Origin of the sequence: Bartonella eidoli, assembly GCF_036576145.1 — a bacterium.
In the GTDB taxonomy this organism is placed as follows: domain Bacteria; phylum Pseudomonadota; class Alphaproteobacteria; order Rhizobiales; family Rhizobiaceae; genus Bartonella.
Genome location: NZ_JBAFWX010000001.1, coordinates 288,358 through 383,681, shown reverse-complemented (window position 1 = coordinate 383,681; position 95,324 = coordinate 288,358). Strand labels below are relative to the sequence as shown.

General features: G+C 35.5%; 61 protein-coding genes, 6 tRNA genes and 4 pseudogenes (1 of these 71 running past the window's edge). 17 read left to right on the top strand and 54 right to left on the bottom strand.

The window, feature by feature from the left end; genetic code table 11:
- Positions 1–2,171 (bottom strand): annotated as a pseudogene (locus V5N68_RS01540) (hypothetical protein); the annotation flags it as partial.
- Positions 2,172–3,224: 1,053 nt separating this feature from the next.
- Between V5N68_RS01540 and V5N68_RS01535 the strand changes: the two are divergent.
- Positions 3,225–3,629, top strand: coding sequence for a hypothetical protein (locus V5N68_RS01535; protein ID WP_332065418.1), 405 nt, complete (start codon positions 3,225–3,227; stop codon positions 3,627–3,629).
- A 28-nt stretch (positions 3,630–3,657) separates the two neighbouring features.
- Here V5N68_RS01535 and V5N68_RS06125 read toward each other — a convergent pair.
- The 6 genes and pseudogenes from V5N68_RS06125 to rplU all read right to left on the bottom strand — a co-directional run.
- Positions 3,658–4,695: pseudogene (locus V5N68_RS06125) on the bottom strand (Vomp family autotransporter); the annotation flags it as partial.
- A 282-nt stretch (positions 4,696–4,977) separates the two neighbouring features.
- Positions 4,978–6,801 (bottom strand): annotated as a pseudogene (locus V5N68_RS06120) (hypothetical protein); the annotation flags it as partial.
- Between the two features lie 2,030 nt (positions 6,802–8,831).
- A tRNA-Ser gene (locus tag V5N68_RS01525) sits at positions 8,832–8,921 on the bottom strand.
- Between the two features lie 446 nt (positions 8,922–9,367).
- Entirely contained in the window at positions 9,368–11,872 is a 2,505-nt protein-coding gene (gene ptsP / locus V5N68_RS01520) for a phosphoenolpyruvate--protein phosphotransferase (protein WP_332065416.1), read from the bottom strand.
- 1,049 nt (positions 11,873–12,921) lie between these two features.
- A complete protein-coding gene (gene rpmA, locus V5N68_RS01515; RefSeq protein WP_332065415.1) occupies positions 12,922–13,191 on the bottom strand; it encodes a 50S ribosomal protein L27 in 270 nt (89 codons plus the stop codon).
- 36 nt (positions 13,192–13,227) lie between these two features.
- Positions 13,228–13,683, bottom strand: coding sequence for a 50S ribosomal protein L21 (rplU, locus tag V5N68_RS01510; RefSeq protein WP_332065414.1), 456 nt, complete (start codon positions 13,681–13,683; stop codon positions 13,228–13,230).
- Between the two features lie 308 nt (positions 13,684–13,991).
- On the opposite strand from rplU, the gene V5N68_RS01505 reads away from it, so the two are divergent.
- Positions 13,992–14,081 (top strand) — tRNA-Ser (locus tag V5N68_RS01505).
- Positions 14,082–14,102: 21 nt separating this feature from the next.
- On the opposite strand, the gene pgi is transcribed toward V5N68_RS01505, so the two are convergent.
- From pgi to V5N68_RS01490, 3 genes are all read right to left on the bottom strand, one after another.
- On the bottom strand, positions 14,103–15,764 hold the full coding sequence (gene pgi / locus V5N68_RS01500; RefSeq protein WP_332065413.1) for a glucose-6-phosphate isomerase: 1,662 nt from the start codon (positions 15,762–15,764) through the stop codon (positions 14,103–14,105).
- A 174-nt stretch (positions 15,765–15,938) separates the two neighbouring features.
- A complete protein-coding gene (locus tag V5N68_RS01495) occupies positions 15,939–19,073 on the bottom strand; it encodes an efflux RND transporter permease subunit (RefSeq protein WP_332065412.1) in 3,135 nt (1,044 codons plus the stop codon).
- Positions 19,074–20,204 carry an efflux RND transporter periplasmic adaptor subunit gene (locus V5N68_RS01490; RefSeq protein ID WP_332065411.1) on the bottom strand — a complete coding sequence of 377 codons (1,131 nt, stop codon included), beginning with the start codon at positions 20,202–20,204 and terminating at the stop codon, positions 19,074–19,076.
- Between the two features lie 370 nt (positions 20,205–20,574).
- Between V5N68_RS01490 and V5N68_RS01485 the strand changes: the two genes are divergently transcribed.
- The 3 genes and pseudogenes from V5N68_RS01485 (at position 20,575) to rpsU (ending at position 23,067) form a co-directional block, all read left to right on the top strand.
- Positions 20,575–20,651, top strand: a tRNA-Arg gene (locus V5N68_RS01485).
- Between the two features lie 309 nt (positions 20,652–20,960).
- A pseudogene (locus V5N68_RS01480) lies at positions 20,961–22,659 on the top strand (formate--tetrahydrofolate ligase).
- A 174-nt stretch (positions 22,660–22,833) separates the two neighbouring features.
- A complete protein-coding gene (gene rpsU, locus V5N68_RS01475) occupies positions 22,834–23,067 on the top strand; it encodes a 30S ribosomal protein S21 (protein WP_332065410.1) in 234 nt (77 codons plus the stop codon).
- A gap of 1,200 nt (positions 23,068–24,267) precedes the next feature.
- On the opposite strand, the gene V5N68_RS01470 is transcribed toward rpsU, so the two are convergent.
- Together V5N68_RS01470 and V5N68_RS01465 are read right to left on the bottom strand one after the other, a co-directional pair.
- Positions 24,268–25,641: a glutamate--cysteine ligase gene (locus tag V5N68_RS01470; protein WP_332065409.1), complete on the bottom strand. Its 1,374-nt coding sequence runs from the start codon at positions 25,639–25,641 to the stop codon at positions 24,268–24,270.
- 71 nt (positions 25,642–25,712) lie between these two features.
- A complete protein-coding gene (locus V5N68_RS01465; RefSeq protein ID WP_332065408.1) occupies positions 25,713–26,453 on the bottom strand; it encodes a 16S rRNA (uracil(1498)-N(3))-methyltransferase in 741 nt (246 codons plus the stop codon).
- Positions 26,454–26,664: 211 nt separating this feature from the next.
- Here V5N68_RS01465 and V5N68_RS01460 point away from each other — a divergent pair, with 211 nt between their 5' ends.
- Positions 26,665–26,808: a hypothetical protein gene (locus V5N68_RS01460; protein WP_332065407.1), complete on the top strand. Its 144-nt coding sequence runs from the start codon at positions 26,665–26,667 to the stop codon at positions 26,806–26,808.
- Positions 26,809–27,752: 944 nt separating this feature from the next.
- A complete protein-coding gene (folD, locus tag V5N68_RS01455) occupies positions 27,753–28,652 on the top strand; it encodes a bifunctional methylenetetrahydrofolate dehydrogenase/methenyltetrahydrofolate cyclohydrolase FolD (RefSeq protein ID WP_332065406.1) in 900 nt (299 codons plus the stop codon).
- Positions 28,653–29,523: 871 nt separating this feature from the next.
- Here the strand turns inward: folD and pgl are convergent.
- From pgl to V5N68_RS01420, 7 genes are all read right to left on the bottom strand, one after another.
- On the bottom strand, positions 29,524–30,279 hold the full coding sequence (gene pgl / locus V5N68_RS01450; protein ID WP_332065405.1) for a 6-phosphogluconolactonase: 756 nt from the start codon (positions 30,277–30,279) through the stop codon (positions 29,524–29,526).
- A 1,355-nt stretch (positions 30,280–31,634) separates the two neighbouring features.
- Complete coding sequence (locus tag V5N68_RS01445) at positions 31,635–32,918, bottom strand: NAD(P)/FAD-dependent oxidoreductase (protein WP_332065404.1); 1,284 nt, start codon at positions 32,916–32,918, stop codon at positions 31,635–31,637.
- 11 nt (positions 32,919–32,929) lie between these two features.
- The gene (locus V5N68_RS01440) at positions 32,930–34,333 is read right to left on the bottom strand and encodes a glutamine synthetase family protein (protein ID WP_332065403.1); all 1,404 of its coding nucleotides are present in this window, start codon (positions 34,331–34,333) and stop codon (positions 32,930–32,932) included.
- Between the two features lie 193 nt (positions 34,334–34,526).
- Positions 34,527–34,603: transfer RNA gene (locus V5N68_RS01435), tRNA-His, on the bottom strand.
- Positions 34,604–34,739: 136 nt separating this feature from the next.
- On the bottom strand, positions 34,740–35,828 hold the full coding sequence (locus tag V5N68_RS01430; RefSeq protein ID WP_332065402.1) for a quinone-dependent dihydroorotate dehydrogenase: 1,089 nt from the start codon (positions 35,826–35,828) through the stop codon (positions 34,740–34,742).
- A 789-nt stretch (positions 35,829–36,617) separates the two neighbouring features.
- On the bottom strand, positions 36,618–37,931 hold the full coding sequence (locus V5N68_RS01425) for a PAS domain-containing sensor histidine kinase (RefSeq protein WP_332065401.1): 1,314 nt from the start codon (positions 37,929–37,931) through the stop codon (positions 36,618–36,620).
- Between the two features lie 381 nt (positions 37,932–38,312).
- Positions 38,313–40,877, bottom strand: a complete 2,565-nt coding sequence (locus V5N68_RS01420) for a DNA translocase FtsK (protein WP_332065400.1) — start codon at positions 40,875–40,877, stop codon at positions 38,313–38,315.
- 286 nt (positions 40,878–41,163) lie between these two features.
- Between V5N68_RS01420 and V5N68_RS01415 the strand changes: the two genes are divergently transcribed.
- The 3 genes from V5N68_RS01415 to rpoH all read left to right on the top strand — a co-directional run bounded on the left by V5N68_RS01415 (position 41,164) and on the right by rpoH (position 44,678).
- On the top strand, positions 41,164–42,594 hold the full coding sequence (locus V5N68_RS01415) for an aldehyde dehydrogenase family protein (RefSeq protein ID WP_332065399.1): 1,431 nt from the start codon (positions 41,164–41,166) through the stop codon (positions 42,592–42,594).
- Positions 42,595–42,625: 31 nt separating this feature from the next.
- Positions 42,626–43,630 (top strand): RluA family pseudouridine synthase, encoded by a 1,005-nt coding sequence (locus tag V5N68_RS01410; protein WP_332065437.1) that lies wholly within the window; start codon positions 42,626–42,628, stop codon positions 43,628–43,630.
- Between the two features lie 151 nt (positions 43,631–43,781).
- Positions 43,782–44,678 (top strand): RNA polymerase sigma factor RpoH, encoded by an 897-nt coding sequence (rpoH, locus tag V5N68_RS01405; protein WP_332065398.1) that lies wholly within the window; start codon positions 43,782–43,784, stop codon positions 44,676–44,678.
- Positions 44,679–44,781: 103 nt separating this feature from the next.
- Here rpoH and V5N68_RS01400 read toward each other — a convergent pair whose 3' ends face one another.
- The 3 genes from V5N68_RS01400 to V5N68_RS01390 form a co-directional block, all read right to left on the bottom strand.
- The gene (locus tag V5N68_RS01400; RefSeq protein WP_332065397.1) at positions 44,782–46,125 is read right to left on the bottom strand and encodes a hypothetical protein; all 1,344 of its coding nucleotides are present in this window, start codon (positions 46,123–46,125) and stop codon (positions 44,782–44,784) included.
- 200 nt (positions 46,126–46,325) lie between these two features.
- Entirely contained in the window at positions 46,326–47,615 is a 1,290-nt protein-coding gene (locus V5N68_RS01395; protein WP_332065396.1) for an adenylosuccinate synthase, read from the bottom strand.
- A gap of 380 nt (positions 47,616–47,995) precedes the next feature.
- Positions 47,996–49,159 carry a phosphoserine transaminase gene (locus V5N68_RS01390; protein WP_332065395.1) on the bottom strand — a complete coding sequence of 388 codons (1,164 nt, stop codon included), beginning with the start codon at positions 49,157–49,159 and terminating at the stop codon, positions 47,996–47,998.
- Positions 49,160–49,567: 408 nt separating this feature from the next.
- Between V5N68_RS01390 and V5N68_RS01385 the strand changes: the two genes are divergently transcribed.
- Both V5N68_RS01385 and V5N68_RS01380 read left to right on the top strand, forming a co-directional pair.
- A tRNA-Phe gene (locus V5N68_RS01385) sits at positions 49,568–49,643 on the top strand.
- A 985-nt stretch (positions 49,644–50,628) separates the two neighbouring features.
- A complete protein-coding gene (locus V5N68_RS01380) occupies positions 50,629–51,309 on the top strand; it encodes a hypothetical protein (RefSeq protein WP_332065394.1) in 681 nt (226 codons plus the stop codon).
- Between the two features lie 1,059 nt (positions 51,310–52,368).
- Here V5N68_RS01380 and V5N68_RS01375 read toward each other — a convergent pair.
- The 5 genes from V5N68_RS01375 to V5N68_RS01355 all read right to left on the bottom strand — a co-directional run bounded on the left by V5N68_RS01375 (position 52,369) and on the right by V5N68_RS01355 (position 56,391).
- Entirely contained in the window at positions 52,369–52,578 is a 210-nt protein-coding gene (locus tag V5N68_RS01375) for a hypothetical protein (RefSeq protein ID WP_332065393.1), read from the bottom strand.
- 445 nt (positions 52,579–53,023) lie between these two features.
- On the bottom strand, positions 53,024–53,590 hold the full coding sequence (locus V5N68_RS01370) for a biotin transporter BioY (protein WP_332065392.1): 567 nt from the start codon (positions 53,588–53,590) through the stop codon (positions 53,024–53,026).
- A 58-nt stretch (positions 53,591–53,648) separates the two neighbouring features.
- A complete protein-coding gene (locus V5N68_RS01365; protein ID WP_332065391.1) occupies positions 53,649–54,248 on the bottom strand; it encodes an energy-coupling factor transporter transmembrane component T family protein in 600 nt (199 codons plus the stop codon).
- The gene (locus tag V5N68_RS01360) at positions 54,245–54,925 is read right to left on the bottom strand and encodes an energy-coupling factor ABC transporter ATP-binding protein (RefSeq protein ID WP_332065390.1); all 681 of its coding nucleotides are present in this window, start codon (positions 54,923–54,925) and stop codon (positions 54,245–54,247) included. Before V5N68_RS01360 ends, V5N68_RS01365 begins: the two co-directional genes overlap by 4 nt.
- A 26-nt stretch (positions 54,926–54,951) precedes the next feature.
- Entirely contained in the window at positions 54,952–56,391 is a 1,440-nt protein-coding gene (locus V5N68_RS01355) for an amino acid permease (RefSeq protein ID WP_332065436.1), read from the bottom strand.
- A gap of 188 nt (positions 56,392–56,579) precedes the next feature.
- On the opposite strand from V5N68_RS01355, the gene V5N68_RS01350 reads away from it, so the two are divergent.
- The gene (locus V5N68_RS01350) at positions 56,580–56,900 is read left to right on the top strand and encodes a hypothetical protein (RefSeq protein ID WP_332065435.1); all 321 of its coding nucleotides are present in this window, start codon (positions 56,580–56,582) and stop codon (positions 56,898–56,900) included.
- A gap of 1,066 nt (positions 56,901–57,966) precedes the next feature.
- Positions 57,967–58,039, top strand: a tRNA-Thr gene (locus V5N68_RS01345).
- A 2,101-nt stretch (positions 58,040–60,140) separates the two neighbouring features.
- Here the strand turns inward: V5N68_RS01345 and lldD are convergent.
- Both lldD and V5N68_RS01335 read right to left on the bottom strand, forming a co-directional pair.
- On the bottom strand, positions 60,141–61,292 hold the full coding sequence (lldD, locus tag V5N68_RS01340) for an FMN-dependent L-lactate dehydrogenase LldD (RefSeq protein ID WP_332065389.1): 1,152 nt from the start codon (positions 61,290–61,292) through the stop codon (positions 60,141–60,143).
- Positions 61,293–62,052: 760 nt separating this feature from the next.
- Complete coding sequence (locus V5N68_RS01335; RefSeq protein ID WP_332065388.1) at positions 62,053–63,141, bottom strand: 2'-deoxycytidine 5'-triphosphate deaminase; 1,089 nt, start codon at positions 63,139–63,141, stop codon at positions 62,053–62,055.
- 292 nt (positions 63,142–63,433) lie between these two features.
- Here V5N68_RS01335 and mutL point away from each other — a divergent pair, with 292 nt between their 5' ends.
- The gene (gene mutL / locus V5N68_RS01330) at positions 63,434–65,272 is read left to right on the top strand and encodes a DNA mismatch repair endonuclease MutL (protein WP_332065387.1); all 1,839 of its coding nucleotides are present in this window, start codon (positions 63,434–63,436) and stop codon (positions 65,270–65,272) included.
- A 119-nt stretch (positions 65,273–65,391) separates the two neighbouring features.
- On the top strand, positions 65,392–65,637 hold the full coding sequence (locus tag V5N68_RS01325; RefSeq protein ID WP_332065386.1) for a DUF2093 domain-containing protein: 246 nt from the start codon (positions 65,392–65,394) through the stop codon (positions 65,635–65,637).
- A gap of 24 nt (positions 65,638–65,661) precedes the next feature.
- Here the strand turns inward: V5N68_RS01325 and lpxK are convergent, their stop codons facing one another.
- The 7 genes from lpxK to V5N68_RS01290 all read right to left on the bottom strand — a co-directional run bounded on the left by lpxK (position 65,662) and on the right by V5N68_RS01290 (position 73,675).
- A complete protein-coding gene (gene lpxK / locus V5N68_RS01320; protein WP_332065385.1) occupies positions 65,662–66,690 on the bottom strand; it encodes a tetraacyldisaccharide 4'-kinase in 1,029 nt (342 codons plus the stop codon).
- Complete coding sequence (waaA, locus tag V5N68_RS01315) at positions 66,680–68,011, bottom strand: lipid IV(A) 3-deoxy-D-manno-octulosonic acid transferase (protein WP_332065384.1); 1,332 nt, start codon at positions 68,009–68,011, stop codon at positions 66,680–66,682. The genes lpxK and waaA overlap by 11 nt, the downstream gene beginning before the upstream one ends.
- A gap of 581 nt (positions 68,012–68,592) precedes the next feature.
- Complete coding sequence (locus V5N68_RS01310) at positions 68,593–68,838, bottom strand: DUF4170 domain-containing protein (RefSeq protein ID WP_332065383.1); 246 nt, start codon at positions 68,836–68,838, stop codon at positions 68,593–68,595.
- Between the two features lie 53 nt (positions 68,839–68,891).
- Entirely contained in the window at positions 68,892–69,695 is an 804-nt protein-coding gene (locus V5N68_RS01305; RefSeq protein ID WP_332065382.1) for a 3'(2'),5'-bisphosphate nucleotidase CysQ, read from the bottom strand.
- Positions 69,682–71,013 carry a TldD/PmbA family protein gene (locus V5N68_RS01300; RefSeq protein ID WP_332065381.1) on the bottom strand — a complete coding sequence of 444 codons (1,332 nt, stop codon included), beginning with the start codon at positions 71,011–71,013 and terminating at the stop codon, positions 69,682–69,684. Before V5N68_RS01300 ends, V5N68_RS01305 begins: the two co-directional genes overlap by 14 nt.
- 732 nt (positions 71,014–71,745) lie before the next feature.
- Positions 71,746–72,309: a 16S rRNA (guanine(966)-N(2))-methyltransferase RsmD gene (gene rsmD, locus V5N68_RS01295; RefSeq protein ID WP_332065380.1), complete on the bottom strand. Its 564-nt coding sequence runs from the start codon at positions 72,307–72,309 to the stop codon at positions 71,746–71,748.
- Positions 72,290–73,675: a pseudouridine synthase gene (locus V5N68_RS01290; protein WP_332065379.1), complete on the bottom strand. Its 1,386-nt coding sequence runs from the start codon at positions 73,673–73,675 to the stop codon at positions 72,290–72,292. Before V5N68_RS01290 ends, rsmD begins: the two co-directional genes overlap by 20 nt.
- A 274-nt stretch (positions 73,676–73,949) precedes the next feature.
- Between V5N68_RS01290 and V5N68_RS01285 the strand changes: the two genes are divergently transcribed.
- Entirely contained in the window at positions 73,950–74,405 is a 456-nt protein-coding gene (locus V5N68_RS01285) for a nucleoside deaminase (protein ID WP_332065434.1), read from the top strand.
- A 327-nt stretch (positions 74,406–74,732) separates the two neighbouring features.
- Here V5N68_RS01285 and V5N68_RS01280 read toward each other — a convergent pair whose 3' ends face one another.
- The 18 genes from V5N68_RS01280 to gshB all read right to left on the bottom strand — a co-directional run.
- Complete coding sequence (locus V5N68_RS01280) at positions 74,733–75,011, bottom strand: hypothetical protein (RefSeq protein WP_332065378.1); 279 nt, start codon at positions 75,009–75,011, stop codon at positions 74,733–74,735.
- Between the two features lie 220 nt (positions 75,012–75,231).
- Entirely contained in the window at positions 75,232–78,147 is a 2,916-nt protein-coding gene (gene ileS / locus V5N68_RS01275) for an isoleucine--tRNA ligase (RefSeq protein ID WP_332065377.1), read from the bottom strand.
- 253 nt (positions 78,148–78,400) lie between these two features.
- The gene (locus V5N68_RS01270; RefSeq protein WP_332065376.1) at positions 78,401–79,627 is read right to left on the bottom strand and encodes an outer membrane beta-barrel protein; all 1,227 of its coding nucleotides are present in this window, start codon (positions 79,625–79,627) and stop codon (positions 78,401–78,403) included.
- A 149-nt stretch (positions 79,628–79,776) separates the two neighbouring features.
- On the bottom strand, positions 79,777–80,613 hold the full coding sequence (locus V5N68_RS01265; protein WP_332065375.1) for an outer membrane protein: 837 nt from the start codon (positions 80,611–80,613) through the stop codon (positions 79,777–79,779).
- Positions 80,614–80,760: 147 nt separating this feature from the next.
- Positions 80,761–81,597 (bottom strand): outer membrane protein, encoded by an 837-nt coding sequence (locus tag V5N68_RS01260; RefSeq protein WP_332065374.1) that lies wholly within the window; start codon positions 81,595–81,597, stop codon positions 80,761–80,763.
- A gap of 144 nt (positions 81,598–81,741) precedes the next feature.
- A complete protein-coding gene (locus tag V5N68_RS01255; RefSeq protein ID WP_332065373.1) occupies positions 81,742–82,575 on the bottom strand; it encodes an outer membrane protein in 834 nt (277 codons plus the stop codon).
- 170 nt (positions 82,576–82,745) lie between these two features.
- Positions 82,746–83,594: an outer membrane protein gene (locus tag V5N68_RS01250; protein WP_332065372.1), complete on the bottom strand. Its 849-nt coding sequence runs from the start codon at positions 83,592–83,594 to the stop codon at positions 82,746–82,748.
- A gap of 521 nt (positions 83,595–84,115) precedes the next feature.
- The gene (locus tag V5N68_RS01245; RefSeq protein WP_332065371.1) at positions 84,116–84,424 is read right to left on the bottom strand and encodes a hypothetical protein; all 309 of its coding nucleotides are present in this window, start codon (positions 84,422–84,424) and stop codon (positions 84,116–84,118) included.
- 541 nt (positions 84,425–84,965) lie between these two features.
- A complete protein-coding gene (locus V5N68_RS01240; protein WP_332065370.1) occupies positions 84,966–85,586 on the bottom strand; it encodes a ribonuclease D in 621 nt (206 codons plus the stop codon).
- Positions 85,587–86,975 carry a M20/M25/M40 family metallo-hydrolase gene (locus V5N68_RS01235; RefSeq protein WP_332065369.1) on the bottom strand — a complete coding sequence of 463 codons (1,389 nt, stop codon included), beginning with the start codon at positions 86,973–86,975 and terminating at the stop codon, positions 85,587–85,589.
- Positions 86,976–87,049: 74 nt separating this feature from the next.
- Positions 87,050–87,919 carry a bifunctional DNA-formamidopyrimidine glycosylase/DNA-(apurinic or apyrimidinic site) lyase gene (mutM, locus tag V5N68_RS01230; RefSeq protein ID WP_332065368.1) on the bottom strand — a complete coding sequence of 290 codons (870 nt, stop codon included), beginning with the start codon at positions 87,917–87,919 and terminating at the stop codon, positions 87,050–87,052.
- Positions 87,920–88,677: 758 nt separating this feature from the next.
- Positions 88,678–89,481, bottom strand: a complete 804-nt coding sequence (locus tag V5N68_RS01225) for a cell wall hydrolase (protein ID WP_332065367.1) — start codon at positions 89,479–89,481, stop codon at positions 88,678–88,680.
- A 254-nt stretch (positions 89,482–89,735) separates the two neighbouring features.
- Positions 89,736–90,449 (bottom strand): phosphate signaling complex protein PhoU, encoded by a 714-nt coding sequence (gene phoU / locus V5N68_RS01220; protein ID WP_332065366.1) that lies wholly within the window; start codon positions 90,447–90,449, stop codon positions 89,736–89,738.
- Positions 90,450–90,470: 21 nt separating this feature from the next.
- Positions 90,471–91,229 carry a phosphate ABC transporter ATP-binding protein PstB gene (gene pstB / locus V5N68_RS01215; RefSeq protein ID WP_332065365.1) on the bottom strand — a complete coding sequence of 253 codons (759 nt, stop codon included), beginning with the start codon at positions 91,227–91,229 and terminating at the stop codon, positions 90,471–90,473.
- 45 nt (positions 91,230–91,274) lie between these two features.
- Positions 91,275–92,564 carry a phosphate ABC transporter permease PstA gene (pstA, locus tag V5N68_RS01210; protein ID WP_332065364.1) on the bottom strand — a complete coding sequence of 430 codons (1,290 nt, stop codon included), beginning with the start codon at positions 92,562–92,564 and terminating at the stop codon, positions 91,275–91,277.
- Positions 92,561–94,009: a phosphate ABC transporter permease subunit PstC gene (pstC, locus tag V5N68_RS01205; protein ID WP_332065363.1), complete on the bottom strand. Its 1,449-nt coding sequence runs from the start codon at positions 94,007–94,009 to the stop codon at positions 92,561–92,563. The genes pstA and pstC overlap by 4 nt, the downstream gene beginning before the upstream one ends.
- 54 nt (positions 94,010–94,063) lie before the next feature.
- Positions 94,064–95,110 (bottom strand): substrate-binding domain-containing protein, encoded by a 1,047-nt coding sequence (locus V5N68_RS01200; RefSeq protein WP_332065362.1) that lies wholly within the window; start codon positions 95,108–95,110, stop codon positions 94,064–94,066.
- Positions 95,111–95,261: 151 nt separating this feature from the next.
- On the bottom strand, positions 95,262–95,324 hold the end of the coding sequence (gshB, locus tag V5N68_RS01195) for a glutathione synthase (RefSeq protein ID WP_332065361.1). The gene runs 876 nt beyond the window's last position; 63 of the gene's 939 nt are visible here — the last part of the coding sequence; its start codon lies beyond the right edge, outside the window — the gene reads right to left on this strand; the stop codon is at positions 95,262–95,264.

Here is a 95,324-nt window from a genome sequence, read left to right as displayed (position 1 = left end):
ATAGCGCTATCCTGATCATCCTGTTTCACAAAAAGATTTTTCTTTACGTCTGAAAGTTCACTAGTAAATTTACTATTAATGCCTTCGAAAGATTCATTTACAGCAGCAAATGCTTCAGAAACAGTACTATAACTCTCTTCTGTAGCACCTCTTTCAAGCCCAAATTTTTTAACTTTAAAGTTCGGAGCAGTAGTCCACTCACCATCTTCATATTTGGCATTACTATCTAAATATGTAGCAAGCTTATTACTCACTGAATGAAGCTGTGAACCATTAATTGCTTCATCGGAAAATTCAGAAACCTTACCATCCTCAACGCCAGAAATACTACGCGATGCACCCTCATTGTTTGCAACAGTAATTTGTGAACCACCAGTTGCTCCACCAATTGTGATAGCGCTCTCCTGACCACTCTGTTTAACAAAAAGATTTTTCTTTATGTCTTCAAGTTCATTGGTAAATTTACTATTAATGCCTTCGAAAGATTCATTTACAGCAACAAAAGCCTCAGAAACAGTACCATAACTCTCTTCTGTAGCACTTCCTCCTGACCCAATTTTTTTAACTTTAAAATCTGGAGCAGTCCACTCACCATCTTCATATTTAACATTACTATCTAAATATGCAGCAAGCTTATTACTCACCGAATGAAGCTGTGAACCATTAATTGCGTCATTGGAAGATTCAGAAATCTCACCATCTTTAACAGAGGATATTACTGTATTTCCCGCATCAATACCACTTGCTGTAACCTTAGGGCCACTAGCGATCACTAATCCACTTTCTCCAAAAGTATTACCCCCGACATCAATGCCACTGCCTGTAATTTTAAGTCCATCAGAAATTATCAATCCATTTTCACTAAAAGTATTATCCCCAATTTTAATGTTATCCAATTCAATATTTTTTGCCAAATCAAATATTAATTTATTTTTTTCAGAACCTTGCGCAATGGTGAGATTATCACTTCCTGCAGAAAAATCTACTACATCACCTAACCCAATATTCGTAGCATCTCCTCCACCAACAGAAAGATTCCACCCCTTTGTCGCCAATGCTCTTAAAGCCTTGATCTGCGCAACATTTACTGCATCGGTATCTGCAGCACCTGCTGTCACCCCTGTAATTCGCCTAGTCACCCCCCCTTGAGTATTACCTACACTAAACGCACCATGGGTATTTTTCCATTCAGCACTCTCTTCTGTTGATACCTCACCTTTCATAGGATCATAACCAGCAGCAGCAGCAACAGCACTGGACACAGACCCCATACCTATAGCAACACCATTTACAGAAAGAGCCTGCGCTCCTGAGCCAACAGCAACTGAATTAAGCGCTTCAGCCTTAGCACCCACACCAACAGCAATTGATTCTACACCTTTTGCTTCCACTTTCTTTGCGTCATCATCAGAGCTCCCAATTGCTATAGCTCTAGCAGCCGAAACACTAGCTCGCGACCCTATAGCAATTCCATAATCATTCTGCACATTTGCCCTAACCCCCAAAGCAACACTTTCTACACCAGCTGCAGTTGAAATCCCACCTAAGGCAACTGATCCATTTCCCCCTGCTTCTGATCCAATACCAAAAGCGACACTTGCTCTTCCACCCGCAAGCGCAGAAACACCAATGGCCATTGCCCCTCCAGCTGTCGTAGTTGCACTTGAACCGAATGCTACTGAATAATTCCCCGTCGCAGAAGCACCACAACCAGTTACAAAAGAATAAACACCATAGGCTTCAGGCATGGAGTTAATATTACCACGGGTCGTATGATTCCCTATATATCCAGAATTGCCTTGCGTATTCGCTTCAGCAGTCCAATTCACTTTTTTATCGTTTGTTCCATAAGGATGGAGCTTCTTGAATTCTTTATCCTCCATAAATCTTGTAAATTGCTCTTCTGCAGTTATTTGCCTAGACTCTACAAAAGAACCGCCTCCACGGCCAATAACATTATCAGCACCACAAAAATCATCATCACCGGCCAACACAATACTACCATGAGCACCTTTAGTATAGGCAACCCCAGCACCATTCGTACTGTGGATCGCCGCCCCAACTATCGCAAGATTTGCAGCAAAAACAGGAGATACACTCGATAAGAGCACAGACATTGTCACCCCTAATGAAACTGTTTTCATCTTTTGTGTTTTATATATTTTTTTCATAAAATCTCCTAATAAAAGACATTTTTTTTACATAAAAAAGACATATTTTATTGTTTAATTTGCTCTTATGTAATTGTTGTTTTTGATTCAGTTTGTTTTGGTTTTGCGTAATATTTTTCTCGTAATGAGTCTTTAACGTGAGAATGAAACCCTCAAGACAGACAAAAACAACCTCATCGTTCCCTTGTAAGGGAAGAATTGGTTGCTTGTGTGAATTGTATCCCCTTATAACGGGCTTCCTCCTGTATTTAGTTATCTAGGTCGTTTTGGCCGAAATGAGTCTTAAATAAGCTCTTTTAATACGTATAGGATATTAAACAAAATAGCAAACAAAAAAAACCGTACGTTTTTTTGTCAGAGGAGAAGTAAAATATTTTAAAATTAAATTTTAAGTTTATAGTACTTTGAATCTTAATTGAGATTAAATAAAGGAGAAAGTGTTAATTATTAGATAATTATCTGGAATATACCTTCGTAGAAAAGAACAACTCAAATGAATTTGATTAATAGTACCGGTAGATGAAAGAATGAGTTTCAGAACTTAATTGAAGAGTGTAACTTTTCTTAAAATTCAATATATAGTTAACAGATATAGTTAACGGTTATTGGAGAGTCTGCTTTTTGTGAATCTATCAAAGATTAAGGCGTAGTTCGCGATTTGAATGTCTTTATAGTTATCAACTTCTTCGTAATAAAACCTAAGAAAGAGTTTAAGGATTGCTTTTAATATACAAAAGCGCAGTTATTATATTTCTTTCGGCTGCACAAAATTTTGATAAATGATTTCTATTAATACACAGTATACACAGTAAATTAAGCTCTACTTTTTTTGACGCTTTACCAATACATTTTAATAGAAAATAAATTCAAAAAAATACTATTGTAATTAAAATTACAAGTTAAAGCCATCAAGCATTAGTGTTTTATCGTATAATAAATATACAACAACAAACGAATCTCAATAACACTGCAAATTATTTAATATTGATAGGGTATCGGGATATCTATTAAACAATTGCAAATAAAAGCCATGTCTCTCGAAAGCTTGCTGGTTTGGCAGATAGTGATATTTCTTCATCTTCTAAAGATGCAATCAATGGTTCACAGCTTTATTCTGCAAATAATGCACTTGCTGCATATCTAGATAGTGATGCTAAATATGAAAATGGGCATTGGAAAGCTCCGATTTTTAATGTTGCAACACTTGATACTGAAGGCAATTCTACAGAAACGAGCTACGACAATGTTTCTGAAGCATTTGCTGCTGTGAACAGTTCTTTCAAAAATACTTACACAAATATTAGAAAAGAGTTTACCAGTGAACTGACTAATATGAAGAGTGATAACCTTATTCAGCAGTCAGGAGGCAGTGGTATTATTACTATCGGTGATGCGGTAGGTGATACTGCTATTAATATAGAATACACCCTTGCTTTATTAAAAAACAAGGGCGTATAAATTTTGTTCTATATTTGAAATTTTCTTATTAATTTAGAGTGATATTCAATCCTGCACCAACGCCCCAATGACCCCCAGAATTAGTTACAGATAAATTAGATCGAACACCCCCACTCTCAGATGTATAACCAGCACCTAAAGCAAAAGCAGATTGGCTACGCCATATACCAGCACCAAACCCAACACTTAATTTTCCAGGTGTATCATTATAACGCAGATTAGAAACTGCTAAACCAATAGCTGCAGCTTGCCTTGCCTCTTTTTTTGCACCTTCTACACTATAACTCAAAACATCAAACTTCATATCTGTATATTGTTTAGATATTTCAACAGTATCATCTATGGCATTAACAATAATATTATTTACACGTTTATCTGTATATTCCTTTGCATCGTCAAGAACAATCTCCATCTGCTGTTTAGTATATTCATGTAACTGACCACCGTTTACAGCTTCCTTTGAACCTTCTGCAATATGACCATCCGCAAGATTATCAATGATCACAGGTTCACTTTCATCACCCCCCGCTAAAGTAATTTTATTGCTCTTTTCACCATCTTGACCTAGATCATACAGGACAACCCCATCTGACAAGCTGCTAAATTTATGTTCAATACCATTAATCTTGCTTTCAACATTCGTAACACGTTCATTTGTTTTCCAAAGCTGTCCCCCATTAATGGCATCAGTAGAATCTTCCGCAACCTCGCCTTCTGCTACATTGATAATCCTATTATTCGTACCATGATGAGAAGCATCGTAAGCTCTCTCCCCTTCATTCCAATGTAGAATACCGTCTGGGTCAAATTCATCTGTAATCTCATCAATACGAGCACTTATGTTTGATAAACTAGTATTAACACCACCAAAAGCATCCGCAACATTATTATATGTTTTTTCTTCAGAAATCCCAATGTTATTAAATTCAGAAACTCTGAAACTAGGAGCCGTCCATGCCCCATTATACATGGCTCCACCACCAAAAGAAGAAGCAATTTGAGCCCCCAAAACATAAAGCTGTGCACCATTAATAGCTTCTAATGAAGAAGCCGATATAGCGCCTTCTTTCACACCAGAAATGGTACGCGCCATACCCTCTTGGTTTAGAATATCTATTTCCGTACCTTCTACAGTCTTACCAATCGTAATCAAGTGAGCATCTCCATCATACGCAATAAGGCCACTACTGCCTGGAGCATCGGAAATTTTACTATAAATATCGGCAATAGAAGCATCGACAGCACTAAAAGCAGCTCCAACATTATTATAGGATTGTGTACGAATAGTATAAAAGGGTGCCTTACCACCAGATTCATCTGCATCACCAAGATAAGCAGCTCTACCACCAAAGTAAGAAGTAAGCTGATCGGCTACAGCAAAAAGCTGCCCCCCATTAATGGCATCAGTAGAATTTCGAGCAACTTCACCAACCTCTACATTGATAATCCTATTATTGGTACCATGATGAGAAGCATCGTAAGCTTTCTCCCCTTCATTCCAATGTAGAATACCATCTGGATCAAATTCATCTGTAATCTCATCAATACGAGCACTTATATTTGATAAACTTGTATTAACACCACCAAAAGCACCCGCAACGTCATTATATGTCTTCTCTTCAGAAATCCCAATGTTATTAAATTCAGAAATTCTGAAACTAGGAACCGTCCATGCCCCATTATACATGGCTCCACCACCAAAAGAAGAAGCAATTTTAGCCCCCAAAGCATAAAGTTGCGCACCATTAACAGCTTCTGATGAAGAAGATGAAATAGCCCCTTCTTTCACACCAGAAATGGTACGCGCCACATTGTCTCTGTTTGTAATATTTATTGCAGCACCTTCCACAACCTTACCAATCATGATATCACCGCCATCACCGCCCTCTTGCTGAATAAGGGGACTGCTTGCAACATCAGCCACTGTATCTGTAATATTTTTTATAAACTCATCAACCCCCCTAAAAGCATCTGCAACATTACTGTAATTATTGTTGTCAACAGTATAAGTTGGCGCTGTATTGGTAGACACATTTGCACCACCACCCAAATAACCAGTTAGAGAATCAATCTTACCCAAAGCGATATAAAGCTGCGCACCATTAACAGCATCCGTTGACTTTCCCGTAAGAGCTCCTTCTTTCACACCAGAGATAACACGTGCTATACCATCCTTATTTAGAATATCAATTACACTACCACCTATGAGCTTACCAACAGTGACTATACCATCATTATACTGAACAAGATCATTATCTGACATATCGGATACTTTGCTATAAATATCTGTAATAGAATTATCAACAGCTCCAAAAGCATCCCTTACATTATCATATGCCTGAGAACGAATGGTATAACTTGGTAGATTATTTTGAAGGACATCTGCATTACCACCCAAATGCTGTGATATATTAGAAGAAAGTGCTGACACATCTCCTTTCACCTCATTTTTGACTTCAAAAAGTTGTGAGCCATTCACTGCCTCTGCTGAATCTGCGGCAATTGCCCCTTTTGCAACCCCTGCAATTGCTTTACTTCCAGCTATAATACCGCTTCTAGTCATACTTGGACCATTTGTAATCGTCAAACCAGTATCGCTCAGACTGCTTTCTCCTGTTACTACACTATCAACTTTAATATTGTTAGCCAAACTAAATATTATATTTTGGCTAGTGCCTGTTGCAATTTTAATATTCCCGTCATTGCCATTCCCGTCTGTTTTAAAATTTATTGGGGAATTGGCTCTAACACTTATAGTTGATCCCCCATTAATAGAAAGTTGCCATGGCTGTACCGCTAATTTTCTTACAGCTTTTAGCTGCGCAACATTTACCGCATCAGTATCTGCACTCCCAGCAGCCACTCCTGCAAGCTGACGAGTTAGATTATTTGTAATGTCACCAATACTAAAAGAAGCTAGAGTACTTTTCCATATCGCATCACCAATATCCGTTGCAGCATCATCTGACGGGCTATAACCCAAAGCGCCCTTATCAACTCTAGAAGCAGACTGCGCACCCACAGCAACACCGCCTGTCGCGTATACGTGCACACCTTGACCAATAGCAATTGAATTTGCTGTATGAGCGTTAGCATTTAAACCTATAGCAATCCCGTTTTCTTGTGTCTGTGCATTGGACCCCAAAGCAACACCATATTGACCTGACACCATTGCACCATCTCCAGAAACTACCGAACTCGCTCTCGGCAATGGTACAACTTTTTCATTTGTAATCGCAGAAACTCGAAAGGCTTTAGGTGTATCATTCGCAAGCGTTTCCATATAGGCCTCATTATTGCTCACCTGCTTATCACCAGACAAAACGCCCTGTTTAGCAACAGCTCCACGAGAATTATAATCTTTAACTACTTGATTTGGACCAGATACTTTATAAACATTTTCTGCAGTTTTTAACTTACCAAAATTTGAATTTTGATCTGCATAACCACTAATATTACCTGCAACACAGTTATTGTTATTACCACTTAAAGCAATATTAACCTGACTATTTGGGGAACACGCTAAAAGAGAAGAATCCGCATTCAACACGCTTGTTCCTTCTATCGCGAAGCTTGTCGCAAAAACAAAAGATACACTTGATAAAAGCGTAGCCACAACTGTTCCACAAGAAACTACTTTAATAAAACTCCGTGTTGAATATAATTTTTTCATACGAATCCTCCCTAAATAAAATTCAACATCACCGCTAAAACTAAAAATTTTTATGATAAAATCCTTGACTTTCTCAAAAAAAATAAAATACCCCCTTCGCTGAAACAGCCATTCATTCCAGCAGCACTATAAATTTCTAAAAAGATATTGAATGGAAAACGCCCCCCCCTGCAATAAGGGAACTCACGCCAAAAAAGCAATATAATTCTAAAGCATAGCGATTTATCCTCTGATAAAAATGTCCTTTACTAAAGGGCTTTTTAATTAAAGTCAATTAAAGAGAAATTCTACTATTCAAAATACAGCGCAAAAGCAGAACGACAAGAGTATCAAAGTAATTTTTTGTAAAGTTACAAAATATTGCATATTTACTTTTGCATAAAAAAGCACTTTCGCCACGTAAGCGATATTAATAAATTTGCCAACCTATTACAGATTAAAGATTATAAAGACATATAATGAGAGCACCAAACTTTATCATCTTCATTGTTTACCTGAAAGGAAAATACTTCTCATTCTAAAATAACTTTAAAGAAAAAGAATATACAAAATATGCTTTTTATAAAGCTTTTATTTCTAAGTTAAACCTTATTCTGAAAAATTCCTCAATATCCTGTATGCTCTAAATAATTTTTCTTATTTTGTTATATGCTCATTAAAGCTTTGGTTGGTATTTAAGCTGCACAAATGAACTAAATTATTTGCAAATTTTCTTTGTGAGAAACTGATATAATTATATTATATCAAATAAACGACGAAAAAGTTAGGATAAACATAAAATTAATGTACTCAACATTGATAAAATAGACAAATTCGCAGCAAGTATTTTCTTGCTAATACAACACAAAATAAAAATGCATATCATACACAAATGCAATTTTAACTGTATAAAACGAATACGTACTTTTCTATTTCTTTGTCTTTTAAAATGATTAATCGCTGTCTATAATGCCCTTGTTAACCTACTGTGAATCTATTGCACTAAGACAGATTGATTTAATTTCAATGCCGCATAAAACATGTTATCATTAAAACTTTATAGTAAATGCTCATTTAAAAACGAAGTGTAATTTGCGGATGTATGGTGCATTATTTGCACTGTGATTTTAAATAATGGAGCAAACTTGAATGTTGATATCACTAAAAACAATCAAACAGGGATATTTTCCTACTACACTTCAAAACTTTTATGCATACGATAAAGGAACTTTATCTTTAGAATAAAGTGAAGAATAAAAATATTTTATTGCTGTAGAGAAGTGATAAAGTGCCGTTAGAAAAGATAGCGCACTTTCAAACGATAAAAAACACTGCACACTTCAATTTTAATGCCATGCATGCTTATGCTATATTATCTAGAAAATTAAATGAAAGCAGTTAAGAAAAATAACTCAGCATTACATAATTATTGCTTCTAAAACTTTCAATTATAAACTTCTTTCAGATGGACTATCGCAAAAGCCGATGCAAATCACACTAAAACTCTGTAGCTAGACCATCAAAAAACAGGAATATCTATTAAAGCTTAATGGCGGAGAGAGAGGGATTCGAACCCTCGATATGGTTTCCCATATACACGCGTTCCAGGCGTGCGCCTTCAACCACTCGGCCACCTCTCCAATGCTTCGCACTATACTTAGAAAAAAATAGCATTCAAGCTGAAACTACACATGCTGCACATGTAAAATTAAAAAATTACTTCATTCATAACAGCAAAGCATCATACTCATTATTTTTACAATAACTCATTCATTCTCTTTAAGGAGCTTTTTATCAGATAAACATAGAAGATTAATCATTTTATCGAGCTTTGCTCTTCACTAATGCATAAACAACCCAACTGACATATAAATCATATTTTAAAATTAAATATTAAATGCCATTTCATTAAATCTAATTAACGATCAGCAAAATAGGAAATCTCATTATTTTTTTCTTTTTAATCCTATATCATATATTCATTACGCGAAGGTAATATACTCCGCACCTACAATAATCGTGTAAATGAGATTGTACAACTAAAATCGCACACTTGCCAATATCTAATCTAATTTAAGATATTCTGTTATTGTATACCCTTGTTAAGAGCGCGTACTTCCCGTGCAGTTTCACATTGTAACGCCCTTTTTGCCAAATCTCTCATATCTTCAAAACTGTGCGCCTGCAAACACATCTTTACTGAGGTGATATCACAGGATGTCATGGAAAGCTCATTAATTCCTAATCCCGTCAAAATCATCGCTGCAAAGGGATCTCCAGCCATACTGCCACATACACTAACCCAGCATTCATGTTTTGCAGCGCCTTGAATAGTCTGATAAATCATGCGCAAAACCGCTGGATCAAGACTATCAGCTTCAGATACAAGATAAGGATTCTGTCTATCAATAGCCATTGTATATTGAGTTAAGTCATTGGTTCCAATAGAAAAAAAATCAACATAACTGCTTAAAATATCTGCCATAATAGCCGCTGCAGGAACTTCAATCATAATACCAAATTTCAATTTTGGCGCCCCAACATCATTTCGAATTTCTACTGCAATCTTTTTGATAGCAAAAACTTCTGAAACAGACATAATCATTGGAAATAAAATCCATATATCTCCTCCTTCTTTCGCTGCCCGATACAAAGCACGCAATTGAGGAACTAGAAGATCACGTCGTCGTAATAAAAGACGTGTTCCCCGAACACCTAAAAAAGGATTATCCTCTTTAGATAAATGTAAATGTGTAACTTGTTTATCCCCACCAATATCGAGCGCACGGATAATCAAGGGCTTATCCCCCACAGCTGCAATCATCGCGCGATAAACATTTAATTGCATTTCTTCATCTGGAATGTGAGAACTATTTAAAAATAGAGACTCTGTACGCATTAGTCCAATCCCTTCAGCTCCCAAATCCAGTGCAGAAGAAACCTGATGTACGTAATTAACATTAGCCATAATACGAATTTTTCGGCCATCCATTGTTTGCACTGGCAATCCACAAGAACGCACTTCACCACCACGTTTTTGCGCAAATATGCTTATCTGTTTCTGAGCATCTTCAATATCTTCAAAAGTAGGATCAAGGTAAATAAAACCATTACTACCATTAATAATAGCTTGAACATCGTTCTCAACTGTTAAAATACCACGACCTGCAGCAACAACCATTGGAATACCGAGAGTACGTGCTAAAATGGCTGTATGCGACATAGGTCCTCCCCATGCTGTCACTAACCCCTGCACTTTTTTACAATCAAGCTGAGCAACATCAGAAGGAGATAAATCATCTGTAACAAGAATAGTACCATGAGGAATATCGCTTAAAAAAAATGATCTATAAGATGGATTAATTTCACCCAAAACGCGACGACCAACGTCAATTAAGTTAATAGCACGTGCTGCTAATAAAGGATTATCTACTTTAGAGAACATATCAACAAACTGTCGAACAGCTTTATCCCAAGACCAATCCACACCATGGCCTTCTGCTATCAAACAACAAGCTTGAGCTATTAGAGTTTCATCCTCAAGCAAAACCATTTGCGCAGAAAAAATAGCAGCAGAATCTGGCCCCATACGAGATGTGATATCATCCATAATTGATGCCATTTTATGCTTTGTCTTCATAAGGGCACTTTCAAGACATGCAGTGCCAATAGCAAAATCAACTGGTTGATCCGTGATGACAATATCATTCCGCCTTAAAACAAAAACTTTTCCAATAGATAACCCTGGACTTGCACCAACACCAGAAAGACCTTCTTTCCTAGAAGGTGGATACCAACCATAACAAGCTTTGGTTTGATTCTCCATTTCTTGCATTATACATTTTTCGCTAATACTAATTTTTTTTGCGATAGAAATTGCATCCTGGAGCAACTGCATACCTTTTTCAGCATCTGTTGAAAAAATTAAAACATCTCCGTTTTTTGCCCCTAACTGCAATAAACCAACCAAATTTTTCATTTCAACAGCATATTGACCGCAACGCACTCTAATAGAGTTTTTAACCTTTTTGGCAAAATCAACCCAAAGAGAAGCTGGCCGCGCATGAAGTCCACTAGGATAATCTAACGTCCATTCTTGACATACCGAAAGATCGCCAACAGAAGCTTTCTCTATTTTTGCATCTTGACCAAACAAAGATTCAACAATCTGTTGTTTATTAGCGGTTGTTGAAAGTGTTTCAAGCATTTCCTTATTAAACAAAAGGCGAGACAGTTCTTTACAAATTTTTATGTAGCGATCTGGATGAGCCGCAATAGCAATAACCAAACGCGCTTTATTTCCATTCCACCATTCAACACCAGTAGGAATTTGTACAACAGAAACAGCATCTCTGATAATTAAATTACTACTTTCAACCATTCCATGAGGAATTGCTATACCATTTCCAAACCAAGTGTTTGCCGTTATTTCTCGTTTGAGCATACTTGCAAAATAGGACTGCTCAACTGCACCAACCTGCACAAGCAATTCAGCAGCAGCATAAATCGCTTCATTTTTATGCTCAAAGACAGCCGCAAGTTGCACAGACTTTATAGACAAGATTTCCATCTTGTTAAAATCCGCATCCATTACTTCTGCCTCCTCAAGTTTTATAATAAATCAAAAATATTTTCAATAAATCGCATTTCAAAGCCTCATTTCCAAAAATATAAACAATTACACGACTTTTCTTTGTTTTAAGAAATATAATCAAATAAAAAGCTCAACTAAACTCTCTCGTCTTTACCACTCTTAAAAAAGACAAAACCCCTTATATATTTAACAAACAGAAGATAAATCAAAAATAGAGCTCAAAACATGCGGCAAAAATTGTAATTACTTTCACGAAAAGAAGTCGAATATCCAATCATCTACAATTTTCAGCTGATATTTCAATTTACCTCATCCTAAAACAAAGCAACTTTCTTTTTAGAATTAATTACAATAATTATCCTTATCTTATTTTAAAAAATTCTTTATAATTCAACACCTTATCAAACAGTGTATTATTTTCTCAAGGAAGTATTATACTTATAAGACATTATCTGTCTCTGCACCCGTAAATATCTTCTCATCACATGCTTATACAGCAAAAACAAAATAGTTCCGCATATACACGTAACCTAACCTTGCTGCACCTCTATAAAAAGATAAAAACCTCATAAAATGAAAAAACATATTGTTTTCAAATGAATATTTACCACCCATTCAATAAGTTTCAATCTTGCATTATATAACAATAAATGAATCAGAATGATACTCATGATGTGAGCCCACACACGTAGACCATTTCAATTTCAAAATAATCTCTTGAAAAACGTAGCGTTATTACGAATTAACCGAAAACTCCCCAGATCACCTCGTACTTTTTCATATGCACATGGAGCGTACGAACTACATTTATATTATTGTCATACACTTACAATAATTTCAATATCACATTTATATTTTAGCATAAGCTCTACATTATATATATTTAAAGCATTATATAAAACTTTACTATTCGTCCTATACCATTCTTTTCCATACCCAAAATGCAAAAAAGGAAAGATAGTATACTCTACCCTTCCTTATAGAACCAAATTGATTTCATCAATATTATCAATGATGTATCAGAAAGCTTCAACCTATATCATAGTTTACTTTGCCACTTCCGTCATAGGAATAACAGAAACATACGAACGGTTATTTGCCTTTTTACGAAAAGAAACCGTTCCATTTAACAAGGCAAAAAGAGTATGATCTTTTCCAATACCAACATTATCACCGGGATGCCAACGAGTGCCACGCTGACGAACGATAATATTTCCAGCAACAACAATTTCACCACCAAATTTTTTGACACCAAGACGTTTTGACTCCGAATCGCGACCATTCCGCGAAGAACCACCAGCTTTTTTATGTGCCATAGATGTTCTCCTTTAATCTTTATTACTTATTTGATGCTAAGACTGAATCTCTTTTGACACAGTCTTTGCTTTAGAAGTTTGCGTGGCGGCCTTTTTGAGAGAATCATTAGCCTTTGTTTCCTTTCGTGCAGCCACCTTTTTGTCAGCTGACTTTACGCTTGCTTTTCCTAACTCTGAATGAGCAGCCAAAACCTCCATAATGCGAAGTGTCGTGACCTCCTGGCGATGACCACGCGTACGCTTTGAATTTTGACGACGACGTTTTTTAAATGAAATAACTTTACGTAAACGACCCTGCTCTACGATTTTAGCCGTAACAACAGCACCAACGACAATAGGTGCTCCAACGGTTGCATTATCTCCCTCAGAAACCATTAACACATCTTTAAATTCAACAATATCATCGATATTACCAGTAATTTTTTCAACTTTTACAAGCTGATTAGCAACAACACGATATTGCTTTCCACCAGTTTTAATGACTGCGAACATTATATATCCTTTCGTTCGATCCAGCTCTTATTTCACTTTTAATTTAAACAATAAAGGGAAACAGGCCACTTTTTATCAGTCGAAATAAACCTAAAAGGAGTATCAAATACTCATATACAAACAGTGTATGCATAAACCTCTCCATGCTTACACCTGAATACATATGATAGAATTTATATTCTCTGTCAAGAAAGTCGAATAAAAAAGAAAAAAGGGATTGTTCAAAAATAAATTGAAGGTTATTTATTCTTCATTCTTGATTTAGTAATTTCTAAAATGGAAAAGCTCTATTACATTTTAAAAATTGCGGAGAGATGGCTGAGTGGTTGAAAGCACCGCACTCGAAATGCGGCATAGGGGTAACTCTATCGGGGGTTCAAATCCCTCTCTCTCCGCCACATCATTAAATGAAATAGCATTTAAATTTCTTTACTAAAATAACGTCTCTCTTGAATATGATCTAAGAGCCCCAATGTAGAGCTATCACGATTATAAGCTTTATTTTTTCCACAAATAATAGGAAATAACTCATTAGCGAGTTCTTTTCCTAATTCGACACCCCATTGATCAAACGAATTAATATTCATCAAAACGCCTTCAACAAAAACGCGATGCTCATAAAGTGCAATTAAACGACCAAGCGTATAAGGAGTCAGCAAATCTTGAATTAACATAATACTTGGTCGATTCCCTGTACAACTTTTATGAATTGCAAATTTATCTATCTCACTATCATAGGTTTCACCGTTGACAATGGCGCATCGAGCATCTTCAAGACTACGACCTTTCATCAAAGCTTCTGACTGCGCTAAACAATTAGCTACCAACATATCATGCATGTGATATAAATGAGATTCATGACTGTTTACAAATAAAATAAACTCTACCGGAATAACATCTGTTCCTTGATGCAGAAGCTGAAAAAAAGTATGCTGTCCATTTGTCCCTGATCCTCCCCAAGTAATCGGACCGCTAGAAAGAGTTATGGGACGACCATCTAAAGAAACGTCCTTTCCATTTGATTCCATATCAAGCTGCTGTAAATAAGCTGGAAGATGGGCTAAGCGCTGTGCATAAGGAATGATAGCGCGCGACGAATAACCACAAATGACACGGTGCCAAAACCCTAAAAGAGCAAATCGAATAGGAATATTCTCTCGCAAAGGTGCATATTTAAAATGTTGATCCATTCGTTGAGCTCCTTCAAGAAATTGACGAAAGCCTTTAGCTCCTATCGCCAACATAACAATCAAGCCTACCGCAGACCAAATTGAATGGCGCCCCCCTACCCAATCCCAAAATTCAAAAATTTTTGAAGAATCTATACCAAAATCTATCGCTTTATCGATTGCACTTGAAACAGCAACGAAATGTTTCCTGACTGCCTCTTCCTTTATATGTAAGCTAATCCATTGACGTGCTACACGGGCATTTTCCATTGTTTCAGTTGTCGTAAAAGTTTTAGAAGCAATAATGAACAGAGTCGTTTCTGGATTTAAATCAACAAGAATATCGGCAATATGTGCGCTATCTATATTAGAAACAAAGTGACAACGTGGACCATCATGATAAGGTCTTAAAGCATTCGTAACCATTGCAGGACCAAGGTCAGAACCTCCGATACCAATATTCACAACATCAGTTATCCTCTTACCGCTGCTTCCTCTATAAGTACCGCTGCGAACTATTTCAGAAAAATTTTCCATATGAGCAAAAACAGCTTGAATATCCTGAACAACGTTTCGTTTATTTAAAATAAAAACTTCATTAGGAGGTAAACGCAAAGCAGTATGGAGAACCGAACGATTTTCAGTCGCATTAATGAGTTCACCCGAAAACATCGCTTCACGCCGACCTAATACATCTGCCGCAACAGCTAAATTATCTAAAAGATCTAATGTACGAGGCACTATACCACATTTTGAAAAATCAAAAAGGAGATCATCAAGTCTTAAGGAAAAATTAGCAAAACGCTGTTCATCTTTTGCAAAATGTTGACGAATATCATGAGCCTTATCTCTCACAGCATGTTTTTTTAAAGCTCTTAAAACGTCCTCAAAGATTTTCTCATTGCGGATCATAAATTGTATCTCCTATGGTCGTCACCAATAGAATTAAACATCAATGATAGTAAGCTAAAAAACGCCCCTCTATTACCCACTAATTCTTATTGCTCATACAGCGATAGGTTAGCGCGCAAAAAGGTTAAGATAACGCCTTATAAAAAATCATCTGGCCATTATTCTCAAATAATATCATTCAACTTGGCTTAGCTCTTTTGTTAAGCGTGCAGCCTCTTCTGCTTTTGGTGTCACAAAACGTCCCAAAAAGAGATAAACGACCGGTGTAACGTAAAGCGTACAAATAGTCGCTAACCCTAAGCCACCAACAATAACCCAACCCAATGCTATCCGCGCTTCAGCACCAGCCCCTTTCGCTAAAATCAAAGGTATTCCCCCTAAAATAGCACAAATCATTGTCATGCAAACTGGACGAAGACGAATATTTGCTGCTTCCTCTATAGCTTCACGTATACTTTTACCCCGATCGCGCAACTGATCTGCAAACTCAACAATTAAAATCCCATTTTTGGCCATAACACCAATTAACAGAATCAAACCAATTTGACTGTAAATATTAAGACTAGTACCGCTTAAAAGCATAGCAATCACTGCACAACCAAGACCCAATGGCACAGTAGCCATAATAATAAATCCAGAAATAAAACTTTCAAACTGTGCAGCTAAAACTAATAAAATGATTATAAAAGCAATTCCAAAAACAATTGCTAAATTGGAAGATGTTTCACCAAGCGTTGCAGCTTCTCCCAAAGGAACAATATAATTATCCTCTGGTAATAAGGGAGCTGCAATATCCTGCATAATACGGTAACCACTTCCTAACGCAACACCTGGAGCAAGATTTGCGCTTATAACAACAGCACTCATACGTTCCTCTCGTTTTAATTGAGGTGTAGTCGCTTTTTCTTGCATATCTGCTATAACTGATAAGGGAACGTATCGATTATCTTTTGTCTTTAAAACAATATTTTCTAAATCTGCAGGATCATGGATGGAATTTTTACGTGATATAAGTTTTACATCGTAGGAATGATTATCCACATAAATGGAGCCAACTTTTTTTCCATCTAACATTGCCTGCAATGTATTAGCCAAATTAGTAACATCAATTCCCAAGTCAGAAGCTTTTTCTCGATCAATGTCAATAAAAAATTGTGCTTGTGTCGCATCCACAGTAAGTCGTGGACGTACAAAATGCTTATCAACTTGTAAAGCACTTACAAGCTTTCCAGCAACTGACTGTAACTTTTCATAATTATCTCCAAGAACTGCAAACTGTAATCCCTGACCAGTTCCTCGGACGCCTAAAGAGTTTCCTTGTGCAACAAATACAAGAACTGACGAAAATTTCCTCACTTTTTCATTAATATCTTTCACAATTTCTTGTTGGTTACGCGAACGTTTTTCCCAAGATGAAAGCAATAAAATAAGGAAAGCTCTATTAGATGCACCACCCATCCCAGCAATAGAATAGCTATTGACAACTTCACCAGCATCGCGCAATGGTTGTAAGCTTTCTTCAATTTGTTTTACCTGTTCATTTAAATATTGCGTTGAAATTCCCTGAGGCCCATTAACAACTAATAAAACAGCAGCCCTATCTTCTTCCGGTGTTAACTCATGTTGTAGTTTCATATAGCCTCCAAAGCAAACACCTAAAAAGACAAATGAAACAAAAACAACAATCCACGGATGTTCTAAACACCTATGTAAATTACGAGCATAATGTTCACTAAAAAAAGTACCTAACTTATTTAAAAACATAAAATAACGAGCATCTTTTTCATTATCCGTAACATGTTCTTTAAGCAAACGTGAAGCAAGCATAGGACAAAGTGTCAAAGCAACAACCGAAGAAAGTAAAACAGAAATCGCTAAAACAAAACCAAACTCTCTAAAAAGTCTTCCAATTTGCCCTGGAAGAAAAGAAATAGGTATAAAAACAGCTACTAAAGTCAATGTGGTCGCTAAAACAGCAAAAAATACTTCTTTTGTTCCCAAAACAGAGGATGATAAAGAACCAAGCCCCATATTGCGCCGTCGTATAATATTTTCAAGAACAACAATTGCATCATCGACAACAAGACCTGTTGCCAAAACAAGCCCTAAAAAAGTGAGAATATTCAAAGAAAAACCTGCAAGATAAATCGCAGCAATTGTTCCAACTAAAGCCACCGGTATAGATATTGCAGGAATAAGCATTATACGCATATCCCGAAGAAAAAGGAAAATAACCACAATAACACTGAGCACTGCAATGGCCAATGCAGACTCTACTTCATGAAGAGCACCCTTAATAAAAATGGCATCATCACTAATAATATTAACAGACACAGAAGGAGGCAAAGTTGTTTTTAAGTGAGAAAGAACTTCTCTAACACCCTTAGAAATATCAAGGGTATTAGATTGTGCTTTACGCACAATACCTAATCCAATACCTGTTTCTCCATTAACACGAAGAATAACTGTTTCTATATCAGGAGATAAAGTAACATGTGCAATATCACCAATCTTTACGTGAGGTTTTAGTAAAACTTGTTCGAACGCCTCTGGCGTTGTCAATCGAGCAGTAACACGCACAATTAATGCTTCTTTAGAATTACGCAATGACCCCACAGGCGCATCTACAGACATATCAGAAAGAACACGCGCAACGTCTGCTACGGTTAATCCGTAACTAGCAAGCTTTTCTTGATCAATATCAATCTGAAAAATTTTTTTGCGAGCATTATCGACTTTTACATCACCAACACCATCAACCGCAGAAATTAAATCAACAATTTGGTCATCTACAATCGTTGTTAAATCATCAATACTCATTGTTTGTGAATTCACAACTAAATACATAACTGCAGCAGCATTAGAATCTGCTTTAATAATCTGAGGAGAATCCGAATCTTTAGGCAAAGAACTTGTAATACGAGAGATGGCATCACGAATATCAGAAGAAGCAACATTTAAATCGACACCAACATTAAACTTAATTTCAATACGAGAACGACCAAAAGAAGATGTTGAAGATATCGTTTTAACTCCTGAAACGCGCGAAACTGCATCCTCTATAGTCTTTGTAATTTCACGATCAATCGTTTCAGCTGATGCACCATGAAAATTTGTTACAACCGTCATTACTGGGATATCTACATCTGGCAATTCACGTATATCAACACCTGTCCACGCAGCAAATCCTGCAATCATAATCATAGCATTTAGCACAAAAGTAAAAACTGGCCTGCGAATAAAGAGTGCTATAATACCGCCTTGCTCTGGCTTTTCCAAAGGCTGTGTTATTTCAGATTCTTGGCTCATTTATGCATCCTGCCCGTCAACTGTTGATAGTTTTTTTTGATGAGCCTCTGCATCATCAATAATAGCGCTTCTACCTGGATAAAGCATTTGAACGCCCTGAATGATAATTTGATCCCCCTCCTCGAGAGAAGCTTTTACAAAGACTTGATCTTCTTTATGTTGAATAATTGATACTGGAACGTACCCTACCTTTCCATCTTTTACACGCCAAACAAAAGATCCTCTACTGTTCCACTGAACTGCAAGAGGATCTACAACTGGAAAAAGACCATTAAAAAAACTAAATTGAATGGAAAAAGACATACCGGACATAAGCATATCCTTCTCATTTTCAATTTCAACTTGAACATGAAGTGTACGACTGTCTTCATCAATTTTATTATCAAGAGCGTAAACATGACCTACGAAAGTTTTGTCTGGCCGCGCTATTAGATTCGCAACGACTTCATCTCCTTTATGAAGGTGAGGTACGTACCGCTCAGGGACCCACACATCAACCAAAACACGCTCCCTATTTTCAATACGACCTATCACAGTATTCAGAGTAACCGTATTTCCTATATCAGTAGGGAAAATACCAACAACCCCATTAATTGGGGCACGAATTGTTCGCCTATCAAGAGCTAAATCAGCATCACGTAGAGCTAAATTCGCATTATCTAAATCTAACCGTGCAGCAATTTCCTGAACCTCTGTTGCTGTATTAGTAGCGCGCAATTTAAGAGTTCGTGAAAGGGCCAATTCACTATTGTCACGCTGCACCTTTGCCCTTGCGACAGCGATTTCTTCTCTTTTAGAGTCAAGCTTTACAATCAAATCTCCTGCTTGTACTTTTTCTCCTGCAGATACATAAATTTTATCAATAACGCCCCCTGACCAAGGAGTTAAATCTGCTGCTGCAATAGCTCGTCCATTACCGATAGCAATAAACTGTTTATAAAAACGTCGAATTTTAACAGGATTAACAACAACATGCGCTGGCGGCATCCCTCTCGATGCCTTTGATGTTGCACTCGGTATATTTTTTACTTTAGTAATAGATTGTTTTGAACCGTGTTTTGACCAAAAATAAGTAGCAGTCAAAACAATGGCTAAAAACACTAATGGAATGATTTTTCTTAACAACCCCATATACTATACCCCTGCTTTGGAATCATATGTAATTTTTTTGAAAAGCCCCTCAACAAAATAACCGAGTTCGACACAAGAACCGGAATCTACAGGCAAGTATCCTAACTTAAGCCGGCCAGAGAACATAGCCTATCCATTGCTATGCTGTCAATCTAACTATAATTTTGTGCGCCCTAGTATAAAACATTGTTAATATACCATTAAACGCACATAAAAAACTTATTAAATCCGAAGATATAATGTAATTTTAAAAAGATATAATGCATAAATGGATAAAATTTTTATTTCTGTCAAGTTTCACTTGCAATTCTAAAATGAAACGATTAGGAAACCTTTAGTCTTATATAAGAAGATTAAAATTTAAATGTGTGCACCCGTAGCTCAGCTGGATAGAGCACCAGACTACGAATCTGGGGGTCAGGAGTTCGAATCTCTTCGGGTGCGCCACCCTTTCCCTTTACTTTAGATGCTTTCTTTTTTCGTGATTCTCTTTACATACTGAATAGAGTTTGTTGAAATAAATTGAAACTATTTGGCATTTTTCATATTTTAGTACTTTGATTCTTCAACTTGTCACCTATCTATTTACTTTACTGAATATCCTATAATGATGAATTCTTCTTGTCAGTAACTCGCCTTGCTCTTCACCCAGCGCTGTATAGCAAACCTTTAGTGGTATTTAGCTACCTGTTTTATGTATTACAAAACTTTTACTTCTTTCTCTATATATACAATTATATAAACAATCTAACATCAATAAAAACTAAATTAAAGAACTCTCCTACGTCCAAAACAGATACTGAAATTGCCCACGCCGCACATAAAAAACATATTACTGAAGTTGCAGAAAAAATTGGTATCGCACATGAAAATCTTATTCTTTACGGATATGATAAAGCTAAAATTTCCTCTGCATACATAAAATCTCTCAGTAACAATCTGAATGGGAAACTTATCCTCATCACCGCGATCAATCCAACACCTGCTGGAGAAGGAAAAACAACAACAATTGGGCTTAATGATGCCTTCAATCTGATTGGAAAAAAAAACAATAGCAGCTTTAAGAGAGCCATCTTTGGGCCCTTGTTTTGACATGAAAGGGGGCGCTACAGGCGGTGGTTATGCTCAAATTATACCGAGAGATGACCTTAATTTACATTTTACAGGCGATTTGCATGCTATTACCACTGCTCATAATCTTCTCACTGCAATGATAGATAATCATCTCTATTGGGGAAACAATTTAAATATTGATCCACGCCGAATTGTTTGGAAAAGAGTTCTTGATATCAATGATCGAGCATTGCGTGATATTGTTATTTCATTAGGGGGAATAACCAACGGCTTTCCACGTCAAACCGGCTTTGATATTACTGTCGCATCAGAAATTATGGCAATTTTTTGTCTTGCCAATGATGTAGAAGATCTAAGGCAAAGACTAAAAAAAATTATTGTTGCCTATCGCTATGATAAAACACCTATTACAGCTTCTGACCTGAATGCTGAAGGCGTGATGACAGCTCTTCTTAAAGATGCTATACAACCTAATTTTGTGCAGACCATTGAAAATAACCCCGTTTTTGTCCATGGCTGCCCTTTTGCTAACATTGCTCATGGCTGCAGTTCAGTAATTGCAACAAAAGCTGCTTTAAAACTTGCGGATTATGTTATTACAGAAGCAGAATTTGGCGCCGATCTTGGAGCAGAAAAATTTTTTGATATTAAGTGCCGACAAGCGAATATTGTCCCAGATGCTACGGTAATTGTAGCCACAATTCGCGCATTAAAAATGAATGGGGGCGTGGACATAAATAACCTGACAGTAGAAAATATCACCGCTTTACAAAAGGGAGCAGATAATCTTTTACGGCATATCAAAAATATGGAATTATACGGTATCCCTTGTATTGTTGCCATCAACCATTTTGATACTGATAGTAATGCTGAAATAGACACATTGCAAAGAATAGTAGCAACAACTGGACACAAAGCCGTTTTATGTTAACATTGGAAACACGGGGGAAAGAGGGCTATAAATCTTGCACAAGAGGTTATTGGCTTAATTGAAAAAAATGATGCTCATTTTAAAGTCTTGTATCAAGATGATCTACCACTCACGCAAAAAATTAACTGTATTATAAAAAATCTATATGGTGGACGTAGCGCCATAATTCCAAGCCGTATTCTCAAACAACTTGAATACTGGGAAAAAGAAGGCTATGGGACATACCCTATTTGCATGGCAAAAACACCCTATTCTTTTTCTACAGACCTTACAAAATATGGCGCCCCTGTTGATTTCGAAATTCCAATACGAGAAGTTCGTCTCTCGGCAGGTGCTGGTTTTATCATTGTTATTTGCGGAGATATCATGACGATGCCTGGCTTACCACGTAATCCGATCGCCGAAACAATACATCTTGACAAAAATAACGAAATTCAAGGTCTTTTATAAACTTATATTCCTAAATTCGTTATAGATGACGAAAAATCATAAATGAAAAAAATAGGGTTTTTTAAAATGATATAGACAAACACTTCATTTATGTGCTATGCACTACTTGGATATCTTTTAATGAAGATTGATTTTTGCCCATTATTGATAGATTGAAATAAAGCAGGATGGACTGTGCAAGTACTTGTTCGTGATAATAATGTTGATCAAGCGCTGCGTGCGCTGAAGAAAAAAATGCAGCGTGAGGGCATTTTTCGTGAAATGAAAATGCGTGGATACTATGAGAAACCCTCCGAGAGGCGTGCACGTGAAAAGGCTGAAGCCATTCGCCGTACGCGTAAATTGGCGCGTAAGCGTGCGCAAAGAGAGGGCCTTGTAGGAAATGGGCGGGTTAGTGGTATAAGATAATATATTCCTTTATATGCTGTTAGAGAGTCAGTATAGGTTTAAATTGTCACTGATTGAAAGGAAATGGTAGATGTGTTTTCTCATTTTGTCTAAGTTAATCTTAAAGCTTTGGATACTTTGGGAAAATCAGGAAGATTAGAAATTAACTCGATTATTTTTAAATTCTAACTTAAGTATTTTTTAACCTCAATGGAGTAGTGTGTTTACTTTAAATGAGGGAGCAGGTTTTAATGTGCGTAGCATATGTTGCAAAATAGTTTGCTAAGATAGTATTTATCTTAAATATAGCTAGCTCCTAAATAGATACCATTCTCAATGCGCATTGTTTTAAGTTGTAGTACACATGTATTAGTTTTCAATAAAAATGCAATTAAAAGATATCTTGAAAGCTACCAATTGCGCATGTATCATAGTTTTCTCAATATAATGATTTAATTTTTAATACATGCGTATTTTATTGCCTTTCATGATACGACCTTTGTTGAGCTAAACCAGAAAATATAACGAATAAAAAATTATATCGTATCCGAATTTTTTCTATTAGCTTATTCATATACACTAAATAAATCTCTTACATATAGTTAAAATTAAGATTATTATAATGTGTCCCAATCTGCCTATTAAATTTTAGTATATTCAGAATTATCACAACTTGTTTCAACAAAATTATTAAGCTCTATGACTGATCTATAAAGCCTAGTAATGCATTATAACTAAGAAGTAAAAACAGTTAACTTTTTACTGCGTGCGACTCGTTATTAGTTTTATCGATATTTAAACTGAAAAGAATATACAAATAAAAATTAAGAAGGACCACATTTTATGATTAAGTAAAAATTGGGCATTCCACCTGCAAAATATAAAATGCTAAAAACAATAGCGTACTTGCACCTAAACCCACTGTACTTATCAAACACCAAATTGTTTAAGACCTTACTACAACCTTCTTTTAAAATCCTTTTTGATGACTGTATATTCAGAACCTTAGAAAGCTAACCAGTAACCTTTTTTTATATAACTAAAACTCTTGATTTGTTAGTACCAGCTTAAGGCAGTTTCTTCTTTACAGATGCAAACCTTGGAATATCATTTCCTCTGACATTTAACTTAGTTCATAGACTTCTATCATAATATTCTGGAATAGAAGGTATAATTCCCCCTACTTTTATAAACTAAGAGGAATTTTCCCCATATAGAATTCTAAAAAGTATTTTCTAAAAAAACTGGTTCTACAGACTGATTCCAAATAGAATGATAATTAGCCAAAAGTTTATCAGCATTTGTTTGTCCTACTGCAACTATCTCTTGTAAAGGAATTAAAAATTTTGTTTCATCAAAACCATCATCATCATATTGTTTACGGTTTTTTAAGCCTTTGTACGCAATAGAAACAGCCTGACGCGCTAATTCTAAGATAGTGGTTTGACGAAAAGACGCTTTTAAACCTTCTTTAGAAACACTTTCACGCAGATCTAAAACTTCTTCTAAACACCAATCTTTTGTCAAAGTCTCTGCTTCATCCAGTGCTTCACTATCATACAAAAGTCCTACCCAAAAAGCTGATAATGCGCATATATGCTTCCAAGAACCACAATCAGCGCCTCTCATTTCTAAAAATCGCTTTAAGCGTACTTCAGGAAACAACGTTGATAGATGATTAACCCAATCCCCCATATTGGGGACTGAATTTTTAACCTTTCCTTTCAATGCTCCATTCATAAACTGTCTGAAAGTTATGTTCGTACAATCGTAATATTGACTATCGCGCACAACGAAATACATTGGCACATCTAGTGCCCACTCAACATAATCTAAAAAGCCAAAATGCTCAGAAAATGTAAAAGGAAGTATCCCACACCTCTGATTATCAGTATTGCACCAAATTTCAGAACGCCAAGATAAAAAACCATTTGGACGCCCTTCAGCAAAAGGCGAATTAGCAAACAATGCTGTCACAAGTGGCTGTAACTTCATTGATACTTGCATTTTTCGTCGCATATCAGCTTCAGATGAAAAATCAAGATTAACCTGAGTAGTTGATGTCCGATACATCATATCAATACCATTGCTGCCAACTTTCGGCATATAATCAGCCATAATCTGATAACGTGATTTAGGCATTCGTGGTGTTTCTGCTAATGTCCACTTTGGACTAACACCTATACCAAGGAAACTAATGCCTAATGGATATGAAATTTTATTAAGAAGAGCCAAATGCTCCATAAGCTCATTATAAGTCTGGCCAACCGTTTTCAACGGTGCACCAGATAATTCAAATTGTCCTCCAGGCTCCAAAGAAATAGCGCCTTGATCAACTGATCCTACAAGCCCAATAATATTCCCTTTATCTAAAACAGGTTCCCACTTTAAAGCTTCTTGCATTCCCTCTAAAAGTGCGCGGATTCCTTTTGTTCCCTCATAAGGAACAGGATGAAAACCATCTTTATAAAATGGGATCTTCTCATGCTCTGTACCAATACGCCAATCATTTTTTCCTTTACACCCCCCTTGGAAATAGCTAACCAAGGAATCTAAATTATAAATTTCACTTTCATCTGTTATATCAAGTGCCATAACTTATCTGATCCTATCATTAGTTCTATTATTTTAATGAATCATTTAAAATGACTTTATAAACTTCTCAGTCAATTAACCCAATTCCCCCCAATAGCATTAAGAAGAGCTAAGGCAGCAACAGCCGCAGTATCAGCACGTAAAACACGTGGACCTAATGATATTGGAATCACAAAAGAATATTTTTTTAAGAGATCACGCTCTTCTTCACTAAATCCACCCTCTGGTCCAATTAAAATCCCCAACGCAGAAACTTCATGCTTTTTTAAAACAGGCAATGGATTGTATGATTTGTGTCCTTCATCACAAAAAAATAAAGTCCTCCTTTTATCCCAACGCGCTAAAAGCTCTACTAAAGACACGGAAGCAATACATTCAGGCAAAGACAAAATACCACACTGTTCAGAAGCCTCAACAACATTAGCCTTCATTCTATCCATATTAATACGCGTAACTTGCGTATGATGCGTTACAACAGGTTGTAACACCGAGACACCCATTTCCACAGCTTTTTGTACCATATAATCCAAACGAGCGCTCTTAAGTGGTGCAAAACAATAAATGATATCTGAATATGCCGTTTGTAATCTTTCTTGACAAATAAGTTGAACTACAACAAACTTTTTCTTAACAACGATGAGTTTAGCAAGCCACTCTCCATCTTGTCCATTGAAAAGTAAAATTTCATCTCCTTCTTGCATACGTAAAACACGTACGAGATAAGAAGCTTGTGCCCCTTCTATCTTGATTTCTTTATCCAAAAACAGTGGCTGTTTAATAAACAACCTTTTAAGCTTATAATTTATGCGCATAAAAACTGTGCCTTAATTAACTATAACCTTTTAAAAATAAAGAAAAAGTTGTATCTAGAGCATGATAGTACATAAAAACTATAGAAATTCTTTATCTTTATAAAATAATAACGGAACGAAGAAAATATTAAACAGTTCTACCCCCATATAAATTCATAATAAACACAATTTTACATTGCCTATAGTCATTGATCACATGATTGGAAAGAATATGTCTGCTAAAAAGGCCACAATTGTCACTATTACTATTATCTTAGCTTTTATTGCGGTTTCTGTAGGAATTGGTTCAGTTGGAGCGGGTGGAAAATACATCGTTATAAAAGATGGATATGGTATCTCCTCTCAAATTAAATAAATGCACTCTTAAATATCTTTAAGACTTGCATTAATGTAGCATTTTTTTAAAATTTGATCTTCTCTAACACTACAAAATAAAAATCAATTTATATAAACATCTCTTTTATCCCCCAAATTGCAATGATATTGCCTTGCAGATTTAAGAAAAAGCAAATGGCCCATAACAAAACTACTCGCAGAACAATTAGTATCTCTACATCTATTGTTTTCATTGTGGCTTCATTGTAAATACACTCCACCAATTATGAACAGTAACAGCTGCAACCTTCTCTTCAATGAACAGGCCTCTATTCACTGTACGCATCACCGATTCTACCACATCATCGTATTATATAAAAATCTTGTTTGAATATCCTATCAATTTAAAACCGTTAATAAAACAACCGTTATTGACTAAGAAAAACTACTTATTCTCCACAACTCTTGCTTGCAAATCATTTAAATTATATCTTAACAGCCGGTTAGAAAACATATTTCAGCGCTCACCCATCTCACATTTAAGAAAAAACTTAACCATAATGAATTATGTAATTGTACATTATAACTTACCGACACAATCAAATCCTGCACCGAACTAACACGAATCACATCTATAAATAAAAATAGAGTAAAGAGAAAACACTAACTCAAAACAACAAAATAACTGTAATGAAATCAAAGCTCAAAAACTTTATTACCTCGAAGTACATAATTTTTTCTTTTATAACGAACTAAACGAGAATTTAAATTTAATAACTGAATTATTCTTGTTCTTATCCAAAGTTTATTTAGACAACAATATTGCTGCTTCTTCACAAAACAACTATTTTAAAGTCTTCCTAAAATTTAAAAGATATAAAACTACCTTCATCACTTTTCACATTAATATTGCTACAATGCTCTATTGTATGGTCAGAAAATGCTCAAAAAAACAAACAATCCTATCGAAAGGGATAGCCTCTTATGAATAATATTATCGACGGAAAAAAGCTTGCTGAAGAGATCATTGTGAAAGTTAAAGCTGAAACAATAAAACTCCGCACACACTACGAGATACAACCTGGTATCGCCGTTATAATTGTCGGAGATAATCCCGCAAGTCAAGTATATGTCGCATCAAAAAGTAAAAAAGCTGAAGAATGTGGTTTTTTATCCATCAAGCACGTCCTTCCCAAGGATGTACAAGAAGAAGAACTTCTTCAATTAATTGCAAGATTAAATGCTGATTCTAAAATCCATGGTATTTTAGTGCAAATTCCCTTACCTGAGCATATCAATACAAATCGCGTAACACAAGCTATTTCCTTCCAAAAAGATATTGATGGTTTTCATTATATCAATATAGGAAAACTTTCTGCAAATGCTCTAGAAGATGCTATTATTCCCTGCACTCCAGCGGGTATAATGATGATGATTAAACAGCAATGTGGGCACGATTTATCTGGTCTTGATGCTGTCGTTGTTGGACGGTCTAATATTGTTGGCAAGCCTATGGCAACCCTCTTAACAGCAGCCAATGCTACTGTAACAGTTGCCCATAGCCGTACCCGAGATATCGATGATGTATGTCGCAGCGCTGATATTTTAGTAGCAGCTGTTGGCCGTCCTCACATGATTAAAAAAGATTGGATTAAAAATGGAGCCATCGTTATTGATGTTGGCATTAATCGCATTGCAGTACCAGAAAAAGGTATAGGGAAAATACATCTTGTTGGTGATGTTGACTTTGAAGAGGTAAAAGAAAAAACCACAGCTATTACCCCTGTTCCTGGAGGGGTTGGACCAATGACAATTGCTATGCTCATGGTTAATACGCTCAAAGCCACCGCTAGATTACATAATCTTCCTATCCCGAAATTTTAAATATCTTACAAACTTTTCTTGAATTACATTACTTTTGCTTTTATTTATACTGGTCAGGTATTCTGTTAACTTTATGATTAACTAACTGAATAAATAAAACTTATATTGAGCATAATTTTAATAACTGTTTGCACATTAGTTTTTAACATCTTTTTAAAAGCTAACGTGTACCCACTTGAATTAAAAAAGATACCTCTCTCACCCCCATCCTACAACCAGTAAAAAAAATGTTCTAACATTATATAAGCCGCAAAAAGGATTCTTTATCATAATTACACTCATTGCTGATAATATATTTTGGCACTAAAATTGCTTTAGTTTATCAAGCTCTGACAATATCCATTTTTACTTTCTAACCTTCGATAATGAATAATTATAGCACCTCAGTTACGTTTCTATCGTAGCATAGTTTTTAAAATCATCTAAACTAATTTCACTATTATAAATAGCTTAATTTCTTTCCTGCCTAAATTCAAAAGGTTCAATAACTTCTTTTGTTTTCTAATGCATTCCACATGATTTTATATACTAAATTTCTTCTAAACAACGACTAGCTCTCTTAAAAACTTACTAAAAGCATTATAAGTTAAGCTGTCTCTAAACTATAGTCTACTTGGTGCTGTGCTTTTATTCTTCAATCTTCCACGCATGTTCCTTGTTAAACTCAATAGCCCTTTGGATCTACCTCAAAAATTCAACCGGACGCTCTCCTTTAAAATATTGAAGATTGAAAGCTTTTCTTATTGTTGAATTCTTAAAGTAACATACAATAAAGAATAGATGAATGTAAAACCTTTCTATGACGATAACCAATAATATATAGAAAATGCTCATATTTTATGTAACTGCACATTTTACTGCCACAAAAAAACTAAGCGTTAGCACCCGTATTATGCTCTATTTCACTTATTTTATTTTCTGCAGGTGACCAATAAACCTGAAGAAGATGATGAGCATAGCGCAAAATTGCCCGAACAGGCATTTGCATTTCAGATCCGTCCTGACAAACCTCTTCAAAACAATCACGTTTCTGTAACCCTTCAAAATGGAGAACAATATAACGAGCTTGCAATATAATCGGTAAAGTTAAGGTAAGCCTTGGTTCAGGAGCACTCTTTGCATGAATAGGCAAAACAAGCGCTCGCGTCCGAAGATCAAGAGCTTGCTTCAAACGATCAGCATCAGGAAGAAAGGAGGCGGTATGTCCATCAACATCCATTCCTAAAACAACAACATCAAATGGTCTAGGCAAAGTGTTGATACGGCTCGCTGCTGAAAAAGCTGCAAGCTCAACAGTAACTGTTTTATGATAAAGACCAACGAAACGTGCTTTAGCCGCAAAATTTTGCAACAAATAACGACGCACAACATATTCGTTGGAGCGTTCATGATCAATAGGAACAAAACGTTCATCAACTAAAGTAATAATAATATTTTGCCAATCAATGTCAGCTTTTGACAAATAATGAAAAAACAGTTCTGGTGTTTTCCCACCAGATACAGCTAAAACCGCTCGCCTGTGTTCACGAACAGACACACTAAGCTCTGCTGCAACCCGATCAGCTAATGCCAAAGCTAAAGCAGTAGGCGTCTCAAAATTTAAACGATCGATATTAATTCCATGCATTCTTATTTTCTAAATTAAATGATTCCATATACATTCCATCATATTCCACAAAACATATAAAACATTAACTAATGTATCATACCTATGAACAGGCTACTTTGCTGCTTTTTATTCGTTAAGAATTACAGCAATATGATACCCAATAAACCCAATTTCCTCATAGAATATAAACAGTATTCATTTCCATAAATAATATCCATTAGTAAATATTTATCAGCCAATAGGACATACTTTTTTCAAAAAATACAGACATAAAATTCATGTCAACGAAATACACAAAATGCACCCCATAAGAACCTATGCTGTTGTTTTTTACGCACTTATTAAGCTGAAGACAAATAATAAATTTACCGAATCCATATCAAAAATAGGATGGGAAATATGCTTGAAAACCACAACGTTTTTAAAATCTATATAAAAACATTCGCTAACCAGTTTATAAATGAAAAACTGTAAGTGTTCAAAACGCCAATTATCAACACTAATTTCTAATTCTACACACTTTTTCTATAGGCTTTTTCAAGATATCATTATTAAATTGTATTTAAATTATATACAATACTCAAATATTATCTATATCATCATCTATGTACAGTGTACTCTCCTATATTATTGATATCAAGAAATACTCGATGATACAAAATTATAGTTTTTTATCACACGTATAGCATTTGCATAATTAATAAAATGATATTTCCACCACAGCCTAAAACAGAAATTGCACCATAGCAATCTAGCCCATGCACTCAATGATAAATACTGTAAACTTCCAATCTTAGAAAGATTCAGCAACCATTGGCTAAACGTAGTTTATATAGTTTAAATACTTTAATGAACTCGTACATAATGTTATTAACAAACTGTCATATTATCAAATGTTGAATCATTTCCTCGTAAAATAGGAGTCTAGGAATCAACGCCCAAAATTGGATTTTTATCAATACTGTTTTGCACATATGTCATGTAGCCAATTATTTTAAAATGGTAATCCATGTCTTTTGCTTTACTAAATTGTTTTGCTCCAATTCTATAATAATATCACAATATAATAATAAACAAGACTACTTTGATATCCCTCATTATTTAAAAAGAGCATATAAATCTAATGATACCGTTAGTGACTTAATGAATTATCAAAAGCGCTAAAATATGAGGCAGATATTAATTTTATGTGGCGCCCCAATTATCATCTCTACACAAAATAAATCAAAGAAAAAACTGATACCGTTTTCTCAACCATAAGCTTATCAATTCTTTTCATTCAATTATTAGGAGCTAATACAATTTATAGAGTTCTGGTTATTACAGAAAATATTTAAGCAAACTATTAACTTTTTATACGAGATGATGCCCAATTAAAAGCGATCCATTAAAGAGAACCAATACATTGCCAAAAATACAAGCGGATAACGCAAAAGCCTTCCCCCTGGGAAAGATGAAATCTTTAAATCCTGAAAAGACTTAAATCGCTCACACTTCCCAGTAAACCATTCAGCGTATAACTTCCCCATAAAAGGAGCCATAATAACCCCATGCCCCGAATAACCACCACAATAAGTTACCCCTGGTAAAAGTTGTCGAACATAAGGCATACGTTCAATCGTAATAGCAACCGTTGCACCCCAGCAATGTGTCAAATTGACCGATTGTAAGTAAGGATAAATTTCAAAAATCTGCCTTTTTATTTTCTCATCTAAATTTACAGGATGCTTATTATTGTAACTCTCTACTCCACCAAATAGTAAACGATTGTCAAAACTTTTGCGAAAATAACGAACCATAAACCGAGAATCATCGACCGATTCGCCTTCCACAAGAATTGAACTCTGCGTCGGTAATGGTTCAGTTGCTCCAATATAAGAGTTGATAGAAACAATATTTTTCTCAATCAAACGTTGAAGCCCAAGCCTATAAGCATTGGTTGCTAATAAAATATGATTGGCCTTTACATTACCTCGCTCTGTTATAAGGACATAGCAGCCACCACTGCGCTTTATTGCAGTTACTTGTGTTTTTTCATAAAGCTTAGCATTAGCGTTTTTTGCATTTTTTGCCAACCAAACAACCAATTTTAAAGGATTTACATGACCAGTCTCTACATCATAAATACCACCGCAATAAAAACATGACCCAAGTCGCTTGGCTGTTTCATCCTTATCTATAAAAGTGAGACCATGATAACCATAGCGCTGCATAATCTCAACATGCCGTTGATAAGATATTATTTCACGTTTCCTGTGAGTCACAGAAAGCTGCCCTACCATAAAGTCGCTATCACAATCAGGCATAGCACACCAAGATAAAATATCTCTTTTCGCTTCTTCAGCTAAATCAAACAGAATTTTACTGCGCTCAAAACCATAATTTTTCTCTAATATTTCTACCCACTGTCGTTGGCCCGTACCTAATTGACCACCATTGCGTCCTGAAGCACCATCACCAAAACGTGCAGCTTCAAGCAAAACAACGTTAACTCCTGCCTTAGCTAAATGGTACGCAGCTGAAAGCCCTGTGAACCCACCTCCTACTATGGCCACATCGCACTGTATCTGTTCACCTAAAAATGGATAAGAAGGACGTTCCTTTAAAGTATCTTCATACCAAGAAATTCCTAAAGAAATTGGATTATAATCAATCATTATGATAAAGATTAAACATTAAGCAAAAGATACTCACGCTCCCATGGACTAATTACTTCCATAAAAGTTTCAAACTCTTGTCGTTTAATTGCAGCGTAAGTGTTTACAAATACATCCCCTAAAATAGCACGTACAGCCGTATCTTGTTCAAATAAATTCACAGCCTCAATAAGTCCTCGCGGTAATTCGATATTATCGGCATTCACATTATCTACTGCTGGCTCATCTGGTTCAATCTTTTTTTGCAAACCAATGAAACCACAAGTCAAAGAAGCTGCAAATGCTAAATAAGGATTAGCATCTGATGAAGGAATTCTATTTTCAACATGCCGTTCCTGTGGAGCAGAACGTGGAATACGAAAAGCAGTAGTACGATTATCATACCCCCATCGCAAATTAACAGGAGCAGAAGCATTAGGCATAAGACGGCGATAAGAGTTCACATAAGGAGCAAGCATCACGAGAACTCCAGGCATATGCTTTTGTAATCCACCTATAAAATGACGAAAAAAAACACTTTCCTTGCCATCCTTCTCCGTAAAAATATTAACGCCCGTCTTTTTATCAACAACTGATTGGTGGATATGCATAGCAGATCCTGGTTGCCCTTGAATAGGCTTAGCCATAAAAGTTGCGTACATATCATGCTTAAATGCCGCTTCACGAATTGTTCGTTTTAACATAAAAACTTGATCAGCTAATTCAACCGGATTTCCATGATGTAGATTAATTTCAAATTGTCCGGTTCCCTCCTCATGAATAAGCGTATCAATTTCCAATCCTTGTGCTTCTGAAAAGTAATAAATATCATCAATTAGATCATTAAATTCATTCACTCCAGCCATCGAATAGCCCTGTCCCCTACCAATTGAACGACCAGAACGACCAACTGGAGGAACTAAAGGATAATCCGGGTCAGGATTCTTTTCTACCAAATAAAACTCAATTTCTGGTGAAACAATTGGTGCTAATCCTATTTGAGTGTAGAAACCAATCACTCTTCGTAAAACATTTCGTGGCGTATAATCCACGACTTGTCCATTCTGATATACAAGATCACAAATCACCTGTGCAGTAGGATTATCTTCCCAAGGGATAATGCTTAATGTAGAAAGATCAGGGTCAAGGTGTAAATCACCATCTGTTTTAGGATATTCAAAACCACGACCATCTTCGGGATACTCTCCTGAAATTGTTGTCATAAAAACAGCTGAAGGCAACGCTAATAATGTTTCTGATATGAACTTTTTAGATAGCATAACCTTGCCACGTGCCACACCCGCTTGGTCAGGTGTAATACATTCAATATTTTCGATATTCCGAAAGGTGAGCCATTGAGAAGCTTGCTCCCAACTGTCCACACCACGTAAATTTTTGAAAAAATCAGCAACAGTCCCAAAATCTTTGCTTTTCATTTTTTTACTATTTGTTACAGTTAGAATATAACAATCAAAAATCAATATTGGCTATTATAGCATTACTCTAATTGCATATAAATACTATACAAAAATGTATCAATCTCATTTTAAGAGCACTACAGCTCCTATCAAAGTAAAATATGCATCACAATCATTATAAGTTGCTTATCATATCTAACATAGTGAAGACTGGTACGGTTGGTGGGATTTGAACCTACGACCTCTGGTGCCACAAACCAGCGCTCTAACCAACTGAGCTACAACCGCATAAATAAACATCTTACTCAGTATTTACTATTTAGTAAACACTCACTTCCTCTTAGTCTGACATAAGGAAGATCAGAAAAGTTTGCAAGCCCCCTAAAAGAAATCTCACATTTTTTTATTAAAAAAACTAATTTTATCATAAACGCAATGCGCGCTCTGCCCAATATTCAACATGTTGATCACGGTAATTTTTTATATTATCAATACCATCCTGTTGCATAAGTTGCAAAATCTCTTTCAAAATAGTGGTAGCAATATCTGGTCCTTCATAAACCATCCCGCTATACAATTGAATTAAGTCTGCACCCGCTTTAATTTTTTCTAAAGCTGTTTTTGCATCTTTTACACCACCAACACCTATAATTGCAATATCTTTACCTAATTTTTGACGCATTTTGGCAAGCACAATAGTAGAGCTCTCAAATAATGGACGCCCAGAGAGTCCTCCCTCTTCACTGCTTAATATATTATCCGTCAACCCCTGACGTGAAAGAGTGGTATTGGAAATAATTACACCTTCAAAATCAGAAAGTTTTATTTCTTCAGCTATATCATTTAGTTCTTCCTCTGATAAATCAGGCGCAATTTTTAAAAAAATTGGAATGGAGAATCCATGCTTCTTTTTCTGTTCACTGCGCATTTTTGAAATAGCATTAATCAAAAGATGTAAATTTTCACGAACCTGTAAATTTCGTAAACCAGGCGTATTAGGCGAAGAAATATTAACCGTAAAATAATCAGCAACATCATAAAAACAAGAAATGCCCGTGATATAATCATTAATTTTATCAACTGTATCTTTATTTGCGCCAATATTAATTCCTATAATGCCGGGCCTTTTACAAACACAAATCCTGCTGTAGACAATCTGGTGACCTTCATTATTAAAGCCCATCCTATTAATGATAGCTTCATCTTCTCTCAAACGAAAAAGCCGTGGTTTAGAATTTCCCGCCTGAGGTTTGGGTGTAACTGTACCAACTTCAGTAAAACCAAACCCTAAACGAAAAACAGCATCCACCACCTCTGCATTTTTATCAAAACCCGCAGCAAGACCAATGAAATTCTCAAATGCAAGACCTGCAACAGTCACACACAAACGTCTATCAACAACCTTTTGGCAACTTTTTAATCCACTTTTCAGACTGATAATCGCTAAACGGTGTGCATATTCTGGATCTAACATAAATAAAGCAGAACGACCAATACAACGAAAAAAACTCATCAATCCTTCTCCACAACTAAACATAACCTATTGCATCTCATACAAACCATTTAATATACAAAATCACAAATAAACATAATAAATATAATGAACAAAATTGGAGGCTCCTCTTAATGAATACTAAAAAATTTACAATCCATGGTCATCATTTATGTTCATATTTATGAACATTCAAAAAATAGAACTTATGCTATAAAAAGATTTTATTTTTAAAATCCCCAAAACAGTAAAAACCGAAAATTAAACGCAATTCTTTTCTAGTTAAGGGAAGAGAATACGCTTTTCAAAAAAATCTTCGTTAACCTGAGCCCTATAATCAACCGGTTTGTTTATTAAGGTACTCTAATATATTCTTCATAACAATTTTTTATATTTGTAAAATTAATCTTGCAAATAAAAGAGCTTTTCTGCCCTCTTCTTTTTATTAAAAGAAAGAATAAAACTCATCCGTATTTATATGGGTAAATATGGAAGCATGCTATTCAAAGCATTTGCCATAAAAGAAAATATGAATGATCTTGCAATCAGTGTAAAAAGCATCTGCCATAATTGTAAAACATTTTCAATAGTTTTATCAATACTATTAGACTGTCAATAATATTATTATGTATCACAGATAAAATTGATTTTTCTGACATAATTACCCAAACTGCAAGTAAAAGGTCAATGAAATTGAGTGCAATAGAAAGCTGGGATCAGAAACAAGAAAAAAGAGAAACTTCCAAAACATCTTGAGAAAAATAAATCCTACAAAAAATGAGAAGTTTATTCTCAACAAAACGGAATAATTTATCTATGAACCTTTTCATGCAATATAGGAAAAAACATTTCTACTGTTGTTCCATGATTAGGCTTTGAAAATAGCATAAATTGGCCACCGCTCTTTTCTACCATTGCCTTACACATAGGCAAACCTAAGCCAGTGCCAACAAAAGCGCTATCACCAGATCGACCATCTTTGCGCTCTACTTGACCATAAGGCTGTATAGCCTGAACAATTTCTTCATCGTTCATCCCTATACCGTTATCGCTCACAGAAATTTTTACCCGCTCTTTTTTTACATAAGAAACGTGAACAACAATTTGCCCACCAGATGGTGTAAAACGGATAGCATTAGAGAGCAGATTCCATATAATTTGACGAAATATCTGTTGCGACACACAAATAAACGGCACATGAACCGGTGCAACAATTCGCATAATAATACCATTATGATTAGCCTGCGTTTCAAGAAAAGCTATGCTTGCACGCAAACAAGATACCACATCAAATGCTTCAGCCATAAGAGACCTATTAATCTTATTCCCTGAATTAAAATGATTTTCTTTCGAGCACTCTAATAATTGATTAACTAACGATAATATATGTTTTCCAGATGAAATAATATCACGTAAATATCCACGATAACGCTCATTATCTATAGAACCAAAGCGACCCTCTATCATGATTTCCGCAAAACCGATGAGAGCATTCAAAGGTGTCCGCATTTCATGGACAATTCCAGCAGTTTTATTTTCTTCATCCTTTTTATCTAAAGATAGAACCACTTTTGTCATATCACGTAAAATCACAGCATAATTATCTTGTCGCACCAAAGGTATGATGATCATAAAGATTGTTATATTTTTATGACTTTTTGTTACTAAATCAACTGTTTCACCATTATTTAAAGCCCGACCTTTTTCTTTCAAACGAATTAACTTAAAATATTTTTCCACCGAAGAACGACTTTGCAAAGTAAATAATGATGATAACGACTTTGCCAATAATTCGTTTATTTCATAGCCAGTTAATGCCAAAGCTGCACTACTAACTGATTGAATACATCCCTGTCCATCCAGCCACAAAATACCATCAGTAACTGTATCCAATAGTGATAAAACCACTGCTGGTTCTTTTATAAGGATTTGTTTTATCACATTTACAGGCAATGTTCGAGCAAATGGCATTTCAATCGCCATTTTTTCAGATAAATGCTCGGAGCCTAAAGATGAATGCAATTCACCACGTAACCGTTCTGCAATTTCACCAAAAGCTGCACGCTCTACCTCTGAAAGGCCTGATATTTTTGTACCTGGCTCTTCATCACTTTTTTCTTGCATTTTTTAAATACCAACTATGAAAATTGTAGATCTATTTTTAGCATCAAAAACCGGCAAAGCAAATAATTCAATAGTAAGCTATTTAAAAGAACCATCAACATGCTATTGAACTGTTTACTCAATGTCAAAAATAGAAAAGCTTAATAGTAAAATCGCTAAGAAATGAATATCGTTCACCTTTAAAACTAAAAAGCTCAAAAAACATCAGCCATTTGTTTTATTCATATAGCTTTGTTAAATTCCTTTATATTTCAGATAATTTTAAAACGCCAAAGACATCTCAATCATCCTTTGTACTCAGTACTATTCACCAGCATTTAATGAAAGATATTTTCTCCCAATCTATTTCCATTTAATATTTCCAGTTTTTAAATATCTCCGTTATGAGTCCGTAAAACTATCTTGCTTCCCATTATATTCATTGATTAGAATTTCACGTTTACCAACATGATTGGCTGCTCCAACAATGCCTTTTTCTTCCATTCGTTCCACTATCGAAGCTGCTTTATTGTAGCCGATTGAAAGTCGACGTTGAATATAAGATGTCGAACATTTTTTATCACGCATGACAATCTTAACAGCTTGCAGATAAAGTTTATCACCATCATCACCTATATTTTCTGCAGCAGCAACTTTTTCAATTGAATCAGAACAATCTGTATCTTCAGCATCCTCTTCACTATCTGTTACTTTTGCTAAATAATCGGGTTTCCCTTGTACTTTAAGATGTGCAACTATCGATTCAACTTCTTCATCAGAAACAAAAGGTCCATGAACACGCACAATACGCCCACCACCTGCCATATGTAACATATCCCCTTGACCTAAAAGTGTTTCAGCGCCCTGTTCTCCTAAGATTGTACGACTATCAATTTTTGACGTCACTTGGAAAGAAATGCGTGTAGGAAAATTTGCCTTAATTGTGCCTGTAATGACATCAACAGAAGGACGCTGTGTTGCCATAATAAGATGAATACCTGCAGCGCGTGCCATTTGAGCTAAACGTTGAATAGCATTCTCTATTTCCTTACCGGCCACCATCATAAGATCAGCCATTTCATCAACAATAACAATAATATAAGGAAGCTGTGTCAAATCCATTGCTTCTTCATGATAAAGCATTTTCCCGCTTTCCTTATCAAAACCTGACTGCACAGTGCACATGATTGTTTCACCTTTTTGTGCTGCTAATGCAACTCTTACATTAAAACTATCAATATTACGCACACCTAATTTAGCCATTTTTCGGTAACGATCTTCCATTTCACGAACCGCCCATTTTAAAGCTGTTACAGCCTTCTTAGGATCAGTCACCACAGGAGTTAATAGATGTGGAATACCATCATAAACAGACAGCTCTAACATTTTGGGATCAACCATAATGAAACGGCACTGTTTCGGTGTCATTCGATAAAGAATCGATAAAATCATTGTATTAATCGCAACAGATTTTCCTGACCCTGTTGTTCCTGCAACCAATAAATGAGGCATTTTAGCTAATTCTGCAATTACAGGTTTACCATTAATTCCTTTTCCCAAAGCAAGAGCTAGTTTAAATTGACTTTCCCGAAAAGAATTTGATTGAATTAATTCGCGTAAATAAACCGTTTCACGAACTGCATTTGGCAATTCAATACCAATAACATTGCGTCCCGGTATCACAGCAACACGTGTGGAAATAGCAGACATAGAACGAGCAATATCATCAGAAAGACCAATGACCCTCGATGACTTTACTCCGGCAGCAGGCTCAAATTCGTACATCGTTACCACTGGCCCTGGATGAACGTGGATAATTTCACCTTTAATTCCAAAATCCTCCAAAACACTTTCCAAAAGTCCTGCACTACGCTCCAATGCTTCTTGCGTAATAATTGTACCATCATGAAAAATAGGATCTTGCAATAAATTGATCGAAGGAAGTTTATAATTAGTACAATCAACAGGTTGACAATTTGGCATAAAATTGGAATTAGGATTCCTTAACAACGCACTAGAGGTGCTTAATATTTTTCTTTTTTCTCCCGGTATAGAAAAACTTTCTGGACCTTTTTCAATATCTTCTTCTGTACGATCAGTAACACTATTAAGTTTTTTGGTTATTGTGGTAGCCTTTACATCGTTGCGTGCATTAGTAGTCTTTTCAAGAGCAGGATCAGAATTAAATATTTGAGTTTTTTCAACAGTGTTCGTTTCACTATTTGCACATCTTAAATTGGGGGTTTCCCTAATGCCTTGAATATCCTCAGTTGAAGATTCTGATTTAATTGAATCATATAATTTGGGAAAGCGGTATTCAAGAACACGATAAAAAGCGGTGATTGACTCATCAAAAGCAGAAACAGTACCGTGTATCACATCATCATCTTTACGCTCAACAGATGTTGTATCTTTTTTGAAAATTTTAGTATCGACCTGTTCTAATATAAAGGGCTCACATTCAAAAAATACATTATCAGAAAGGTAAAAAGTAAGCTTTTTTGAAGACACCGTATTCGTATTCTCTACTCGTAACTTATACTTTTCTGCATTTTCTTCAATCTGAATATCAAGATTTTGTTGTGATGACTGTCCCAGAACTGTTAAATCACAAAATAGCTTTTTATCTTTAAGGGATAGAGAATCAACTCCGCTTTCAGTTAACTGCGGATTTACTGTTTTTTTGCTATGACACGGAATTTCCGTAAGCTTTTTCTGCTTTTTCTCAGCAGAAATTTTAAACTGTTCCGCAAAAATTGGATCTGTTTCTATGCGACGACGTAGAATCTCAACTTCTGGTGTTCGCGTGAAACGTACATTTTGTCCAAAAGCAAATGCCTTTTTCCATACTTCTGGATAAGTAAATATTTTAGCAATTTCAACAGACGAGTTTTTTCCTGATACAATTTCTGCATTTTCATCAGAAATGGAAGACATAGAAATAGATTTTGTTTTCGAATTATGCATGATACCCAACAAAATTGCAGCAATGAGAACAATTGTCTTTTCAATAAAGAACGCACAGAACATATAACATGAAGGTTAATAACTTTTTTCCAGTAATAACTATTTTATGAAAAAATTATAGCGTACTAACGACACACTTTTTCCCCACATCTGCACAAGCAATATTGCCTCTATCTTCCGTCTTGAATTATACAGGGAAACTTTATTTCTTCACTTTTTATAAAATTATCCTTATTATTTTTTTCAAATAGAGTGAAATTAATAACAACAAGGTAGGGAACACAACATGCTTAATAAACGTAAACTTTATATTAATGGTCAATGGGATGATCCAGATGCTCCGAATGATTTATATGTCATTAATCCATCGACAGAGGAAGCTTGTGCTGTCATTAGTATTTGTAATAAAAAAGATGCGGATAGAGCAATTAGCGCTGCTAAAAATGCTTTTCAAAGCTGGAAAACAACTCCAGTGAATGAAAGACTTAGCTTCGTTGAAAAAATTTTAGATATTTATGAAAAACATTCAGAAGATATGGCAAAAACCATTTCGATGGAAATGGGAGCGCCTATTGATATGGCACGCAATGCACAAACTGCATCAGGCTATTCTCATATTCGCAACTTTATAAAAGCTTTCAAAGAGTTTTCATTCCAAAATGTTTTAGTAGAAGGAAATGAAAAAGCTATTCTTCACTATGATCCTATCGGCGTGGTAGGATTAATTACCCCATGGAATTGGCCTATGAATCAGGTAACTCTTAAAGTTATTCCTGCTTTATTGGCAGGATGCACAATGGTATTGAAACCTTCTGAAATTGCCCCTCTCTCTGCTATGCTCTTTGCTGAAATTTTAGATGAAGCTGCTCTACCTGCTGGTGTTTTTAATTTAATCAATGGAGATGGGAGCAATATAGGCTCTTACATAGCCTCTCATCCAGATTTAGAAATGATAAGTTTTACAGGATCAACCAGAGCAGGAAAATCTATTTCCAAAAATGCTAGCGACACTTTAAAAAAAGTTTGTCTCGAACTTGGAGGTAAAGGAGCTAATATCATTTTTGCCGATGCTGATTCAGAAGCTATTCAACGTGGTGTGCAGCATTGCTTTTATAACAGTGGACAAAGTTGTAATGCACCAACGCGCATGCTTGTAGAGCATACTATTTATGACAGAGCCATCAAAACAGCCAAAGATATCGCTGAAAAAACAAAAGTAGGGCCAAGCCACCAAGCGGGGGATCACATTGGTCCTGTAGTATCAAAACAGCAGTACGATAAAATTCAAGAGCTTATTCAATCCGGAATTGATGAAGGTGCAACTCTTATTGCAGGTGGCTCTGGTTTACCGATGGGAATGAAACGTGGTTATTATGTACGCCCAACAGTCTTTTCTGATGTGAAACCTAATATGCGTATTTTTAGAGAAGAAATATTTGGCCCAGTTCTTTCGATTCTTCCTTTTAATACGGAAGACCAAGCCGTCGCTTTAGCCAATGATACCGAATATGGTCTATCAAACTATATACAATCGCAGGATCAAAACAAATGTAGACGTATCGCTGTGCAAATGCGATCTGGTATGGTAGAAATTAATGGACATGGCTTACCCAGTGGTAGTTACTTTGGAGGAGTCAAATTTTCTGGCCGTGCACGTGAAGGCGGACAATGGGGTATTAAAGAATTTTTAGATACCAAAGCAATTTCATACTGGTAGAAAAATTTATTAAAAGCTTAATTAGGATCATATATTGGTACAATGGATAACGGATGAGAGTGCTCTTGGGCAACGACTTGATCAATGGCTTTCTAAACAATGCCAGAATGAGTTGTCACGTTCACGTTTGCAAACCCTCATCCGCGCAGGTTTTCTTAAAATTAATGGTCAATTAATGAAGGAACCTAAAACGAAATTAAAACCTAATCTAATAGTTGAATTAAAAATTCCTGCTCCTAGCGCTGCAAAACCAAGCGCTGAAGCTATTGAATTAGATATTTTATTTGAAGATAACCATGTCATTGTCATCAATAAACCAGCAGGTCTTGTTGTTCATCCTGGTAATGGGAACTGGACTGGTACGCTAGTTAATGCCCTTATCTACCACTGTGGCGATAGCCTATCAGGTATCGGTGGTATTAAGCGTCCTGGTATCGTCCATCGTCTTGATAAAGATACAAGTGGAGTTATGGTTGTTGCTAAAAATGATTTTGCGCATAAAAATCTTAGTGCCCAATTTTTTGATCACGGACGCAACACTTCACTAGATAGATGTTACCATGCCTTAATTTGGGGATACCCCAAAAAGAATATTTTAACAATTGATGCACCCCTTGGCCGTTCTCCTCATAACCGAATAAAACAAGCTGTTGTTCATAGCCAAAATCCTCACGCTCGCCGTGCAATTACACATTTTTCCTTACTTGAAAAATATGGAACCTGTGCCGATAAAACATCTATTGCTAGCCTTTTAGAATGTCGTTTAGAAACTGGTCGCACACACCAAATTCGTGTTCATATGGCTCATATCGGGCATCCACTGATAGGCGATACTGTTTATGGGAACGCTTTTAAAACAAAATCAAATACACTTAATCCCATAGTAAAAAACGCAATTAATCAACTTAAGAGACAAGCTCTCCATGCGGCCAGTCTTACTTTTGAGCATCCTGCCACAAATGAAGTTATGTCTTTTTCTTCACCACTCCCTCAAGATATGGCTGAACTTATTAATAATTTTAGAAAAATGAATTGAAACTTTTGTCTTTTTCATGATTTTATAATAAAATATCCATTTTTGAACAAAATTTAAAATTATAGTGACGCAGCTGTTATAAAAGAGAGTTAAATATCTAAAAATAGGATTTGCCTTGTAAGGAAATTCGTGGAAGAGGAGGGTGCGCTATATGGCCCATATGAATTTGGTATCAGTGATAGCAGGTGACGGAGGACTGAATCACTACTTGGAGGAAATACATCGTCTTCCAATGCTTGAGCTAAAAGAAGAATATATGTTAGCTCAACGTTACCGTGAACATAATGATCTCAAAGCTGCACATAGATTGGTTACGAGTCATTTGCGTCTCGTTGCTAAAATTGCAATGGGATATCGAGGATATGGGTTACCTATTGGAGAGGTTATTTCAGAGGGTAATATTGGACTTATGCAAGCTGTTAAACGTTTCGAACCGGAACGGGGATTTCGTCTTGCGACCTATGCAATGTGGTGGATTAAAGCATCAATTCAGGAGTACATATTACGATCTTGGAGTCTGGTGAAAATGGGGACAACAGCTAATCAAAAGCGTTTATTTTTTAATCTTCGTAAATTAAAAAATAAACTACAAGCATTTGATAGTGGTGACCTCAATGCGGAGCAAGTGAAGGAGATTGCAACTCAATTAAATGTAACAGAAGATGAAGTTATATCAATGAATCGTAGACTCGGTGGTGATGCTTCACTCAATGCACCTCTTCGTATAAAAGAAGGTGAAAATAGCGAGTGGCAAGATTGGTTGGTCGACGATTCTGAAAATCAAGAACAGATTTTGATAGAACAGGATGAGTTGCAAAATCGTCGTTCTATGTTAACGCACGCTATGGATAATCTAAATGAACGTGAAAAACGTATATTTAAAGCGCGTCGTTTGAGTGATGAACCGCTGACGCTAGAAGAGCTCTCTAATGAATTCAATATTAGTCGGGAACGTGTACGGCAAATTGAAATGCGTGCATTTGAAAAAGTACAACACTCTATATCCATAAGAGCTTCTGCTTTATCTCAAAGACAAATGCAAAGTTAATGATACTTAGTAGGCATTCTTGAAATCGAGATAGGATGCAATATACGCCGTTTTTTCTACTTTTAAACGGATTTGGCTTGCTCACTTTTTTATTCACCCACCATCAACGCTTGTTTTTTTGATCAAGAGCTGTCAATTTATTTGGCGTTATGAGCCACTTTTTAATAACCTCATTAAAAATAGCTTCGCCTGTTGGTCCTTTTGCAAATGTGAGCTCATTTATACGCCCGTTTTTATCAGTTAACACCAAACGTATCCAATCTAATTCCCGCATCAATTGTAAATTTCTATCAAGAAATGGATGATTTCTGCTTAATGCAACAAGAAAAAAGTTATCATCAATTTTTGCAGAAACAGTTTTCATCAAAGGCTGCCCAATTGATTGTTCACTTGCCTTAAAAGTCAGAGCTTGAACACTACTTATAGCTTGGCCTGAAAATTTATCAGAAAGAATAAAAATAATATCCATAGTATATGCAGCAGGAAAAGATATGTCGATGTTACGACGTAGAATTAACCGCAATGATAACCCTTCATCCGGAATCGTTATGTCGCCTTGTATAGCTGACTCTTCTGAGGATCCTTTAACAGTTTCCTTTATCAGAGACCATCGCGCATTACCTGTCGCCACTTTTTCTGTCTCATAACTCGTACGCGTTTTATAGAGAATAGCTTCACCTAACTGTTCAATTGGCTGAAAATTATTAGCAACAACAGTTGAACTTCCTTCCTTATTTGAATAATTCTCTTCTTGACCTAAGCCAACATCAATTTCACTTCCATCCTCTAATAAACGTTGCGTCAATTTTTTATTAACTGAAATCGTTTTTGGTAATGAATTAGAAGCTTGAATATTTGCATTTGATATCTTGTGTTCATTTAATACAAATATACGCTTACCAATAAAAAAAATGCCAATAACTAAAATGGTAACACTGGTAAAGGCAACAATACTAGTTATGATACGCTTTTGCATCGATGATCGATTAGCACGGCGTAAAGCTTGAGAAAAAATATGAGAAACAATATGGGAATGATCTGCTTGCGAAGTAAAAACTAATTCTTTTTTGCTGTCACATTTAGACAATAAACAAGCACCCATATTGACAGGTTCTGCATCTGGTAGATTTAAGGCAGAAGACTCATCATCTTGTAACAATACAGAATTTTGTATGTTTTTATCGTTTGCAATTGCACCTATTGATTTCCAACCAATACCCAAAAAAAGCAACTTTTTTTCAGAAGCTAAATATTCTTCTTCAACAGTTGTAATAGCATTTTGCAAAATCTTTCTTTGTTCATAAGCTACCTCTTGTGCAATTTTTGCTTCTACAAATTGTTTTTCTAGTGTTTCGATAGCTCGTTTATAGATTCGTTTTCGCACCTGTGGTGTAGCATTACCTTGTGCGTCAATTGTTTTTTTTAAGATTCTAGTGAAATCTACCATATCCTATGCAATTTTTATTATACTGAAAAAATCTCAGCTGCACCCTTATTTTATAATTTTATAAATTGATTTAATTATTTAATATAAATATTAGCTCTTATTTAAGATGAATATATCAAATAAACAATACTATTTTGTACTTCTCTATCATTCATATTCAAATTTATACTTTTTTATAGAAGAATAGAAAACAAAAATAATTAGTCTGCAAAAGGATCAGTAACAAGAATAGTATCTTCACGTTCCGGACTAGTGGATATTAAAACCACCTTCGTTCCTATTAGTTCTTCAATATAGCGTATATACTTGATAGCCTGCACTGGTAAGTTTTCCCAACTTAATACACATGCTGTTGTTTCCTTCCAGCCTTCCAATGTTTCATATATCGGCTTCACGCGAGTTTGAGCGCCCGTCGAAGAAGGAAGATAATTAATTCTTTTACCATCGAGTTCATAGCCAACGCAAATTTTAATTTCATCTAAACCATCTAACACATCAAGTTTTGTCAATGCTATACCCTGAATACCGCAAATTGTTACCATCTGACGTACTAACACAGCGTCAAACCAACCACATCTACGCTTTCGACCAGTTACAACGCCAAATTCATTCCCACGCACCCCCAAAAATTCACCAATCTCATTTATCTGTTCTGTCGGGAATGGCCCTTCTCCAACGCGTGTTGTATAAGACTTTGCAATTCCCAAAGCATAATGAATCGAACCAAGCCCTATACCAGAACCAGTATATGCCTGCCCTACAACTGTATTTGATGATGTTACATAAGGATAAGTTCCAAAATCATTATCTAGGAAAGCACCTTGCGCGCCCTCAAAAAGAATGCGCTTCCCCATCCTATAATTTTCATCCAAGAGACGCCATGTACAATCCATAAAAGGCAAAATATCATCTGCTACCTGTATCAATTCATTATATAGCACTTGAGAATCGATCTCTGCAACCCCCATTCCACGACGCAAAGCATTATGATGCTGCAAAAGTCGTTCAATCTTGACCATAAGCGTGCTTGTTTCCGCCAAATCCATTACTCTAATAGAACGACGACCTACCTTATCTTCATAAGCCGGACCAATACCGCGCTTTGTCGTCCCGATTGTTAAACCTGAAAGACCACTTTCTCTAATTGCATCTAAATCGCGGTGCAAAGAAAGAATTAAAGGAGCATTTTCGGAAATACGTAAAATTTTTGGTGTAATCTTCACACCCTGGCTACGTAATTTTTTTAATTCTGCAACAAAATGATGAGGATCAACTACAACACCATTACCGATAATTGATAATTTTCCCCGAATTAGTCCTGATGGCAAAAGCGATAGTTTATAACTAACCCTATCAATAACCAATGTATGACCAGCATTATGCCCCCCCTGATATCTTACAACAATATCTGCTTGTTCAGATAACCAATCTACGATTTTACCTTTTCCTTCATCTCCCCATTGAGTACCAACAACTACCACATTGGCCATAACCTTCTCCGTTGTATTTGGTAAAATATAAAACTAATGTAAAAAATAGATGCTTCTTTATAGAGTTTATAAAGAGGCCTTAGAAAAAGTTCTACTCTTCATGTAAAACTTCCTCAATATTAATCTTCATGATAATAAAAAAAATACGCCTAAAACATAAAGCCTATTTTCATTATTAACCAATTATTCCTGCTGTAAAAAATAAAAAAATTAAAGGCCCTTACTACTATTTTTTCATAACTTAACAAATCATTGTATCACCCTTTGACCATTGATAATCTACGCAATATTGAAAGACTATACAAAAACGTAAGAGGCCATAATAGCCTATTACATTATCTTTTATGAAAAATTTATATTATAAAAATAGAATAAATTATTTAAAGATGGGCTCTTTCAACTTGAAATGCCCATTCAAGCCAGTTCGTTAAAGCTTCTAGGTCAGAAGTCTCAACTGTTATACCTGTCCAAATGCGAAGTCCTGGAGGAGCATCTCGATATGAACCAATATCATAAGCAACGCCCTCTTCATTAAGGCGATTTACTATAGCCTTTATAAAAGACACCTGTTCTTCAACATTTAAAGCAGTAATAACTGGATCCACAATTCTCAAACAAACAGATGTATTAGAGCGTGTTTGAGGAACCTTCGCCAAATACTCCAACCATGGCGTTTTACCAATAAAAGTATCGAGTACAGCAAAATTTTTATCAACTCGTGCTCTTAAAGCTGGCAAACCACCCAGAGACTTTGCCCACTTCAACGCATCAAGATAATCTTCCACACATAGCAGAGAAGGCGTATTAATTGTTTCTCCCTTAAAAATATTTTTGTTCAGTTTCCCACCCTTTACCATACAAAAAATTTGGGGAATGGGCCAAGTTGGAATATAATTCTCAAGTCGCTCAACAGCACGAGGACTTAAAATTAATATACCATGCGCTGCCTCTCCACCTAAAACTTTTTGCCATGAAAAAGTCACAACATCTAATTTAGAAAAATCAAGCTTTTGAGCAAAAGCAGCCGATGTCGCATCACAAATTGTTAATCCTTCCCGCTTATCTGGAATAAAATCTGCACTAGGAATACGCACACCAGAAGTTGTCCCATTCCACGTAAAAACAACATCACGGTCAAAATCAATCTGTGATAAATCTGGCAATTCACCATAAGGAGCTTGAAAACGACGCACATCAGAAAGTCTTAGTTGCTCAATAACATCATCGGCCCAACCTGAACCAAAACTTTCCCATGCGATCATATCAACCCCACGACAGCCTAATAAAGACCACAGAGACATCTCAACCGCACCAGTATCTGAAGCAGGAACAATACCTATATGATGATCAGAAGGTACTTCAAGGACTTCACGGGTTAAATCAATAACTTCAGCAAGTCGCACCTGCGCTACTTCAGATCTATGAGAACGCCCAACCAACGCATTTTTTAAAACTTCAACAGTCCAGCCCGGCCGTTTACTACAAGGGCCTGAAGAAAAATTAGGATTATTAGGACGCTCATCTGGTTTTTTCACTACTATCATTATTCTCCCCTTTCAAATGACTCACCTTCCCTCAAAAGAAGGAAAATCATTAATGATTTGTGGTAATAGCTTTCGTGCAAAAATATCAACAGTATTTTTTATTTATTCTGTAAATTATAATACTTAGTTTAATATAAAATTTTTATAGAAATGCCTCTCTTCAACCATGCTTCTAAATTGATTCTGTAAATGGAATTACCTACATTATTACCACAATACAACAATATCTTGATGGTAATATACTAATGTATCACAATATATCTATCAAGTTGATTTTATGGAAAGAGTAATTATAATACTTCAAATACAAAGATTAATTTTAAAAAATTAATTATTTTTCTCTTAATGGCTAGACAGAGAGAATTTTAATGTTATAACCGCACACGTTTCATGTATTTTGTGATACACGCCCAGATAGCTCAGTTGGTAGAGCAGCGGACTGAAAATCCGCGTGTCCGTGGTTCGAATCCGCGTCTGGGCACCACCTCTCCCTGTAATAAAAATTTTTTTAACCTGTTTTGTCATTAACCTTTCATTTCTAATTAATGAAACAGAACCCATAAAACTGTTGAAGTTTAAAATTACGATACTTTAGAAACAATCTCTAACATAAAAAAAATCTTCAATGCTGGGAATTCAGATATAAATAACATACCATCGAGTATCAAATCGTTGATCTTTATTCATCGTATAAATGATTCTTAAAATATCCGTGTTAGCTAAAATCCGACTTCTCACCCCCCCCAAAAAAAACTATCTCAAAAATAGTTTTAAGGGTTATAATTTGAAAAACTTTCTCAAATTTTTCGAATTGTTAAGCTACAAAAATTTAAACTTTACTTCATCAATTTAAGCATCCTTTCCTGGATATCGCACCAGAAATTTACTCACGTGAAATAAATGTATTTCATCATAAAAAGAAGTGCTTAAATTCATAAATGTGCTACAATTTATAACAATATCAAAGTTAATCATAATAAAAAAATTGATGGAAATTCATCAATTTAGATGAAAGATAATAACATAAAATTCCTATACAAACTATATATCAAATATATATATATGATCAAAATATTATTAAAAATCATACTTCATATCATTTGAAATAAATGTAAAGTATCCTAATCACTCTCTCAAAATGTCTCCATAAATGAATACCATTCAAGTGAAAATATACGACATAGTCTATTGAACAAAACCTATTATTATGTAAGAAAATAAATAGTTAGTACAAACGGCGCCCAACCATAACTGTCTACATTATCTTTAAAATCCATTTGAACTATTCACTTAATAATATCAAAGTCCTCTGTATAAAATTCGCTAAACCTTCTATAATAAGTAAAATTTTATTGTAATTGATTATGAATTATTTTATTAATTTTGATTAATAAATTGTTGCGGGATTTTTATTTATAAAATGTTTTCATAAAGAATTCTATATATAAACTTTAATTGGGATATCTTAAATGAAAAGAGCTATCTTTTTTCTTTGTTTATTGGTGCTTACTGCCTGTGCATCTACAAAACTGAGCGGGATTATTGATCCAAAGTATAGAAATAATTTCCAAATCAAAAAGATGATTGTTTTCGGCTATGATATGTCAATTAAAGAACAAAAACTCTTAAAAAATGCTTTAGTACAATCTCTTGCTGGATATGATATCCAACTCTATAGTGGATTGGATGTCTTTCCTATACTAAACAGAGACTACTCAAGTACAAAAGAAATTTATAAAGTCGCAAGAAGAATAGGTGCAGACACAATTTTAATTGTCAACCCATATCATCGTGACGTAGAAAAAATGTACATTCCTGGACACTATGTTCCAGCTTCAATTCACAGTCAAGCTACTGGATATGTTGATATTACGAACACCTATCACGTTACCGCTAATTCATATGCAACACCTGGTTATATGACTCCTGGGTCTAATCTCTCAATGCCTATTATGAATATCAGAGCATATCTTAAAAATACTCAAAATGGAGAAACTATCTGGTTTGCTGAAGGTATTAGTGAAGGTTCTGAATTCTCATCATTCTCTGATCTAATAATTGATACAGCAAAAAAAGTTGCAAAAACATTATTTCGAGATGGCCTTATTTCTAAAAAAGATTCTCAGAAAATTCAGTACATCAAACGCTGAGATGTAAAAATAGTTTTATCCAAGTAGGGCATTTTTAAAAAGGGGTGAGTTAATTAAAAATAGTAAAGTTCTGAAAGAGTAATAATTTCAAGAGAACTTAATAAAATGTAAAAAAATTATTTAAGTCAAGAATGGTGTAAAGCTTTGGCTTTTGTTTAAATTTCTTTTGTATCTAATAATTAACGTATCGCTACTAACAAAAAACCATGAAGACGGTAAAAACAATTTTTTCACGATAATATTGAAAGCATGATACCTTAGACATGTAGGATCATGCTATCATTAAATTTATTCAGAAGAATAAGCTATGTTCTCTAGCATTTTTAAAACATCGCGAAAGAAAGTTAAGATATATAAAATGCTCTACACCGTACTGAGATAATCATCCATCAATATTTTCTTTCTTATTTTTCTCATCATGCATAAATACCTAACGTAATAATCATGTAAATCTCTATTTAAAAAAAATAATCATTATTATACATTTTTAATAAATACTGAAACTTAAGCGTCATCCCTGATCTAATTAAGAAAAAACCATAAAAATAGATTGCTTCTGTACTTAAAATATTATCTAAACTCTCAAAGTGATAAACATAATAACCCTCAAAACCCATTCTAAGGCAATTTTGATGTTTTTTAGGATTTTCGTTCTAATTAAAAATAGTTTTTTGATGGTTTCTTTACAGCATATTATGCAACGCATCAGTTCAATTTATTCTACTTTTAAAGTCATCATAAGAAAGAAAACTGGCTTGTTTAATAACCTTCATCACTTAACTTGATGAGAGGAACTCGAAAATCCGTCATTGCATCACGTCAACCTTTCATCGCTCCAGCAGGAATTGTCCCAATAGTACCGATCAATGATCTTAATGAAGATAATACAAAGGAATATATCTAACATCTATTGGGATAAAAAGACGTAAAACAAAATGCGTTATTGTTCCTTCATTGAATGTTGCATAAAAAGCTGAAACCCCTTGCCAGTTCATTACTGAAATATTCTGCAACTTATGCGTTTTTTCCCTGATAAAGCTCGTGTTCTGTCTGTTACTTTTAAATCAACATCCAATCCAAGCGCAGCAGCATCTCTTTTAAACAAATATTGAAAATATTTATTATTGCTTTTCTAGCTGTTTCCACTTTCAAGTGCCAAATTAGAACTTTACTTAGCTTTGTTAGAACATGAATCCGTAAAGAAATAAACCGGCACTCTACCTCACCATCTCCTGTGAATTCAGCTTTATAACTTTCAAAAACATTCATAGCAATATTTCTTAGTAAGTGGAAATTACAAATGAAACGGATTCATATTTTATCTTCTTCTGTCTCTTTGATAAAATCATAACCCTGTACGAACAAAACCATACCACTATTCAACTGGTTAGTAGACTTGCTTTAAGAATATGTTTATAAGCCCCTAATCCCATCCCCCTATAGCATCATCCATTGAGAGCATAAAAATACCCTTTGGGCTCCATCATCCTTGCACTTGTAAAACTCATAAACCAATTCATCCGTCATTATATTTGTGGGCCAATGTTACAACTGTTCTTGTACTTAAATGATTTACAGTCCTTATGTTCAATTGACCCTTAAAACGCCCCTTGTCAATGCACTTGCATATTTTCTCGGATAAAAATGCAAATAAATGAGGTAAGAAAAACTTCATCATATTGCTATTTTAACTTTTGCTATACAAAAATTTCATTCAAAGCAACACTCCTCTTTTTTTTGCCAAAATAAGAGGAGAGGATTTTTTTACGGCAAGCGCTATAGAGCATGAAAGTAAAACTTTTAAAATATCTCCAATCATAAAACCTGATGAAATTATTAAAGAATTTAGCAAAGAAACTTTAGTAATATAAGCCATCCATGGTATTCCAAAAAGATACACAATCCCAATACCACCCACAACATTTATTACAAACAGTACGATAAAATTTAATCGCTGCCAAAATAATTCAACCATAAAGCCAATAAAAAATGCTGCAAATGGAAAACCAATCAAATAACCACCACCAGCTCCTAAAAAAACACTGATACCTCCATGCCCACCAGATAATAAAGGTAAACCAACAGCAACAAGGAAAAGAAAAAGAACCGATGATAAAATCCCTCTTTTCGCGCCGAGTATAGATCCTACTAACATTGGCCCCATAGACTGAGCTGTAATAGGAACGCCAAGAAAAAAAGGAAGGTTGATAGGTGGGAAAAGACCCAAAACCGCATAAATAGCCGTAAACAACGCAATATAAGTTATATCTTTTGTACTCATTCAATTATTCTCTCTCCATGGGTATTTTTATGATTTTATTTTAATTAAAACTTTATCATCAATCTCCATCATAAGAGCGAGCATCTAGGGCTTCAGCGACCTCTTCCGCCATTTTAATTGTTCGTATAATTAATGGCACAGCAAGAGCAAAAATATTAGTTTCAAATCCGCGTGCACGCTGTGCTTCACGCACCTCATGAAACTTTTCACTAATAACTGGAATAAATCGAATTGCCATAGATAAAACTATACTAAATTTTGATGGATTTATACCACAGCACTGAAATGGTCGAAGCCCTGTTTCAATTGAGTTTACCATATCCGACACTTTGGTTGTTAAAGACACAAGTAAGGCTAACAAAACAAGAGTAATAAGGCGTAATATAACTTCAACCCCTAAAAGCCAATTATAAAAAATAACCTGCAAAATAAATATGAACCCTAAAAATAGACTCATTGATTTGAGCTGCATTAAAATATTGTTAAACGGAATCCGTGCTATCGCATATAGTAAAATAACAAGTAATAAAAATAGTGAGAGCAAAGGTATAGACGACACCATAAATATGATGGATGTACATACAACAAGAAAAACTACCTTAACCCCTGGTCGCAATCTATGAATAAATGTATTGTGAGAACAATATAAACCGATCATGACATTCTTCTTATATATTCCTTTATAGCAACAGAAGGCACATCATCAACAACTATTTCCCCCTTATCAAAGACAAGAACTCTATCAAATTTTCTAAGAAATTCTAAATCATGTGATACAATAATTGCTGTTTGTGATAACCCCTCTATAACTTGTGTAACGCGGCGCTTATTTTTTAAATCAAGCAATGTCGTCGGCTCATCAAAAATAATATAATCCGGGTTCATTGCTACTACACCAGAAATCGCAATTAATTGTTTTTGCCCACCGCTTAGCAAATGAACTGAATGATTTCTAAAATCTTGGAGATCATAGCGCTGTAAAATTTCATCTATACGTTTCGTAATTTCATTCTGACTAAGTTTTAAATTTTTGAGACCAAAAGATAAATCTTCTTCTACTAACGGAAAAACAATTTGATTATCAGGATTTTGAAAAACAAAACCCACTTTACGCTTCACTGCTTTTGCGTCACGCTTTGTATTAAGTCCATCAACACTCACAAAACCATACGACGGTAATTGCAACCCATTAATAAGACGAACAAACGTGCTTTTCCCAGAACCATTTGCACCAATAATTGCAATTCGCTTTTCAGTAAGCTGTACAGTAATATCTCTTAAAGCGTAAAAGTCTCCAAAAACTTGCGTTACTTTGTCAAATTTTATAATTCCCAAAACTTATTCCAATCAATCTCTTTCTATTATCCTTTTATCCTCTCCCTTAGGTTATAGCTCAAAAATAAAAGGAAACACCATATAGGAATGATAATAACTGCCAAACTCATATCAGGCATCTGTACAGAAATATATGATTCAAGGGATGGGACCTTTATCCCTATAATACCGAACAACTGAACCATTAATCCATTTTGTCGAAAGCCACTTACAAACATAATGCAAAACAATAAAACAAGAAAGCAAAGGCAAAAATAATTGGCATAAGGATGTAAACCAAATGCATAAATAAATGACCCTTTCCTGTCTTTATGTGCTTTTCGAAACTTTAAATGGACAATAACAATAATGGTCCAAGTAATAACCGCTGCTGCAGTCGCAAGAGCCATGATACGCATAAAACTATTATCGGGAACAAAAGCATTAATAATGATGACTATCGCAGTACAAATCGATGAAAAAAGAGTCGCAACATAAGGAACACCAGCAGAACTAAGCTTACTAAAAATATGTGGAGCATTTTTTTGTGTAGCTAAACTATAAAGCATACGACTGTTAGAATAAATACCACTATTATAAACAGAAATAGCAGCTATAATAACTACAAAATTCAGAATATGACCCGCTGTGGGAACTCCTATAGTTTCAAAAATTGTAACAAAAGGACTACCATTTTTCTTGATCATATTCCATGGACTTATCATCATAATAACGCTGATAGAACCAATATAAAAAATTAGAACCCTCCACATTACTGTACGAATAGCCGTTGGTATTGCTTTTTGTGGATTAGATACCTCTCCAGCAGCAATACCAATAAGCTCTGTTCCACCAAAAGAAAACATCACCACGCAAGTAGCCAAGATGACCCCCATTGCACCATAAGGGAAAAAGCCTCCATCATCCCAAAGATGATGAACACCTGCTTGATTTTCGCCTACTCCAGTGACAATGATAAAAACTCCCGAAATAATCATACCAATGACAGCAACAACCTTAATCAAAGACAAACAAAATTCAAACTCTCCAAAAAAACGGACATTCCATAAATTAATTAACGTTACCAATGCAACGATAACAAAAGATGATTTCCAATGATCAATTAAAATCCAATGATCGAGATAAAACCCAATAACTGTAAGTTCTGTCATACCGACGAGAATATAAAGGAACCAATAGTTCCAACCTGTTATGAAACCCGCTAAGCCCCCCCAATATTTATAGGCAAAAAAACTAAAAGCGCCTGAAGTTGGCTCTTCTACTGACATCTCACCGAGCATTCGCATGATGAAATAAATAATAAGTCCCCCTAAAAGATAAGATAAAATGGTAGAAGGACCAGCTAACTGTATAGATTCCGTCGACCCATAAAAAAGACCTGTGCCAATCACTCCTCCTAAAGCAATCATCTGAACATGACGATTTTTAAGGTTACGCTTTAATTCATTGTTCTTTTCCTCAAACATCATTCCTCATTACTCTTGTTAGATTCAAGCTTAATTTTTATTGAGATAATTAACCACGATTCTTATGCAGAAGATGCACTTCTTTCAAAAAAACATAAAAATAAACGCAAATTCATTGTTTGTAATAATGCAACCACTTGTTTGTCTATGCATTACATAAATGTTCCATTAAAATGACAAGAAAAAATATGCTCCGCCCTTTATTTAAACTAATGACTTTCATTTTTGTTACTATGACAATCATAGTATCTGTCATTGATAGTATACACACTGTGATCACAGAAAATTGGGAAACAACTTCTTTAGGTAAAATATTAGCAAACCTTTTGCAAACAGATACTTATCATCTTAATCAGTCTATACATACTATTACACCACCTTTTCTTTCTTCAACGTGTATCACCATAACTTGTTTACCAGCATGGTCTATCTTTGGTATCTTAGCAGCAGCGTTTTGTATATTAAATTGCAAAAAACAAAAACCTTTTCACAAAATCTCATATTTATAAAGAGAGAATATATTTGATATGAAAAAGGTTCTCTAAAATTCAACTGCACCATGCATACTAAAACATCTACATTTAGAGATATTTTATTCTTTCAATATATTGAAAATGCTTTATTAATGGAGAAAATAAAGAAGGCATTATTATAAACATATTTATCATAATTGATCCAAGCTGCTATAATATGAAGCTATTTTGATTAATTCAAAAGATTTAACCAACGTATACTGCTCCTCTAATACTTCCTGTGAAAAATCTGTACAGAAACAACTCAATAGCCGAAGCGCATCCAAGTTATTTATAATTCTTCATTTGATTACTAAAAAACTCGAAATCTTAAAAAAGTACCCGATACTCCCATTAGTAAAAAACAAATAGAATAACTTTAAAAAAATTTAATTCTTCTCAATTTGAAAATCGTTTTATTAAGGCATTAAACGATTTAGATATTTTATTTAGGCCTTTTCATTGATCAATTACCACATAGAGAAAACTCGTCATTGCGTTTTTATTGATAAACTAGATCTATTTGCAATTCTGTCAGCCAGTTTTAATCTAAAATAATCTCTTACTTCATCTTAAATAGCAGATTAAATAGCAAACATATATCCAACCTTACCAAATTATTTCTCTTTCCCTCGATTCCTATAAAAACAGAGCATAGCTTTTCTATCACATTATTACACTCGTTTTATTTTCACATTATGAAAGTTAACAATACTATTCATTCCCTCAATAAACTTACCACACTTCCTTATAAAAACCGTAAATATCTTGACACGGCCTAACTAAGATATCTTAACACCATATACTATCCCAAAGATACTCTTTTCATATCGCTTATAAAGCCAAACACTTTTATAAATTTATCAAATATTTTATCGGTAATTATAGCATAAATAAAAATACTGTTCTGATTATAATTCCCATGAGCTACTTTTCTCATGTCAAATGTCTGCAATATTTAAAAAATGATTAAACAAAATGCATACTTGCTTTTGTGTATTCTTTTAGCTATTACCCTCAGACTAGCTTTTGTTCTTTTGTTTAATTTAATGTATGAGTTTATGCCGCATTAGCTCAGTTGGTAGAGCACATCATTCGTAATGATGGGGTCGCTGGTTCGAGTCCGGCATGCGGCACCGCTTTATATTTAAACCAAAATATAGCCAATAAATTAATGAGCGTCATTCTTTTTTAATTCATCGTTCATTATTTAATTGAGCACATTAGTGCTTGCATAGAAATAGAACCTTAAACACTAAGAATTAAAGTCTGAGTAATAACCCTATACATAAAATATCAAATTTGCTAATCTTTATCGTCATACAAATAGCCATTTAAAAACTACTTTTAACTAAAAGACAAACTCTCAAAACTTTCACAGCTACCCTAAAAAGTGTTTTAAGAACTATGAAGATTATCACGTTAAGCATTTCCGTACATTTTATTGTGATATTTAAAACTTAAACAAATCAAGATTTTTCTTTCTCAACTTTGTACTAAGTTTATTCACCTTACGTGATAAAAAATATATGTTACCGTAAAATGAATATTTTGATCATCCCTTTTAAACAAATATTGAAAAGCTTTATTATTGCTTTTCTAGCTATTTCCACTTTCGAGTGCCAAATTGGAGATAATGCATCACAAATATCCGTTTAGCTAATCTTTAAAATAAAAAAACTTTACTTAACTTTTGTTAAAACATGAAGCCGTAAAGAAATAAATCGGCTCTCTGCCTCACCATCTCACGTGAATTCAGCTTTATAACTTTCAAAAGCATTCATAGCAATATTTCTCAGTAAGTGGAAATTACAAATGAAGCAGCTTCACATTTTAGCTTCTTCTATCTCTTTGATAAAATCATGACCCCATACGAACAGCATCATACTACTATTCAACTGATTAGTGGACTTGCTTTAACAATATGTTTACAAGATACTAATCCCATCTCCCGATAGCATCCATCAAAAACATAAAACCAATACCCATTGTGCCCCATTATCCTTGCACTTGTAAGCTCATAAACAAACTCACCCATCATTATACAACTGTTCTTGCACTTAAATGATTTACAGTCCTTATGTTCAATTGACCCTCAAAACGTCTCTTGTCAATTCACAAGCAGACCCATCTTTTAACTTACAGTTCAAAAATTGTTTATGATAATGTACAAAAAAAGACTGTAATTTCAAACGATCTGATAGATTATAAAAGCTGATGATATATAATCAAAAATCAATATGTTGACAGTATACATTCATTGTTTATCCATTAAGATCAAAAAAAATTGGTTATCTGAGGTTTTAATTACTCACAAACCAATCTTGTTGTACTATGACTAGGAAGCGAATAGCTTTATTTTATACATGATGTTCACAGTTCTCGATTACAGTAAAAAAAATCGAAAGACTTCCCTCTGATTGTAATGCAAAGCATAAAAGCATTTTATAGATATTTTGCAAATTATAACTCGAGCTGTTATATGACATTTTTAATGTATAAAATTATCACATAACTTGCAGATACATCAAAATATCTATCGTATAATAATCAGCTTTATTTCTTTTATTATGCGCTCCTATATTTTAAAGAACGCGACTAGTTATACATTTTCATTCTCATTTTTCCAATAACTCTACTAATAAAAAAGCTTTTTAAGCTCATTGTTTTCTTCTTATGATGGCTAAAATGACTGATTTTTAGTCGTGTAATTGCGCAATTCAATACCGTTAATATGACATCTTCAATGCTTTATGCATTACTTTTTCCTCAATATATTCTAAATGAAGTAATATAAAAAAGATTTCAACGCGCTTTACGAAAATAGATCCCAACCAATAATACATTGATTAATCAAACCATTGCATATCTTTTATCCTTATAATTTAATCAACAAATAGCATTTGCCAATCGTGTGATATTTTCAACTAACACGTCATTCTACACTGCAGACACTAAAGATTGTTATGATATACTTGCAAAAAAATATTTTGGAAATGCAACTGTTAAATTACTTACAGAACAAAGCACCACAGACCAATTTACATGATTATTAAAAATATTAAATAATGAAGCAACTTGTAATAAAAGCCAGTTGTTACTATTTAACAAAATTCTAAAACTAGCAAAATGATACAATTAAGAGCTCTTTCTAATAATACACGCAAAATATCAGATTGCATCTCCATATACTAATCAATTAAAATCGTCTTTTTAAAACCATACAATCCGCATTCTCTATTGATCTATAACATTTGAACTTACCAAACTCTCACGTGTAATTTCCTTAATTGATCGTACACCAGTCAATACCATAGCAACTTTCATTTCATTAGCAAAAAGATCAAGGAGGTGCATAACACCTTTTTCACCAGCAGCCGCAAGGGCATAAACAAAAGCACGACCAATCATAACAGCATCTGCGCCTTGTGCTATCATCCGTACAACATCAAGACCAGAGCGAATACCTGAATCAACTAAAATCGCTAAATCACCCTTAACAGCCTCTGCAATTACTGGTAACGCTCGTGCAGTTGATAATACACCATCAAGTTGACGACCACCATGATTAGACACAACAATACCATCAGCACCAAACTGTACCGCCTCTCGAGCATCTTGCGGATCGAGAATACCTTTTAGAATCATTTTTCCTTTCCAAAAATCCCGAATCCATTCTAAATCAGACCAACCGATAGATTGATCAAAATTTTCACCAAGCCAACCTATATAATCCTCCAACGCAACCTTTTTTTGAAGATAAGCAGAAACATTTCCAAATTCATGTGGACGCCCCATAATGCCGACATCCCAAGCCCAATATGGATGAATAACCGCTTGTAAAATACGACGTAACCCAGCATAAGGTCCTGACATCCCTGAATGAGCATCACGATAACGTGCACCAGGAACTGGCATATCAACTGTAAAAACCAATGTACGCACACCAGATGACCAAGCCCGCTCTAAAGCATCACGCATAAAACCACGATCCCTGAGAACATAAAGTTGAAACCAAAACGCGTTTCCAACCGCTGCATGCACTTCTGCAATGGAGCAAACTGAAACTGAAGATAATGTGAAAGGAATACCCTTTGTAACTGCCGCACGTGCAGCCTGTACCTCACCTCGGCGTGCATACATGCCGGTTAATCCAACGGGTGCAAGCACAATCGGCATATCAAATGTTTGATCTAAAATCTTGACTGATAAATCAACTTGACCAACATGCTTCAGAATCCTTTGACGTAATGCAAGTTCTTGAATATCTGTCCAATTACGTCGCATCGTTTCTTCAGTATAAGCCCCACCATCAATATAATGAAAAAGAAAAGGAGGAAGACAACGTTTTGCTGCTTTACGGTAATCAAATGTCGAGGAAATAATCATAATAGCACAACTGTTCCTATAAAAAGTAAAAACACTTTAAAGCCAATAACCCCCAACCCGCATCGTTCTATTATATATTTTTATAAAACTGTCCATTCAGTAATTGCAGGGAAAAGAGATTGCAAGAACAAAAAAGAAAATGATTAAAAACAACGTGTTTATTTTTGCAGATTTAAAATTGTAATCCACTACAATTAATGACGTGCAAATTTCCACGCTGTAATAATCTGAAAGTTGAAGTGTAAATCTCTATGCTACCAATGACATTTTTAAAAAAATTATTTTAGCAGTTTGTCTTAAAGTCCCTAACATTATCTTATCAATAAGGCTTACCACATCTACACTCCGTAAAAATATATGACCAATTTCAAACTTAAGGCATCATTTACAAAGATAAAAAGATACTGAATGAATTTCACTTATTAACTACACCTAAAATAATACGAAAAACCTTATAAACGCGCCCTTAATCAAGATTGTTTTAAACACACACTGATAAGGCGTACATAAGGCATTTTTTTAAATTTTAAATGTCAAAAAATATGAATAAAGAAGAAAATAACCAATAAAATCATCAAAATGACATTTTATATGCAAGAAAATACACTATGCTATCATTCAAACTCTAGGAATAAAATAAACGGCAACAAATCGTCTCATATAAATTTAAAAATTTTATACATCAACGATATATTGTATTTTTAAGCAGCATAGCTTTCTCTTCAGTGAAGATATTTAATCAAAATTCTTATTTTGAAACTCATTTAAAGTGCTTCGATAACTTTAACCCTTGAGCTTGATAATGTGATCCAGCATCCTGTCCGTAAAGTACTAAGGGCCGAGTTAACATATGCTCATACATTAAACGACCGATAATTTGGCCATGCTCCAAAATAAATGGAACTTCATAGCTACGCACTTCCAAAACCGCCTTTGCTCCTTTTTCTTTCTCCTTCACATGCCCAAATCCTGGATCAAAAAAACCTGCATAATGCACCCTAAATTCACCAACTAAAGGATCAAAAGGCGTCATTTCAGCTGCATAATGCGGAGGAATATGGACAGTTTCCCGTGAAACTAAAATATAAAACTCATTAGGATCAAGAATCAGCCCCTTTTGACCCCGATCGTAAAGAGGCTCCCAAAAATCCAAAATATGAGCAACAGCACGTTTATCAACATCAATGACACTTGTATGACGTTTACCACGATACCCTATAAGCCCGTTCTCATTTCCCTTTAAATTAATGGAAATCGCAATCCCATTATTGCTAATATTAGGGAAATCATCGGATATAAGGGTCTCATTCTTATGCAAATTATGTAACTCAATTTCATTTAAATAACTTTGCCCCTTTCTAAACCGAAGCTGAGATAAACGTGACCCGGTACGAACTACAATTGGAAATGTACGGGGACTAATTTCAAGATAAAGTGGACCATGATAACCTGCACAAATTTTATCAAATTCCTGAGAATTATCTGTAATCACACGCGTAAAAACATCTAACCTTCCTGTAGAACTTTTGGGATTAGCCGCCGCAGACAAAATTTTTGGTAAAGACAAACTTTCTAAAAGAGGAACAATATAAACACAACCCGTTTCCAAAACTGCTCCATCCTGCAAATCAAATTCATGCAACTTTAATCGCTCAATCTTATCAATAACTTTTGTATCACATCCCGGCATAAATGAAGCACGTATACGATAAGCTTTTTCTCCTAAACGAAGATCAAGACTTGCTGGTTGTATTTGACTAAAATCAAATGGCCAAGAGGCAGAAAAAACGACAGTATCAATTAAAGCCTGTATATCATTATCAGCTAAAATACCATTTACACGCGCCATATCGTCTTCCCTCTCAACGTTGCTTTGCCTCATTTTGAATCAAATGATTAACCAGTGCAAATATCTTCGATAAGAAAAATCATTCTCATTTTTTCTAATCTAGCTTATTTATTTGCATAATTAATAAATGCTATAGGTTAGATAATGAAAAGCGTTTGATACAATACTTTTTATAAAATGAATATAGCTTTTTAAGGATAAGATTTCTTGTGCCCCCTTATTCTTGAATGTTAAACAAATAATGTTATCATATCAGAAAACTTCTATAAATTTAGTAAGAAATCTTTAAATTATGATTATACGCCACCTTAGCGAAAATATTATTAATCAAATCGCAGCAGGAGAAGTTATTGAACGACCCGCAAGTGTTATCAAAGAGCTTGTTGAAAACGCTATTGATGCAGGAGCAACTCGGATCGAGATTGTGACAGCAAATGGTGGAAAAAATTTTATAAAGGTAAGCGATAATGGCTGTGGAATTCCCGAAGAGCAATTAATTTTAGCAGTTTCTCGTCACTGTACATCAAAGATTACCGATGATGTCCATAATATTTGCTTCCTTGGCTTCCGAGGAGAGGCTTTACCCTCTATTGGTTCTGTTGCTAAGCTTAAATTAACCTCACGCACACACAATGCTGACAACGCTAGTGAAATTGTTGTCACAGCAGGACAAAACATAGGACCAAAACCAGCTGCAGCTAATCCCGGCACTATTGTTGAAGTTCGTGATCTTTTTTTTGTCACTCCAGCACGATTAAAATTTATGAAAACCGATCGCGCTGAAGCAAATGCTATCACCGATATCATTAAACGAATTGCCATCGCATTTCCGCATATCCGCTTTTCTCTTTCTGGTCCAGATCGAACTTCCATGGAATTTCCTGCTACAGGAAATAATATCCAAGGACAATTAGAACGTATTACACAAGTTATGGGAAAAGAATTTGCTCCCAACAGCATCTCCCTAAATGCTGAACGTGAAGCAGTCCGTTTAACTGGTTTTGCCTGTTTACCATCCTTTAATCGTAGCAACAGCCTTCATCAATTTATTTACGTTAATGGGCGTCCAGTGCGCGATAAATTCCTTTGCGGAGCAATTCGAAGTGCCTATGTCGATGTTATGGCTCGAGACCGCTATCCTGTATCTATTCTTTTTATTAATTTACCGCCAACTGATGTAGATGTGAACGTACATCCAGCTAAAGCTGATGTACGATTTCGTGATCCAGGACTAATTCGTGGTTTAATTATTGGAGCAATTCATGAAGTATTGCATCAAGCTGGAATCCGCCCCATTTCAACAAATTCTGAAGCAATGCTGGCTGCATTTAAAACATCATCGTCATTTCAAAATTCTCAAAGCCCTTCTTCTTATAACCCACAACAATATCCCCTTTCACCATCATCCGTACCAATATTTCACAAACCATCAGATGAGACGATAAATGCTGTTAATTTAAGGGAAAACTCCACCCCCATTATGGATGCCTTAAAGACACCAAGTGGTGATGTATGCACTACAAATACTACACTTTCATCAGAAGAATTACATTATCCATTAGGAGCTGCTAGAGCGCAAATTCACAAAAATTACATTATTGCTCAAACACAGGATAGTTTAATAATTGTTGATCAACATGCTGCTCATGAAAGACTGGTATATGAAGCACTCAAGAACGCACTTTATTCTAAACCACTTCCTTCACAATTGTTGCTTGTCCCTGAAATTGTAGAGCTATCTGAAGAAGATGCAACATGCCTTTTAACTCACAAAAATTCTTTACAAAAATTTGGCTTAAGAATAGAACCATTTGGACCTGGCGCAATTGTCGTACGTGAAACACCTTCCATGTTAGGAGAAGTTAACATACAGGCCCTCATTAAAGACTTAGCAGATGAAGCCGCTGAATATGATACTATAGACAATTTAAAAGTAATGCTCGACCATCTTGCAGCAACTATAGCCTGCCATGGGTCAATAAGGTCAGGACGTCTTTTGCACCCCGAAGAAATGAATACACTCTTACGTCAAATAGAAGCAACACCCAATACTAGTACATGTAATCATGGTCGACCTACTTATATTGAACTTAAATTAGCTGATATAGAACGACTGTTTGGAAGAAGATAAATTATTACTCAAGACTTGACCAAAAAATATTTTTTAAATTTACTCTCGACTTTATAAAGTATCTTATGGCACTTTACTTTAGTTGGTGTTTTCTTACACAAATAAGAAGGAATTATAAAATGTTTTCCAATGATGAACGTGAAGCGAAAGTTTATTATTCTAATAATGGATATAAAATCATAGAATACGGAACTTATACCCTTTGCGCAGTCAGTGGACAAAAAATCCTTATAGATGATTTAAAATATTGGAATCATAACCGTCAAGAAGCATATGCCAGTTGTGAGATTTCTTACCATCGCGAACTCGAATGTAACCCCTACCTTAGCCAACTGCTAAAAAAACATGGAATAATGACTAAGTAAATAAGTGTAGTATTTTCATTAATTTTATAATAGATTAGAAAGATGCTTTCGCTTTGAAAAACGGGCTATAACCTCTTCAAGAATCGTATGACAAAGATTTTTTTGAACAAAATCAACTTCAACATCAAAGACAATGAGCTTTTTCAGATATTGCTGTACATTATTGGTCTGTATACGTATATAATCTTTAGCAGTTGTGGCCAACCATAAGTTTTGATCTTTAGCTTTTTTTGCAAGATTCTTTAAATCCATATCAGTAAAAAAATAATGATCCGGATAAGAATAAGTTTGTACAACATGACCAGATAATTCTCTGATAGACTTAAAAAACTTATCTGGATTGCCAATACCCGCAAATGCTAAAAATAACTTTTCTCGAACCTCATCGGAAACTAATGATTTAAGATGGGCGTGATACAAAGGCTTTCCAGTGCCAGAAATAAGGCGATCAACAGTATCATTAGTATCCGAATCGCCAATCAACAAAACACTGTCCATCAAAGAAAATTGTACTTTTAGCGGTGCACGCAAAGGACCCGCTGGAAAAACAGAGCTATTACCAAAATTACGCATTGCATCTACAACAAGTAATGCATAATCTATATAAAGACGACGGCTTTGAAATCCATCATCCATCAAAATGATATTGCATCCCTCAGCCTTGAGGCGTTGTGCTGCTGTATAACGATCAGGTGATATAGCAACCAAAGCATGCTGTGCAAGTAAAAGCGGTTCATCCCCAACATCGCGCGCGTTATCACACTTCTTATCTACGATATGCACCCCTTTAATTGTTCCACCATAACCACGCGATACAATACCAGGAACTAAACCAAGCTCTTTAGCAACTTGAGCAAAAGCAATAACAACAGGTGTTTTACCTGCACCACCTAATGTAAAATTACCAATGCACAAAACTGGAAGATCAATAATCGGAGGCTGTTTTGCCATATAACAACGTAAAAAATATCCATATATCCATGAAACTGGCATTAATGAAAATCGTAAAAAGCTTTTATTTTTCCACCAAAAATTTGGCGCTCTAATATACATACCGGCTCCGACTACCCCGATGATGACTTAAACTTGTCTGTATTACAAGAGGTTGCAAAAACGGATCAAGAACCTTTAGCGTACGATCAAGCGCACCTTCCATATCCGTTGCAATCTCATGAGCTTTATTAACCATTTCTTGCCTTATCACTTCATTTGTTAAAAGCTTATACACTTGAATAGCAAGCTGTTTTGTATCTTGAACCATATATGCTGCACCACGCATTAAAAATTGTTCAAACGTCTCTTGAAAGTTTGAAACATGAGGCCCTGTTAAAATAGCTGAACCAAGAAAAGCCAACTCTAATGGATTGTGCCCACCATCGCAGCACAACGACTTACCAATAAAAGAAACTTTCGACAAACGAAGAAAAAGTCCCATTTCTCCGATCGTATCTCCCCAAAAAATATCTGTATTAACATCTGGGATAGCATCGTTGCTTCTACGAATAAAGTGCAAATTCTCACTTCCAAACCTGCTGATAAGCTCTTCTGAACGTTCAGGATGACGAGGTACAATAATTGTCAATAAATCTGGCAAATAATTCTTAAGAATTTTATGAACTTCAAACGCAACCTTCTCTTCTCCCTCATGGGTTGAAATAGCTGCCCACACTGGACGATCGCCAATAGCATTACGATAACGTTCCAATAATGTACGATCCTCAACCAAAAAAACATCCGCCTTAAGATTTCCAGAAAGTGCAACAGATTTCACTCCAAGCGTATGGTAATAAACCATATCTCTCTCATTTTGGCCAATTGCCACGTCAATATGCTGAAAAATATACCTAGCAAGAAAGCTCCATTTTTGCCAAGCTTTAAAAGAACGCTCAGACATATGGGCATTAACCAAAATCTGAGGAATACGCATTTTTGCAAGTTCCTTAATACGTAGAGGCCAAATTTCCGATTCACAAGTCAATGCTAAATCAGGATTCCAATGCTTAATAAAACGACGGACTGCTGAATTAAAATCCAATGGAGCATATTGATGAATTAATCGATCGCCAAAATGCTTTTTGACAAGAGAACAAGATGTCACAGTACAGGTCGTCATTAATATATTGATATTCAATGATAAAATATAATTAATAAGCGGAACAAGAGCAAGAGTTTCCCCAACACTTGCTGCATGCAACCAAATCAATGGGCTCTTGGGACGTGCTTGACGGCTTTTACCAAAACGCTCTTTTTGACGACCCCAATCTTCTTTTCCACGCACAGCACGAAGAAACAGGTAAAAAGGTATGACAAAATGCAAGAAAAAACCAATCATCCGATAGATTACAAGAGCCGCACGTGCCTTTAATTCTATCATTTAACCACCTCATTCACCTATTTAAAATGTCTCTAAACGTCATCGTATATCTATTATTGTATCTATTTTTCTTTTTTAGAAAAAAGACTGTCTGCACTTTAAAAACAGAAGTTACTCTATTAAAAAAACAAATGCCTAAATATTTAAAGAGAAGCGCAGTTATAGTTTTTTCTTGTATTAAAAAAAAACTTTTTTATAAAAACATTAGACACAATAATAACTGCTCTTTGCTTAAATATAAAAAAGATTTTGAAACTGCATATTTATATCTAAATTAGAAAAATAAAAAATATGACAAAACCTTATACCTAGAAAAGGAAAAAATTTCATCATACATTACCTACACAAATAACAATGATTAGTCTTTCGTTCCTTTACAACATTCTATCTAAATTTTACCCATTTTTCTAATAAGAAAGAGCATATACTAACTTTGCTTCTTCTTATAGAAACCCCCGTTTTACTAATAAGCACTGTATCTCTTGTTAAGTGAACTACTTTTCTTTTTTTAATTATGTCCATATCAAAGCTAATTTTTTACATTCTCATAATCAAAAAAATAATGACTTCATATATAAACCTTATTCCACACCACCTGCTTCAGAATCAAGAAATCGGTATAAATCTACAATGTAATAACGTTGTAATGCATTATCTACACTGCTCTGCGCTTTCTCTCCCCATGCTTTTCGAGCCGATTGATAATCTGGAAAAATACCAACCACATCTAAATCATCAAGATTCTTAAACTGATTACTACTGAGATTTTTTAATTCCCCGCCAAAGACAAGGTGCAAATATTGTTTTTCTTTATTAGCCTCAGCCATATGTGTCTCCATACAATTATTATATTAAAGAACTTTAACGCACTTTTATTTGATTAAACCAACTTTGCGTGACGAACAATATCTATCATATTTTGGCAGCAATTATTTTTTCCAGCAATTAAAAAACCATATTGATGAGGTTTAATTCCGTAAGATATACAGGAGCTATTAAGTGATAAAAAACATCCTCCACATTCCTGCAAAATAAGATCAGCCGCTGCTATATCCCACTCATGACAACTTGGACGAACCAACACAACATCGATCTCACCTTGAGCAGCAAGAACTATACGATAAGCAAGAGAGGGAATATAGTGATAAAAACTAACCTGACTGCAAAAATCACTTGGCAATTTCTTAGCTATTGATTCATCAAGAGACACTTTACATTTGCGATTAACTTGAGGTGTCAAAAGAGGAAGGGCTATACCATTTAATGTTGCCATTTCACCAATAACAGCTGCATAAATATCTCCCCGCGCTGGACACTGCAAAACACCTACAATAGGGCGTCCATTTTCAATAATAGCAATCGAAATACACCAATAGAAACTACCTGAGAGAAAACCGCGAGTCCCATCAATAGGATCAACAACAAAGTAACGTTCATAAACTTGTTGTTTACGATTATCTTTTGTTTCTTCTGAAATCCATCCATAAGTTGGACGCGCCTCAAGAAGCCTTTTCTTCAAAAAACAATCAACTGCAAAATCTGCCTCGCTAACTGGTGAATTACCTTCTTTCATCCACACATTTAATTCACATCTAAAATACTTCATCGCTAACTCCCCTGCCTCTCGACAAACATCAAGCAAAAGATTTAGATCAGAAGAATGATGCATATTATTTTCCTGCAAGTGTCATCCCTTCGATTAACAATGTCGGAGCAGCAGTACCATAACGCCGATCAATATCACTTGCAGGTGTTAAATGTGCTAACATATGAAGTAAATCAGAACCTAAAGTTACTTCGCTAACTGGATGAGAAATTTCACCATTTTCAATCCAAAAACCAGAGGCTCCACGACTATATTGACCTGTAATAAAATCAATTCCATGCCCAAATAACTCCGTAACATAAAAACCGCTTCGCACATTTTTTATCATATCATGAGGTGATATTAAGCCTGGTTCAATAGCAAAATTTGTACTTGCTGGCTGCACTAAAGACGCTGAACGCACACCACGTCCATTGGTTTTAAAACCCAGTTCACGTGCTGAAGATGCTGAAAGAAGCCAATTTTTCAAGATTCCATTTTCAACAATATTTAGTGTTTCTCCCTCTACCCCTTCCCCATCAAAAGGACGTGAAGAATTCCCACGCAATAGTAAAGGCTGGTCTGTCACATTAACATCAGGCTTCATCACAGCCTTACCCAAGAAATTTTGCAAAAGACTCGTTTTACGAGCAACCGATGCTCCATTAACCATACATGCAATATGCCCAGAAATTCCACGAGCTGTGCGAGGATTAAAAATAACATCAACAACTCCTGTAGCTGCGCGAACCGACCCCAAACGTCGAACCGCACCTAACCCTGCATTCTTACCCACAGTTTCTGCTTCTTCTAAATCAGAAAAATGTAAAGCAGTTGTATAATCATAATCTCGTTCCATTGCAGTACCTTCACCAGCAAGCGCACTACAAGAACGAGAAAAATAGCTAGAATGATAAGACCCACAAAAACCATTGCTAGTTACAAGAACAAATCCGCTATGGCCATAAGCTGTCGTAGCTCCACCAGAATTGCTTACCCCTTTAACACCAAGCGCCGCTTCCTCCATTTTTAAAGCATCCTCTGTTAAAAAATGACTATGAGGAATAAAATTATCAACGAGATCAAGATTTTTGGGATAAGTAACCAGATACTCTTTATCTACCAAACCTTCAAATAAACTGTCCGGAGAAGCTTTAGCCATTGCAATAGCACGCTCTGCTATTTCTGATGGATAAGATGATAAATTAGCAGAAATGCTTGCTACTTTCTTGCCGACAAAAACCCTTAATGTAAAATCATCGCTCTCTGAAGCGTCTATAGATTCAACTTTTCCACAACGAACTGATACACGGAGAGAGCGTGTGCCAATAATCACAGCGTCAGCAGAATCTGCTCCTAAACGCCTTGCAGATTCAACTAATGAAACAGCTTTATCAATCTGGTTTTTGTCAGTCATTATGAACTCCCTCAAATATTGATCATTCCATTGATGAACAATCTGGAAAATTTATAAAAAACATAATTCATACATATACATTGATAACAATCATATAATGCAATTAACACACTTTTATTATCAATGAAGCGCACAAATTCCTTTTTAGCTTCTTTCTAAAAAGGTGCAATATGCAATATATTGTATAAATTTCTTTGAACAGAGTCTTTCTAATTTTTCTTCTATCACATTTGATAAAAAAATCTGCTCTTACAATTGAATAAATAGAAGATGTGCAATAATGATTGATTTTAACTCTAAATTTTTCAAAGCTTTAATAAAATACCCTTATTATTTTTGATATCATCCAACAAATGACTTCAACCCCATACTTTTAAATTATTAAATGCTAAACTCATTTTTGTTATCTTTTGTAATATTTCATACAAACATAAGGCAATATCTCACATAACTATAATATTTTTTTTCATTTATTAGCTTTCTCGTAAATGAATAAAAAACACTACTTATCAACCCAAAAGATTTTTTCAATTGATATAGTCTGATTAAAATTACACTATTGATTTTATCTCCACACAATACTGTATAATCAAACAGAAATCATCAAAACCTCTAATTGGAATAAAGATAAATATTTATATTCATAAAGAATTTATTACCCATAAGAAAAATCAATGAAAAAACTATATAACAATCTTTATATTATTGGATAAAAACTAAATTTTCTCAAGGTTAAAACCATGATTGTAATTTATAAAAGCGTATTACTGTATCACCATAAGAACGCTCATCATCTACATAAAATATATCCGGCAAATGAATAACTGCATCTTTCTTTTCTTCAAGAACAAAGAGTGTATCAGCTTTTGCCCACCCTCCTTTTAGAGCCTCTACAAAAGAACGTTCTCCTAAACAATGACCATAAGGAGGATCTGCACAAATAACATCAAATGGAAGCATTGTCCCAATACTCCCAAGCTTTGTTGCATCACGACGCAAAATACGCCCCATTGACTGTAATTCAAAAGATTCAATATTTCTTCGAATCAATCCACGTCCTTCAACTGAGTTTTCAACAAAAACAGCCACTTTTGCACCGCGTGAAAGCGCTTCAATTCCTAAAGCTCCTGTACCAGCAAAAAGATCAAGAATACGCTTATTGACCCAGAACTGTTCTTCACGACTGGCAAAAATATTAAAAAGACTTTCACGTGTACGATCACTCGTTGGGCGAATTGACGAACCAACAGGAGCAAATAGAACGCGTCCCGCTAATTTACCTCCAATGACCCGCACGTGATCCTCCAAATAGCTTTGATGTTTTTGCACTACGATTATACAATTTAGTTTTTTTTACGGCACTATCACATGACATCGTCTTTCGCTTCTCCTGGGAAGAACGTACATCTTGATTTCCTTTAATAATTTTATTTCCCTTTTTTATAGAACCGCTCTTTTTATCAGAAGCATATGCTTCACCACGATAAGGTTTTTTATCATGTTTTTTTTCTTTCTGAAACCGTGCCTCTTTAGACTTTTTCTTTCCTCTATAGGATAATTCCTTATTGGCGTTACTCTCACCATCATGGAAACTATCCGTACTATAGACAAGCTTTCTAGATGCACTCTGCGGACGTGCACCAGGTGCCATCCAAACATTAGAAGAACGAGAACGAGGTAAAAAATGCCTTTCTTTTTCATTCTCACTCTTATCCTTATTCATAATTTTTTTATTAGGCTTTGTGCTTAACTGAGTTTGACCATGCTTAACAGAACCATTTCGTTTTCTAGGTTGAACTTCCTTTTCACTAGAAAAAATCCAACCATCATTTTTAACAATATGCTTTTTATTATTTTTCTTTTCCGTAACGACTGCAAAATTCGAAAATGGCTTAAGAATAGGAGCATCAAAATTTGCATTGGCTTGCATAATTAAACGCTCACCTAATTGATCACGTAATGTCCGACCTTTTATCTCACGAACGGCTCCTTCCTCTAAGTCAGATAACTGAAATGGGCCATAAGATACACGGATTAAACGATTCACTAACAATCCTAATGCGCCAAGAACATTCTTTACTTCACGATTTTTTCCTTCACGTAAAGACACAGAAAGCCATATATTTGTACCTTGCTCACGTTCAATCAGGGCTTGAATTGAACCATAAAAAATACCATCAATCGCAATACCATTTCTAAGGTTATCAAGTTCGCTTTGTTTTATTTTCCCATGAGCACGAACCCGATATTTACGTACCCATCCTGTTAAAGGAAGCTCCAATACACGTGCCAATCCCCCGTCATTAGTAAGCAGCAAAAGCCCTTCCGTATTAATATCAAGCCTGCCAACAGAAAGGACACGGGGCATTTCTTTTGGCAAATTGTTAAATACTGTCGGTCTTCCTTGAGGATCACGATTAGTGGTAACAAGTCCTGCTGGCTTATGATAAAGCCATAATCTCGTTCGTTCTATAGGGGACAAAGGCTTGCCATCAACTTTAATAACATCAGAATGGGTAACATTAAAGGCAGGCGTTGTTACAACCGTTCCATTAACAACAATACGGCCAGCAATAATCATCATTTCTGCATCACGACGCGATGCAACACCGGCACGTGCCAACCTTTTAGCAATCCGTTCACTTTCATTATTTTCATTCATTCGCTTTGCACACCAATCTCTTAAAGTACGTTCAGCAAATTATTCATATCTACTATACCGCTTATACTAAAGAAGGAAGTAGCATAATCAGTTATCATTTTCTATCCTTTAGCGATAATAATGTATATGTTTACTTGCACAAATTTATTTTAAATGCTTTTTTAAAAATAATAATCTTTTCAATTTTTTGAAAAGAGTGATTTTACTCACTTTGCAACATAAACATCAATAGAGAGAACCCCTCTAACTCTCCGTTCTTCAAAGGAAAGGAAACATAATTTTGACCCCTATGGAAATAGCTCTTTTAGAAGCGCGGCTGGCAGCAAAAAAAGATGAAGTACCCGTAGGAGCCGTGATCATGTATAATAAAAAAATCATTGCACGCGCTGGTAACTGTACAAAAGCTGTATATGACCCTACAGGACATGCAGAAATACGCGTTATCCGTATGGCTTGTGAATTATTCCAAAATGAACGACTTCCTGATTGCGATCTTTATGTAACACTTGAACCTTGCGCTATGTGTGCTGCAGCTATTTCATTTACACGTATACGACGCCTCTACTATGCAACAGGGGATATAAAAGGAGGTGCTATTGAACATGGACCACGCCTCTATAAACAATCAACTTGTCATCATAAGCCTGATATTTACTCTGGTTTAAAACAGACAGAAGCTTCTCGATTACTTAAAGATTTTTTTGCAAAAAAAAGAAATGTTAAAAAGTAATCTATCTTCTTACAAAAACATCCACCTTTTTAAATAGTAGCCAGATATCTTTTTAAAACCCTCCCCTTTTACTATAATCTGTTGCTACAGCATTATTTTCATACTCTTTGAATGTTCAATTTTTAATAAATAAACGCAACTTCAGCCAATTAATGATAACTTAACGGTGGCTCAATGAGATTAGAATTTATGCTTTGTCCTCTCTGACGCTGTAAATATTCCTGCTGATACTTCGCATTTAACCTAACAACACCCTTTAAATTATTAATCTCATCCAGCGCATTAACTGATAATACTTTTGGTAACAAAACAGAAGCTCTACCACTTTTAGGATAACGCCTTAACACCACTTATCTTATCAACAGGCAAGCTATACTGCGTTACATTTTGCTGAGGCTGTGGTAACTTTATATGTCCATCTAATCTAGGAAGCACAAGTTGCTTACGGGGCTTCACAACAGGCTGAATATGATTATTTTTAGGTTTTAATAAAGCCATATCAGCAATGTCTCTGAAAAATTGTACAGAAACTGCTTGCCCCGTACCATAGGTAGGTGCAAAAGCACTACATCCTGTCAAAATAGCACATGTACCTAAAATACCCATAAAAAATACTCTTAATTTACGCTTTTCCACTGATCACCCATAAAAAAAATAACATAAGCTCATTATTTCCGTAATTTATTTTAAATAACCTACACACTCCAAACTGTAAAAGAAGTAATGAAGCCCACTCATAACATATCCAAAAACATATTTATCAACGATAAAACTTCAATGAAACAATGATATAATAATTTTGTATTTATTCCCCTGACAAAAATTTTTAAATTTTGCCCAACATTTGTAATTCCCGCAAAGCAGACGCATCACGTGCAGATACATCAGGAAAATCTGGATCACTACCAACATCTTGTGTATAGCGCCATGATCGAGCGCACTTTATACCTGAAGCCTTATCTGGACACACACCAACACCTTCGACATCACTTAAAGTAAAGGAGTCTGAAGGTGGTACACCCTGAACAACTTTTAAAGAACTTGTAATACAAATTTCTGCCATATCCAAATTTTCCAATGCCTCCAATAAAACTGGATTAGAAATAAAAACGATAGGCGCTGCTTCTAAAGATGATCCAATTCGCTTATTGACTCGCTCAAGTTCCAAAGCACCAGTTACAACTTTACGAATCTGTCTAACTTTTTTCCAACGCTCCGCCAAAGATTCGTTTTTCCATTCTTTTTGTGCAGAATAAAATTGCTCTAAATGTACCGAATGACGTTTTGGATAACGCTCCAGCCAAGCCTCTTCCATTGTAAAAGGTAACATCGGAGCAAGCCACGTTACCATTCTATCAAAAACTTCACGGATTACCTGTAAAGAAGCCTTCCGTTTTTTTGATGAAGGCGCATCACAGTAAAGAGAATCCTTACGAATATCAAAATAAAATGCCGATAGTTCAGTGATTGAAAAATCCAGAAGCGCACGCATAATCTTCTTAAAATCAAATTCATCATAAGCTTTACTAATTAAATGATCCAACTCAAAAATTCGATGCAATATAAATTTTTCAAGCTCTGGTAGCGTGTTATAAGATACTTCTTCTCCCTCATCATGCGCCAAAGTCCCAAGCATCCAGCGAATAGCATTACGCAACTTACGATACGAATCTACATTCGTCTGAAGAATTTTTTTCCCTAAACGCTGATCTTCCCAATAATCAGTTGTCATCACCCAGAGACGAAAAATATCAGCGCCAGATGTTTTAATAATTTCTTGTGGGACAACTGTATTTCCTAAAGACTTAGACATTTTTTTGCCATTTTCATCTAAAGTAAATCCATGTGTAATTACCGTCTTATAGGGCGCACAAGCGCGCGTACCACAACTTTCCAAAAGAGAAGACTGAAACCACCCACGATGTTGATCAGACCCTTCAAAATAAATATCTGCAGGCCATTTTAAATCACTCCTACCTTCTAATACAAAGCTATGACTTGCTCCAGAATCAAACCATACATCAAGAATATCACGAACTTGTACCCAAGGCTCATGGGCGCGCTCACCTAAAAAACGCTCACGTGCGCCTTCAGAAAACCATGCGTCAGCTCCTTCTATTTCAAAAGCCTGCAAAATACGTTCATTCACTTTCTCATCCTTAAGAACAGTACCATCCTCATCAACGAAAATACAAATCGGAACACCCCAAGCACGCTGACGAGAGAGAACCCAATCAGGACGATCTGCAATCATAGAAGCTAAACGATTTTGACCAGAAGAAGGCACAAAACGCGTTGCTGAAACAGCGTCCAAAGCTCGCTTACGTAAAGTTGACCCATCTCCCAGATCTTTATCCATCGAAATAAACCACTGTGGCGTATTTCTAAAAATAATCGGTTTTTTTGAACGCCAACTGTGAGGATAGGAATGCTTTAAACGACCCCGTGCAAATAATCGATCCGCTTTAATCAAAGCATTAATAACTTCTTTATTGGCATTACCCATCTTCCCATTATCATCAATAACACGCACAGCACCGTCTTTGCGATCTGGACCAAACCCAGGAACATCTTTTGTATAAAAACCAGCATCATCAACTGGAAAAGGTATAGATGTTTCAATACCTTCCTGCTCTAATACAGATTTATAAGCATTCCAAATCTCAAAATCCTCACGTCCATGACTGGGAGCGGTATGAACAAAACCCGTACCAGCACTGTCTGTTACATGTGAACCATCAAGCATTGCAATCTTATAATTATAGCCTCCCGCTAAACCTCTTAATGGATGGGAAAGAACAAGACCTTTTAATTCATCAGCAGAAATGGAACGCAAATGCTTTAATACAAGATTTGCTTTCTCCGCACAACTCATCGCTAAAGCATCAGAAAAAAGGAGTTTTTCCCCAACTTGGGGACCAAAATCATTCTCTGTACTCTCAACAGAATAAACACTGTATGAAATCTGCGAAGAATAACTGACTGCACGATTACCTGGAATTGTCCATGGAGTCGTTGTCCAAATTACAATATATGCATCTTGTAAATCATTAGAATTTGTTTTTAAAATAGGAAACTTAACCCAAATAACTTCTGACTCATGGTCATGATACTCAATCTCTGCTTCCGCTAAAGCTGTACGCTCAACAACAGACCACATAACAGGCTTTGAACCACGATACATCTGACCTGACATCGAAAACTTCATCAATTCACTTGCAATGCGTGCTTCTATATGAAAATCCATCGTGGTATAAGGGTTATTAAAATCTCCAACAACACCAAGACGTTTAAACTCTTCACTTTGAACAGTTATCCAATACCGCGCAAATTCACGACATTCTTGGCGAAACTCGTTAAGAGGAACATCATCCTTATTTTTTCCTTGTGCACGATATCTTTCTTCAATCTTCCATTCAATCGGAAGTCCATGACAATCCCAGCCAGGAACATAATTTGCATTAAAACCACGCATTTGGAATGAACGGACAATAACATCCTTTAAAACTTTGTTTAAAGCATGTCCAACATGGATATGGCCATTTGCATAAGGTGGACCATCATGAAGAATATAAAGTGGCCGATCTTTTGCTTGCTGACGCAATTCATCATAAAGCCCTATATTTTCCCACTTAGCTAACAACTCAAGCTCTTTCTGTGGCAAACCTGCACGCATAGGAAAATTTGTTTGTGGCAAATAAAGAGTTTTCGAATAATCTATTGTTTCATTTTTCACAGTCATTGTGAAATATTCCCGTCCACTTTTACAATTTCATTTTGCATAACTTTCCTGAACCCACCCTGCAACTCTCGTTTTTTACCTATAGGGGAAAACAAAGAAGAGCTAATCAGTTTATTAAACAGTGATCAAGAAAATATATCACGCTCATGGGCTTTATCATGAAACGATCCAAAAAGAAAACACCAAAGTGATTTTCTCAAAAATAAAGGCTCTGCGTTTGGCAGAGCCTCTTAACAATTTTATTTTGTATGAATTAAAATTTGTAAGCTATACCAACACGAAAATCATTAGTCTTGTAGTTAATTTCTAATTTTTCCTTTGCAAATTTCTTTTTGCCAAAGTCAGAGTAACGATATTCTGCACGCACCAAAATATTATCTGTCATTGCAAAGTCAATGCCACCACCAAGCGTATAGCCAATCATTGTCTTTGTTTCATCCGCTAATTCTTTAGAAGAATTCTTTTCACCTTCTTGCTTTTCTAACGATAATGAAACAATGTCTTGTAACTGTGTATAAGCAATGCCACCAGCAACATAAGGCATAATGCGATCAGAAGCAAAACCAATACGTATTCTTGTAGCTCCAGCCCAATTTTGTTTTAAAGTATGACTCAACTCTTTCTTACCATTCTCTGGAGCAAGACCAAGACCCAAGATCATACTTTTAATCTGCTCTAAACCGTACGAATTATCACCTTTTGTATTCGCATTTTTTGCTTCCTGTGCACCACGCATAGCTCCATGAGGCGCTGCCGCATGCGGATTAGAAGACCCACTAGCTCCATGAGGCGCTGCCGCATGCGGATTAGAAGACCCACTAGCTCCATGAGGCGCTGCCGCATGCGGATTAGAAGATCCAGCCCCGTAATGATGAGGATATGATCCCGAATGTCCTCCTAATTTAGACACTGCTGCAGGTTGTCCCTCTGATTTCTCTTTTTCTTTCGCTGGTACTATTGCTGTCACTGATCCTGATGCTGGTGCTTTTGATGTTATTGCTGTCGCTGGTCCTGTTACTGTCACTGTTTTTGATGGCGATGGCGATGGCGATGCTGACCTACGCGTCCGTCCAACTATATTTTCAATTTCAGCATCATTATGAGCATCTAAAATGACCGTTTTTGTATGCTTTCTTCCGGACCACATAAAATCTGTATCAATACCTACAAGGAAATTATCTCCAAGATCAAAATTAGAACCTGCATAAAGACCACCTATAAAACCTGAAAGTTTAGGCAACAAATCTTCATTCAACGGTACAGCTGTATCCCTATCAATAATACTCATATCAATTTTACTAGAAAAACCGCCAGCCTGGGCACCAAAATAGAAACCCGTCCACGTAAAATCAGGAACTACAGTAGCTGACGGAGAAACAGTCTGTGCTGGCTGATTGATAACCATCACATCAGCAGCTTGCACCGTAGAAGCAGAAATTAAAGCAAAAATAGATGCCTGTATAAAACGTTTTGTGTTCATAAATAATCTCCAAATATCCAAAACGACATTCATATAAAATATCTTATTTGAAATATCTGTAGTAAAAATGACACACTCACAATAAAATAAAGGCTTCGTCAAAAACGAAGCCTCTTGATAATTTATTTTTTGCTATATTAATTTCTGGATTAAAACTTGTAAGCTACACCAACACGGAAATCATTGGTTTTGTAAGAAACTTCATATGCATTCTCTTCAAACTTCTTTTTACCAAAGTCAGAGTAACGGTATTCTGCACGCAAAATAACATGATTATCAACTGCAAAATCAACACCAGCACCGAGAGCGTATCCAACAAATGACTTTTGGTTATTCGACAAGTTGCCAGAAGTAAGCACTTTACCTGTACCTTGTTCAGACACTGATAGCGTTTGCGCACCATCAAGCCGCGCATAAGCAACACCACCAGCAACGTAAGGTAAAAAACGATCAACAGCAAACCCAACACGTACACGTGTAGCACCAGCCCACTTCTCTTTTAAATTAAAACCATGAATCTGTGTTTGACCCTGTGCAACTGTAATTTTCTGATCACCAATTTTGGCATCATCTAAAAGCTTACTAACGCCATTTACGTCACCTTCAGCAATATCGCGCGCTAAAAAATTTTTACTATCGCTTTTGTTAGCCCAAGATAAATCAGTATCAACACCTAAAACAAAGCCATTTCCAAATTCAATATTAGAACCAGCATACAAACCACCCATAAATCCTGATGGGTGAGGCAATAAATCTTCGTCAATATTATTTGTCTCTTCACCACTCAAAAGACCTATTTTATTTTGACTTGAAAAATTACCAATCTGACCACCAAGGTAAAAACCCGTCCAAGAAAAAGAAGGGTTAACAACTGATGCTGTTTCTGCCGCTACAGATTCACGAGGAAGAACAACATCTGCCGCCTGCGCTGCTGAGGCTGAAATCAAAGCAATAGCAGAACTTGCTACTAAACATTTTATATTCATAATTTTGCTCCTAAGTTAATTACAGCGCGTGACTTTATAAGACTCTGAAAAAAAAATCTGTAGTAAAAATAACACAATCATAAAAATAAAGGCCTCATTTAAAACGAGACCTCTTGATAATTTATTTTTTACTATATGTTATTTACATCAAAATTTGTAAGCCATTCCAAAACGGAAGTCATTGGTTTTGTAAGAAGATTCCAATTTCTCATTGAATAACTTCTTTTTACCGAAATCCGAGTAGCGATACTCTGCACGTAAAATGACATTGTCGGTCATTGCTAAATCAATACCGGCACCTAAAGTGTATCCAACCCAAGCCTTTTTTTCATCAAACAAGTCACCAGAAATAAGATTATTACCTACCTTATCACTGACCGATACCGTTTGAGCATTTTTAAGCTGTGTATAAGCAATACCACCAGAAACATAAGGCAAAATGCGATTAGCAGAAAAACCGATGCGCACACGCGTAGCACCAGTCCACTTTTCTTTCAAGCTATAACCTTTAGCTATCTCATTACCGACTTTAATTTGATCTCCCTCTTTCAGAATAAGGTGAGCCTTATTTAGCATCTGATTAATAACGGGTATATCACCTTCCCCAACTGTTTCTTTTGGTAAGCTTTTCTCATTACTTTTGTTAATCCAAACAAAATCAGTATCAACACCTAAAACAAGACCATTTCCAAGATCAACGTTAGAGCCAACATAAAGACCACCCATGAATCCCGATAGTTTAGGCAAAAATTCGTCACCAACAGAAGTAACCTGTTCACCACCAAGCCTATCCGCTTTTACTGCACTTGAAAAATTACCGATCTGGCCACCAACATAAAAACCCGTCCAAGAAAAAGGAGGACTAACAACTGATACCGTTTCTGCCGCTGCAGGATCACGAGAAACCGTAATATCAGCTGCCTGCACTGTTGAAACAGTAATCAAAGCAACAACAGAACTTGCTGCTAAATATTTTACATTCATAACTTGCTCCTCAATTTAGTTACAGTGCGTGACCCTATAAGACTCCACAAAAGAAATCTGTAGCAAAAATAACACAGTCATAAAAATAAAGACCTCATCAAAGATGAAGCCTCTTGATAATTTAATTTTTGCTATAGGCTTTCGTTAAAATTTGTAAGCTATACCAGCACGAAAGTCATTGACTTTATAAGAAACTTCATGTTTACCTTTTGCAAACTTCTTTTTGCCAAGATTTGAGTGACGATATTCTGCACGCAAGATAACATTATCAGTCATTGCAAAATCAGCACCGCCACCAAGAATATAACCAACTAAAGATTTTGTTTCATCAGATAAATTACCAGAAGCAATCACCATACCACCCCTTTTTGCTATTGATATCGATGCAACATCTTGAAGCTGTGTATAGGCAACACCACCAGCAAAATAAGGTAAAATACGGCCAACAGAAAAACCGACGCGCACACGCATAGCACCAGCCCACTTTTCTTTTAAAGTGTAACTGTTAGTGTGCACATCATTCTCTTCAATCCCTATACGATCATTAATTTTAATTCCAGCGCTTCTCAAAACTCGATGAATATTGGCTAGGTGATCACGTTTAATAGTCTCTATTCCAAGAACTTGAATACTGTCTTTGTTAGCCAAAATAAAGTCAGTATCAACACCAAGAATAAAACCATTGTAAAATTCAACATTGGAGCCAGCATAAAAACCACCCACAAAACCTGATAATTTGGGCAATCGATTCCCATCAACAGAGATTTTACCATCGCCACTAAAAACACCCACTTTAGTTTTACTTGAAAAATTACCAATTTGACCACCAAGGTAAAAACCTCTCCAAGCAAAAGTAGGAGTAATAATAACTGGTGTTTCTGCTATAAAATCGCGAAAAGTGTTAACATCTGCAGCCTGCGCTAATGAAGCCAAGGTCAAAGCAATAGAAGAAGTTATCATTAAACATTTTACATTCATAAATTTGCTCCTCAATTAACATACAATGCACACACCTTTATGTAGCTACACAAAACCTGTAATAGCATGATATTCTCTATTTTCATTTTTCATTGAATGTTATCATGTGAATACACAATTAAAGAAGGCTCCCTCGATGGGAGCCTCTTAATGATTTAAGATATAATATCTTAGAATTTGTAAGCCACACCAACACGGAAATCATTGGTTTTATAAGAAAGATCGTATTTATCCTGTGCAAATTTCTTTTTACCAAAATCCGAATAACGATATTCTGCACGCACCATAATATGATTGTTCATTGCAAAATCAACACCCGCACCAAGAGTATAGCCAACCAATGACTTTGTTTCATCAGTTAAAACACCAGAAGCAAGCACTTTACCTGTGTCCTTTTGTGCTACTGATATAGATGTAATATCTTGAAGTTGTGTATAAGCAACACCACCAGCTATATAAGGCAAGATGCGATTAGCAGCAAAACCGATACGCATGCGCGTAGCACCAGCCCACTTTTCTTTAAATGTGTAACCGCTGGTGCGCATATCATCTTGAGCAATTTGAACCCTTTCTCCGTTAATTTTAATTCCAGCCTTTCGCAGAACATCATTAAGATGTGGTAAATTCTCTGCCTTAATTTTACTTGGTCTCAATGTTTTAGTATCGTCTTTATTAGCCCAAATAATGTCTGTATCAACACCAAAAACAAGACCATTGCCAAGATCAACATTAGAACCAGCATATAAACCGCCCATAAAACCTGAAAGTTTAGGCAAAAAATCCTCAGTTACAGGAACTTTGCTTCCATTACTAAGAACATCCATTTTAGTTTTACTTGAAAAATTACCAATCTGACCACCAAGGTAAAAACCTGTCCAAGAAAAAGCAGGGGCAGCAATAACTGGTGTAGCTGTTGTAGCTGTTACAGGTTCGTGGGTAACAATAATATCTGCTGCCCGTGCTGCAGAAGCTGAAACTAAAGCGAAAGCAGATGCTGTTATTAACCATTTTATATTCATTAAATTTATCTCCATAGCTGATATTTGAATACGCAGCCTCATATAGAGCCCTCACTTAAGATGTCTGTAGTAAAAATGATACACTCTAAAAAACAAAAACCTGCCCCAAACACAAACCATTACTTGTGCTGCAATAAGTTCAAACTCATAAAGAACTATGGTTCACATCCCCCTTTTCTCATTATCCAACTGAGGTTTAACTTTAATTCTTTAATAAATTTTAATAAAAAATTGAAAAACTTAACTAAACTCTAAGCAATAATATTCTGCTATGAAAAACACTGCTCTAAAGAATACCGTAACAATATGAATAGTATTTTTACCTTCAATCACTCATGACGAAAGAAATGATTTATCCTATCATAATTATTCTCTATCATAGTTAAAAAGGAATATATTATATTTCGCGTAAGGAAATTCTAACTAACTTAATCCCTTTCTTAAACTGTAAAAATAACTCTCCTTTATATTTTTCTAATTATCAAAAAACAAAACTGGATATCTGATGTTTCCTCTTCAATCTATTCTAAATGCATATAGTTTCTTGTAGACAAATTGTGCCGTCTATGCCGTACTCTAAAACCTCCTTGATTTCTCTTCTTTTTAATCGAAGATGGTACAGGCACCAACTTCACAACCGCTCTCCGTTTACTATAAATGTAAGAAAGCTTTGCTCGAGTGGCTCTACTTAAATAATTGCTCCCCTCTCTATCAAAAAAAGAATTTCTAGAAGAAATTTCTACCGAAGATTGCACAATTATAAAAGTAGACCCCCGAGCTTCAAAAACTGAAGAGAAAGCAAAAGCTGCTATCAAATATTTCATATACATAAATTTGTCTCCATTCAATTATCCATAATGTATTCTAAATAGCAGTCGATATCTAAATTTCTATAGAGAAACGCTAAAATTACATAGGATAAGAAAACCTATTTTAAACAAATATTTTCAATACTTTAATTTTTTAAAATGGAATTTTTTAAACTATATTAATCAAAAATTACTAACTTTTCAGATCAATAAAATACAATATACGATCAGCAATAAAATCTATTTATGAAAGAGGCTATTAGATTACATCTTTTTAGAAAGAACACTTTATCCTTCTAACCCTTAATAAAATATTTGTATGCAAGCCTCTATGCAGCCTTTACTTTTCATATTGTATCTAAAATAAATTATTTATCTTTTTGATCTAACTGTAATACAAATAAAGAGCAATAATGACTAAAGAAAGCACATATTCATAAATGTGCCTCCATTACATTGCCTCAAAGTTAAATAAAGGAAAAAAGCTATCCTTCTCATACAAAAAGCCTAATTTATTACATTAATAGTTTTTCCTTATTTCTTATTTTTAAAAAAGTTCTGTTTAACTGTGCGCGAAAATATCAACTTCTGGCCACCCTAAAAGATCGAGTTTTGCTCGTATAGGTAAAAACTGAAAACATGCCTTCGCAACAGTTTCTCGTTCTTCACGTCTTAAACGTTCTTCAAATATATCTTTTAAACGATGTAAATATAAAACATCCGATGCCGCATATTCAATTTGTGCACGTGACAAAGTCTCTGCCGCCCAATCTGAAGACTGTTGCTGTTTAGAAATATTCACATTTAATAATTCACCACAAATTTCCTTTAACCCATGGCGGTCTGTATAAGTACGAGTGAGCCTTGAAGCAATTTTTGTACAAAAAACAGCATCTGGCATAACACCAAATGTGTGTGCCAAAATAGCCAAATCAAAACGTCCAAAATGGAATATTTTAGTAATAGCTTTATCTTCAAGCAATTTTACTAAATTAGGTGCACTCTTCTGCCCTTTTGCTATCTGTATAACATCAGCAGTACCATCTCCAGAAGAAAGCTGCACAACACATAAACGATCGCGATGTGGCTGTAAGCCCAAGGTTTCAGTATCAATCGCAATCGCATCAATGCTATAGTTATCTAAATTTGGCAAATCACCTTGATGAACACGAATCTCTGTCATCTATTCTCCTATTTTTGCTAAAGTTGCAAGAATGCGTGCCCAAGACCGCTGTCCCTTATGAAATGATTTCAAATTATACTTTTCATTAGGCGAATGAATGCGATCATCATCCAACGCAAATCCTACCAAAACGGTTTCCATACCAAGAATTGACCGAAAATCTCCAACAACTGGAATTGATCCACCCATGGCAGTTAATAAAGCAGGATTACTCCACTCTTGAGATAAAGCATCTTTCGCCGCCTTAATAAAGGGGGAATCATAGGGAAGCTGAATCGCTGGAGAAGCACCGTGCTCCTTAAATAAAACTGTACAATCTTCAGGAATTAAACTGCATACATAATGACGAAAAGCATTACGTACTTTCTCTGGGTCTTGTTTATGTACCAAACGAAAAGAAACTTTTGCACTTGCCTGGGAAGCAATAACTGTTTTAAACCCTTCCCCTTCATAACCACCACTAATGCCATTAACTTCTGCTGTAGGACGAGCCCATATTTGTTCTAAGATACTCCGGCCCTTTTCACCTGCTGGAACAGAAAGGCCTACAGGACCTAAAAACGTTTCAGTATTACACTCAAGACCATTCCATGACTGCAAAATATGTGGAGGCGTTTCTTCTACGCCATCATAAAACCCAGAAAGTGTTACCCGACCATTTTCATCATGAAGTCCTGCTAAAATTTTGGTTAAAATATGAATGGGATTGGCTGCTGCTCCTCCGAAAGAACCAGAATGTAGATCACGATTGGCTGCTGTAATAGTGATCTCTTCTCCCACAACACCCCGAAGACCAACAGCAATTGATGGCGTATTACTATCCCACATGGCCGTATCACAAACCAACGCACAATCAGTTTTCAACTCATCAATATTTTCCTTCAAGAAAGGAATCAAAGAAGGAGATCCACTTTCCTCTTCTCCTTCAAATAAAACAGTAACTTTAACAGGAAGTTGTCCTGTTTCTTTCTTAAAAGCACGACACGCTTCAATGAAAGTCATGAGCTGACCTTTATCATCTGAAGAACCACGGCCATAAATGATTTTTTCTCCATCCTTCTCTTTTAAAGAAGGTTCAAATGGATCATCCTCCCATAAACTCAGTGGATCAACTGGCTGAACATCGTAATGTCCATAGAAAAGAACATGCAAACAATCCTCTGAAGCCCCCGGATGATGTCCAACAACTATTGGATGACCAGGAGTATTACGACGTGAAGCATTAAAGCCAATACTTTTTAAATCTTCCACCAACCAATCAGCTGTTTCACGACACATATTTTTGTAAGATGGATCTGTAGAAATTGACTGGAAACGTAAAAGAGAAAAAAGGCGCTCAAGACTCTTTTCTATATTATCATCAAGATGCGTTAGCACTTTATTTAGCATAAAAACCCTCTCAAACCTCGTACAATTGTAAATGTGACTTTAAGCCCCTTATTAAATTTTGCAAGACACCTCATTCACTTTTGACACTGCGGACAGTAAAAACTTGAACGTCCTAACTGTAAAATACGCACAATAGGCATCCCACATTGTAAACACTCTTTTCCTTCGCGCCCATAAACAGAAAAAGCATGTTGAAAGTAACCAAGGGAGCCATCAACATGCGTATAATCACGTAAGGAAGATCCACCAGATACAATTGCTTCGGCAATCACACTGCGTATGTTTTGTGCTAAAGAATATGCAAATTCACGCGCAGATACTGTTTTCAATGCCAACGTTGACGCATTACGCTGCGGAGATAAACGGCTACGCCAAAGTGCTTCGCATACATAAATATTCCCAAGACCAGCAACAATAGACTGATCCAATAAAGCTCCTTTTAAAGACATTTTCTTGTTGAGAAAAGCCTTTTGTAAATAACTACCAGAAAATGCATTACTCATGGGTTCAAGACCAAGCTTCTTTAAAAGCGGATGTTCATAAAGTCTTCTTGTCTCTAATAAAAGTATAAATCCAAAACGACGAGGATCATTATAAGTAAGACGATAACCTTTACCGTTCTTTGCCTGAACATCCATTATAAAATGATCATGAGCAATTAATTTATCCACACATTTTTTTTCTGAAGCTTTATCCTCAATGCGCCATGACCCCGACATTCCTAAATGGCTCAGGATTGTCTCATCTTGTGAAAGATGAAATAATAAATATTTTGCACGCCGACCAAGCTCTAAGATTGTTTTTCCCACAAGCCGTTCAGAAAATGCCTCTGGAAAAGGAAATCGCAAACCTTTACGATTAAGTGTAACAGATACAATCTTTGCGCTCGTTAATATTGGCTTAAGTCCACAACGAACCGTTTCAACTTCAGGAAGCTCAGGCATCTATTTCCCCAGTGATTAAGTATTTGCAGACAACATATTTTTGTTAAAATCTAAATATTAAGCTCATCCATTTTTAAGAAATGCAAATGCTCTCGCGCTAGCCTATTCACATACCACCTATATCGATTTCACCTGCTTCAATCATAGTAACCGATTCCTCCATCAACGAGCTCCTATTTTATAGAGCACTGCATAACACAAAACACCTTGTATTACCGTTTTAAAATATATTATGAGAGTGATTTCTTCTTAAAATCTGGAAAAAAATGCAAAGCAAGAAAAACTTTTTCTCTACTTCTTATATTATCACCACTTTGCAAAACCTGTAAAAAACATCTAATTTTATAACATAAGACGTAATTAAATATTTCTTCCATCAGAACATTCGGATTATGAACAATGCTATCATACAATACATAATTACCTATCAAACACGTTATGGATTAGTGATCCCTCTAAAATGTAAATTAATTTCCACATGGTTTTCCCATTCCTTCATAAAGCTTAAAGGATGCTAATAAAAATCAGTAGTGTACATATTTACAATAAACAGCAGAAAATTATCACTAGAAATCAATATGACCATACTGTTCAGAATTGTAAATGTTATATGCAAGACACACTAAACTAAGAATAAAACTGAAACTGCAACAATTACAAAAACACCCAACTTTTCTTTTAAATTGATCACCATTCTTATTTTAATTTTTGCAAGATAATTTTGCACTTTAAGTAAATTTTTTTATGAACATAAAGAATTACCGACTTCTATACCTTTCTTCTAACATTGTAACAATTGCATTTAATTGATCTTGAGAAGGCATAGCATACGCCGCAACTGATCTTATTTCTTCTTTATAACCTGAACGATCAGGCGCATGTTTAGGAATGGGTATCCTATCAAATTGAGCAATAACAAAAGGCGTATTGTATCTTTTACTCTCCTCTTCTTTCATCACTCCTAAATTTGTATCCATAAAACTCGGCATGTTGCCAGAACGCTCTTGGGCGAAGGCAAAAGCAACATCGTAAGGACGATTATTAGCAGGAATCTGACGTGATCCATCACGTGCACGCTTTTCATAAAAAGCATTACCCCCCGCAACACGTACATAATGCATATTTTTATAAGGGAAAGATAAACCCGCTGTATGAAAAAACATAGCGTCCTTAACTTTCTTATCCCGCTTGCCACGTAAAACAGCATCAGCTGCTTCTTTAACACGAGCAACAGACGCTGGTTCAGTCATAGGACGAGTTAAAACACCTGGAGCAAATTGCTTGTATTGGCCAACAACACCACAAATTGTTTTTGGATAAGCACTTGAGTTAACACGATTCATAACAACCGTTCCAACTGCAATCATCCCTTCTCGGCTTGTACGATTCGATTCAAAATACATTGCTCGCATAAGACATTGACGTTCTGTCAATGGATAAGCTACTGTTTTCACATTCTTATTATTGACTTTTTTTATGCTGAAATGATTTGAAGCACACCCTCCAAGAATCAATGATGTTACGCAGCAAGTAACAAAAACAATCCCACGATTTTTTTTCATTTTATGCAACACATTTCCTTATTTCGGGAATATTCAAATTCAAAATTTAGATACACTTTTTAAACATACTATTCATTATTTCCACTGAATAATTTTTTAATATCAGTGACTACCAAAGTTATCTATGGGAAAAAAAATAAAAAACTCTTAACCAAAAACACAACTCATTTCACAAATGAGCTATTTAAAAATACAGAAACCAATACAAGATTTCTGTCATAAAATTATTTCATACGTATAATTAAAATGTTAATCTATTTTTTCTTTACACCAACCTTATATGTGAGATCATCACGAGGTCGGTCAAAAGACATATGATAACCTGTTATAATATAATGCAGTGTCTCAGCAATATTAGTAACATGATCGCCAATTCTTTCAATGTTTTTTAGACAAAAAAGTAAATGCGTACAAACTGTAATATTATGCATATCCTCCATCATATAAGTCAAAATCTCACGAAAAAGAGAGGTATATAAAGCATCTATTTTATCGTCACGCTCTCGTATTGCATCGACATGATTTAATAATCGGCTCATATAAGCGTTCAATACTTCTTTTAACTGATGAAGAGCTAAAGCTGTAATTTTTTCAAACCCAGAGTAAAAGGCTTCAGGTTGGCGCATCTCTGAAATAGCCACCGTCCGTTTAGCAATGTTTTTGGCCATATCTCCAATCCGCTCAAGATCAGAAGAAATACGAATGGTACCAACAATTTCACGCAAATCAACAGCCATCGGCTGGCGTTTACAAATAATTGTAATAGCTTTTTCATCAATATCGCGCTCTGCTTCATCTAAAAACAAATCATCAGCAATCACTGTAGCAGCAAGTTGAAGATCATTGCAAACAATTGATTTTACAGCACGCTCAATCATTCTTTCCGCACAATCGCCCATTTCCGTAATCTTTTTTGCCAAATATTTTAATTCTACATCATAAGAACGGACAGTATGGTTCATAGGCATATTCTGTACTCCTTAACTCATCTACCCAAAACGCCCTGTAATATAATCTTGCGTACGCTGCTCTTTTGGTGAAGTAAATATCATTTCAGTTGCACCAACTTCTACCAAATGTCCCAAATGAAACATAGCTGTATGCTGAGAAACACGTGCCGCTTGCTGCATTGAATGCGTTACAATAACGATTGTATAATCTTTTCGTAGCTCATCGATAAGCTCTTCAATACGCGCCGTCGCAACTGGATCAAGAGCAGAGCAAGGTTCATCCATTAAAATAACTTCAGGACTAACCGCAATAGCACGTGCAATACACAAGCGCTGCTGTTGTCCCCCTGACAAACTCGTTCCTGCTTCATGAAGGCGATCTTTTACTTCTTCAAATAAACCCGCCTGTCTCAAACTCTTTTCAACCACATCACACAACTCAGAACGAGACTTAGCTAAACCGTGAATACGTGGTCCATAAGCAACATTGTCAAAAATGGATTTTGGAAAAGGGCTAGGCTTTTGAAAAACCATACCAACACGCGTGCGCAATTCTACAACATCAACCCCTGAATTATAAATATCATCCCCATCTAATGTAATGAGACCTGTTATTTTAGCGCCTTCAATTATATCATTCATACGGTTTAAACAGCGCAAAAAAGTTGATTTTCCGCAACCTGAAGGCCCAATTAAGGCAGTGACCTGATGTTCAGGAATATCTAGAGTAATACCATGAAGAGCTTCTTTTTGTCTATAAAAAACCTTTACATTCTGACCACGCATTTTAATCTTCATTATTGAGTTTACCTTGCTTAAAGACAAAATACTTTATTGAATTCATTAACGCCGTTCAAATCGTCGTCGCAAAAAAACAGCAGAAATATTCATAATAATAAGAAAAATCATTAATACAATGATAGCACCTGATGCCTTTTCTACAAAAGCACGTTCGGCTTCACCTGCCCATATAAAAATTTGAACAGGTAAAGCTGTTGCCGGATCCATTGTTGTAACAGGAATATTCGCAACAAAAGCGACCATTCCAATCAAAAGCAAAGGAGCAGTTTCACCCAGTGCTTGAGCTACACCAATAATCGTACCAGTTAAAATACCAGGCGCTGCTAAAGGGATGACATGATGAAAGATCATTTGTGTTTTAGATGCTCCTAATCCTAAAGCTGCCATACGAATAGAGGAAGGGACAGCCCGTAAAGCAGAACGTGTTGTAATGATAACCGTTGGTAAAGTCATAAGAGACAAAACAAGTCCACCCACAAAAGAAGCTGAACGTGGTAATCCAAAAAAATTCACAAAAACAGAAAGCCCTAAAAGACCAAATACAATAGAAGGAACAGCTGCAAGATTATTAATATTAACTTCAATAAAATCCGTAAACTTATTTTGACGTGAATATTCTTCAAGATAAATAGCTGTTGCTATCCCTATTGGCAGAGAAACCAATAAAACTATGACCATCATATAGAAAGAACCTATTATTGCAACGCCTAATCCTGCAGTCTCAGCGCGACTAGAATCTCCACATGTAAAAAAACTAAAATTAAATGCTTTATAGAGTATATGTTCACGATCTAAATATTTCATCCACTCTATTTGACGATTAGAAATTTTGCGATTTTTTTCTTCTACATGCAAATTAATCTTCCCCTTATAAGCAGAATCAATATCTGCTGATGCCAAGACTACGATTTTTTGCGTTGTTCCTATTAATTTTGGATTCTTTGTCACCATTTCACGCAGTTGAACACGTACACTGCTTGAAAACATACGGTTAACATCCCGCAATAATATCTGATCATTTTCATCTATATTAAGCTCTTTTATCAAAGCATTACGAACAAGAAGCGGATAATTCGCAGTTGCTAACACTTGCGGGTTTGTCTTACGCTGACCCCCTGGATCAATTAACTCTTCATCTAAATAAACCGATAACGTCATTTGGCTTTGAAAAAAAGCTGTATATCCCTGACTTACAATAGACCATAAAAGAGCAAATAAAAAAAACAAACCAATAAAAATAGCAATCAAACCATATGCGCGAAAACGACGTTCAGCCCAGTATCGACGTTTAAGATCGATATTGCGACGATTGGAAAAAAAAGTTTCCTTCATTCATATTGTTCCCGATATTTACGTACGATATAAAGAGCAAGAATATTCATTAAAAGAGTTATAGCAAAAAGAGTCATCCCCAAAGCAAACGCTACAAGAGTTTGTGGAGAATTAAATTCAAGATCACCAGTCAATTGATTAACAATTTTAACTGTTATTGTAGTCATTGCTTCAAATGGATTAAAAGTTAAATTTGCTGCAACACCAGCCGCCAAAACCACAATCATTGTTTCTCCAATCGCGCGTGATGCTGTTAACAAAATCGCTCCTATAATCCCCGGAAACGCAGCTGGTATAACTACTTTTTTAATTGTTTCAGATTTCGTTGCCCCTAAGCCATAAGACCCTTCACGCAAAAAACGTGGAACAGCCATGATAATATCATCCGACAAAGAAGAAACAAACGGAATCAACATAATCCCCATCACAAACCCAGCTGTTAAAACACTCTGAGCCATTATAAAGCTAATACCGCCAGAAAGGGAAACAGAAAGATCACGTAAAAACGGTCCCACAACCGTCAAAGCAAAAAAACCATAAACAATAGTTGGAATACCAGAAAGAACTTCCAACAATGGCTTAACAATTGATCGCACCCGAGTAGAAGCATATTCCGCCATATAAAAAGCTGAAAACAATCCAATTGGAACAGAAACAAACATTGCTACAAACGCAATATAAAACGTACCAGCAAGTAAAGGTATTAAGCCGAATTGTCCCACTTCATCTCCCAAACCACTAGCTAAAAAACGTGGATCCCAAACCGTCCCTAAAAAGAAATTTGAAAAAGATACATAGTGAAAAAAATTAACTGTCTGAAAAAACATAGAAAATACAATACCCACTGTTGTCAAAACCGCAACTGTAGATGCACAAAATAACCCAACAACAATAAAATATTCAACTTTATTACGCGCACGTTGACGTGGAGAAACTTGCATAATCCCAGAAAAAAAACCACAAAGTGAGATTATAAAAAGTAAAATATAACCAATAAACTTCAGTTTTTCAGAAGAATAACACCATAACTGCGCTATCCTTAATATATCATTTGGCATTTCTTTAGGTAAAATGAACCCTTTTGCAAATAACTGTTCTCTCACCTCTCCATATGAAGCAGTAGCAATATCGCCTTCAAAATGGTGAATAACTTTAACTAAATCACGAATGGTTCCCAAAATAAGATCAAGGTTCACAATCTCTGTCATACACGTTATGCATGTTTTAACCTCTTGCGAAATACTATATTCTAAATAAACTTCACTTCCACCATCCCACAAAATTAAAAAAATAACAGATGGCGTAATGGTCATTAAAAATGTCCACCAGCCATAATAATACGCACGAGAATGCATTTTGTATTGCGCATATTCCAAGTAATATGCCCGCATATAAGAAATACAAAAACCAGTGAGACCAAAAATTAATAATAAAAAAATGCGCATATTATTTTCAAACTTTATAAACAACCAGCACAGAAAACCGTACAATTAAAACTGTTATTTTAAAGTCATAACACGACCAGAAGAAAATGTATAACGCTGCGCTTGGCGTTCCTTGTCAGAAGCAGAAACCAAACCATATTCGGCTAAAGGGCCATTGGGTCCTATCATTTGATCAGAAAGAAAAAAACTAACATACTCCCGTAAACCGGAAATAATATCTAAATGCGCTTTTTTAACATAAAAGAAAAGTGGACGAAAAACTGGATACTCACCACTAGAAATTGTTTCAACAGTTGGTGAGAAACCATTAATAGCTGCGACCTTTATCTTATCAGAATTATTTTCGTAAAAAGACAAACTAAAAATACCAGCTCCTGTTTTATTAGAAGTTAAACGCGCAAAAGTTTCAGAATAATCACCATCAATATTAATAACTTTTCCATCTTTACGTACAGAAACACACGCAGCATGAATTTCTTTATCATCCATGCCCAAATATTTCATGACTTCAACTGCTCCACTGGTTTGACAGCCCAAAGCCAGTAATTTTTCTTCAAAAACTTCACGTGTTCCATGTTTTTCTCCAGGAATATAAGCTTCTATCACCCAATCAGGAAGAGTCGTATTCACTTCACTCCACTTTGAAGTTTTATTTTGCTGTAATTTTCCATTCATAACAACTTGAGCAGCTAAAGCTCTATATATATCCGCTGGCTGTAACTTCCAATCAGGACCATTAATATTTGTCGCGAAAACAATACCATCATACCCAATGAATATTTCTTCAACATCTTTTACACCAGATTCAAAACAAGACTGCAATTCACTTGGCTTCATTGCTCGCGAAGCACTAACAATATCAACTGTTCTTCTTCCAACACCACGACAAAACTCCTTAATACCAGCACCTGACCCCCCTGATTCAATAACTGGAACCTTAAAATTAGGGTAAACTTCTCCAAATATCTCAGCAACGATTTTTTGATAAGGAAAAACTGTAGATGAACCAACAATTCTAATTTGATCACGTGCATGACCAATGTTTACACAAAACACAGCCGCTAAAACCAGCCCCATCCCGACTGATAACAATCTGCTCATCCATAAACTCCCTAACAAATGTACATCAATATATTTCGCTCTTACCATATAATAATTTGGGTTTTAATTGATATTTTTAGCGTAACAAATATAAAAAAGTAATGTTCACCACTTTCTAAAAACTATATACAAAATCCTTGTTTAAATAAATTTAACTCGAACGTTTAACTTCGATTATATCCCAAAAAAGATTGGCAATATCCATACCACCAAA

Coding starts and splice junctions, on each gene's coding strand:
- ptsP (WP_332065416.1), bottom strand. CDS start 11,872: ATGGATGCGGATTTTAACAAGATGGAAATCTTGTCTATAAAGTCTGTG.
- rpmA (WP_332065415.1), bottom strand. CDS start 13,191: ATGGCACATAAAAAAGCTGGTGGTTCTTCGCGGAATGGTCGCGATTCG.
- rplU (WP_332065414.1), bottom strand. CDS start 13,683: ATGTTCGCAGTCATTAAAACTGGTGGAAAGCAATATCGTGTTGTTGCT.
- pgi (WP_332065413.1), bottom strand. CDS start 15,764: ATGATCCGCAATGAGAAAATCTTTGAGGACGTTTTAAGAGCTTTAAAA.
- V5N68_RS01495 (WP_332065412.1), bottom strand. CDS start 19,073: ATGAGCCAAGAATCTGAAATAACACAGCCTTTGGAAAAGCCAGAGCAA.
- V5N68_RS01490 (WP_332065411.1), bottom strand. CDS start 20,204: ATGGGGTTGTTAAGAAAAATCATTCCATTAGTGTTTTTAGCCATTGTT.
- V5N68_RS01470 (WP_332065409.1), bottom strand. CDS start 25,641: ATGGCACTTGATATAACAGATGAAAGTGAAATTTATAATTTAGATTCC.
- V5N68_RS01465 (WP_332065408.1), bottom strand. CDS start 26,453: ATGCGCATAAATTATAAGCTTAAAAGGTTGTTTATTAAACAGCCACTG.
- V5N68_RS01460 (WP_332065407.1), top strand. CDS start 26,665: ATGTCTGCTAAAAAGGCCACAATTGTCACTATTACTATTATCTTAGCT.
- folD (WP_332065406.1), top strand. CDS start 27,753: ATGAATAATATTATCGACGGAAAAAAGCTTGCTGAAGAGATCATTGTG.
- pgl (WP_332065405.1), bottom strand. CDS start 30,279: ATGCATGGAATTAATATCGATCGTTTAAATTTTGAGACGCCTACTGCT.
- V5N68_RS01445 (WP_332065404.1), bottom strand. CDS start 32,918: ATGATTGATTATAATCCAATTTCTTTAGGAATTTCTTGGTATGAAGAT.
- V5N68_RS01440 (WP_332065403.1), bottom strand. CDS start 34,333: ATGAAAAGCAAAGATTTTGGGACTGTTGCTGATTTTTTCAAAAATTTA.
- V5N68_RS01430 (WP_332065402.1), bottom strand. CDS start 35,828: ATGAGTTTTTTTCGTTGTATTGGTCGTTCTGCTTTATTTATGTTAGAT.
- V5N68_RS01425 (WP_332065401.1), bottom strand. CDS start 37,931: ATGCAAGAAAAAAGTGATGAAGAGCCAGGTACAAAAATATCAGGCCTT.
- V5N68_RS01420 (WP_332065400.1), bottom strand. CDS start 40,877: ATGCATAATTCGAAAACAAAATCTATTTCTATGTCTTCCATTTCTGAT.
- V5N68_RS01415 (WP_332065399.1), top strand. CDS start 41,164: ATGCTTAATAAACGTAAACTTTATATTAATGGTCAATGGGATGATCCA.
- rpoH (WP_332065398.1), top strand. CDS start 43,782: ATGGCCCATATGAATTTGGTATCAGTGATAGCAGGTGACGGAGGACTG.
- V5N68_RS01400 (WP_332065397.1), bottom strand. CDS start 46,125: ATGGTAGATTTCACTAGAATCTTAAAAAAAACAATTGACGCACAAGGT.
- V5N68_RS01395 (WP_332065396.1), bottom strand. CDS start 47,615: ATGGCCAATGTGGTAGTTGTTGGTACTCAATGGGGAGATGAAGGAAAA.
- V5N68_RS01390 (WP_332065395.1), bottom strand. CDS start 49,159: ATGATAGTAGTGAAAAAACCAGATGAGCGTCCTAATAATCCTAATTTT.
- V5N68_RS01380 (WP_332065394.1), top strand. CDS start 50,629: ATGAAAAGAGCTATCTTTTTTCTTTGTTTATTGGTGCTTACTGCCTGT.
- V5N68_RS01375 (WP_332065393.1), bottom strand. CDS start 52,578: ATGAATGTTTTTGAAAGTTATAAAGCTGAATTCACAGGAGATGGTGAG.
- V5N68_RS01370 (WP_332065392.1), bottom strand. CDS start 53,590: ATGAGTACAAAAGATATAACTTATATTGCGTTGTTTACGGCTATTTAT.
- V5N68_RS01365 (WP_332065391.1), bottom strand. CDS start 54,248: ATGATCGGTTTATATTGTTCTCACAATACATTTATTCATAGATTGCGA.
- V5N68_RS01355 (WP_332065436.1), bottom strand. CDS start 56,391: ATGTTTGAGGAAAAGAACAATGAATTAAAGCGTAACCTTAAAAATCGT.
- V5N68_RS01350 (WP_332065435.1), top strand. CDS start 56,580: ATGCTCCGCCCTTTATTTAAACTAATGACTTTCATTTTTGTTACTATG.
- lldD (WP_332065389.1), bottom strand. CDS start 61,292: ATGATTATTTCCTCGACATTTGATTACCGTAAAGCAGCAAAACGTTGT.
- V5N68_RS01335 (WP_332065388.1), bottom strand. CDS start 63,141: ATGGCGCGTGTAAATGGTATTTTAGCTGATAATGATATACAGGCTTTA.
- mutL (WP_332065387.1), top strand. CDS start 63,434: ATGATTATACGCCACCTTAGCGAAAATATTATTAATCAAATCGCAGCA.
- V5N68_RS01325 (WP_332065386.1), top strand. CDS start 65,392: ATGTTTTCCAATGATGAACGTGAAGCGAAAGTTTATTATTCTAATAAT.
- lpxK (WP_332065385.1), bottom strand. CDS start 66,690: ATGTATATTAGAGCGCCAAATTTTTGGTGGAAAAATAAAAGCTTTTTA.
- waaA (WP_332065384.1), bottom strand. CDS start 68,011: ATGATAGAATTAAAGGCACGTGCGGCTCTTGTAATCTATCGGATGATT.
- V5N68_RS01310 (WP_332065383.1), bottom strand. CDS start 68,838: ATGGCTGAGGCTAATAAAGAAAAACAATATTTGCACCTTGTCTTTGGC.
- V5N68_RS01300 (WP_332065381.1), bottom strand. CDS start 71,013: ATGACTGACAAAAACCAGATTGATAAAGCTGTTTCATTAGTTGAATCT.
- V5N68_RS01290 (WP_332065379.1), bottom strand. CDS start 73,675: ATGAATGAAAATAATGAAAGTGAACGGATTGCTAAAAGGTTGGCACGT.
- V5N68_RS01280 (WP_332065378.1), bottom strand. CDS start 75,011: ATGGGTATTTTAGGTACATGTGCTATTTTGACAGGATGTAGTGCTTTT.
- ileS (WP_332065377.1), bottom strand. CDS start 78,147: ATGACTGTGAAAAATGAAACAATAGATTATTCGAAAACTCTTTATTTG.
- V5N68_RS01270 (WP_332065376.1), bottom strand. CDS start 79,627: ATGAACACAAAACGTTTTATACAGGCATCTATTTTTGCTTTAATTTCT.
- V5N68_RS01265 (WP_332065375.1), bottom strand. CDS start 80,613: ATGAATATAAAATGTTTAGTAGCAAGTTCTGCTATTGCTTTGATTTCA.
- V5N68_RS01260 (WP_332065374.1), bottom strand. CDS start 81,597: ATGAATGTAAAATATTTAGCAGCAAGTTCTGTTGTTGCTTTGATTACT.
- V5N68_RS01255 (WP_332065373.1), bottom strand. CDS start 82,575: ATGAATGTAAAATGTTTAATGATAACTTCTTCTATTGCTTTGACCTTG.
- V5N68_RS01250 (WP_332065372.1), bottom strand. CDS start 83,594: ATGAATATAAAATGGTTAATAACAGCATCTGCTTTCGCTTTAGTTTCA.
- V5N68_RS01245 (WP_332065371.1), bottom strand. CDS start 84,424: ATGTATATGAAATATTTGATAGCAGCTTTTGCTTTCTCTTCAGTTTTT.
- V5N68_RS01240 (WP_332065370.1), bottom strand. CDS start 85,586: ATGACAGAGATTCGTGTTCATCAAGGTGATTTGCCAAATTTAGATAAC.
- V5N68_RS01235 (WP_332065369.1), bottom strand. CDS start 86,975: ATGCTAAATAAAGTGCTAACGCATCTTGATGATAATATAGAAAAGAGT.
- mutM (WP_332065368.1), bottom strand. CDS start 87,919: ATGCCTGAGCTTCCTGAAGTTGAAACGGTTCGTTGTGGACTTAAGCCA.
- V5N68_RS01225 (WP_332065367.1), bottom strand. CDS start 89,481: ATGAAAAAAAATCGTGGGATTGTTTTTGTTACTTGCTGCGTAACATCA.
- phoU (WP_332065366.1), bottom strand. CDS start 90,449: ATGCCTATGAACCATACTGTCCGTTCTTATGATGTAGAATTAAAATAT.
- pstB (WP_332065365.1), bottom strand. CDS start 91,229: ATGAAGATTAAAATGCGTGGTCAGAATGTAAAGGTTTTTTATAGACAA.
- pstA (WP_332065364.1), bottom strand. CDS start 92,564: ATGAAGGAAACTTTTTTTTCCAATCGTCGCAATATCGATCTTAAACGT.
- pstC (WP_332065363.1), bottom strand. CDS start 94,009: ATGCGCATTTTTTTATTATTAATTTTTGGTCTCACTGGTTTTTGTATT.
- V5N68_RS01200 (WP_332065362.1), bottom strand. CDS start 95,110: ATGAGCAGATTGTTATCAGTCGGGATGGGGCTGGTTTTAGCGGCTGTG.